Below are 115,343 nucleotides of genomic sequence, written 5' to 3'. Positions count from 1 at the left end.
AAATGCACAAAAGTTGGAACGGACATTTCTCAGCTTCGGTGTTAAGGCGAAAGTGACAGAAGTGCATCTAGGACCGGCTGTGACTAAATATGAAGTGTTGCCGGATACAGGTGTCAAAGTGAGCCGGATTGTCGGGCTTGCCGATGATATTGCACTTGCTTTGGCAGCAAGTGGCATTCGGATCGAAGCGCCCATTCCTGGTAAATCGGCGGTCGGCATAGAAGTTCCAAACAGCTCCATCGCAGTCGTTAGCCTGCGCGAAGTCATCGAATCGAATGAGAACAGTCGCCCGGATTCCAAGCTGATGATCTCATTAGGGCGCGACGTTACTGGAAAGGCAATGCTTGCAGAGTTGAACAAAATGCCCCATATGCTCATTGCTGGCTCAACGGGCAGTGGGAAAAGTGTTTGCATCAATGGCATTATCGTCAGTATTTTAATGCGAGCGAAACCCCACGAAGTGAAAATGATGATGATCGACCCGAAAATGGTGGAGTTGAATGTATATAACGGCGTGCCTCATCTTCTTGCCCCGGTTGTAACTGACCCGCGGAAAGCATCTCAAGCGCTGCAAAAAGTTGTCTCTGAAATGGAAAGGCGTTATGAATTATTTTCACATACGGGTACAAGAAATATTGAAGGGTATAATGAACATATCGATGTGTGGAATAACGAAAATGATGAAAAGCATCCACGCATGCCCTATATTGTTGTCATTGTCGATGAGTTAGCGGACCTCATGATGGTGGCTTCCAGCGAAGTAGAGGATTCCATCACAAGACTTGCTCAGATGGCGCGTGCTGCCGGGATTCATCTAATCATCGCAACGCAGCGACCGAGTGTGGATGTCATCACGGGGATCATTAAAGCGAACATTCCATCCAGGATTGCGTTCGCGGTTTCCTCGGCAATCGATTCTAGAACGATTTTGGATAGCGGCGGTGCCGAAAAACTACTGGGCAGAGGCGATATGCTATTTCTTCCAGCTGGCGTGTCGAAGCCGGTCAGGATTCAGGGAGCTTTTGTCTCCGACAGTGAAGTGGAAGCGATTGTCGATTTTGTCATTGAACAACAAAAAGCACAGTATCAAGAAGAGATGATTCCAACTGAAGTGGAGATAGTGGAACCGCATGAGGAAACAGATGACCTTTATGATGAAGCCGTCCAACTGGTCGTCGATATGCAAACAGCGTCTGTTTCAATGTTACAACGCCGATTCCGAATCGGATACTCGAGAGCAGCCCGCATCGTCGATCAGATGGAAATGCGCGGAGTCGTCGGACCACCAGAAGGAAGCAAGCCACGCCAAGTGCTGATCAGCAAAGATGAAGGAAATTATTACTAAGTGCCTTTCTTGCCTGAAGTCGAGGAATTTTCAAAAGAAATTTGAAAAGACTAGTTTAATTTGTATGACGAAAGTGATATAGTATGGTTGTTTAGTAGTGACGTTTAACATCAGAGGTCTGACCTCGTTGAGGGGGATGGTATGATGGTAAAGGCGGACCATAGGCATCTGTACGTACAGGTAATCGAACGTTTAAAGAAAGATATAGAATCAGGGGTATTCAAAGAAAACGAGCGTTTCCCATCTGAATACGAACTTGCCCGTTCCTTAGGCGTCAGCCGTGCTACACTGCGTGAAGCGCTTCGTGTACTGGAAGAGGAGAAGGTCATCGTACGAAAACATGGTGTCGGTACATTTGTCAATTCGAGACCATTGTTTTCTTCCGGCATTGAACAATTGTCCAGTGTTTCTTCCATGATTCGGGACGCAGGCATGGAGCCTGGGACGATTTTCATGGAGGTTTCCGAAACGGAAGCTTGCGATGAGGATATCGCCAAGTTCAATTGTAGCGAAGAAGACCGACTTGTGACGATCAAAAGGGTTCGAACTGCAGATGATGAACCGGTTGTCTACTGTATCGATCATGTCCTTGCAAAGCATCTTCCGTCGGGCACGGCAACGCTTATGAACGAGTCCATTTTTGATGCGATTGAAAAAAATGGGACCCTTCGTATTACACAAGCTGTGGCACATATCGAACCGCTAGGCTATGATGATGAAGCCTCCTCGATTCTACGATGTGGAGTCGATGTACCGCTCCTTGTCCTCCTGCAGCATCATTACAGTGAGGAAGGCGAGATGGTCCTCTACTCAAAAAACTATTTCAGGGCTGATAAATTCAGTTTTCATGTTGTACGTAAACGGGTATAAGAAGTTAACGCGTTCTACTAAAAATGTAAAAAATGGAGGTTCCAACAGTGAACAAACGCAAATTTGGACTTGCAATGTCACTCGTCCTTGCAGCGGGTACAATCCTTGGTGCATGTGGATCAGTCAAAGAAAAAAACAACGAGAAGGCGGGATCTAAAGAAGATCACTTCTCCATTGCAATGATTACGGATGTCAACGGTGTGGATGATAAATCATTCAACCAATCCGCATGGAAAGGGATTCAAGATTTTGGAAATGAAAACAACCTTGAAAAAGGCGATGGCGGTTTCGACTACTTGGAGTCTAAAAGTGATGCGGAATTCGAACCAAACTTGAACAGATTGGTCCGTCGCGATTTTGATTTAGTATACGGAATCGGCTATCTATTGAAAGATGCGATGGAAACAATTGCGGATCAACATCCGGAGAAAATGTTCGGCCTTGTCGATGAAATCGCTGATCGTCCGAATGTTGTCAGCATTATGTTCAAAGAGCAGGAAGGTGCATTCCTTGCAGGAGCGACAGCTGCACTTATGACGAAGACGGATAAGGTCGGGTTTATCGGTGGAATGGAGATCCCAGTTATTGAACGCTTCCATGCAGGCTTTGTAGCAGGGGTTGAAGCAGTGAACCCTGATATTACAGTTGATGTACAGTATACCGGTGCATTCGATAAAGCGGAACTTGGTAAAGCGCAAGCGAACCGTATGTATACCTCGGGTGTAGATATTATTTTCCATGCCGCAGGCGCAACGGGCAATGGTGTATTTTCAGAAGCGAAAGAACGTAAATCCGCTAATAAGGATGCAGACGTCTGGGTCATCGGCGTCGATTCTGACCAGTATGATGAAGGACAAGTCGGCGACCAGAACGTCACTATGACTTCTTTGCTGAAGCGTGTAGACGTAGCCGTTAAAGACGTTGCAGAACTTGCCCGTGACGGAGAATTCCCAGGCGGGAAAGTGAAAACATACGGTCTAGCCGAAGAGGGGATGGCGCTTACGGATTCACGCGGAGCTATTCCGGAAGATGTCCTTACAAAACTGGACGAATTTAAGCAAAAAATCGCAGCAGGTGAAATCGAAGTCCCTGAATTTCCGACAAAAAAATAATAAAGATGTGGAGACAGGCATTGTTCTGTCTCCATCGTTTCCAAATTAGAAAACGCTCTCTTTAAAAGCAATCATACATATCACAACTTCATAAATCTATCCGGCTATAGAGAAATGATTTTACTGGTTATTCCTTTGTGGCTGATTACATACCCAAACGGGGATATGGCAAATTAGAGAAAATACGAACTCGGCTTTCATAGCGATTGAATAGGGGTATGAGACGTTCACACGTCCTACTAATATAAAAAAACTGGGGGAGGTTCCACAATGAGTAAACGTAAATTTGGTCTGGCGATGTCTATGCTTCTTGCTGCCGGCACGTTACTAAGTGCTTGCGGAACGGGAACAGATAATGCGAAAGACAACGAAGGTACAGGCTCTACTGAGGGATCTGGTGATGAACAATTTTCAATCGCTATGATCACGGATACGGGCGGGGTGGATGACAAATCGTTCAACCAATCGGCTTGGGCAGGGATTCAAGAATACGGTGCAGAAAACAACATTGAAAAAGGCGATGGTGGTTTTGACTACTTGGAATCCAAAAGCGATGCCGATTATGAACCGAACTTGAATCGACTGGTCCGACGTGATTTTGATTTAGTCTATGGAATCGGTTATCTATTGAAAGATGCAATTGAAACAGTTGCGGATCAGCATCCGGACAAGATGTTCGGTCTGGTGGATGAAATTTCAGATCGCCAAAATGTAGCCAGCATCATGTTCAAGGAGCACGAAGGTTCCTATCTTGCAGGTGTTGCGGCTGCTCTCATGACAAAATCAAATAAAGTCGGTTTTGTTGGTGGAATGGAAATCCCGGTTATTGAACGTTTTCATGCAGGATTTGTAGAAGGGGTCGCAGCAGTAAATCCTGATATTACAGTAGACGTACAATATACGGGTGCATTCGATAAAGCGGAACTCGGTAAAGCGCAAGCGAACCGCATGTACTCTTCGGGTGTGGATATCATCTTTCATGCGGCCGGTGCAACAGGGAATGGTGTATTTTCTGAAGCGAAAGAACGTAAAACTGCCGATAAAGATGCATACGTTTGGGTGATTGGTGTAGATGCTGACCAGTATGATGAAGGACAAGTCGGTGATGACAATATTACGCTTACTTCCATGCTTAAACGTGTAGACGTAGCTGTGAAAAATGTTGCTGAACTAGCACGTGATGGACAATTCCCGGGCGGAGAAACAATCACATATGGTCTTGCGGATAATGGAATCGCACTAGCAGATTCACGCGGAGCCATTCCGGAAGATGTTCTTGCTCAGATCGATGAGTATGCAAAGAAAATCGCAGCGGGTGAAATTGAAGTGCCAGAAATTCCGGCGAAATGACCATACAAGTGAACAATGATGAGGGCCGGTTCAATCCGGCCTTCATCGATTTATGAAAAGAAAGGATCATCGATTGAAATTAATGGACGAAAAGTTTCCACGTTATGTATGGAATCTTTTCTTGCATTAATTTATCTTCATTCAGCGGAAGACTTCCACCCCTACGGGTGCGAGATGAATGTGGTTTTGTGTTCCTGTTCAACGTGTGTTCAAATGCCCGCTGAACGAAGATAAAAGCCTCCGGCAGATGTCACAGATTTTGAAAGGAGTCAATTGAGCTTTGCTCAATTCAAAATCTGGACGCAATTACGCCGAGGCGTAATTGATTTATAATACCCAATTGGGAGGAAGTGAACCTAATGGAATATGTCATAGAAATGCTGAATATACGCAAAGAGTTCGGGAATTTCGTTGCGAACGATAATATTACTCTCCAGTTAAAAAAGGGAGAAATTCATGCGCTATTAGGTGAAAATGGAGCAGGAAAATCGACGTTGATGAATGTCCTTTTCGGATTGTATCAACCGGAAGGCGGAGAAATCCGCGTACGCGGTCAACAAGTCAACATTACAAATCCGAACATCGCGAATGATCTTGGAATCGGAATGGTCCACCAACATTTCATGCTCGTTGAAAATTTGACCGTTACTGAAAATATCATATTGGGCAATGAACCGAAAAAAATGGGTGTAATTAACATAAAAGATGCAGCCAAAAAGGTCGCGGAAATTTCCAAACTATATGGTCTGGATGTGGATCCCAATGCCAAAATTGAAGATATTTCAGTCGGGATGCAACAGCGTGTGGAAATTTTGAAAACTCTTTACCGAGGCGCGGAAATTTTGATTTTTGACGAGCCGACCGCTTCTCTGACACCGCAGGAAATTGATGAATTGATAACGATTATGAAAAAGCTGATCGAAGAAAATAAGTCGATTATCATTATTACGCATAAGCTTCAAGAAATTATGGATGTGTCGGATCGTGTGACTGTCATTCGAAAAGGGAAAGGGATTGGAACGGTCATCACCGCTGAATCTGATCCGGAACAATTGGCGGAATTGATGGTCGGACGTCAGGTGACATTTAAGACGGAAAAAGGCCCGTCCAGTCCGGGGGAAGAAGTGTTACATATTGAGAACCTCGTTATCGAAGATTATCGGGGTGTTGAAAAAGTGAAGGGCTTGAACCTTTCTGTTCGCAGGGGGGAGATTGTCGGGATAGCCGGAATTGACGGCAACGGGCAGTCCGAACTGATCGAGGCGATTACAGGTCTCCGTAAAGTGAAAAGTGGAAAAATCACTATCAATTCAAAAGATGTTACTGGCAAAAGACCACGGGAAATTACGGAAACAGGCGTAGGTCATATTCCACAAGACCGTCATAAGCATGGTTTAGTATTAGACTTTTCCGTCGGCTATAATGCGGCTTTGCAATCGTATTATCATGAGCCTTTATCCAAAAATGGAATTATGCAATACAAAGCGGTGTCAGAAAAAGCGAAAGAGATTATTGAAGCATACGATGTCAGGACGCAAGGTGAGCATGAACGGGCAAGAGCGCTTTCCGGTGGAAATCAGCAAAAGCTCATTATCGGACGTGAAGTGGAACGGAATCCGGATCTCCTGATCGCCGCATTGCCAACACGTGGACTTGACGTTGGCGCGATTGAATTTATCCACAAAAGATTGATTGAACAGCGGGATAACGGGAAAGCAGTTTTACTCATTTCCTTCGAGCTGGATGAGGTGATGAACGTCTCCGACCAAATCGCAGTTATCTATGATGGCAAAATTGTAGATACGGTCATTCCTACGGAAACGTCCGAACAGGAACTCGGCTTGCTGATGGCCGGACATTCGAAAGAAGAATTAGCTACAGACGGGGACAAAGTAGTACTGAAAGAAGGAGATGATCGCGATGTCAAATAGAGTTGTCAATCTCCTTGTACCTATCATTTCCATTTTTCTTGGTTTGCTCGTTGGAGCTATTGTTATGTTATTGAGCGGCTATGATCCGATTCAAGGCTATATCGCTTTATGGGAAGGTATTTTTGGGGATGCTTATGCGCTTGGAGAAACGATTCGGCAAATCAGTCCCTATATTTTAGCAGGCCTTGCGGTGGCCTTTGCGTTCCGTACGGGATTGTTCAATATCGGGGTGGAAGGGCAACTGATCGTCGGCTGGTTCGCAGCGGCTTACGTGGGAATGGCCGTCGAACTGCCGAAAATCATTCACTTACCGCTCGCATTGCTCGCAGCAGCAGCTGCCGGTGCTATTTGGGGATTCATCCCGGGCATTTTGAAAGCAAAGTTGCACGTCCATGAAGTAATTGTAACGATCATGATGAACTACATAGCGCTCCATGTGGTCAATGCGTTGATCAAAGCCGTTTCAGATGGAGGTTATAAAACAGCAACGATCCATAAAACGGCTTCGTTACGATCCGAATTCTTATCGAATTTAACCGATTTTTCAACCCTTCACTACGGAATTCTTGTCGCGCTTGCGATGGTGGTTGTCATGTGGTTTATCTTGGAAAAAACGAAAACGGGTTACGAGCTGAAATCGGTCGGTTTTAACGCCCATGCATCTCAATATGCCGGGATGAATGTCAGTAAGAATATTGTACTCTCGATGGTCATTTCGGGCGTCTTTGCCGGTCTTGGAGGAGCGATGGAAGCGCTCGGAACATTCGGCTATATGGCATCCCGTGGTGGTTTTACAGGGATTGGTTTCGATGGTATTGCGGTTGCATTATTAGGTGCCAATACACCGCTTGGCGTCATTTTTGGCGCATCATTATTCGGATCACTCAAGTACGGCGCAGGGAATATGCCGAATGCGGCGGGAGTTCCGGTTGAAATTGTTTCCATTGTAATTGCACTCATCATTTTCTTTGTAGCATCGGGTTATATTATTCGCGTAATTTTGAGCCGGCTGTCTAAGAAAAAGGAGGCAAAGTGATATGAGTTTTCTTGAAGTGCTTTATTTCATCGTTCCGATTTCAATCGCTTATGCCGCACCTCTCATTTTCACGGCAATCGGCGGCGTGTTTTCTGAACGATCAGGTGTCGTCAATATTGGTTTGGAAGGGCTCATGGTCATGGGTGCTTTCGTCGGTATTTTGTTTAATCTTTTCTATGCAGATACATTCGGTCCTTGGACGCCATGGCTCGCTTTACTTATGGCGATGGTTGTTTCCGCAATATTCTCGATTATGCACGCGGTCGCATCCATTACATTTCGTGCGGACCAAACCGTATCGGGTGTAGCCATCAATATGTTAGGGATTGCCATTGCCTTGTTTACGGTGAAATTGATTTATGGCAAAGGGCAAACGGATTTTATCCAACAGAGCATCCCGCGCTTCAACGTTCCAATACTGCATGAAATTCCGTTTATCGGTCCATTACTATTTAAAGGAATCTACGGTTCTTCGCTACTGGCGATCGGTGTTGCAATTCTTGCTTGGTTTATCATTTATAAAACACCGTTCGGTCTTCGTCTCCGTTCTGTCGGGGAACATCCGATGGCTGCAGATACAATGGGGATCAACGTCGCAAAAATCCGCTACATTGGGGTCATCATTTCAGGTGGACTTGCGGGAATCGGTGGTGCAATTTATTCGCAGACGATGACGAATGATTTCGGTCACGCGACCATCAATGGACAAGGGTTCATGGCGCTGGCTGCGATGATTTTCGGGAAATGGCATCCGATTGGGGCGATGGGGGCTGCGTTATTCTTCGGATTTGCACAGGCACTTGCGATTAGTGCTTCGGGTATCCCTTTACTCGACAAAGTCCCGACCGTCTATCTCTATATCTTGCCATATGTACTAACGATTCTTGCATTGGCAGGATTTATTGGCAGGGCGACTGCACCAAAAGCTAGCGGTCAGCCATATATTAAAGGGAATCGGTAAGAAAGATAGCTGCCTTGTATGTCTACGTAGTTGGACGCTGGGCAGCTTTTTAAGAACTTTGAATCAATCACGCCTCGGCGTGATTGCGCAATTCAAAATCTGTGACATCCGCCGGAGGCCTGGACCAACAGGATGTTGGTCACTCAGGCGTTGCCAATCAAACAGCGAAGGGTTTGAATGGCCGTATTTCTGTGTTTTTGCAGAAATTAAGGCACTTTTTGGACGCGGCGGCCTTAGCTTGAGTTCCTCTAATCAGCAGGGAGTTTGGACTCCCTCTGATTGAAATGCTTTCTGGCATTCATCCTGCCACTTATGGAAGTGGAGGACTTCTGTAGCTGACGCTTTGCCTTCAGTACAAAAGGATTTGCTGAACCAAGTTAAATTTCCCGGGAAATGTGCATGACTTCCTTCTGTTTATTTGCATATTTCAACAAACGGAATGTATAGTGAAGTGAGGATTCCGCATATTAACGAAAACAGAGGTGTTTATATGTTTAAAAAAATAGTACTGCAAGAGGGCGTTACATTATATATTCGTAAGACTGAACAATTTAAAACAGTGAATTTCTCCGTGAAATGGAAAACGGCATTGGATGAGACGAAAGCTGCTCATCGTGCGGTTTTGGCCAATGTCTTGCAAGATTCTAATGGACGTTATCGGACACAGACTGCATTGCGAAATACGTTGGACGAAATGTATGGCACTGTGCTATACACAGATGCTTCCAAACGGGGTGAAACCCATCTTGTTTCCCTTTATGCAGAATGCGTGAATGATGAATACTTGTCCGAAGGCGGCGTCTTGGATGAAGTGCTCGGTTTGATCCAGACCACTATATTTGAACCGAACTTGGTGGATGGACAGTTTGATGAAACGATTGTCAATCGTGAAAAACGCTCTGTCATCGAGCGGCTCCGATCACTGTACGACGATAAGACCAGGTACGCACAAAAGCGAATGTTGGAATTATTACGCCCAGATAGCGCAGCATCTGCCTCATCGTACGGAACGGAAAAGGTCGTCGATGCGATGACGACAGGCGACTTGCTGAATGCGTATGAAAGCATGGTGCATGAAGATGAAGTTGCCATCTATGTCGTCGGCGATGTCGATGAGCAAGAGATGACGGAAAAAATCCGTACACATTTCCCATTCCAAAGTCGTCCAGCAATGGAGCGGAAGCTGTTACAGCAAGCTGGAGCAAGACAAACGGATGATGTTCGCCGAGTCCGCGAAAAACAAGAGATGAAACAAGGGAAATTGCATCTCGGTTTTAGTACACCTGTGAGCTTTCATCATCCTGATTATCCGAAAATGCAAATTACGAATGGTGTATTCGGTGGGTTTGCACATAGTAAGCTGTTTATGAATGTGCGGGAAAAGGAAAGCATGGCCTACTATGCCTCCAGCTCATATGCCTCCCATTACGGGCTTCTTTATGTGATGGCCGGCATTGATGCCGAGCTTGAAGAAAAAGCGGTCGACCTGATTAAGGAACAATTGCAGGCAATGCAGCAGGGGAATATTACAGACCTTGAGATGGAGCAGACGAAAGCCTTGCTAGGCAATGGCATCAAGAGTGCATTCGACTCTGCAAGAGGACAGATTGAAGTGTTCGATCAATTTAAAGAATTGGATGAACAGTTCACAGCAGAAAAAATGATCGCTGTCTGGGAGTCTGTAACGAAAGAGGATGTCCAGAAGATGGCTACCGAAATCTCACTGGAAATCGTCTATTTGTTATCTGGCAAGGAGGCTGTGTAAGATGGAAAAAATTCAGTTCGATCATTTACAAGAAACACTTTATAAAGAAACATTAGCTAACGGTTTAAATGTGTATATTTTACCGAAGCGTGGCTATTCCAAAACTTTTGTCACGTTCACAACCAATTATGGATCTATCGACCGGACTTTCGTTCCGCGTGGAAGTGAAGAAGAATTGACGGTTCCAGATGGGATTGCACATTTCTTGGAGCATAAATTATTTGAAAAAGAAGACGGGGATGTTTTCCAGAAATTTAGTGTGCATGGTGCATCCGCAAATGCGTTCACTTCATTCACTAGAACAGCCTATTTGTTCTCTGCAACAGATAAGCTGTATGAAAATACAGAGATTCTTCTCAATTTCGTACAGGAACCTTATTTTACAGAAAAGACGGTAGATAAGGAAAAAGGGATCATCGCGCAAGAAATTACGATGTATGATGATCAGCCGGATTGGCGACTGTATTTCGGCACAATTGAGAACTTATATCATGAACATCCCGTGAAAATTGATATTGCGGGCACGGTCGAGTCGATTCAAGATATTACCGCTGAACATTTGTATGAGTGTTATGAAACTTTCTACCACCCATCCAATATGGCTTTGTTTGTCGTCGGTGCGGTGGATCCGGACGAGATGATGGACTTTATCAAAAAAAATCAGGACACTAAAAAATTCAAAGAGCCGGCGGAAATCATCCGCAAATTCCCTGATGAAAAAGAGACGGTTGCAATAGCGGAACGGTCGCTTGCGATGGATGTGTCGAAACCGAAATTGAATATCGGCATGAAGTGCACAAAGACCGACATTGAAGGAGAAGAAATGCTCATTCAAGAATTATCATCTGGGTTAGTGCTCGATATTCTATTTGGCAGATCATCTGATTTCTACACAAAGACATACAAGGAAGGACTGATTGACGAATCCTTCTCGTATGATTTCACAATGGAAAAAGGTTTTGGTTTTGCGATGATCGGATCAGATACGGAGCAACCTGAAGCATTGGAGGCTGAAATCCGTAAAACGATCCGTGAAGCAGTGGAAAACTGGTCGATTACAGATGTTGAACTGGATCGGATGCGCAAGAAGAAAATCGGGCAATTTATGCGTTCGTTGAATTCCCCTGAGTTTATAGCAAATCAGTTCACGCGCTATGCGTTCAATAAAATGAACTTGTTTGACGTTGTTCCTACGCTAGAAAAATTGACCGTTCAAAATTTGCAAGATGCGTTTGCAACCTTTGTAGATGAAAGCGGCTATACAGTCTATTCCATCGTTCCGGCAGAACCTACACAATGACAAAGCTGCGTTTTTGTGTCGTACTCGGTGCGTCTGGGGATATCGGTAAGGCGATTTGCCGAACCCTGGCCGCATCAGGATGGCCGCTCTATTTGCATTACAACGGAAACCAAAACAGCGTGTTGATGTTGCAATCCGAATTATCCGAACGGTATCCTGAATTGGAATTTAGGACGGTTCAAGCCGATTTTCATAAGGGAGATGGCGCAGAAATACTTGTGCAACAAGTTCGTCATGTTGGTGCTGTTGTTGTTGCAAATGGCCAGTCGATGTATAAGTTGTTGACGGACACGACTGCAGAGGATATGGAAGTACTGTGGAAAGTCCATATGCAAAACCCTGCACGCTTCATCGGGCTTGTGTCATCCCAGCTACGCCGATTTGAAAAATCGTATGTGGTCCTGATTGGTTCCATTTGGGGGAATACAGGGGCTGCGGGGGAAGTGATGTATTCCGCAGTGAAAGGGGCCCAGCATGCATTTGTCAAAGCTTATGCGAAAGAGGCCGCTTTTTCAGGTATCCGCGTTAATGCGATTGCGCCAGGATGGATTGAAACCCGTATGAACGATAATATTCCAGCTGAAGAACGTCAACTGGTCATAGACGAAATTCCACTCATGACGACAGGAAAGACGGAAGATGTTTCGGAGGCTGTCAATTTCCTTCTGAGTGGCAGGGCGGATTATATGACAGGTGAGATTTTGAAATTGAACGGCGGCTGGTATATTTAACTTGCTTCGGCAGAAGTCCCACACTTCTATAAGTGGCGGGATGAATGCCAAAGTGTATTTCAATCAGAGGGATTCCGAACTCCCTGTAGCTGACGCTTCGCTTTCAGTACAAAAAAATTTGCTGATTAGAGGAACTCAGGCTAAGGCACCGGCCATTAGAAAGCGCAATTCAAAATCTGGACGCAATTACGCCAAGGCGTAATTGATTGAACTGGAGGGAATGCATCTCTCCTTTTTTCTTTTCATCGTGAGTTTTATCCGTTATTATAGAACTAAGTTGTTTCACGTGCGTCCTATAGTAAGAGGTTGTTGCAAAATGGAGTAAAATTTTTTTGTCAAAGGGGTGTGTCAGATGGGTGAATGGTATTTGGAATACGAAATCCAAGTGAACCGTCCCGGCCTTCTCGGAGATATTTCATCATTGCTTGGGATGCTCCGGGTCAATATCGTGACGATCAATGGCGTAGACGACGGGCATCGAGGCATGCTTTTGCGGACCGACAATGACGATCAGATTGAACGTTTTGAGATGATTGCTTCTACGATGGATACGATTCAAGTCAAGAAGATTCGCGAACCGAAGTTACGGGATATACTGGCATTGCGACATGGACGGTATATCCAGCGTGATGCGGATGAGCGGAAGACATTCCGATTTCTGCGGAGTGACCTTGGAATCCTGGTCGATTTCATGGCTGAAATTTTCAAACAGGAAGGTCATAAACTGATTGGTATCCGTGGAATGCCGCGTGTCGGGAAAACGGAATCAGTGGTTGCCGCAAGCGTTTGTGCCAGCAAGAAATGGATATTTCTTTCATCAACGATGATTAAACAGACGGTACGAAATACGTTGATGGGCGATGAATTTTCGGAGCAGAATATTTTTATTTTGGATGGAATTGTGACGCGGCGGGCAGAGGATGAGCGTCATATGCAACTTGTCAGGGAAATGATGCGTATGCCATCTATTAAAGTGGTAGAGCATCCGGATATGTTTGTACAGCATTCCGAATATGACATTGAAGATTTTGATTATATTATTGAATTACGAACCGATCCCGATCAGGAAATTACATATGATATGATGGAGAAAAACCATATGATGTCCGACCGGGGGGCCATGGGGGGATCGGGCTTATTCAACTTTTAATAGGCAGGTGTTTTTGGTGACCGGATTAGGTGATCGTCTCAAAGAGGCGAGAACAGCAAAAGGATTTACATTGGATGATTTACAATCGATAACGAAAATACAAAAACGATATTTGTCTGGTATCGAAAATGAAGATTATAGCATGATGCCTGGATCCTTCTATGTGCGTGCCTTCATCAAGCAATATGCGGAGGCAGTCGGACTGGATCCTGATGAAATGCTTTCTTTATACAAGGACACGTCTTCTACTTCGGCACCCGAAGAAGAAAAAGGACAAATCAATTCACCTACATTGACGCGGAAAAAGGGTCTCAAAGTCAATAATCAGTTAAATGAGATGTTGCCAAAAATTATTGTTGCCCTCTTTATTATCGTTATTATCGTTGTTGCTTGGTATCTATCGCAGCAATCGGCGTCTAAAAATCCGATTACGGATGTCGAAACGGAACAGCCGCCGATCACGATGGAAAATAGCAAGAAGGATCCCCAAGATCGTGATCAAAATCAATCGGATGGACAGAAAATAGAAGAACCGAACGAAGAAGAGGAGCCAGTCGAAGAAGAGGAAGAACCGGAAGTGCCTCAACAAACGCTCGCTTTTGAAAGTGCAAGTGGAGAAACATCGACTTATGGACTGACAGGAGCGGAAGAATTCCAACTTGAAATACGCTTAACCGGTGGGTCGTGGATCGGGGTTCGGGATAATTCCGGAAAAGAATGGATGACTCCTGCGCGAATTATGAATGCTGGAGATATCATCCAATACGACTTGACGGCGACCGATCAGGTGAGGATTCGCGTGGGGCGCCCGATGTCAACTGAAATCTATGTGAATGGTGAATTGCTAGAATACGGTGTTCCACCGACGGCGACTGATCCGCAAAACATTGTGATTGAATACAGAAAACAGCAATAGTCATCTACATCAGATGACTATTTTCTTTGAAAGGACAGATGTGCATATGAATTTGCCGAATAAGATTACCGTTTCCCGTGTGTTGCTCATACCGGTATTCATGGTTTTCATGCTTGTTGATTTCGGGTTTGGCAGTGTGACAGTAGCAGGTACGGAACTGCAGACGGGACATTTGATAGGCGGCCTTATATTTATTTTTGCTTCGGTTACAGACTGGTTGGATGGCTATATTGCCAGAAAAAATGGACTGGTTACGAATATGGGGAAATTCTTGGATCCGTTAGCGGATAAATTGCTTGTTTCCGCTGCACTTATTATTCTTGTTGAATTGGGGACCGCTCCTTCTTGGATCGTCATCATCATCATTAGCCGAGAATTTGCAGTGACTGGCCTTCGCCTCATATTGGCAGGGGGCGGGGAAGTGGTAGCCGCGAACCAACTCGGAAAAATCAAGACAGTCGCTCAACTATTAGCCATCGTATTTCTGCTTCTCAACAATATCTTCTTCGAATCGCTCAATATTCCTTTCGGAGAGATAATGCTGTATATCGCACTCGTTTTCACCATCTGGTCAGGAGTCGATTATTTTTATAAAAATAGACGTGTATTGCTAGATTCGATGTGAGGGGGCCATCCTATAATGAAAGCTGAAATCATTGCAGTCGGTTCCGAGTTATTACTCGGCCAAATTACGAATACGAACGCCAAATTCATCTCTTCCAAGCTTGCGGAAATTGGTATCGATGTCTACTATCAGACTGTGGTTGGTGACAATCCGACCCGTTTGAATGAAGTGTTGGAAATTGCTCAAAAGCGGGCCGATGTTCTGATCTTCACCGGCGGCTTGGGGCCGACAAAGGACGATATGACTAAAGAGACGATCGTGAAGCATATCGGCACAACGCTTGTCAGCGATGAGGATGCGCTCCGCTATATTCAGCAATATTTTGAACGTAGTGGTCGGGTCATGACAGAAAATAATAAGAAACAAGCACTTGTTTTCCAAGGGGCGACCGTTTTGCAAAACCGGAAAGGAATGGCTCCGGGAATGGCAGTTGAAAAAGACGGCGTTCATTATATTTTGCTACCCGGTCCCCCACACGAAATGGAACCGATGTTTACGGACGAAGCCATGCCTTATTTACTTGGTGCGTTAGGAAAAAAAGAAGTGATCATTTCTCGCGTATTAAAGTTTTATGGCATCGGGGAAGCGGAGCTGGAAAATCGTGTCCAATCCATTTTGGAAAGGCAGACAAATCCGACAGTCGCTCCATTGGCCACTGCAGATGCCGTCACATTACGCATCACAGCTAAGGCTGATACAGAAGAAGAAGCATTGGCGCTCATTGCGCCCGTAGAAACTGAAATCCGCTCGATTGTCGGGGAATATATTTTCGGAACGGATGAAGATACATTATCCTCGAAAGCTGCAGAGCTCCTGCTACGCAACGGCTGGACGCTTGCGGCGGCGGAAAGTCTAACTGCCGGTTTATTCATGGCTGAACTAGCCGATGAACCGGGGATTAGCGCATCCCTTCAAGGCGGTGTAATCGTCTATAATGAGGATGCAAAAATGGAACAGCTTGGTGTAGAAAAGGCTTTACTTGACGAATATGGTGTCGTCAGTGCAGAGTGCGCCGCTTCGCTTGCTTGGAACGTTCAGCAAAAATTTGGTACAGATATCGGCGTTGGTTTAACTGGAGCGGCCGGACCGGATCCTCACGGCGGTCAACCTGCAGGCACAGTTTGGATAGGGATTGCTTTTAAGGAAGAAGAGCCAGTTACATTTAAACTGTTCCTATCAGGACTAAGAAATACCAATCGCCGTCGTGCGGCAAGGTTTGCTTTGTATTATCTCGTCAAACATTTGATGGGGAAAGAAGGGTAACATTAAAATTTGTGCTTTATTCTCAATTAAAAATGAATTATCTCCCCGATTCTCACTTACAATTTCAAAGTACGAAAATAAAACGAATAAGCGTTCGCTTTTTGATTGAATATTTCTCAATGATGAAGTATAGTAGAGATAGAAAGAAAAGCGCAGGTGATTATTAGACGCCTGAAGTCTGGAAAAGTAAGAAAACAGAACATCATCTAGGGAGGAAATAATTTGAGCGATCGTAAAGCTGCATTAGATATGGCGTTAAAACAGATTGAAAAGCAATTCGGGAAGGGCTCCGTTATGAAACTCGGAGAAAAAACGGATCGGGAAATTTCCACATCTTCGACCGGTTCCCTTGCACTTGACGCTGCACTTGGAGTAGGTGGATATCCAAGAGGACGTGTCATCGAAATTTATGGACCTGAAAGTTCAGGTAAAACGACAGTTGCCCTTCATGCTATTGCAGAAGTACAAGCATCCGGAGGACAAGCGGCATTCATCGATGCGGAACATGCGCTTGACCCTGTTTATGCACAAAAATTAGGGGTGAATATCGATGAATTGCTTCTTTCCCAACCGGATACAGGGGAGCAGGCACTTGAAATTGCCGAAGCACTCGTTAGAAGTGGTGCGGTCGATATCATCGTTGTCGACTCCGTAGCTGCACTTGTACCGAAAGCGGAGATTGAAGGGGAGATGGGTGATTCGCACGTTGGATTACAGGCACGTCTGATGTCCCAAGCATTGCGCAAACTTTCCGGGGCAATCAATAAATCCAATACAATTGCTATATTCATCAACCAAATCCGTGAAAAAGTGGGCGTTATGTTCGGTAACCCGGAAGTGACTCCGGGAGGGCGAGCGCTGAAATTCTATTCTTCTGTGCGTTTGGATGTACGACGTGGCGAAGCGATTAAACAAGGCAACGATATTGTCGGGAACAAAACGCGTATCCGCGTCGTGAAAAACAAAGTTGCACCTCCATTCCGGACGGCTGAAGTGGATATCATGTACGGAGAAGGGATTTCCAAGGAAGGGGAAATTATCGATCTCGGTGCGGAACTTGAAGTTGTTCAAAAGAGTGGTTCTTGGTATTCATATGAAGGAGAACGACTCGGACAAGGACGTGAGAACTCGAAGCAGTTCCTGAAAGAGAACCCTGATATCCGTTCAGAAATCGCCAACAAGATTCGTGATTCATATGGACTGGCAAGCGCAAACTATGTGATTGCGGGACATGATGAGGATGACGAGGAAGAAGAATTGGCATTGTTGCTAGATAAAGAATAAGTCTATCCGCAAACCGATTGTTCCAGCATAGGGGCAATCGGTTTTTGGAGTATAAAATTATTGTTTGCCAATAATGCCCTTCCGGGACTTGTGAATCCTTGACAGGGCATTTTTACACGGATACAATTAGAATTGTATAATTTCACATCAATGAAATGATTTTGGCAGTATGTTGTATTTTGATATACGAGCCGACTGAAAATGAAAAGAATAGCAGGAGGAGGTGACCTGGATGCCAGAAATTATCATCTCCGCTTTGCTCGGTCTGATCGTCGGTGCCGTTGTTATCTATTTTGTTTTTAAGAAAGTGAACGATTCAAAAGTGACGGGTGCCAAACACTCGGCAGAACAAATCGTCGAAGAGGCGAAGCGGGAAGCGGAGGCTATGAAAAAAGAGGCACTACTGGAAGCGAAAGATGAAACTCACAAACTGAGAATTGAAGCGGAGTCAGAGATCCGTGAACGAAGGGCTGAACTACAAAAGCAGGAAAGCCGCCTTTTGCAACGGGAAGAAAATCATGACCGCAAGGATGATGCTCTCAACAAAAGAGAAGCGGGTCTGGAGCGTAAAGAAGAAGCGCTTACCGGAAGACAACAGCATATTGAACAGATGGAACGCAAGGCGGAAGAACTAGTGACCGCTCAACAGACGGAACTGGAAAGAGTTTCTGCCATGACACGGGATGAAGCAAGAAACCTCATCCTCAGAGAAGTGGAACAGGAGCTTGCAACAGATATCGCCGTCATGACGAAAGAATCAGAATTACGTGCGAAAGAGGAAGCGGACAAGAAATCACGTGAAATCCTATCGCTTGCATTACAGCGTTTCGCGGCAGATCATGTGGCTGAAACGACTGTCTCTGTCGTCAATTTACCAAACGATGAGATGAAAGGACGTATTATCGGCCGTGAAGGAAGAAATATCCGTACGCTCGAAACGTTAACGGGAATCGACCTGATTATCGATGATACGCCTGAAGCGGTTATTTTATCAGGCTTTGATCCGATCCGCAGGGAAACGGCTCGTCTTGCATTGGAAAAACTTGTGCAGGATGGACGAATTCACCCGGCACGTATCGAAGAGATGGTCGATAAGTCGAGACGTGAAGTGGATGAGTTGATTCGCGAAACAGGTGAACAGACGACATTCGATGTTGGAGTCCACAATCTTCATCCGGATCTTATCAAAATCCTTGGTCGACTGCGTTTCCGTACGAGCTATGGTCAGAACGTCTTGAAGCATTCAACCGAAGTGGCTTATCTAGCTGGATTATTGGCAGCAGAACTCGGAGAAGACGTGACATTGGCAAGGCGTGCAGGGCTACTCCATGATATTGGTAAGGCAATCGATCATGAAGTCGAAGGGAGCCACGTCGAAATCGGTGTGGAACTTGCAACGAAATACAAAGAGCATCCGGTGGTCATCAATAGTATTGCATCCCACCATGGAGATGCGGAAGCGACATCGGTTATCGCTGTACTCGTTGCAGCAGCGGATGCCTTGTCGGCTGCAAGGCCTGGGGCTCGCAGTGAAACGCTTGAAAACTACATTCGAAGATTGCAAAAACTGGAAGAGATTTCAGAATCCTACGATGGTGTAGAGAAATCATTTGCTATCCAAGCGGGTCGTGAAGTCCGTATCATTGTACGGCCTGACCAGATTGATGATATCACCGCGCATCGTTTAGCAAGGGATATCCGAAAACGGATTGAAGAAGAACTCGATTATCCAGGTCATATTAAAGTGACGGTAATCCGGGAGACACGTGCGGTCGAATACGCAAAATAAAACCAAACGTGTAGGGTACCCGGGACCCAGATGTCGAAAAAGTTCCTAGGTGTAGTTGATAATTGAAAAAAGGGGCTTCCGTGAGCTTTGGTCCGGAAGTTCCTTTTTTATATGAAAGAGGTTTGAACATGAAAGTATTATTCATAGGTGATATCGTTGGTTCACCAGGACGTGAAATGGTGTTTGATTATTTGCCGCGTTTAAAAAAGAAGTATACGCCTGATGTCGTCATAGCAAATGGGGAAAACGCGGCCTCTGGACGGGGCATTACAAAAGCGATCTTTGATGATTTGCTCCGTACCGGAGTTGATGTCGTCACGATGGGGAATCACACATGGGATCAGAAAGAAATCTATGACTTTATCGATGATACGGATTATTTGATCCGTCCTGCAAATTTTTCGGATGAAGCGCCAGGAAAAGGGATGACGACGATTTCACGTAACGGTGTAACGTTATCAATCATCAATTTACATGGCCGGACATTCCTGCCCCCGCATGGCGATCCGTTTCAAAAGGCGGAAGAGTTAATTGCGGAAGCGAAAGAAATATCTCCACTCATCTTCGTAGATTTCCATGCGGAAGCGACGAGTGAAAAAATAGCGATGGGATGGCATCTCGACGGTAAGGCTTCCGTAGTTGTCGGCACCCATACACATGTTCAAACAGCGGATGATCGCATTTTGCCAGGAGGCACTGCTTATCTGACGGATGCGGGCATGACGGGCCCTTACGACGAAATACTCGGCATGAAAAAAGAAGATGTGATCTATCGTTTCCGGACGAATTTACCTGTTCGTTTTGAAGTTCCGAAAAAAGGACGGGCACAGTTGAACGGACTTTACGTAGAACTTGACGATCGTACAGGCAAGGCGCTCCATGTTGAACGAATTGCTATTAGCGAAGATCGTCCATTCAAGGGATGATTGGCGTCTAAACATCGACTCCGTTTCATATGATGGTCTATGGAGATAGCCGTTCCATAGACATCGGAAAATAAGGAGGAGTCATATTGAATCCATTGAAAGTATCGTCTCGCTCGAATCCGAATTCTGTTGCCGGCGCACTTGTCGCAGTTATTCGGGATCAAGGCTATGCTGAAATGCAGGCAGTAGGTGCTGGAGCATTGAACCAAGCGGTAAAAGCAGTAGCCATTGCACGGGGCTTTGTCGCCCCAGGCGGTGGGGATCTTGTCTGTGCCCCTGCATTCACGGACATTGAGATTAATGGAGAAGGACGCACGGCTTTGAAATTATTCGTTGAAAAGCGCCCACGCTAATCGTGTATAATCAAGACCACGGGAATCGAAAATTCCCGTGGTTTTTCGTGTGCTCTGTGACTGTCACATTTAGGTAGGCGCCATTTGCTTGTAAAGATACGTGTGACAAACAACCGACAAAATGGTGTCTCCTTGTACAGAGACGCTAAGTTTAAGTATAATGAGTCTATATGCACTCAAATCCCGTAGATGTAGGAAAGGGGACTTTTTTATGAACGAAGAGCAACGCCTGAAGGAAGGCCTTGTGAAACCAATTTTGACAAAACCGGTGGAAAAAGATTATAGCCAATACTTTCAAACTGTCTATACACCACCTTCATTAAAAGAAGCTAAAAAACGTGGGAAACAAGAAGTCGCTTATCATGACGATTTTCAAATCGATGAGCAATTCCGCAATATGGGAGCCGGTCGGAAGTTTTATATCCGGACTTATGGCTGTCAGATGAACGAACATGACACGGAAGTGATGGCCGGTATATTCATGGGACTCGGATACGAGCCGACGAATACAGTGGAAGATGCAAACGTCATTTTATTGAACACATGCGCCATCCGTGAAAATGCTGAAAACAAAGTGTTTGGAGAGTTAGGACATCTGAAGCCGCTGAAACAGAGGAATCCAGACATTCTCATCGGCGTTTGCGGTTGTATGTCACAGGAAGAATCGGTGGTCAATAAAATCTTGAAGACGTATAACCAAGTCGACATGATTTTTGGGACGCATAACATTCATCGATTGCCGAATATTTTACATGAAGCATATCTATCGAAAGAAATGGTCGTCGAAGTTTGGTCGAAGGAAGGGGACATCATTGAAAACCTTCCGAAAGTGCGGCACGGTAACATTAAGGCTTGGGTGAACATTATGTACGGCTGTGACAAGTTCTGTACGTATTGTATCGTACCGTATACGCGTGGGAAAGAACGCAGTAGAAGACCAGAAGACATTATACAGGAAGTCCGGCACTTAGCTGCACAAGGTTATCAGGAAATCACACTGCTCGGCCAAAATGTCAATGCGTACGGAAAAGATTTTGATGATATTCAATATCGTCTTGGCGATTTGATGGATGAGTTACGTAAAATCGATATTCCTAGAATTCGTTTTACAACTAGCCATCCCCGTGACTTTGACGATCATCTCATCGAAGTGCTGGCTAAAGGCGGTAATCTGGTTGACCATATTCATTTGCCTGTTCAATCCGGTTCCAGTGATATTTTGAAAATCATGGCTCGAAAATATACAAGGGAACATTATCTGGAACTTGTCCGGAAAATAAAAAAAGCGATTCCGAATGTCACGTTAACGACGGACATCATCGTCGGATTCCCGAACGAAACGGACGAGCAGTTTGAAGAAACGTTATCCTTGTATGAGGAAGTCGGATTTGATACGGCCTTCACTTATATCTATTCCCCACGGGAAGGTACACCTGCGGCGAAAATGAAAGATAACATCCCTATGGAAGTGAAGAAAGAACGTCTACAACGGTTAAATAAGCTCGTGAATGACATGTCTGCCGAGGCGATGAAACCGTATAAAGGAAAAATCGTGGAAGTGCTCGTTGAAGGGGAAAGTAAGAAAAATCCGGACGTTCTAGCAGGCTATACGGAGAAAAACAAACTTGTCAATTTCAGGGCGCCTCAATCCGTCATCGGGAAAATTGTTCAAGTGAAAATTACGGAGGCCAAAACATGGTCGCTCGACGGTGAGTTTATAGGCGCCGTGGAAAAGGAAAAGGTGATATTGTAATGGAAAAGCTCTACACAAAAGAAGAAATCATTGCAAAAGCACGGGAAATTGCGGGGATGATTGCAAATACCGAGCAAGTTGAATTTTTCAAACGAGCGGAAGCTCAAATCAATGAAAACCAGAAAATCCGTGAAAACATTGCAAGTTTGAAATCATTGCAAAAGCAGGCGGTGAATTTTCAACAGTATGGAAAAGAAAAGGCATTGAAGATCATCGAAGAAAAAATCGATAAAATCCAAAATGAAATCGATGATGTGCCAATCGTTCAGGAATTCAAACAGTCTCAATTTGAAGTGAATGATTTGCTACAGCTGGTATCGAATACAATCGCCAACAGCGTCACGGATGAAATCATCAAATCGACCGGCGGAGACATTAGACGTGGCGAAACTGGTTCTTATGTGAAAAATACAACATATAATAAAATGTAATAGGCAAAAGAATCGGCGGAGTTAAATTTTCTGCCGATTTTTTTCACTCTCTGGGCTCTTGTTGCATAGGATGAATTGAAGCGAATGGAGGAGGAATCAAGCTGAAAAATTTACGCCAGATTGTGACGAAGGCGGTTATTGCCAAAGGAAAGAAACGGACCGAATCGACTGTAACGCTGAAGCCGCCGAATTGTCCTACGAGCATTCTCGGTTGCTGGATTATCAACCATACGCATTCAGCGAAAAAGAGTGGGAAGTTCATTGAGGTTACAGGGAAATTTGACGTCAATGTTTGGTATTCCCATCACGATCATTCGAAAACTTCCGTTTTTACAGAGTCTGTTCCGTACAAGGATCGAATTCGTCTACATTATCGTGATGAACCTGTATCCGGTCAGGAAGAAGTTCTGGTAGAAGTCATTCAGCATCCGAATTGTACAGAAGCGATCATTTCAGACTGCGGAGAGAAGTTCGAGATTACGGTTGAGCGTGAATTACTTGCCGAAGTGGTCGGAGAAACGAAAGTATGCGTGACGGTCCATCCTCATAATTTTGAAGAGGAATGGTCGTTCAATGATGAATCATCATCCCATGATCATGGCGACGGTCATGGTAAAGGACATGGGCACGGTCGTCATGAAGCGCAAAGTCAAGGACCTGACCACGAGCATAAAAAAGGGAAAGATCCATCGCCATTTTGAGAGCCGGAATCCACCACCGGCTTTTTTCTTGTTTGCTTTGTAAAATTTCTTCAAAGGGCGAAGAAATTTTACAAACCGAACTCAAGATATGTTTGTATAATTTCTTTAAAGAGCAAAGAAATTATACAAAGCACAGGCCCTTCGTTGCCTGTGCTTTGATATAATATAAACAACATCAATAAAAAGTAGTGAGGTTGACTAATGACAGGACATACACCAATGATTCAACAGTATTTACAAGTGAAAGCGGAGCATGAAGATGCTTTTTTGTTTTTTAGACTAGGGGATTTTTATGAACTATTTTTCAAAGATGCAGTAGAAGCATCGCAAATTCTGGAGATTACGTTGACAAGCCGTGATTCGGCGGGCCCTGATAGAATTCCGATGTGTGGTGTTCCCTACCATTCCGCGGCAGGATATATTGAAACACTTGTCCGACAAGGCCATAAAGTAGCCATTTGTGAGCAGACTGAAGATCCGAAGGCAGTGAAAGGGATTGTCAAACGGGAAGTCGTCAAAATCATTACACCCGGCACGATGATGGAAGGGAAGACCGTTGATGCGAATACGAATCACTTCATTGGATCGATCGATCAGCTTGATGGGGGATTCTATGCACTCGCTTATTTGGACTTGGCGACGGGTGAAGGCAAAGTGGAGCGTGTCGAGGGGGACGAGCGAACGCTAATTGCCGAAATCGAAGCGCTTGGGATGAAGGAAGTCGTCGTTGATGAGCGTCTGCATCTCGCATTGAGTGATAGTATGGCGAAACGGGGCATCATGCTATCAATTGAATATGGAGAAAGTGAAGCAGACACGGAGAACCTATTCGGCGCAATCCCTTCCACATTGAAAGACGCAGGTACGATGCTCTTCTCTTATGTGAAACGGACACAAAAGACGGCACTTGATCACATCCGACCGTTCGAATTCATCCAAAAACAGACGAAACTATCGATTGATGCCAATTCTATGCGCAACTTGGAACTCGTCCAATCTATCCGGAACGGCACGAAGGAAGGGACTTTATACTGGCTTCTCGATGAAACAGTGACTGCGATGGGTGCGCGAAAACTGAAAATGTGGATTCATCAACCATTGGCGGATAAAAGGATGATCGAAAACCGACTGGATACTGTAACAGAACTGATTGAAGCGTATTTTCTGCGAGATGAATTGCAGACGAGCCTGAAAGAAGTCTATGACTTGGAACGGCTTGCTGGCAGAATTTCCATGGGGAGTGCAAGTGGACGGGACCTTGCCCAACTAAGGAACTCACTCCGTCGGATACCGGCCATTCAAAAAGCACTGCATGAGTCGGACTGGCCGTTGCTACGCGAATTTTCCAGTCGCATCGATACATGCGATGAAGCTTTGGGAATGCTTGAAGCTGCCATTGCTGAAAATCCTCCGCTCTCTGTGAAAGAAGGCGGCGTCATCAAAGACGGGTATGATGAAAAATTGGACCAATACCGCGATGCTTCCCAAAATGGCAAGGCATGGCTTGCTGAATTGGAGCGTGAGGAACGTGAGCGGACAGGCATTAAAACATTGAAAATAGGGTATAACCGGGTATTCGGCTACTTTATCGAAATTACGAAATCCAACATCCATCTTGCTGATTTGGAACGTTATGAACGTAAACAAACTTTGGCCAATGCAGAACGGTACATAACGCCAGAATTGAAAGAAAAAGAAGATTTGATTTTAAACGCGGAAGCACAAGGGTTGGAACTCGAATATGTGCTATTCACTACGGTCCGGGACGCTATGAAAACCTATATTAGACAGATTCAACAACTGGCAAGTGTGCTTAGTGAACTGGATGTCCTCCTTTCATTTTCCACCGTGTCGGAAAAACGGAATTATGTTAAACCAGTTTTCCATGATGGAAAAGCACTGGAAATCAAAAATGGGCGTCATCCGGTCGTTGAAAAAATGATGGATCATTCTCTGTATGTACCGAATAACTGCAAATTAACGGAAGAGGCCAATATGCTTCTGATTACCGGTCCAAATATGTCAGGGAAAAGTACGTTTATGCGGCAAGTGGCATTGACGGTCGTCATGGCGCAAATCGGTTGCTATGTCCCTTGTGATCAAGCGTTGCTTCCCGTTACCGATCAGATTTTCACAAGAATCGGTGCTGCGGATGACCTTGCATCCGGTCAAAGTACATTCATGATGGAAATGATGGAATCGCAGCACGCCATCGCTAATGCAACCGAGCATAGTCTGTTGTTATTCGATGAAATCGGGCGAGGCACGTCCACTTATGATGGGATGGCTCTTGCACAAGCGATGATGGAGCATATTCACAATGAAATTGGTGCAAACACATTATTTTCTACTCATTATCATGAGCTGACGAATTTAGATGAAGAGCTATCAAGACTCGAAAATGTTCACGTTGCCGCGATGGAGCAGGATGGTAAGGTCGTTTTCCTCCATAAGGTGATGGCAGGGGCTGCGGATAAAAGCTACGGGATTTACGTCGCGGATTTAGCCGGCCTTCCCGCGCCTCTTCTTGATCGAGCGAAAAGTTTATTGATGACATTTGAAAGCAAGGAAAAAATGATGGTGCGGGAAGCAGAACCACAGCAATTGACGTTTTTTGATCTTCAACAAGAGGAGCAGGAAGTCCATTCGAAAGAAGAACAGGAAATTCTTTCCGGATTGAGTGATGTAGATGTCTTGAATATGACACCAATGCAAGCATTGCAATACATCCATGAATGGAAAGAAAAGCTCCAATCTAGGAAAGGGTGAGACCGATGGATATTATCAAAGTGATGGATGACTCGCTGTCCAATAAAATCGCCGCGGGAGAAGTGGTAGAACGTCCTGCATCCATCGTAAAAGAGCTTGTTGAAAATGCGATAGATGCAGAAAGTACAGTCATTGAAATCGCATTGGAAGAAGCCGGTCTCCTATCCATACGGGTGACGGATAATGGAAAAGGGATGTCGAATAAAGACGCTGTCCAGGCGTTTGAACGACATGCCACGAGTAAAATCCATAACGAGCATGATCTGTTCCGCATCCGGACACTCGGTTTCCGTGGGGAAGCGCTAGCGAGTATTGCCTCTGTCTCCAAAATTATGCTGTGGACTTCAGACGGCGAAACGGATGGTGCGGAAGTTCAACTGGATGGGGGACGACTGCTCGAACATCGGAACGCCGCTTTTCGGAGAGGGACCGATATAACGGTTTCCCAACTGTTTTACAATACACCGGCCCGCTTAAAATATATGAAAACAATCCAGACAGAACTCGGGCATACGATTGACTTGGTCAATCGGCTTGCACTGAGTCACCCGACCATTGCGTTCAAACTGACTCATTATAGTCAAGTATTGTTGCAGACATCGGGAAGCGGAGATCAACGCCGTGTTTTGTCCGACATATACGGTATGGCCGTTGCACGTAAAATGGTCCCTTTTGCAGGTGCAAATGCAGACTATAAAGTAGATGGCTATGTAACCTTGCCGGAAATGACACGTGCTTCTCGAAATTATATAACGCTCATAGTAAATGGCAGATGGGTGAAAAGTCATGCGGTAAATCATGCGATTTTAGATGCTTTTCATACTTATTTGCCGATTGGGCGATTTCCCATTGCAGTAATCAATGTCGAAGGGGACCCCTATTTGACCGACGTCAATGTCCATCCTTCCAAACAGCAAATCCGGATGAGTAAAGAAGGGGAACTGCTGACGCTTATGAAAGAGGCGATTCAGCAAGCCATCCGAAAAAGTATCATTGTACCCGATGCCATCAAAAAAGAACCGGTACAAAAAAGCCGATCAGAACAAGTGAAAATGTGGGATCAAATCAAACCGGAACGCCCGGTTACGATTCCGCAACAGCCGGTGCCCAGCTTTGAACGACCAGAACCAGAACCGGCTATCTCTTCCCTTTCCCCTTCAACTTCGGAGGAATCCGAGCCTGACATCTACACTCCAACAGATTTGCAGGAGGAAGAGGCGCCTTCAGTCGTGAAGGAAATGATGGAAGTTCCGGAGGAAACCGTGCAGGAAGAGACAGAGAACCGCTTCCCGGACCTCGTTCCCATCGGACAAGTGCATGGCACCTACATTGTCGCCCAAAACGAAGACGGTTTTTTCATGATTGACCAACATGCGGCGCAAGAACGTATAAAATACGAGTTTTTCCGGGGAAAATTAAGTACACCGGATCATGAAGAACGGCAATTATTGCTCATACCGCTCATGCTCCATTATTCGGCGGATGATAAGGCAAAAATTGAAGAAAATCTGTCCCTACTAGAAGATGTCGGCATTTATTTAGAGGAGTTCGGACCGTCCACTTATGCAGTGAAAGAATATCCGGCATGGTTTCCGGCAGGAGAAGAAACGGCCATCATCGAAGAGATGATTGAGCAAGTATTGACAACACGTAAAATTGATATCGGTAAATTGCGAGAGGAAGCGGCCATTATGATGAGTTGTAAACGGTCCATCAAAGCCAATCACCATTTGACAATGGCAGATATGGAAAGACTGTTGAACGATCTATCGGAATGCGAGATCCCATTCACTTGTCCACATGGTCGACCAGTGCTTATTCATTTCACGACATACGAACTTGAAAAAATGTTCAAGCGGGTCATGTAAAGGTATCTTGAACTGACATTAAGGGGTGGGACGGATGTTATCAGCGATTACGAGACCAAAAACAAGGCAGTTTATGGGAGAATACGAATTTGATTTGCTCATTATCGGTGGAGGGATTACAGGGGCAGGAATTGCACTCGATGCCGTGACAAGAGGATTATCTGTGGCGTTGATTGACATGCAAGACTTTGCTGGCGGTACGTCTAGCCGTTCGACGAAATTGATTCATGGCGGTTTACGCTATTTGAAACAATTGGAAGTCAAGATGGTTGCCGAAACGGGACGGGAACGGGAAATCGTCTATCAGAATGCGATGCATGTAACCAAGCCGGAAAGAATGCTCCTTCCCTTTTATCAATCCGGCACGTTCGGTAAATACACGACGTCTGCCGGATTACTTGTCTATGATTGGCTCGCTGGCGTAAAAAAAGAGGAACGGCGTGCAATGCTGACAGCGGAGGAAACGATCGAAATGGAACCGCTTGTGAAACGGCAGGGTCTCCTGGGCGGCGGTCATTACGTGGAATACCGGACGGATGACGCAAGGTTGACGATAGAAATAGTGAAAAAAGCGGTTCAAAAAGGGGCATTATGTCTGAACTATGCTAGGGCAGAAAAATTTCTTTACGACAATGGAAAAGTAATTGGAGTCGTTGCGCAGGATATCCATCAAGGGGGAACTTTTCCTATACATGCAAAACATACCGTCAATGCAACGGGTCCATGGGTGGACGATGTGAGAAACGAAGGGGATATTTCTCATTCTAAAAAGTTGCGTTTGACGAAAGGGGTACATATCGTTGTGGATCGCTCTGTTTTCCCTTTACAGCAAGCCGTCTATTTCGATGCGCCAGACGGCCGGATGATCTTTGCGATTCCACGCGATGCAAAAGCTTATATCGGAACGACGGATACGTTTTACGATAGTGATCCCCAAACACCGTTTGCCACGGAAGAGGATATCCGCTATCTCCTTGGCACCATCAAAAATATGTTTCCGAAAGTAGTCGTCAATAGGCAACATGTCGAGTCGACTTGGGCAGGTATTCGACCGCTTATCTATGAAGAAGGCAAGGATCCATCGGAAATTTCGAGGAAGGATGAAATTTGGGAAGCGGAAAGTGGGCTGATAAGCATTGCGGGGGGCAAGTTGACCGGTTATCGGAAAATGGCCGAAACGGTTGTAGATGTCGTTGTTAGCAAATATCCTCGGCATCATTACGGACCTTGCGTAACAGAGCATCTACCATTATCCGGCGGCGATTTCGGTGGCATTGAAAAATATCAGGCATTCCTTGCAAGTAAAACGCGCGAAGCCGCATTATTTGGTTTGGCGGAGGAAGAGGGAAAAAGGTTGTCCGCATTTTACGGTACGAATGTCGATATGGTGTTCACTTATGCACATGCATTGCAAGGCGATGATTTTGATCTTCCGACAGTAGTGAAAGCGGAAATTTTCTATGCAGTGCATCATGAAATGGCTCTTACTCCCTCCGATTTTTTAATTAGAAGAAAAGGTGATCTCTATTTTAACATCGCATTTGTGGAATGCTTGAAAGAACCGATTACAGCATTTATGGGGCGGCTTCTCGACTATGATGATGACGAAAAGCGACGTCATTTGCATGAACTTGATATGCATATCGCTAGAGCGAAAGGAGACGTGCGGCAGTGAAGGAATGGACCATTGAAATGACTGACAGTTTTTCAATCCATGCGTTCGCCTTACTTCCAAAGGGCGATCCGCTTGGGCATATCCATCTGCTGCATGGGATGTCTGAGCATATTGCCAGGTATACGGAATTTGCACAATTTCTCGCTAGTAAAGGCTATATCGTTTCGGGGCATGACCATCGCGGCCACGGGAAGACAGCTGAAAAAAATGGTGTTAAAGGGCATTTTGCAGATGAAGGCGGATTTGAACGTGTCGTACAGGATGCCTATGAAGTGATTACACAGTTAAGGAGAAAATATCCAACTTCTCGACTTGTCCTATTCGGCCATAGTATGGGATCATTTGTTGCACGCAGATATGTTCAACTACATGGGGCAGAAGTGGATCTCGCTATATTTTCCGGGACGGGTGCCGATCCGGGCATCATGCGTTTTGCAGGCCAGGTCGCCGCTTATTTACATGGGAAAAGGAAGGGATTCGATCAGCCGGATCATTTTCTAAACAAACTTGTTTTCGGCGGATTCAATAAGTCAGTGAACCACCCGAAAACACCATTCGATTGGTTATCGACGGATTACGATGCGGTTGAAAAATATTTGACCGATCCGGCTTGTGGAATCGTGCCAACGACCCGATTTTTTGCAGATTTATTCGAAGGGCTCGGGACGATCCATGCTGCGGAAGAACTAAAGAAGACCCCTAAACATTTACCGATACTATTGTTTTCAGGCAGCGAAGACCCGGTAGGCGATAATGGAAAAGGGATATGGCGTGTAGCCAAACAATATAATCATGCGGGTATCGAACAAGTGACAGTGCTATTATTTGAAGGGGGCAGACATGAAATGCTCCATGAAAAGAATCGTCAACATGTTTTCGAAACCGTATATGACTGGATTGATAAAGAACATGAATGAAATGACTGAAGTGATCGCCATTGTGGGTCCGACCGCGTCAGGCAAGACGGCGTTAAGCGTCGAACTGGCAAAGGCGATCGGAGGCGAAGTGATCAACGGCGATGCCATGCAAGTGTATAAAGGACTGGATATCGGTACGGCGAAAATTACGGAAGATGAAATGGATGGTGTTCCCCACCATTTGTTTGACGTGAAGGAACCAGACGAGCCATTTTCCGTTGCGGCTTATCAAACGGAAGTCCGCCATTGGATCAACGAGATACGAAGTCGTGGGAAAATGCCGATCATTGCAGGCGGAACAGGCCTTTATGTGCAAGCAGTACTGTATGATTTTCGCTTTACAGAAGAAGCGGCAGATCTTGAAGTAAGAAACCGTTTGGAAAAGGAATTGAAGGAAAAGGGAGCGGAACAGCTATATGAACGGCTGAAGCGTATCGATCCGAAAAGTGCGGAAAAAATCCATCCGAACAATCATCGAAGATTAGTTCGGGCATTGGAAATCATCGAAGTGACCGGGCAAACAAAAGATGAACAAGAAAAAGATGCCGGACATGCACCGCTCTATAATCATTTTCTCGCCGGTTTGCACATGGATCGAGACGTACTCTATGAGCGAATCGATTTACGTGTCGACCTCATGATGGAAAAGGGACTGCTCCAAGAAGCACAGCGGTTATGGGATGAAGGCATTCGAGATGTCCAGTCCGTCCAAGCGATCGGCTATAAAGAGCTTTACCAATATATTGAAGGTACGCTAACATATGAAGAAGCGGTTGATTTGATCAAGAAAAATACCCGCAACTATGCGAAGCGGCAAATGACGTATTTTCGAAACAAACTCGATGTTTCTTGGTATGAAGCAGAATGGGGAACTGCAGAAATTGTACAAAGAATCTTAACGAATTTGAAGGATTATGAAAATTCAAAGCGAATAAGATAAGTGGAGCAGGAGAAATAGAGGACATCAACAGGAGGATTCCGTGTATGGCACAGAGAAATATGCAAGATGTTTTTTTGAACTCGTTACGAAAGAACAATACATTCGTGACCGTATTTTTAACGAATGGGTTTCAGTTAAAAGGACTTATTAAATCATATGATAATTATACTGTCCTTCTTGAATCTGATGGGAAACAGCAACTTATTTATAAACATGCAATTTCCACATATGTCCCATCTAAGCCAGTCATTTTAAAAGAAGAAGATTAAACAAAAGCGTAAGGCGCCGTTTAGATGCGACAGGCATAAGGCGAGTCGACGGCGTGGTGTTCTTTGCCACAGAGTCGGCTTGACTATCAAGGAACGCAGTCTAAGTGCGCCGCGTCCTGAAAGTGCCTTAATTTCTGCAAAAAACGCAGAAATTAAGGCCAATCAAACCCTTCGGTGTTTGACTGGCAACGACTGCGTAACTCACATCCTGTGAGCCTCCGAGCATCTGGCGCCTGGAGTCTGGACGAAAACAAAAGCGGAACGAGGCTAACATTCCTCGTTCCGCTTTTAATTTGCGTATTATTTTTCAATCAAAAAAACAAACCAAAATATTGACCTATGTGGCCAGACTGATAAGATAATGGAGTGACTATTGAATGGAATGAGGAATCACAATGCAATTAACTGAATTGGATGATCGCCTATTAAGCAAAGCGGAAGCGATGGAAGGTAAGCTGGCACCATTTTTCAAAAGTGTCGAAAAAACCGCTTTTTATAATCAACGGAAAGTACTAGCGGCGTTCCGTAAAAATATGGTCAGCGATTTTCATTTGTCCGGCTCAACGGGTTACGGCTATGATGACAGCGGCCGGGATACGCTTGAACAGGTCTATGCCGATGTTTTCGGAGCGGAAGCCTGTCTTGTACGCAATCAGATTATCTCCGGGACACATGCCATTTCGATCAGTTTATTCGGTATCCTGCGGCCGGGTGACGAGCTACTTTATATTACGGGAAAACCTTATGATACACTGGAATCGATCGTTTACGGAAAAGGGAAAGATACCGGCTCACTTGAAGACTATGGCATCACATACAAGCATATCGATCTGAAGGAAGATGGTTCGGTTGATTTTGAAGAAGTTGCGAAAAATATCCATCAGAAGACGAAGATGATCGGTATCCAGCGATCAAAAGGCTACTCCGATCGTCCTTCTTTCATGGTCGATGAAATCGGGGACATGATTCGCAAAGTAAAGGCTATCAATCCGAACCTCGTCGTATTTGTCGACAATTGTTACGGTGAGTTCGTCGAGGAGAAAGAACCGACGGAAGTCGGAGCAGATCTGATGGCAGGATCGCTCATTAAGAATCCGGGCGCAGGTCTTGTAAGGACAGGGGGGTATATCGCGGGGCGTGCTGATTTTGTTGAAAAATGTGCCTATCGAATGACTTCCCCAGGTCTAGGCGCGGAAGCGGGTGCATCGCTCGATACGTTACTGGAAATGTATCAAGGATTTTTCCTCGCGCCGCATATCGTCAGCCAAGCGGTCAAAGGCGCCCTGTTTACAGCGGCAATCCTTGAAGATTTCGGCTTGCAGACATCGCCCCATTATACAGACAAAAGAACGGATCTCATTCAATCGGTTTCATTCGCTAATGCGGATCAAATGATAGCGTTTTGTCGGACGATTCAATCGAACTCGCCGATCAATGCCCATTATGCACCTGAGCCTTCCTATATGCCTGGTTATGCGGATGACGTCATCATGGCGGCCGGGACATTCATCCAAGGCTCCAGCATTGAACTGACAGCGGATGGCCCGATCAGGCCGCCGTATACGGCTTACGTCCAAGGGGGGCTGACGTATGAGCATGTTAAAGCCGCCGTCCTGTCTTCCATTGAAAAACTTGTTGAGGATCAATTAATCGAAAACTAGGCACGGAGAAGATGGAAGTGCCCTTTATCTACATTCAGCAGAAGACTCCCACCTCCCCAGGTGGCGAGATGAATGCGATTTTGTTTTTTCTGTTCAGCGTTTGTTCAAACGCCCGCTGAACGAATAATGGAAGGCAGTCTAAGTGCGCGACGTCCTAAAAGGAAAGTGCCTTAATTTCTACAAAGATCGCAGAAATACGGCAAATCGAACCCTTCGCTGTTCGATTCGCAACGACTGCATGACCTACATCCTGTAGACCCGCGGATGTCACAAGTTTTTAGAGGAGCTTTTCTTCCAAAAGCGTTGGGCGCCTGATTAGCAGCGACAGGCATAAGGTGAAGATGTGGCGTGGCGTTTTTTGCCACAGAACAGCTTTGACTTATGACCTAAGCTCCTGGCGCCCAGAGCTAGATGCGAGCGAGCTCTGGACGCAATTACGCCGAGGCGTAATTGATACCAAACAAAAAGAGCTATTCCGTATGCAAGCATGCAACGGAATAGCTCTTTTTGTTTGAAATTAATGAATCAATCGATAGACCCCGACAACTTTACCGAGAATTGAGACGTTATCGACAATAATCGGATCCATCGAGGCATTTTCAGGTTGCAACCGGAAATAGCCTTGTTCTTTAAAGAAGCGTTTGACGGTCGCTTCGTCATCTTCTGTCATCGCAACGACGATTTCCCCATTATTGGCTGTCGCTTGCTGTTTGACGACGACATGGTCGCCATTCAAGATACCGGCTTCAATCATACTGTTGCCGACAATTTCAAGCATGAACAGCTTGTCTTCCGCCGTACCGAACGATTCGGGAAGAGGGAAGTACTCTTCGATATTTTCAATCGCTGTAATCGGTAATCCCGCTGTGACTTTTCCAACAAGCGGCACATGGAGAACACCTGGTTTCATCGCGTCCAATCCATCCGGATCGAGAATTTCAATCGCTCTCGGCTTTGTTGGATCTCGCCTGATAAACCCCTTGCTTTCCAGACGAGCAAGATGTCCGTGAACCGTCGAACTGGAAGCTAGGCCGACCGCTTCACCAATTTCCCGCACGGATGGTGGATAACCTTTTTTCTTCACTTCCTCTTTGATAAAAGACAATATATCTTCCTGTCTTTTTGAAATCTTTTTCACTCCATTCACCTCTCAACTCGTAATCTCTTTTTCTTCGGATGATGAATACGAACAACCGAACTTTTCATATCATCATTATAACAGCCGTTCGCATGGATGGCAAACACAAGTTCTGAAAAGATGTTGACAATCCAATTGGGCTTTTTTATAATGAGAACAAGTATTCCGAACAAATATTCGTGGAGGGGATTTTTTATGACTTTCATCAAAAATAATAGCTATTTTTTTGTACTGTTCATTTTATGTATAGGCTTTACAATGATAGGTGTAAACAAGTTGAATAAAGAAGCGGCTTATCTAGAGATCACGGTTTCCGAAGGCGATTCACTATGGGCATTGGCTCATCAGCATGCGGACAATCGTCCGGTGAATGAATGGATTGAAGATGTGGTGAAACTGAATGATTTAGCGACATCCACCATCCATCCCGGAACTGAATTGCGTTTGCCGTCTTACGAGAAACTAAGGAATAAGTCCTTCGATCATCAAATAGCGGAGAGTGGAAGATGAGTGATTACAGGAAAAGCTGTGTCATCTATTGCCGGGTGAGCACAGAGAAAAATGCCCAGGAGATGTCCTTGGCAAGGCAGGAAGAAGAGCTGAAGGACTTGGCGGCTACATTGGATTTTGAAATAGCTGATTGCTTTAGGGACAAACATAGCGGTTATGATATTGAGCGGGAAGGTTTGCTTTCACTTCTTGACTTTGTAAGGGATGAGAAAGTGGACGCGGTTTTGATCCAAGATGAGACAAGACTTGGACGTGGGAATGCACGGATGGCGGTTTTACATCTGCTGGCGAAAACCGATACGGCTGTTTATTCCCACAATGATGGCGGTCCGATTGCACTCAATGAGATGGATACGATGCTGCTGGAAATTTTGGCGATCGTAGAGGAATACCAAAGGAAATTACATAATGCTAAAATTAGGCGTGGAATGAGACGGGCCGTGAAGGAAGGGTACCGGCCGGAGCGCAACTTGAAAAACAGGGGAAATCCGGAAGGGCGTGAGCGGATTGAAGTGCCGATCAGTGAGATTGTGGCGTTAAGGGATAAGGGTTTGACATACGAAGAGATCACAGGTGTTCTGAAAGGTCTCGGTCATGATATTAGCAAAGCGACTGTCCACCGTCGTTATAAGGAATTTGAAATGGAGCAGGAAGGCTGATTGTTTGCACTTTCTGCTCTTTTTGTATACGTTCTAAGTATTCTTTATTAAATGGAGGAAACGATAATGCTTTCAAAAGATAAAATCAAGCGCATTAACGAATTGTCAAAAAAATCGAAGACGTCGGGACTCACGATTGAAGAAGCGAAAGAGCAGACGCAATTGCGCAAGGAGTATTTGGAGTCATTCCGAACATCCATGCGTGATACGATTGAGCATGTCAAAGTGGTTGATCCGGATGGCAATGATGTGACCCCGGAAAAAGTGAAACAAGCCCGCAATCATAAATACCTCAACTGACCTTTGCATTCATCCACCGGATTGTCTAAACTAGTAGATGGAAGTAATGTTAGACTACTTTGATTTTGAATTGTGAAAGGATGTATACAATGACTCAACAGATCGATCAACTCGCGATTAACACGATCCGTACTCTGTCCATCGATGCAATTGAAAAAGCGAATTCCGGCCATCCGGGATTACCGATGGGCGCGGCGCCGATGGCTTATACATTATGGACAAAGCATATGCACCATAATCCTGCAAACCCGAAATGGTTTAACCGCGACCGTTTCATTCTTTCCGCTGGCCATGGATCAATGCTACTTTACAGCTTACTGCATCTAGGCGGTTACGATCTTCCGATGGATGAAATCAAAAACTTCAGACAGTGGAATTCAAAAACGCCTGGTCACCCGGAATACGGTCATACAGCTGGCGTTGAAGCGACGACAGGACCGCTTGGGCAAGGGATCGGGATGGCTGTCGGAATGGCGATGGCAGAAAGACATCTTGCTGCAACTTATAATCAGCCCGGTTTCGAAGTGGTCGATCACCACACTTTTGCACTCTGCGGCGATGGTGATTTAATGGAAGGTGTTGCAGCTGAAGCGATTTCACTTGCGGGCCATCTCCAGTTGAATAAACTGATCGTTCTATACGATAGTAATGATATTTCCCTCGATGGGGATTTGGATATGTCCTTCACTGAAAATATCCGTAAACGATTCGAGTCTTACGGCTGGAATTACATCCGTGTAGAAGATGGCAATAATATCGGACTCATTTCAAATGCGATCGAAGAAGCGAAAGGAAATGAAGGAGGCCCGACAATCATCGAAGTGAAAACAGTGATCGGCTACGGCTCTCCAAACAAATCCGGTAAAGCGGACTCACACGGCGCACCACTTGGCGAAGATGAGATGAAATTAACGAAAGAATATTACAAGTGGACATTTGAAGAAGACTTCCATGTTCCGGAAGGGGTTTATGAAACCTTCCAAGAAGCAGCCGAGCAATTGGGCGCGAAAAAGGAACAAGAATGGAACGAATTATTTGCAAATTACAAAGCTGCACATGGTGAACTTGCGCAACAATTGCAAGATGCCATTGATCGCAAACTTCCGGAAGGATTTGAACAAGCTTTGCCGGTATATGAAGCAGGTACATCCCACGCGACTCGTTCCGCATCAGGCGATGCCATCAATGCGATTGCGAAAACAGTCCCTTCATTCTTCGGAGGTAGTGCGGATCTTGCAGGCTCCAATAAGACGACGATCAAAGGGGCGGGGGATTTCCTACCGGCCAATTATGCTGGACGTAACATTTGGTTCGGCGTCCGCGAATTCGCTATGGGGACAGCACTGAACGGAATGGCTTTACACGGCGGTCTACAAGTATTCGGGGGTACGTTCTTCGTATTCAGCGATTACGTCCGACCAGCAATCCGTTTGTCTTCTCTGATGGGCGTACCGGTTACGTATGTCTTCACACATGATAGCGTTGCAGTTGGTGAAGATGGCCCGACACATGAGCCTGTCGAGCATCTTGCTTCTTTACGTGCAATGCCAGGTCTATCGGTCATTCGTCCAGCCGATGCTAATGAGACATCAGCGGCATGGCATACGGCAGTAACCTCTGAAAGTACGCCAACCGTCCTTGTTCTTTCTCGTCAAAACTTGCCTGTTTTGCCGAAGTCGGGTGAACTTGCAATGACGGGTGTCAAAAAAGGGGCGTACATCGTATCGCCGGCGACAAAAGAACAAGCAGATGCGATATTACTGGCAACGGGCTCAGAAGTGAGTCTAGCTGTGGCTGCTCAGAAAACGCTGTTGGCAGAAGGCATTGACGCAGCAGTCGTATCAATGCCGTCATGGGATCTGTTTGAAAAACAAGACGAAGCTTACAAACAAAGCGTTTTACCAAAAGAAGTGAAAAAACGTCTTGCGATTGAAATGGGAACATCACTCGGATGGCATAAGTATACAGGTGATGAAGGAGCAGTCCTTTCCATCGATACATTCGGTGCGAGTGCTCCTGGAGATACAGTGATCAAAGAATTCGGATTTACTGAAGAAAATGTCGTTACAAAAGTGAAAGAGTTATTCAATAACTAATATCGAACGGAAAACTGTTCCGCTGTTCAGAAAAAGGACGGCTGGAACAGTTTTCTTTTATCCTCACAAATTCTCTTTCTTTTCCGACAATAATAGTGTGGTTCTATTCCGCAATCTGACAGCCTTTTTAATACGGAAGCTGTACGCTATAAATAGGTGCAAGCAACAGCTGGAGAAAATGAGTGAGGAGGTGAAAGCCGTTCGCTAATTTTTTTGTTTTACCCGCAGGGGTAACAAACAAAGTTAATAGATTGGCAACGGTGACGATTATGCGATCATATGGAATTTATAAGGTGAAAGAAATGTACCAGCCATTTGTTATAGGGCGAGAAAGACTGCTGTATGATTTGTTGAAAGAAGATGGGCTTCAAAATGATTACTTACCGGAAGTACATTACTTATGTGAAGAGCTTGAAGATCAGTTGATTGACGAAGCGATCATGACCAATCTTGGGAAAGGCTTTCCGTCCATTGAATACCGGGATCAAGAATACAAATTGACCCATCCGGTGAAAGGTTCCATTGTCATCTCACAATCATCTTATTCGCTGAATGTCTGCTGCAATGGTTCAAGGATGTTGGATTTGGATCTGTTCGTCGCATTATCCGGCTCGGATGACCGATTTTTTGCGGTGATGGATGGTCAGGGAGAATGGGGATGGTTGAAACCGATTAAATATACAGATCTTCGTGTGAAAGAGGCTGCTGGCTTATTATGATCAATCCATGTCGAATCGGATAGGGATACGCGTTTTTATTGTGCGTCTCTATCCGATTTGTCATGTAATCCACGCACAATACTATAATTTTCCGGGCGTCCATTGCTATTCACTGCCGCAATGTTGTATAATCCTTCATGGTAGAGTAAACTCGAATTACTGAGGTGAAGGAGGTATAGCGGATGAGTACTGTATGGTGGATCGTATTGATCATCGTCGCGCTAATCGCAGGTGTGGCCCTCGGATTTTTCATTGCACGTCAATATATGATGAAATATTTGAAAGATAACCCGCCGATTAATGAAGAAATGCTACGTATGATGATGATGCAGATGGGTCAAAAGCCTTCACAAAAGAAGATCAATCAAATGATGGCACAAATGAACAAAGTGAGTGACAAGGCCAGCAAGAAGAAATGATGGAATGTGACGCGGACAAGCCGTGTCGGATTACTGCTTGCTCAAAATAAGAAAGAAATTATAACATAGGAAAAACCCATTCGATGCTTTGAATGGGTTTTTCTGGATCAATTTAAGTCGAAGCGCGTCAGGAATTCCTGGACGGTTTCTTCGTATTGTTCTGGGTTGTCATTGAATGATTTTGCATGCGCTCCTTTTGGGAAGAGTTTCAGCATTTTGTCCCCTTGTTTCAACGCATGCAATTCTTTTGTCATATAAGGGAGGATGAAGTCGTCTTCCATACTATGGATAAAAAGTATCGGGTTTGTAATATTCATCACTACTTCACGGGGGGAAATCGAACCGAGTGTATACCCATCCCTTATTTTCAGAAAGAGGTTGGCAATCCGAATCGCCATAGAAGTGCGAAGCGGTGTATCTTTTCGCAAAATATGAAGCACTTGCTCCGTAATGTCTGAAAATGGACAGTCAACAATATGGAAATTGGCTTCATCTTCAAATGTCCCTGCGTACAAAATGGTCGTCGCTGCGCCCATCGATTCACCGTGAATGCCAAGTAAAGCATTATAACCGATTCGCTCTCGGATTGTATGGACAACCGTTTGCAAATCTGATTTTTCATAAAAACCGAAGCTTGTTGTCTTGCCCCCGGAATCGCCGTGACGGCGGTGATCATACACGACAGAATTAAATCCCAATCTTTCAAAAAGCCGGGCATATTTCATTGAATTGATCTTGTTTTCTGTAACACCATGGCAGATGATCACCGTTTTTGTTGTATCCAGTGGTTTTAGAAATACGGCTTTCAAACGGTAGCCGTTCGGTGACTCAATCCACATTTCCTCTTTCCGGACCGTTTCATACCAATGTTGGTCGAATCGTTTGGCAAGGATTTCACGTTCCAAAATCAGGTCTGCATCTTTCAGCTTCAAGAACATGACCCGATTCGTCGTGAATACACCGAAAATGGTGATTAACGCTGAAAACAAACCTGAAATGACACCTATCGCATAGAGGATACGACGTTTCAAACCGTTCATCTCCCTAATTCAATTGCTCATTAAGAAACAACTTGTACATTGCCGTGTCGATTGGTCTAGATACGTGCGGTGCAATCATTTGGATAGCCTCACATACTTTTTTTACATCGACCCCCGTTTCGATTTGGAGCGTATCGAGCATATACACGACATCTTCAGTGGCAACATTGCCTGTCGCGCCTGGTGCAAAGGGACAACCACCCAAGCCTCCTGCAGAGGTATCAAATCTGTCGATACCCGCTTGCAGGCTTGCAAAAATATTTGCCAGTGCCATCTTCCGCGTATCGTGGAAATGGGCGGTCAACAGGACGTTGGGAAGCTCATTTTTTAAGCGATGGAACAGCACATAGCTTTCCTTCGGATTGGCCATGCCAATCGTATCTGCAACACTGAGTTCATCCGCTCCGATTGCGACGAAGCGTTGGCATAATGCAACGACGTCATCAGGATTTATCTTTCCTTCATATGGGCAATAAAATGCAGTGGAAATGCAAGCCCGGATGAACACGCCATCCTTTTTCAATTTTTGAATGACAGGTTCAAGGGCGTCCATCGCTTCATCCGTCGTTCGGTTGATATTGTTTTTGTTAAATGATTCGCTGACCCCTACAAAGACGGCAACGCTACGTGCACCAGCTTCAATGGCCAGTTCTGCACCTTTGGCATTCGGTGCAAGGACAAATTGTCGTCCTACTTTCTCGGTTTTCTCTACAATGGCTTTGGCATCTGCCATTTGCGGCACCCATTTTGGCGAAACGAACGAAGTGAGTTCCATTTCTTGAATGCCTGCACGTTGTAAAGCATGGATAAAAGCGAGTTTGTTTGCTTCATCGACATGCTTTTTTTCGTTTTGCAAACCATCTCGAGGTCCCACCTCGATAATTGTCACATTGTTTGGTAAAATGAACATAACATCCCTCCTCTAGTATATTGTAAAGAAGGGATGTATATACAGGCAACTGAATTAAGAGAATAGGGGGAAAATGAAATGTCGACAGAAGTGGTAATTGTAAGTGCGGTACGTTCAGCAATTGGTTCTTTCTTGGGGTCATTGAAAGATGTCCCGGCAACAGAGTTGGGGGCAACTGTCATTAAAGAAGCCATCCAGCGGGCGGGGATCAATTCTGAGGATGTCGATGAAGTCATCATGGGGAATGTACTACAAGCAGGACTTGGTCAAAATCCGGCTCGGCAAGCTGCGTTAAAGGCTGGCCTTCCTGAAAGTGTATCGGCTATGACCATCAACAAAGTATGTGGTTCCGGCTTGAAGGCTGTACATCTTGCACGTCAAGCAATCGTTGCCGGCGATGCGGAAATCGTTGTTGCAGGCGGCATGGAAAATATGAGCCAAGCCCCTTATTTATTGCAAAATGGACGAGAAGGCTTTAAGATGGGAGATCAGAAAATCAAGGACAGCATGATCCAAGATGGCCTTTGGTGTGCATTCAATGATTACCACATGGGGATCACGGCTGAAAATCTATGCGATCGTTATGAAATTACACGCGAAGAACAGGATGCGTTTTCAGCAAAATCTCAACAAAAAGCGGCGGCAGCGATTGAGGCCGGCGTTTTTAAAGAGGAGATTGTCGCGATCGAAATCCCCCAACGCAAAGGGGATCCGATCGTATTCGATACAGATGAATACGTCAAAGCGGGGACGACGGTCGACAAACTTGGCAAGCTTCGCCCTGCATTTAAAAAAGACGGCAGCGTAACAGCGGGGAATGCATCGGGCATCAATGATGGGGCAGCGGCTCTTGTCATCATGTCAAAAGCAAAAGCGGATGAGCTCGGGCTTTCACCACTCGCGACTATAGCGGCGAATGGAAGTGCCGGTGTCGATCCATCCGTCATGGGAATCGGTCCTGTCCAAGCGGTGAAAAAGGCGCTCAACAAAGCGGATCTGGAGCTGGCGGATATCGAGCTCGTCGAAGCGAACGAAGCATTCGCGGCACAATCTCTGGCGGTAGATAGAGAGCTTGAATTCAATGCGGATATATTGAACGTGAATGGCGGTGCCATCGCTCTTGGACACCCAATCGGTGCAAGTGGGGCACGGATTCTTGTCACTCTTCTTCACGAGATGAAGCGCCGTGATGCGAAATCCGGGCTTGCTACGTTATGTATCGGCGGTGGACAAGGCGTCGCTACGGTTGTGACACGTCCTTGAACGAAAGAAGGTGAAATAGGATGGCGAAAAAGCGCAGACAGCCGACCTCTTCTCCAAAGAAGACAGAACAAGAAGGCTTGACCCTTTCAGATGCACTCGGCGACGATATCCTTGAAAAACTGAAAGCAGCAAAAAAAGAATTATCAGTAGCCGAACAGGAAAAGGAAGAGAAGCGTCAAGAACAATTGCGACGTGAACGGAAAGAACGCGAAAAGAACAAGTCTTTCGAAGAACTTCTTGAAGAGTATGGGGACGTTGGGTCGAAATATTGACGTGAAGTGTAAACTATCTCCTAATCTATGAAGAGAATAACAACAAAGGGGCATCGGGAACAGTAAACCGATGCCCCTTTCTATTTTAAAAGGATAAAAATAGTTCATGGGAATGGCTTACGGTATTTTTACTCTTTCTTCATCATCTGTTCCTGCGCCATCCGGATCATTTCTTTCACCATATTACCCCCAATAGGACCACCGATTTTGCCAGCCTCTTCCGCGGTGATTTTTCCGTTATAGCCTTTTGTTAGTGGAATACCGAGTTCGTCCGCAATTTCAAATTTCACATCGTCCGGATTTTTCGCATTTACTTGATAACCTTGTTCCCGCATGACATCGGCTTTCAGTTTATCCAATTCTTTACGCGCTTCTGGAACTAAAATTTTGTTGTTTTTTGCCAAATTCTCTCCTCCTCCCCACATAGTATTACCCGAATTGGAAACTCTACTCTACAATTCGAAAAACGAAAATAGACGTGGGGCAATTCTTTCGACTGTCCTACGGTCCATCCTGAATCAACGTTTATTCGGTCATCAATTTTTCGATCCGTCCTATCAAAAGACAAAGAAAGCCATCTCGGATTAGGATGGCTTTTCAAAAGTGTAACGATTAACTTGTAGAAGGCTCCGTAAAGCCTTTGATGACATGTGTATGACCGTCATCCATCGTTGTCCGAATTTCAACGTAATGTGTATGATAACCGCCTGGCATTGGTATAGGAATACTCGTATAGGCTTCATATTGGTGGATATGCCCATCATCGAAAGTTGTATTTCCGGTCAGATAATGAATATGCCCCTCTTCCGTCTCGATTGGCGTACTTGTTACACCGGGATGCATATGGACATGCCCGTCTTGACAAGTCGTGGCACCAAGATGACCATGCGTATGTCCTTTCTTCTCTTTAGACTCCGTTTTCTGAGGGCGGTACAGTAAGGGATTCTGAGTATCCTCCGCTTCAGATAACGGGATAGATAACAGACTGTCTGGAGGGTTTTGAATGGGATCGAAAACCACATTTTCAACTCCTTTAACTTGATCATCTCAATGTAACGTATGTCAAACTAAATGGAACAGTTCATGTTGGAAATACGCAATTTTTAAAAATGAAATGAATGATTTGGTAATGATGGAGTTGTTTTAGACAATGTCCACGAGGGTATGCTTTAGATGAAGGAAAACAGAAGGAGGATTCTCGAACGATGGCTTTAAAAAATGAGATTCAAACATTAAAGGATTTTCAATGTAACGACCGTTGTGTGTTAAGTGTCTATTTAAATACGAATCCTGGTGATCCTGAACAGTTAAATGGTGCCTGGCGAATCCATCTAAAAAGCGGATTGAAACGAATCGAAGAGTATTTGACAGCATCCGACGATGAAACAGAAATAAAAGCATTTACGGAATTGAAGAAAAAAGTATCTAAGGAAGTGGAAGATCATAAAAATGAGTTGACAAAAGGGGTTGTCATTTTCGCTTCTGACAACCCAGATCTTTGGTCTGTTTATTATGTGCAAGTTCCTGTCAAAACGAGCTTCCACTGGGAGAATCATGCCGTAACAGAACAACTCGAGTACATGTATAAAGCCTATCCGGAAGCGGGTATCGTCTTGCCGAGTTTCGGAGAGGTCCGCATCTTATGTACTGCAATGGGTTATGTCAATGGTGAAGTGACATACGAATTCGATCCGAATCTTGAGGGATGGGGCGAGAGGGACAAGGCGTCAGCCGCTCATAATGTAGGGATGGGCAGCACAAAAGGTGACGCAATTGAACCGCGGCTGCGAGAGAATTTACATCGGTTTTACAAAGGAATGGGTGAAATCGTTGAAAAGTTGAAGAAAGAACGGGGATGGCAAGAAATTCATGTGTCGGGTGAAGCCGACCATGCAAACGCCTTTGCCGAAGTCTTGCGTGAAAAACCTGCAAGCTGTATTTACAAAAACTTAAATAACAGCAAACCGAATGACATTATCCACCAAGTTTTCGAAAAATAACAACAAATAGTGGATGGAACCACGCTCCTTAGGGATTTTAAAAGGGAGCGTGGCTTTTTTGATTAAAAGCGTGGGACGCTGTAAAAATATAGATGAATGGACCTATTTTGATAGGCAACATTTGCATTGCAACAGATGAATAGTACAATAAAAGATGCCATTTATCTTTATTCAGCAAATCTTTATGTACTGAAAGCGAAGCGTCAGCTACAGAAGCCCTTCACCTCTGTTGGTGGCGAGATGAATGTCAGTTATGTTTTCCTGCTCAGCGGGTGTTCAAACGACAGCTGAACGAATAATGGAAGGCAGTCTAAGTGCGCGACGTCCTGTCGCAACGACTGCATAACCTACATCCTGTAGGCCCGCGGATGTCACAGATTTTGAAAGGAGTTAATTCTCCAAAAGCGTAGGGCGCCTGTCGCCCGAAGTCTAGACGTGAGCCATGCTCAATTCAAAATCTGGACGCAATTACGCCGTGGCGTAATTGATAGAGATGGTAGAATTCAAGAGAATAGGGGAAAAGCATGAGAGGAAAAACACACATCGTAGGCGGTATTGCAGCAAGTCTTGCTTTGGCCCAATTGTATCAGTATGATCCCGGCATAGCGATGGGAGCCGGTGTTGTCGGTGCGCTTGTTCCGGATATTTGTCATAGCGGTAGCAAGATAGGGAGAAAGTTCCCTTTGTTATCCAAGCTTGTGAACAAAGTATTTGGGCACCGGACATTTACACATAGTCTTTTATTTTTTGCTATCATCGCCTTCGTCCTGGACATCTACTTGTCCAATGATGCGATTCGTGCAGGATTTCTAGCAGGTTTGGCTAGTCATTTACTGTTGGATATGGCCACGAAGAACGGGATCCAACTATTGTACCCGATCAAGTTTACGGTGCGCTTACCATTGACCGCAAAAACCGGTGGGAAGGTAGAATCCATTGTATTTGCAGCGCTATCACTTTTGTCATTCTATTTAGGATACATTGCGTTTGCTTACTATCTGTGAAAATAGTAACGGAAAAGTAGGAAGCAAACAGTGATGGAAGATGCCGGATTCCCGAACGACCGCGATCGTTTGGAATATCCGGCACCTCGACGGTTGTTATAAGGCTTTCAACAGACCACCGTCAATAACAAGGGACTGTCCTGTGAGGTATGTGTTTGCCGCGGAAGCTAAAAACACAACTACTTTTGCAAATTCCTCCGGTTGTCCATAGCGTCCGATCGGGATCAGGCTCTTTTGGTAATTCGTGATGTCTTCGAAGGAAACGCCCTTTTTTTCCGCCGTTACACTATCCAGTTCGATGATTCGATCCGTTTCGATACGCCCTGGTCCAATCGTATTGACTAAAATATTGGAAGAGGCCAATTCACGGGCAAGTGATTTAGTAAGTCCGACCATACCTGAACGGAATGTGTTAGAAAGGATCAGATCATCAATAACTTCTTTGGTAGACGAGGAGGATATATTAATGATCCGCCCGAATTGGTTTTCTTTCATATGTGGAATGACTGCCCGGGTTGTACGGATGTAACTGAGCAAATTCTTTTCAAATGATTCGTACCAATCCTCATCTGTTACTTTTTCAAAGCCTCCAGCTTTCGGTCCGCCTGTATTGTTGATCAAAATATCGACGGACCCGAATTGTTTATGTACTTCTCGGAACAACTTCGCAATGTCATCGGAAGAGGACATATCACAAGTTTGATAATGGATCTTCTCGTTCCCTGATAATCGTTTAATCTCCTCAGCAGCTTCGCGCAATGATGTTTCCCCCCTACTTGAAAGGATGACCGTTGCACCTTCATTTGCAAATTCCAATGCGGTAGCTTTCCCGATCCCTTTACTCGATGCCATGACAACTACAGTTTTGTTTGTTAAACCGGTATCCATCTGATTCCTACCTTTCTCTCAATAGATTGAAATAAAAACTTTCTCTTCATTCACTTCAATTTTACAGGAATATTTCATAGATTCAAATAACCCCTCCTACAAATGAAAATGTCATCGATGATAGAACCTGCATGTAGCTTTATTCTTTCAATGAGCTGTTTTTCTATCGGGCACCCCTCTTTCTCTAGACGAATAGCATACGGAAGGGAACATATACGTTATTTATGAATGAAGAAGGGATGTGTGAATGATGCAATCATTTTATCGTGTACGTTCTGGTGATACGGTGGACCAAATCGCAAAGCGTTGGAACATCCCGATCAAAACGCTCATTGCGGCCAATCGATTAAGTCCACCTTATCCGTTACAACCGGGACAACAGTTGTCCATGCCTCCTGGCGTCAATCGTTATCGGGTGCAGACGGGCGATTCCGTTTATCGTCTATCCCAAAATTTTGGTGTGCCGGTGGCGACAATTGCACAGGTCAATGAGCTTGAACCTCCCTATATTTTACGTGTCGATCAGTTATTGACGATCCCGATGGGTGACCCTTATTATGTCGTCCAATCTGGAGATACGTTGGCCGATATCGCCAACCGTTATCATGCCATGACCGAGGGACAGCCGAATCCGGAAAAAATTCAGCAAGTGAATCATCTTGCATCCGACAAAATCATCGAGGGGATGCATTTGACTATTCCGTATGCACCGATAGAAGATGCTGGGGCTATTGCGTATATTTCTAATCGGGGAGGGCAATTTGATATTTGGCTTCTCGATTTACGAACCGAAGAGAATCAGCAATTGACGATGGGATTAGGAGATTCTTTTTCCAAGCCTGTTTGGTCGCCTGATAGTAGTCAAATTGCATTTGTTGGTAAGGACGCCATCCTCTATGTCATTTATGTCACAAGTGGACGCCTAGCAGGTATTGACCAATTGACAGAAGGAGGAGATTTCAAACTCGCTTGGTCTCCTGACAATTCCCGACTCGCTTACAGTGCTAGGGGAGTCATCATGCTATACAATACAACGACCCATGAGGCGGAACGTATCGACGAACCTGGCGCTACGAATATCAATTGGTTTCCAGATGGGAATGAATTATTGTTCCAAGCGCTGGATGCCTCGGGTGTTAGCCAACTATATCGCTATAAACTCGATGGGGCGGAGAAACGGCAAATTACACACAATACATTGGGTCCGTTACATGACGTCGCCTTGTCACCGGACGGACTTTTCGTACTGTATACTTCGCCGGGAGCCAGTGTTTCATTAATTTACACGATTGAATTAGCTTCTGGAAATGTCATGGACATAAAAGGCGGCCCACTTGCCAAAAATTACTACCCGACATGGTCACCCGATTCTAGCCAAATCGCCTTCAGCTCGACCGCCTTTCAAGATCGAGGCTATTTTTCCCAACTCCGCACTGTAGGGAAACAGGGAGGAGATGAAAGAATTTGGACCATTTCAAATTGCTATTCAACCCCCGTGACATGGTCGCCGGATGGGAAGAAAATTGCTTATCTTTCAGGATGTGGAGAACAGCAATATGCAAACGAAATATGGGCGATTGATCAAAGCCATCCTGCTCCGATTCAACTATTGGCAGGGACAAATATTATGTCTTTACAATGGTCTCCAACCGCTGAAAGGGAATCAATGAGAAGAGAATACACGAATGAAACCTTTGACGTCAGTTTCCAGTATCCGGCACATTGGCAAAAGGTGAGGGATGATCGTTATGAGGGAAAAGACGGTTTTTTTCAAATTTCCGCATTATCTGGTTCGGAGCAGATCGACAGCGTCTGCCATGCAATTGCTTTTCAATCGACTCTACCCTATGGAACAAACCCACAGATCCAACCTGCAGGAAATGCCTATGACGAAGCTTGTATAATCTACCCGTCTTCCGATCAACGAGATGAAATGAAAGGGCAGGCTGCCTATATCGTCAAGTATCAGACGCCTGTAACAATAGACGGAAAACCTTATAATTACTTTTTATTATGGGCGGATAAAGAGCATATCCATGCCATTACCTCTACAATGCTGTTTTTGCCTTAACTACGGGAATAACAGGAAAACTGCCCATCATATAGCAGATGGGCGGTTCGAATTACGGATACCATTTTTCGGCTTCACTTTTTTCCCTTTGGTTTGGTGTCATCGGTTCTTGTTTAGGTGTTATATTTCCAATTTCAGCTAATTCCATGGAGATTTCCTCTTTCATCTCATTATTTCTCCGTTTTTTTTGAGGAGAATTCTGATTTGTTGAATTCTGATTTTGGGTTCCCATTTCAATTCCTCCTTATGAACATTGTGATGCTTACTTAATATGGTCTTCCTCTTTCTTTTCATTCGTCCTTTTCGGCATGCAAAACGAAAGATCAATTGACCACTGAAATTGCAATCGTAATGCAGGGCTTTCGAAAAAAGTCAATTTATAAGTACTGAAGTGAATGACAAAAATCTTGAATCCGACAATTATTCCGATCGATTATGACAAATTTGTGAAATCGTATGTATCATCCGTAATTCGACAATTAATTTAAGCGAAACATTGTAAGATATAAAAGGTTGCTTCTCAACTTACTAGATTGTCGCCTTATGCTTTGAAGCCGAATATATAGTATGGAGGAAGAATTGTGAACATGTTAGTAAACAGGAATCTATTGAGGTTTCGAATTGAGCGAAAAAGGAAAGCGATGTACAAGAAAGCCAAAATTTTTGGATATACGCATCCTTTTGTTGTCGCTTGTAGTCAGGAATTGGATGTGTTGATCAATAGCTATCATAAAATGGCATCATGAGGAATGGGTTTTTCAAAATCGACAGACGCACTGTCCAATAATCTTTGCTGTTTGGTGTATATGGATCAGTTCCGATAAGGGGAAGTGATCGTTTCAGCCTGGTGATAAACGCCCGCATCCGTTGCTATGGAAAGTGAAAATGCGAAATTTGGATGCCTTCTTCTCGACAAGTGTTTTCAATCAGGCTGAAAAATCCTATTGGCGTAATACGCTGTAACGATCAGTTCCCAACAAGAGGAAGTGATCGTTTTTTGATAGGTGTGAAAACTTATACATAAATAATAATAGAGGTGTATAAATATTAATATAAAATTACCGGAAGTTCAATAAAAACAGGAATGTAAACGCTTTAATTATTTAGAATACTATATTACTTATTGACTAACTATGAAAGAAAGTGTACTATACGAATAATTATCGATGAATATTGAAAATAAAGAAAGAATACAAGGGGGAAAAGAAATGAAGAGAAACTGGATAACTTATACAATGGCATTATTTGGCATTGTATTCTTATTAGCTGCGTGTGGAGGCGGAAATGAAAACACGTCTGACGCACCAGCCGATGACAGTGCATCAAAAACGAATGATGAAACAAAGACTTATAAAATTGGTGTTACACAGATTGTGGAGCATCCTTCGTTAAATGCGGCATATGACGGCTTTAAACAGGCTTTGGAAGATGCGGGTCTTAAGGTGGACTACAATGAGCAAATTGCACACGGGGATAAAAGCAATAATACGACAATTGCGACCAACCTGGTTAGTTCAAATGTAGATCTTATTTTTGCGAATTCGACAGATAGTGCACAAGCGGCTTTGAGTGCAACGACAGAAATTCCTATCGTCTTTACGTCTGTGACAGATGCCGTCGGTGCGGAGCTGGTTGCCTCCGTGGAGAACCCAGGAGGAAATGTAACAGGCACAATTGATAATCACCCAGAAGCGATTCCTCAAACATTGAAATTTATGAAAGAGGAATTAGGGGTGAGTAAAGTTGGGATGGTCTACAACTCCGGGGAACAAAATTCAGTTTCTCAAGTGAACGCAGTGAAAGAATTGTTGAAAAATTTGGACATGACAGTGTTTGATGCATCTGTAGCAACATCTGCGGATGTGAAACAAGCGACGGAATCATTGATCGGCAAAGTGGATTCACTTTATATCATCACGGATAATACAGTCGTTTCGGCACTTGAATCGGTTATTTCAGTTGCAAACGACAACCAACTTCCGATGATGGTCGGAGAATTCGACTCCGTTAAACGTGGCGGATTGGCAGCTTACGGTTTCGAGTATTATGACATCGGTTATGAAGCTGGCGAGATGGCAGTGAAAATATTAACAGGTGAAAGTACACCGGCAGAACTGCCTGTACAAGTTCCACAAAACTTGAAGCTTGTCATGAACAAAGAAACAGCGGAAACAATCGGATTAGAGATTAAAGACGAATGGCAAGCTGAATTCGGCGAATAAGTAGGAGATGGTTTTCAATGTTTGCAGCTGTATTTGGCTCAGTTGAGCAAGGAATTATTTATGCCATCATGGCACTCGGTGTGTACTTGACCTTCCGAGTGCTGGATTTTCCGGATCTGACGGTAGATGGAAGTTTCGTAACGGGTGCCGCGGTGGCGGCGACAATGATTGTCACCGGCTATCCGCCGTTACTTGCTACGGCAGTGGCGATTTTTTGTGGTTTTTTAGCCGGTTGTATTACGGGGTTATTGCATACAAAAGGGAAAATTAATGCTTTGCTGTCTGGGATTTTGATGATGATTGCCCTCTATTCCATTAATTTGAGGATTATGGGCTTTTCAACTGAAGGTTCGGTCGGCCGTCCAAATATCCCATTGTTGAATGCAGAAACGTTGTTTAGTAAGTTTCATGCTTTTTGGGGCTCGCTCGGCATTGATGATGCGATTAATGGCTTTTTAAGTTCGCTCGGTTTCGAGCATTTGCCTTCTACATGGGGCACCCTAATTTTAATGATTATCGCCACGATTCTCATTAAAATTGTCGTGGATTGGTTTTTACAGACGGAACTGGGGCTAGCTATCCGGGCGACGGGTGATAATAAAAAAATGATCCGCAGTTTCTCTGCCAATACGGATACATTGGTCATTTTTGGACTCGGTCTTTCAAATGCGCTTGTTGCCTTTTCTGGGGCGCTCTTCGCCCAATACTCAAAGTATTCGGATATTGGTCTAGGGATCGGAATGATTGTGATCGGTTTGGCTTCCGTCATTATCGGTGAGGCGATTTTCGGAACGAAGACGATTGTCCGTACAACGTTAGCTGTCATTTTTGGAGCCATAATTTACCGTATTATTTTGGGTCTTGCGCTTCGAGTGGATTTCTTGGATACAGGCGATATGAAAATGATTACTGCGGCCATTGTTATTGCGGCTCTCGTCTTGCCACAATTCGTTGACAAAAGACGTGAGAAAGCGAGAAAAGCGAAGCGGCATGCTGAACGTTTGGCGGCACGCAATCATGCGTTGAGTAAGGAGGAGAAGGCCGTTGTTGAAACTCGAGCAAATCAATAAAGTATTCAATGAGGCTACTCCCGATGAGAAAATTGCACTCGATCAGATTAACCTGCATTTACAACCGGGCGACTTTGTTACGGTGATTGGCAGTAATGGTGCAGGGAAATCGACGATGATGAATATGATTTCAGGGGCACTTACGCCCGATTTCGGCATCATTGAAATCGCGGGGAAAAACGTTGTCAAACTTCCTGAATACAAGCGTTCCGAAATGATTGGCCGAGTGTTTCAGGATCCTATGGCAGGTACGGCACCTTCCATGACCATTGAGGAAAACTTGGCAATGGCCTATTCCCGTAACAAAAAACGCAGGCTGCGAAAAGGGGTCGACGGCAAACGGCGCGATTTTTTCCGTACTTCACTTGAAACCCTTCATTTGAATCTGGAAAATCGGATGAATGCCAAAGTAGGAATGCTATCAGGAGGAGAACGCCAAGCACTTTCTCTACTTATGGCAACTTTCACACAACCATCCATTTTATTGCTTGATGAGCATACAGCTGCACTCGATCCATCAAGAGCGGCATTGATCACAGACCTGACGATGGAACTTGTCGAGAAAGACAAGTTGACGACATTGATGGTCACGCATAATATGCAACAAGCGTTGGATTTGGGGAACCGGCTGATCATGATGGATAAAGGGCAAATTATTTTTGAAGTCGGGGAAGAAGAAAAGAAACAGTTGACAATTGAAAAGCTGATGGCGGAATTCCAACGTATCCGTGGTGAAAAACTAACGAGTGACGCGGCATTGCTTTCCGTATAAAAGAAAAAACATGACTCATTGTACGATTAGATGAGTTATGTTTTTTTATGTTTCTAGCATGTCTGGACCATTGGACTTGGTATACTATAAGAAAGATTCGAAAGAGAAAAGGTGTGGAGTATGAAGAAAATTATTGTCATCGGTGCCGGTATTTTAGGGGCATCAACTGCGTATCACTTGGCAAAGGCAGGAGCTGATGTGACCGTAGTAGATCGTAAAGACCCGGGTCAAGCTACGGATGCAGCGGCCGGTATCATTTGCCCTTGGCTGTCGCAACGGAGGAACAAAGCATGGTATGCACTTGCGAAAAATGGCGCCGCCTATTATCCGTCCCTGATCCGTCAACTGGAAGAGGATGGTGAGGTGGAAACCGGCTATCGGCCGGTCGGCGCCATCAGTTTACATACGGATATTGTCAAATTGGGGAAAATGGAAGAAAGAGCGATGAAGAGAAGGGAAGATGCGCCGGAAATGGGCGACATCTGTCAGCTCGATACAGAGAAGACCGTTGCATTATTTCCGCCGCTATCTCCGGATTATGCAGCGGTACACGTCAGCGGTGCTGCCCGTGTAAATGGACGGGCATTGCGTGATGCACTCATTCACGCAGCGAAAAAATATGGTGCGACATTTATCCATGGATCAGCGAAACTTTTGGCGGCACAAACAGCAATTACTGGCGTGCTTGTGGAGGGACAATCCTACCATGCAGATAAGGTTATCCTGGCGGCCGGAGCATGGGCACCGGAATTATTGGCGCCTCTTGGGATCGATTTGCAAGTGACTGCCCAAAAGGCACAAATTGTCCATCTTCGGCTTGAAGAAGCGGAAACGGGAGCCTGGCCGGTCGTTATGCCACCGACAGATCAATACATTCTCGCATTTGAAAACGGGAAAATGGTCATCGGCGCTACACATGAAGATGATCAACCATTCGATCAGCGACTGACAGCTGGAGGACTGCATGAAGTATTGGACAAGGCACTCACGGTTGCCCCTGGATTAGCCGCTTCGACTTTCTCCGAAGCGCGGGTCGGATACCGCCCGTTCACTCCAGGATTCCTTCCAATCATTGGTGCAATGCCCGGTATGGAAGGATTAATTTTAGCGAACGGGCTAGGAGCTTCAGGTTTGACGGTTGGCCCTTTTTTAGGTAAGCAACTGGCCAAGCTCGCCATGGGAGAACCAGTCGATATCCAATTGGAATGGTATGACGTTGCAAATGCGATAAATGTTGGCAAAAGGCGAGCAGAGGAATGATGTGTAACCCAACGACTGTATGGAGATAGTAGACTCCGTACGGTCTTTTTTAATTTTGTATGGCGAACGGGTTTTGAACTTGGTGTTCGTGGATAGAGAAGATAGAGGATAAATAAATATTATCCAGACCAATACGCCCTATCAATTAACTGTTGCAATTACATAAACTTTTGTTTATAATATAAACAAGTGTTTAACTTGATTCAGCAGAAGTCCCCCACCTCCATAAGTGGCGGGATGAATGCCAGAAAGTATTTCAATCAGAGGGAGTCCAAACTCCCTGCTGATTCAAGTTAAGCCTCCGGCGGATGTCACAGATTTTGAAAGGAGTTAATTGAGCTTTGCTCAATTCAAAATCTGGACGCAATTACGCCGAGGCGTAATTGATAGAGGTGGAGGTGTTGGGGTTGAACGACAAAGAAGCGGCGATCGTTAAGCTTCTACGTGATAATCCATTTTTGACTCAACAAGAAATGGCCGATCAGTTGGAGATGTCACGCCCTGCATTGGCCAATCTGATTTCCGGATTGATAAGGCGCGGGATCATTGCTGGTCGGGCGTATATTCTGGCCAAGGAAAATGAAATCGTTTGTATCGGCGGTGCGAATGTCGACAGAAAGTTCCATATGAAGGAAGACGCACAGTTGGGCACATCGAATCCGGTGGCGGCATCTGTCTCGGTTGGAGGAGTCGCCCGCAATATTGCAGATAATCTCGGTCGACTCGATTATGCAGTCAGGCTACTTACTGTGGCCGGAAACGACTCGGATTGGAAGTTGATCGAGCAGGAATCAGAAGCTTATATGGATGTCACTTCGGTCGGTTTTTTACCGGGACATTCGACAGGATCTTACTCGGCAGTGTTAAATCCGGATGGCGAACTGGTCATCGCACTCGCCAATATGGAGGTCTATGATGCGTTGTCTGTCGAATATATCGAAGGGAACGACCGGATGATTGCCAATGCGGCATTCGTTGTCATGGATTTGAATTGCCCGAAAGAAACAGTCGAATATGTGAAAAATCGTTCACGAATTCACGGTACACCGCTGGCAATCGTTCCCGTTTCTTCGCCGAAAATGTCACATATGCCTGATAATCTCGAAGGCGTTACATGGTTTATCTGCAATCGGGATGAAGCGGAAACGTATACGGGACATCCAATTGATAACGAAGAAGACTGGGAAAAGGCAGTACACAGATTATTTGAGGCAGGCGCGGAAAACGTCGTCGTGACAGCCGGTTCGAAAGGTGTCATGGCCGGTAATCGCGGCGGAGAAGTCAAACGGTATTTGGCGATTGAAAATGTGTCGGTGGAAGATGTTACCGGCGCAGGCGATGCGTTTGTTTCAGGTGTTCTACATGGTCACTTGGAAGGAATGGAGACGGCCGAAGCGATTCGCAGAGGTCTTGTCAATGCGGCTAAAACTCTTGAATCGTCTTATACGGTTCGTCCAGAATTATCAAAATCACAACTTGAACTTGAAATGGAGGAATTATAATGGAAAAGTATCTTTCTTATTCAACTGAAGTACAAGAAGCAATGGCACAAGGAAAACCGGTGGTTGCACTGGAATCGACTATTATCTCACACGGGATGCCTTACCCACAAAACGTGAAAACGGCACGTGAAGTTGAGCAAATCATCCGTGACAACGGTGCGGTTCCTGCAACAATCGCGATTATCGACGGGCAAATCAAAATCGGTCTTTCTGATGAAGAGCTTGAAATGTTCGGGAACAGCCAAGGTGTTGCAAAAGCTTCACGCCGCGATCTTGGTTATCTGATCGCTACAAAACAACTGGGCGCAACAACTGTTGCGGCAACGATGATCTGTGCGGATCTTGCAGGCATTCGTGTGTTCGTAACGGGCGGAATCGGCGGCGTTCACCGCGGTGCGGAAACGACAATGGATATTTCTGCTGACTTGGAAGAGCTAGCACAAACTGATGTTGCAGTCATCTGTGCAGGTGCGAAATCGATCTTGGATATCGGTCTTACGCTTGAATACTTGGAAACAAAAGGTGTTCCGGTTGTAGGTTATGGAACAGATACAATGCCGGCATTCTATACGCGTTCAAGTGAATTCGACTTGACTCTCCGCGCGGATGATGCAACTACGATTGCAGAAATGCTACGTGCGAAATGGGATCTTGGCTTGAAAGGTGGCGCAGTGATTGCTAACCCGATTCCAGAAGCGGATGCGATGGAAGAAAGCTTCATCAATGGCATCATTCAATCGGCTCTTGAAGAAGCGAATGCTAACAATATCGCTGGGAAAGATGTCACGCCATTCATGCTTGGCAAAGTAAAAGAATTGACTGAAGGCAAAAGCTTGGATGCCAATATCGCTTTAGTTAAAAACAATGCGGTTATCGGCGCACAAATTGCAGTGGCATACAACAAGTGAACATAATTTGGGAATTCCTCCGACCGGAGGAATTCCTTTTTTAATGCGCGAATACATAAAAAAACAGAAGCGGACCATGCTACCTTCACAGACTTATTGAAGGAGGATTTTTAATGAAGAAGATGTTGCAAATACCGATGGCTTTGCTTCTCATTTTTTTATTGGTCGGGTGTGCTACGAATAAAAAGGACAATAATGATGCCGTCACAAATGACCAAAATGCGAACGTAGAAACAAACACGACGGATAAACAGGTAAATGAGGACAATGCAAACAACAATGCATCGAATGATATGAATGCAACCAATGACCATAAAATTGAAGTGGCAGATCAAGTCGCAGATGATGTGGCGGGGATGGAAGAAGTGGAAAGCGCTAACGTCCTCGTCACAAATGCCAATGCCTATGTGGCTGTTGTGTTGAAGGAAGGCGTTGAAGGAACAGAGGAGTTAGAAAACAAAATCGCAGAACATGTTCGAAAAGGGAACCAGGACTTTAACAATGTCTATGTGTCGACCAATCCAGATTTTGTTAAACAAACGACTGATTATGGCGAAAAAATCCGAGCAGGTGAGCCAGTGGAAGGGTTTTTTGAAGAGTTTTCGGACGCTGTACGTAGAGTATTTCCCGATGCTCATTAACCATTCCATTGAACAACTGGCATAACAAATCCGATTGTCAGAGGTCCATCAATTTGAAATGATGGACCTTTTTTCATGTCTAAAAAGATTTAGGGGAAGAAGAGAAGGGTATAAGATAGAGCATAGCGAATTGTTGTTACATAAGGGAGGCGGTATGATGATTCGAAAACGTGCGAGCATGACAATGTTGGGGATTCTCTTCGTCCTCGGGGCGTGTAATCCGTCTACAGGTGAAGACCATAACCTAACAGATCCACCAGAAACAGAGAAGCCAGATGAAGTGGTGGAAAATACGGAGACGGACAGCGGTACCGATCCCAAACCTGTTGCACAGACTTATGAAGAGATTTTAGAAGAAGTGAAAGCCGCGATTCAGACGGATGTGGAGGTGAAGATACCGGACGAAGTGTTGACAAATGAAGGCTATTTGACGGCTGCGACCGATTCGAATGCCAGCAGTTATGAAGTGAACTTCTATGTCACGAATGTGCCGGTCGCGGTAAACGATCCTTTACTGCAAGATGCACATCCTTATATGATTGTGAACGGGACGAAGTTTGAGTCGGCGGAGAGTGCGAAGGCAAAAGTTAATTATGAACCGCTGGTGGATGGAGCGGAAGAAACGGATCTCGGATATGGGATTACGGGTCATATGGATGCCGGAGCGGGAAGTGTATTTCTCACTTGGCACGAAGGTCGTTGGTCATTTTCAGTCCGCAATCATAATAACGGAAATGGTCGTGAAGAAATGATTGAATTGGCGAAGCAGGTTGTCGGGAAATTGGAAAGCCAATTGCTCCCCGCACCGCATGATAACGGAGCCGGAATGTTCGATATGAATAGTAATGGCGCTGCGGCCAATTCGATTATCTGGCAGGAAGGGACAACGGTCTATGAAATCTACACCGGTGATCCCCTATTATTGATTGATACCGTAACAGGTTATATGGGTCAATAGATAAGGCTTTTTCGGTATGTCGTTGCAAAAGGAGGAGGGAATGTACGTTTCCTTCCTCTTCTTTTTTTGATATGATGGGTTTGAGAGAAGTATGGAGAAGAGGAGTTTAAGTGGTATGAGGCTGGTTTCGTGGAATGTAAATGGCATAAGAGCGTGTGTGCGCAAAGGGTTTCTGGATTATTTTGAGAGAGTAAATGCGGATATTTTTTGCGTGCAGGAAACAAAATTACAAGCAGGACAAATTGATTTACAGCTGGAAGGGTATTATCAGTATTGGAATTACGCCGTGAAGAAAGGCTATTCCGGAACGGCTGTGTTCACGAAAGAAGAACCGCTTGCTGTCAAATATGGTGTCGGTGATTCCGAAGTAGAAGAGGAAGGCCGGATTTTGACGTTGGAATTCCCGCAGTTCTTTCTGGTCAATGTGTATACACCGAATGCCCAGCGCGATTTGGCCCGGTTGCCTTTCCGCTTGGAATGGGAAGAGGCGATGCGTGCGTATTTGAAACAACTGGACGCGAAGAAACCGGTCATTTTATGTGGCGATTTGAATGTGGCTCACGAGGAGATCGACATACGAAATGTGAAATCCAATATCGGGAACTCAGGCTTCACTTTCGAAGAACGCGGCAAAATGACGAAACTGCTGGAAGAAGGATTCATCGATACGTATCGACATTTTCATCCCGAGCAGGAAGGCGCCTATACGTGGTGGTCTTACATGAATAAGGTTCGGGAACGCAATATCGGATGGCGCATTGATTATTTCATCGCGTCAGAGCGGCTTGCCCCTTCATTGAAAAAGGCTGAAATCCACTCACAAATATTGGGCAGCGATCATTGTCCGATCGCACTGGAAATCGATTTAGATTGAGGTAAATGTTAAAACGAAAGTCTCCGGGACTTCCGTTTTATGTTTATCTTCATTCAGCATAAGACTCCCACCTCTGTAGGTGTCGAGATGAATGCCGATTTTGTTACCTGTTCAGCGGGTGTCCAAACGCCCGCTGAACGAATAATGGAAGGCAGTCTAAGTGCGCGACGTCCTAAAAGGAAAGTGCCTTAATTTCTGTAAAGATTGCAGAAATTAAGGCAAATTGAACCCTTAGCTGTTCGATTCGAAACGATTGCATGACCTACATCCTGTAGGCCCGCGGATGTCACAGATTTTGAAAGGAGTCAATCTCTCAAAAGCGAAGGGCGACAGTCATAAGGCGAAGATGCAGCGTGGCGGCTTTTTGCCACAGAGCAACTTTGACTTATGGCCCGAGCTCCTGGCGCCCGAAGACTAGACGCGAGCAAGCTCGATTCAAAATCTGGACGCAATTACGCTAAGGTGTAATTGATAGTATGGAAAAAGAAATTATTCTTCGAAAGAAATCAGTTCTTTGTCTGTAAATAGTTGAATAAATTTCTTTAGCGCAAACGAATGATAGCCATTTTTTTTCGTAATGACACCCAATTTCCACAGGAGTGAAGTCGATCGGAGTGGGATTGTTTGAATCAGCGGGTTATTTTGTTTTTCGGCTATTGATTTAGGCAAAAGCGCGATGCCGAGATTAGAAGCGACCAACTCCAATATGAGATCCCATTGTGAACTTTCATAGGATACGGAAGGGATGAATCCAGCATCTGTACAGGCGTTAATGATATGTTCATGTAAAGCAAAACCTTTGGAGAACAGAATGAATTGTTCATCTTTCAACTCAATAAGTTCGACGGCAACCCGATTGGCAAGCGGATGATCATTACGAATATATAATAGAAATTCATCGTTGATAAATGAATAGGTATGGAAGATAGATTTATCGGTTGGCAGTACAATGATCCCGACGTCAATCTGGCTTTCTTCCACAAGCTGTTCGATTAAAAGGGCTCCGTGTTCGAAAAGCTCAAGTTTTATATTTGGATAGTGCGTATGGAAAGTACGTGCAATCTGTGGGAAAAAAAGTGTACCGATCAGTGGAGGAATTCCGATTCTGATCTCGCCAGTTGTCCCGTCATTCAACTCTTGTAGCAGTGCGGGCAAAGCTTGGAGTGAAGCAAGAGCTTGTTGTCCTTGTTGATAAACAATTTTTCCGGCATCCGTTAAGAGGAGATGTCTTGTGGAACGATCAAAAAGTTCAACACCTAATTGCTCTTCGAGTTTTTTTACAGCTTTGCTTAACGAAGGCTGTGAAAGATGTGAATGTTCCGAAGCTCTTGTAAAACCAAGATGATTTGCCACTTCGATGAAAGCCTTTACATCACGAAATTCCAACTTATCCCTCCTAATTATTCAATATTCGAATAGTTATCATTCTATTTATGTATTTTACTTATAATCGGATGAAATGTAAACTATCTTATAAGGATGTAAAAGGAGGAGATAGGATGAGCAAAGTAATGGACTCTTTTGTGGAAGCGGTTTCAGATATTCGTGATGGTGCATCCCTCATTGTGGGGGGATTTGGATTATCCGGCATACCGGAGAAATCCATTGAAGCCCTGTGCGAAAAAGGAACGAAGAATTTGACGGTCTACAGCAACAACTGTGGTGTTGACGATTGGGGACTTGGTCTCCTATTAGCGAATAAACAGATTCAGAAAATGGTCGCTTCCTATGTAGGGGAAAACAAGATTTTCGAACAGCAGTTTTTAAGCGGTGAGTTGGAAGTGGAATTGACTCCGCAAGGGACGCTTGCTGAGCGCATGAGAGCAGGAGGAGCAGGGATTCCGGGCTTTTATACTGCAACAGGTGTAGGCACTCCGATTGCCGAAGGGAAAGAAACGAAGGAATTCAATGGCAAAACCTATTTACTAGAGGAAGGAATCGTAGGGGATTTTGCACTTGTCAAAGCATGGAAAGCGGACACACTCGGGAATCTGGTCTATCGAAAAACGTCCCGCAACTTTAATCCGCTCGCTGCGATGGCTGGGAAAATTACAATTGCAGAGGTGGAAGAGATTGTACAGCCTGGGGAGCTTGACCCTGATGAAATTCATACGCCGGGCATTTATGTCCAGCGGTTGTTACTCGGAACCAATTATGAAAAGCGTATTGAACGTCGGACTGTCATCAAGGCCTAGGGATCGGAAGATAGTAGGCGAATAACTTGTAACGCTTGTAAATAGACTTGTAAAGGGGCTGAGCATGATGAAAGATGTACGCGTAACAATTGTAAAACGGGCAGTTCAGGAAATTGAAGATGGCATGAATGTCAACTTGGGAATTGGGATGCCAACGCTTGTTGCTAATGAAATTCCAACCGATTTTAACGTGTTGTTGCAATCGGAAAATGGACTGTTAGGCATAGGGCCATATCCGGTGGAAGGTGAAGAAGATCCGGATTTGATCAATGCTGGGAAGGAAACGATTACTACAAAGCCGGGCTCTTCATTTTTTGATAGTGCCGAATCATTTGCGATGATTCGAGGTGGCCATATCGATCTTGCCATTCTGGGAGGGATGGAAGTCGCCGAAAATGGGGACTTAGCCAACTGGATGATTCCAGGCAAGATGGTGAAAGGTATGGGCGGTGCGATGGATCTTGTCAATGGAGCGAAACGAGTCATCGTCATCATGGAGCATGTCAACAAACATGGCGAATCGAAAATTAAGAAAGCTTGTACGTTACCACTGACAGGACAAGGGGTTGTCCATCGACTCATTACGGACTTGGCGGTATTTGATTTTACCGAAGAAGGTATGGTGCTGATTGAGACGATGGAAGGCGTCACAGTGGATGAAGTGAAAGAAAAGACGGAAGCCGACTTCACCGTTTCTCAGGAACTTGTGACGAAGTAAATTGTGAAAGAAACTGAAAGAGATTCAATAGTTTCTAAATAAAAGGACCCCATACTATTAAATGTGATGGGATTGATGGGGAAATAGATTGAGATTTGAGTAGCGAATTATGCGAGTATAATTCGGAATCTTGAAGTAATTGAGTTGGAAACGATGTGATCGGGGGAAGAACCTCTTTATGAGTTGTCTCCCCCCCCCGCTCTATTTTATACAACAGAGAATTGACAACAGGGATTGGGAATCACTTCAAGTTAAGAAGAAGATTTGTGTAAGAACCAAACCCTTTTATAACGAGCTATGGCAAAGGGTGTGTATGAATTGAAAGAAAAAGAGAGAATGGAAGAACAAGAAGGGCGTTTGGAACGCCTAGGGATCTCGCTCGCCAATTGGAGTGAGAAGTGGTTCCCGGACGCGTATATTTTTGCTGCGATTGCAGTTGTCATTATATCTGTCATTGCTTTATTCATGGGACGGACGCCAGTTGAAATCGGCGTTGATTTTGGTACACATTATTGGGACTTAATACCTTTTACGATGCAAATGGCTTTTATTATCATTACAGGATACGTAGTGGCTTCATCCAAACCTATTCATAAACTTATCGTCAAGCTTGCAGGGATCCCGAAATCTCCAAAGACAGCCGTCGCTTTTGTAGCGTTTTTTTCAATGACGACTTCTTTGATCAGCTGGGGATTCAGTTTAGTATTTAGTGGAATTCTCATTAAAGAAATTAGCAATCGCTTGGATGGTGTCGATTACCGTGCAATGGGGGCAGCCGGATTTCTTGGGCTCGGAAGTGTTTGGGCATTAGGGCTTTCCTCATCGGCGGCATTGCTGATGGCGACAAAAGCTTCGATTCCTCCAGAACTATACGAAATTAGTGGAACGATTTCAATGTCACAAACGATCTTCACATGGCAAAACTTAGTCATGATTGTCGTGTTAATCAGCTTATCGGTATGGATTGCTTACGTTTCTGCGCCGAATAAAGACAAAGCAAAGACGGCTGAAATGGCTGGTATTGATTATAGAAGTAAAGGTACTTCGGAGAAGAAGAAAGCAACAAGACCTGGCGAATGGCTTGAATATAGCCCGATACTAACAATTTTACTCGTCGCCGTCGGAATGATCTATATTGTCAAGGTCATTGCAGAAACAGGGCCGATCGCTGCTCTGAATTTGAATAACTACAACTTTATGCTGTTAATGTTAGGATTGCTGTTGCACTGGACACCGAGAAATTTCTTGAATTCGGTTTCGAGTTCAGTACCGGCAATTGGTGGCGTGCTCATTCAATTCCCTCTCTATGCGGGGATATTTGGTATACTAATGAATTCAGGGTTGAATGATATATTGGTCAAGTTCTTTCTTTCAATTTCGACTGAAAACACATTTCCGCTCATTGCCGGAATCTACTCTGCTGTGTTAGGTCTCTTCCTTCCTTCTGGGGGCGGGAAGTGGATTGTCGAAGCTCCGTATTTATTGGAAGCTGCAAAAGAATTGAATGTGAGTATGGCGTGGATTGTACAAGTGTACAACGCGTCCGAAGCACTTCCAAATATGGTGAATCCATTCTTTATGCTACCGTTATTGGGCGTGTTAGGAGTGAAAGCAAAAGACCTTGCCGGCTACTCCATTTTACAACTCATTTTCCATGTACCGGTTGTATTATTCCTCGTATGGATTTTGGCTAAAACAGCGCCATATGTTACCCCATTCTTCGAATAATCATCGTATGGGTGGAAAGCAAAACTACTGTCATGATGAAACGAGCAAACAGCTTCCGAAATGGTTATTCGGAAGCTGTTTTCAATATTTTCAAGAAAAAATGTAGTGAAATGTCTTACAGTCGATCCGTTTCAGAGGCCCGATTCACTTTTTCTCCGTATTCATTCAAGGTATCATCGGTCCGGTCGATGTCCGCTTCTTCTCTGCGTACGGTTTCGCTTACAGTTTGTGTATCCTGTACTTCGCGTTTCCCCACGATGATCTCCTCGCTGACCACCGGACGTTTGGTCACTTCCACTCGTTCTTCCATAACCGGGATATGGATATGATCACCATCATCGAACACTTCACCCGCGGCCGTCTCGTCATGTACAGCGCGACGTTCGATATACACTTCTTCGCGTGTGACGGGCACTTCCACCGTCTGTTCATCCTCAATGACATGTTTTTCAACGTTCACTTCGCCCGCTTGTACCCGTTCCTTGTCCACATTTAGTCGTTCTTCATGCAGTCTTAGACGCTCTTCCTGATCCGCAGCGACACTCAAGCGATCATCCCCTAAGATGGTACTATCCGTTGAGAGGTTGGCCCCGATGTTGGGGTCTGTATAGCCGTTTGTAAATTTTGTTTGTTCATCATAGAACAAGCCGCTGTAATTGCGGTCAACATACAACAAGATGCTGCCATTTTTCACTTCATTATAATAACGGTTGGATTCTTCCTCCGTGAAGCCCATACGGGAAAATGCTGTTCTTACTGGCTCATCTCCGTTAAGGAACGCGATGAAACGGTCCAACCAGTTTCCATCTGATGACTTCAATTCGACATCTGTCTGTCCGCGGACGATAGAGAGCGAGTCCGCATGATTTGTGACAACATAGATATCTTCCTCCGAATACCCTTCAGCCTTTAACTCTTCAATCTTATTTAACACTTGATTTTCTGATTGGAATGTTCCTACAAATTTTTTATCTGCCATTCGTAAACTGCCTCCTAAGATAGTAGTAGTTTTGGTGCTTAGAAACTAAAATACCCGAGTCACAGTAAATGAAACAAAAAAAGAACACCTCCGTACCCGAAAAACGGGACGGAGGCGGGTGTAAACTGCTCTATAATCAATATTTTTGTTTTGGCAAAACGAACGCATCTTTCCCCGATTTCAGACCGAATAGCAGAACACATAAAGAGCCGATGAGGAGAATCAGCAAAGGGACAATCCATCCACCCGTTAAGTCATGCAGTGAGCCAAAAAGAACCGGGCCGGTTGCGGCAAGCAAATATCCGAAAGACTGGGCCATAGCCGATAATTCCGCTGCTTCATGCGATGTTCTGGTACGTAGCGTGAAAAACATCATGGCGAGACTGAAAGCGGCCCCAGCCCCAATGCCGATGAAAATCATCCATAAAGGGACAAGGGAATTGCTTCCCATGAAAACCCCTCCGTAACCTAGCAAATAGCAAGCGGCTACGCCAGCTACGATCATGCGCTGATCCTTTACTTTTCCAGCAAGGATGGGAGTGAGAAACATGATCGGCAATTGTGCAAATTGCTGAAGAGAAATCATCCAGCCGGCATAATCCGCCCCGATTCCTTGCGCCTTCAACACTTCAGGCATCCAGGCAGCCGTCGTGTAAAAAAGTAAAGATTGTAGACCCATGAAAATAGTGATGCTCCACGCAAGTGGTGATTTCCATAAGGGAAGCGAGCGCTGCCGATCAGGGGCAACAATAGAGTCACTCTTCTTCTTCTTTAGTTGGGGGAGCCAAATGAGCAGGGCGATGAAGGGTAAAATCCCCCAAATTCCTAAAGCCCCTTTCCAGCCTAATGGCGTGTCGATCGCCAGCGGTACACTCAGTCCAACTGCGATTGCCGCGGACAAGTTCATAGCTACGGAATAAATGCCTGTCAATAATCCGAGCTGCAGTGGAAAGTGAAGCTTGATCAGACTGGGCAGCAGCACATTTCCGAAGGCTATGGCGATGCCCAACAGAAATGTCCCGATAAGCAGGTTCGGTATGCTCCCGAATGACCGGATGATGATGCCGCCAGTCAGCAATATGAGAGAGATGAATAATGTCATTTCAAGACCGTATCGACGAGCTAGCTTCGGGGCAAATGGTGAGATCAAAGCAAATGCAAGTAAAGGAATGGTTGTCAAAAAACCTGCTAACACGTTAGGAATGGTCAAGCTGTCCCGGATGAAAGAGATTAACGGACCTACAGTCGTTAAGGGGGATCGTAAAGTGGAGGCGATGAAGACGATGCCAATGATCAATAGCCAGCTCTCTCGCGAAAACTTCAATTTTCGAGATGGATAGTTAGAATATGGGTTAGACAAACCGATAGCCTCCAGTAACGAGTATTTTCTATTAGAATAACATATTTCAGCACTCGATCCCGCAAGATTTGGTAGAGAAAGAATTATAAGAATGATTTTTCTATTTTTCGACACATTGTAAATTCCGCAACGCATGCTATACTAATTACATTCTAATACAAATCACTCATATAATCGCAGAAATAGGGTCTGCAAGTTTCTACCGATTTGCCGTAAACAAATCGACTATGGGTAGCAAGAGGATAAAAGAAGCGTGCTAGCTAAAATGCACGCACTCTTTTGTTTTTTCTTTCGGTCGGGAAGTCCGAATGATTTTGCTCCACTCATGGTATGAATGGATGCAGGATCATCGGGCTTTTTTATGTCTTCTGAGCTTGAAGTCTTTTGAACTTGAAAATGGGAAGGGAGAAGGAACTAGTGGAGTTGTTGAAAAGTAAAATTGTACAGGATGGGAAAGTATTATCTGATCAGGTGCTGAAAGTGGATACGTTTTTGAATCATCAAATCGATCCGCCTTTGATGCAAGCGATAGGTGAAGAGTTTGCTATGCGATTTAAAGAGGAGGGCATTACGAAAATCCTCACGCTTGAATCATCCGGCATTGCGCCTTCCATGATGGCGGGGTTAGTGCTCGGCGTGCCAGTCGTCTTTGCACGTAAACGCAAATCCTTAACATTGGTTGACCACTTATATACGGCAAGCGTTCATTCATTTACAAAAGGTGAAACAAATGAGGTCTCCGTTTCAAAAGATTTTCTGAAAAAAGAGGATACGGTTTTAATTATCGACGATTTTCTTGCAAATGGACAAGCTGCACTTGGACTTCTGGATCTCGTCGAACAAGCGGAAGCGAAAGTTGCGGGTGTCGGTATTGTCATTGAAAAGGGATTTCAGCCTGGCGGGGAAATGATTCGCAAACAAGGGATTCGCGTGGAATCACTTGCCATTATCGCTTCGCTAGAAAACGGGGAAGTTAAGTTTGTTGAGGAGGCCGTTACTGAGTGAAAAATTCAATTCAGTCAACCGCGTTAGGCCTTCAACATGTGTTAGCCATGTATGCAGGTGCAATTCTTGTCCCTTTGATCGTAGGGGAAGCACTTGGCTTAACAACAGCGCAATTGACCTACCTCGTTTCCATCGACATTTTAATGTGCGGAGTTGCTACGCTGTTTCAAATTATGAATAACCGATTCTTCGGTATCGGTTTACCGGTGGTGTTAGGTTGTACGTTCACCGCTGTCGGACCGATGATTGCAATTGGCGGTGAGTCCGGAATTTCTGCGATTTACGGGGCGATCATCGTATCGGGGATTTTCGTCATTGTTATCAGTAAATTTTTCGGCCAACTTGTTCGTTTCTTTCCGCCCGTCGTGACGGGTTCCGTAGTTACGATCATTGGGATCACGCTCATCCCAGTTGCTATTAACAATATGGGAGGGGGCCAGGGAGCGCCTGATTTTGGATCGACTACGAATATTTCGTTAGCATTCGGTACATTACTTTTCATTATCCTTGTCTATAAATTTTCAACCGGTTTTATTCGAGCGATTTCTATTTTACTTGGTTTAATCGCAGGTACGGCTGCGGCTGCTTTTATGGGGCTTGTCGATTTTGCAGCAGTCCGTGAAGCATCAGTTGTGCATATTGTGCAGCCGTTTTACTTCGGTTTCCCGACTTTCGAGTGGTCGGCTATTTTGACAATGTGTTTGGTCGCGATGGTATCACTTGTTGAATCGACAGGCGTTTACTTTGCACTTGGCGATATTTGTGAAAGAGATATAAAGAAACAGGATTTGGAAAAAGGATACCGTGCAGAAGGGCTTGCCATTGTGCTTGGTGGGATTTTCAATGCATTTCCATACACTGCGTTCTCGCAAAACGTTGGTTTACTTCAAATGTCGGGTGTCCGATCCCGTAAAGTGATTTTGATTGCAAGTTTGATGTTGATCACGCTTGGATTCATCCCTAAAATCGCAGCGGTGACAACCATCATTCCGACAGCGGTCCTAGGCGGTGCTATGATCGCGATGTTCGGGATGGTCGTTGCTCAAGGGATTAAAATGTTGAGTAAAGTGATGAGTGGATCCCAAGAAAATTCAATGATCATAGCTTGTTCGATCGGAATGGGGCTTGGTGTGACGGTTGTGCCGGAAATCTTCGCACAATTGCCATCCGGTTTGAGAATTTTAACAAGCAATGGAATTGTTGCGGGCAGTATGGCTGCCATTGTTTTGAATATACTTTTCAACATGCTTCCTTCCAAAAATAAATCAGTTGCGGTGGCAGAGCAAGTGGAAAAGTCCACGCAATTGTCTGAACAAAAGGCATAAACTGATTCCGCAAGTTTTGTTATACGAAATGCGAAACGCCCTGAACCATTTTGGTTTGGGGTTTTTCGTGTTTTCTAAATCATTTTCACGGGTAAAATGAGAAGGGTTGTGGAATACTGATAGCTCATAAGTTCGCGGAAAAGATGAACCGATATTTACCTAATCACCATTTACTTATGACTTGTTGTTTGGTAAACTCGTTTAGTTGTCTGACGTCAGACGATAAAATTCATCATTTTGTTGTGTGAATTGGCGTGCTAGAAACAAAATTTCAAATGGAGAATTTCCATATAATGAGGTGTCTTTGGTGAATTTATTGTGGGGAGTTTTCGGCATCATTGTCGTGTTGGGTATTGCATTCCTTTTCTCGAATGGAAAGAAATCGATCAACTTGCGGACCATTGTCGGCGGTTTGATTATTCAACTATTGTTTGCATTTATCGTGCTGAAGTGGGAAGCGGGGAAAGCCGGCTTAATTTGGTTTTCTGACAAAGTGCAAAATGTCATTAATTATGCGCAGGATGGAGTTGCATTTTTATTTGGACCGGCAGCGGATACGGAAGGTTTCGGCTTCGTCTTTGCCTTCCAAGTTCTGACGATTATCATTTTCTTCTCGTCTTTGATTTCCGTACTGTATTATCTTGGCATTATGCAGTGGGTGATTCGATTGATTGGAGGCGGGCTATCGAAGCTCTTAGGAACGAGTAGGGCGGAGTCCGTATCGGCGGCTGCGAATATTTTTGTCGGACAGACAGAAGCCCCGCTTGTGATCCGGCCGTTTTTGGCGAATATGACCAAATCGGAGCTTTTTGCGGTCATGACGGGTGGTCTTGCGTCAATTGCGGGTTCTGTCCTGGCAGGTTATCACCTTTTGGGTGTTCCGCTCGAGTATTTGATCGCGGCGAGCTTTATGGCTGCTCCAGCAGGGCTGGTGATGGCCAAAATCTTTTTCCCTGAGACAGAAAAGTCGGATGTGGGCGATTTTGAAATGGAAAAAGATCAGGAATCGGTCAACGTCATCGATGCAGCGGCGCGTGGAGCAGGGGACGGATTGAAACTTGCGCTCAATGTTGGTGCAATGTTATTGGCATTCGTCGCGCTCATCGCCCTTGTCAACGGGATGTTAGGTGGTGTCGGGAAGTGGTTCGGCTTTGAGTCCTTGACGCTTGAAGGCATATTAGGCGTCCTGTTTTCACCACTCGCCTTTGCAATTGGTGTTCCGTGGTCCGAGGCGGTCACGGCGGGTAGTTTTATCGGTCAGAAACTGGTGTTGAATGAGTTTGTCGCCTATGCGGCATTCGCTCCGGAAATTCCGGCACTTAGCCCTAAAACTGTCATCGTCGTCAGCTTTGCCTTATGCGGCTTTGCCAACTTAAGTTCCTTGGCCATTCTCCTAGGTGGATTAGGGGCGCTTGCGCCAAGCCGTCGCCCGGACATCGCGCGGCTCGGCATCCGTGCAGTTGCTGCCGGGATGCTGGCTTCATTATTGAGCGCGGCTATTGCCGGGATGTTCATCTGAATAAATGGTAAAAAGACAGGATAGCATGAGGCTAACCTGTCTTTTTACGTTTACGATTATTCCTGATCCTTGTTCATCGGCTCATCTTCGTTACTATCGATATTGGCATCCGTATCTTCGTCGACATCCACATTGATATCTGTATCATCCACTCCATCATCCGGAAAGACTTCAACCGGCGGTGGAGTATTGACATCTACATCCGTATTTCCGTCGTCGTCATCATCCACGCAACCGGCAAGTAAACCTGCCGTGAGCAATGCTGTCGCTCCCGCTTTCAACCATTTTTTATCTTCATTCATTGTCCATTTCAATTGTATCTCCTCCAAAAGTACTTGAGTGATTTTGCTGCCTATTTTTGGGATACCCCAATTTCTTTCCACCAACCATTTCATTTTCTTTACAAAAGTATTACGAACTTCGATACGGGCAGGGCAAGAATTGCGGATTGAAAGGATTCGTGATTCGTGAATATAAAAAAGGAGGGCACCTAAATGGTGCCCACCTTTTGTTATACATTCCCGACGGTCGCCGGAGCTATTCTCTTCCGCACAATCATAGCCGATGCTCCTTATATTGATGTGCGGCTACGGCGCTTTTCAGGTTGCTCATGTCATGTTGTGGCAGTTTTTTCTCATAGGCGATGACTGAATCGAGCAACTGCTCTATTGTACGGGCGCCGATGAGGGCAGAAGCGACTGTCTTTTGGTCAAGGACAAATGCCATCGCAGCAGCATGCAAATCTTCCGCTTGTTCTCCTAGTGTTTGAACAGTTTGAAGCAATTCCTGTGCATCATATTCAACAAAACCGTTTGCTTTCTCGGCTCTTGCCAATCCTTCAATTGTCAAAAAACCTTTGGCAATGGTTCCGCGTGTAATGACAGATGCGCCTGCATCCTGAATCATCGGAAACCATTCTTCCGGTCTCCGGTCCAGTAAGCTGTATTGCATCATTACAGAAATGGCGGAACTGTTGTCCAAAAATCGTTTAATGACGTTCGGACGGATCGATGAAATGCCGTATTGACGAATCAAGCCTTCCTTTTTCAAGCTTTCGAATGCCTCGATTGTTTCGTCTATATTGTCTTCCATCGTGCCGCCGTGAAGCTGGTACAGATCGATATAATCCGTTCTGAGTCGCAACAAGCTTTTTTTGACTGCATCCATAATATGCGCCTTGGAAGCATCCCAAGTCCAACCGTCACCGTTCGGATTCAATTTATTTCCGGCTTTTGTCGCCAGAATGATTTCGGATCGTCTGCCTTTCAAAGCCTGTCCAACGATTTCTTCATTTTTTCCACCATCGTATAAGTCGGCGGTGTCAAAAAAATTGATGCCGGCGTAGATCGCTGCGTCAATGATGGATTGGGACTCCCTCAAATCATTTGGTAAAGACATGCAACCAAGCCCGATTTCAGAAACGAATAATCCGCTTTTCCCTAATTCTCTTTTTTTCATTTGAACACCCCTCACTTTCCCCTATGTCTAGACTCCGGGCGCCAGCCCCTCGGGTCATAAGCAATCCAGCTATGTGGCAAAGACCGCCACACCGCTGGATTGACTTATGCCTGTCGGGGCTAGACGGCGCCCTACGCTTTTCTCTATGTTACAATGACCTCATAAGAAATTCTATAAGAAAGGTTTGATTGGATGAATCGGTTTGAAGAGAAAACACTAGCAGGGGAGACGATTTACGAAGGGAAAATCATTACGCTCCGTGTGGAAGAAGTGGCGTTACCTGATGGCAAGACAGCAAAACGTGAATTGATCAAGCATCCGGGGGCTGTTTCTATTATCCCGATTACGAAAGAGGGCAAACTCGTTCTTGTCGAGCAGTATAGAAAAGCGCTGGAACGTTCACTCATTGAAATTCCGGCAGGTAAAATCGATCCAGGTGAGGCACCGGAAGTGACGGCTGTACGGGAGCTTGAAGAAGAAACAGGTTATGGGGCAAAGGAATTCACTTATGTGCAGTCTTTTGCAACATCGCCCGGTTTTGCGGATGAAGTGATCCATCTGTATGTAGCACAGGATCTCTATAAAGTTGAAAATCCCGCCGATGGTGATGAGGATGAATTTATCGGCTTGCTGGAGGTGACGATTGAGGAAGCGGAGGACATGGTCGCTTCTGGAAAAATATTTGATGCGAAAACAGCTTTTGCGGTCCTTTATGCGAAAAATCTTTTAAACAAGTGACCTAAAATGGGATGGACGGGCATATGTTGTACAAGGTGAAACGTCAACTCTAGATTAATCAATCGCGTATACGTTGAGCCTATCGTTTTTACGGACAATCGTATTTCTTGGCTCCCCTTTGGTAGGGGGAAAGCTGTTGTCCATAAAAGCGGGACAATCTATGCGGAGGTGCAACCTATGGTCCGTTCCCTATCATTTATCCACTTATTTATCATTCTTGCGGTCGGTTTTATCGGGGGCGCCCTGTTGTTTCGGGAAATGCCTACATCTGTCATTGAAAAAGTGATCTTGTTTTATGATGGTCGAGTTGTACAAGGTCATGATGTCGGATATAGCAGATCGATTGGAACGACTGCATTCTTTTTTGTGTTCGTGTTTGTGCTGTCGGCCTTTGAGAAAACCCGATTTATGGTTCTTTTTCTAGGGGCGGTGAAATGTGTCCTTTTTGGCTTGTCTTCATCTTATCTGATTAGTTCTGGCGCTAAGATGATGGTGTATTCGATTTGGTGGTTTCCATTCCAATTCATCGGTTGTTTGCTTTTTCTTGTCTATTGTGCGGTTCTACATCCTCCTTTTTTCACACGTCCGACAATCGGAAAAAGTAGAAATTTGCGCCCGTTACCACTGCTAATCGGATTATCCGTTGCTGTGTTGGCGAGTGAAATTATTATTTTTCAGTTCATGTCGTAGTGGGAAAGCTCTTGTAAAGTGTCAAACTGTTTCCTTTCTGTTGTCAGAAGGAAAGTCCATTTGCTATAATGGAATCAGTTTGAGGGGGGCGTCGTATGGAGAGCCGAATCGATCGGATAAAAAAACAATTGCATGGTGCGAGCTACAAGCTGACACCACAGCGTGAAGCGACGGTTTTGGTCCTCCTTGAGCATGAGGAAGACCACCTAAGTGCAGAAGATGTGTTTTTGCTAGTTAAAGAGAAAGCACCGGAAATCGGGCTTGCAACCGTTTATCGCACACTTGAATTGCTGACAGACCTTAAAATTGTTGAAAAAATCAACTTTGGTGACGGAGTATCGAGGTATGATCTTCGGCAAGAGGGTGCTGCCCATTTCCATCATCATCTGATTTGTCTTGAATGTGGAACAGTAGATGAGATTAAGGAAGATCTTCTCGGCGAAGTTGGAAAGATCGTTGAGAATCGATTTGAGTTTGCGATTAAAGACCATTGGCTAACGTTTCATGGCATTTGTAAAAGGTGTAAATCTGACACGGAAGACCGTGAGGATTGAAAAAAGGGATGGCGTGAAGCTATCCCTTTTGTCGTTGGAGAATGTCTCGAAGCGCTCGAAAGGAGGCAAGGAATTGTTCTACGTAAAAAATGTGACCATTTCCTGCAGCTTATGAAGAGTACACGTTTTGTTCTTGAAGATTATATGCATTTTCTACAAGTGGAAAGGCAATTATCAGGGAATACACTCGTTTCTTACCGGAGAGACCTTGAAGAATATTTAGATTTTGTGGAAGAGCATCAGTTTAAAACAATGGATGAAGTGGATCGGATAGCGATTGTGGATCATCTTCGCCGGTTACAAGAGAGCGGGAAATCGGCACGGACGGTGTCTCGGCATATTTCCTCAATTCGGTCGTTCCATCAGTTTCTCCTGCGTGAGAAAGTGACTGCGCAAGATCCGACTGTCCATTTGGAATTGCCTAAACTCGAACAGAAATTGCCGCGTGTTTTGTCGATGGACGAAGTTGGTAGATTAATTGATAGGCCAGATCGTTCCAAGCCTCAAGGGGTTAGAGATCATGCATTGTTGGAAATCCTGTATGGTACAGGGATGCGTGTCAGTGAACTGATCGGGCTGGATATGGACGATATTCACCTATCGATGGGATTCGTCCGTGTTTTCGGGAAAGGGGGAAAAGAACGGATCATCCCTCTTGGTGGCAAAGCGATTGCCGCTTGTCGAACATATATCGAGGAAGCGCGCCCCGTCTTTGTCGCGAAAAAGAAAAATACCGATGCTTTATTTGTCAATATGCGCGGCTCCAGGTTAACTCGCCAAGGTTGTTGGAAATTATTAAAGGGGCATGCGTTGGAAGCGGGTATACAAAAACAAATGACACCGCATATATTGCGACATTCATTTGCCACCCACCTGATTGAAAATGGTGCAGATTTACGGGCTGTTCAAGAAATGCTTGGGCATGCTGATATTTCCACGACACAAATCTACACGCATGTCAGCCGTTCTAGATTAAAAGAAGTATATGTTAAATTTCACCCGAGAGCGTAGCAAATTTGGAGTGAAAACGGATTCATGGTAGGAGGAATAACAATATGGGAAAAGAATTATTCAAGCGTGTCCACCTGATTGTACTTGATTCGGTCGGTATCGGTGAATCACCGGACGCCCACCTATTCGGAGACGAAGGTGCAAATACATTAGGACATATCGGAGAAGCGATGAAAGGTCTCCGTATGCCGAATATGGGGAAACTTGGGCTATCGAATATCGAGGAAATTCAAGGTGTCGAAGTGGCAGAAGAGCCTCTTGCCTGCTTTGGAAAAATGCAGGAAGCGTCTGTTGGGAAAGATACAATGACAGGCCATTGGGAGATTATGGGTCTTAATATTGATAAACCGTTTAAAGTCTATCCGAACGGCTTTCCAGCAGAACTCATTGCTCAACTTGAAGAACGGACTGGCCGTAAAGTAATTGGCAACAAACCGGCAAGTGGCACAGCCATTTTGGATGAGCTAGGGCAAGAGCATATGGAAACAGGTGCCCTGATCGTCTACACATCTGCCGATCCTGTATTGCAAATCGCTGCGCATGAAAATATTATTCCGCTGGAGGAGCAATATCGTATTTGTGAGATCGCCAGAGAATTGACACTTTCACCGGAATACTTGGTCGGTCGGATCATTGCACGTCCGTTCGTCGGGGAACCGGGCAATTTTAAACGTACGACAAACCGTCATGATTATGCGTTGAAGCCATTCGGACGGACAGTTATGAATGAGCTGAAGGATGCGGGGAAAGAGGTCATTGCGGTCGGCAAGATTTCGGATATATTTAACGGAGAGGGCATTACGGAATCGGTTCGGACGACAGGCAATATGGATGGTGTCGACCAGCTCTTGAACGTGATGAATCAAGATTTCGCTGGTCTTAGTTTCACGAACCTCGTGGATTTTGATGCCTTGTACGGCCATCGAAGAGACCCGATTGGCTATGGAGAAGCGCTGCAAGATTTTGACGGACGTTTGCCAGAGATTATAGATGCCCTGCGTGAGGAGGATCTGTTGATCATCACGGCGGACCATGGCAACGACCCTGTCCATGCGGGAACAGATCATACGAGAGAATATGTTCCGCTTCTCGTCTATTCGCCATTATTGAAAAAAGGCGGCGAGATTCCGCTGCGAGAAACCTTCTCGGATGTCGGTGCGACGATCGCTGATAACTTCAACGTGCCATTGCCGGAATTCGGTGAGAGTTTCTTACCTTTATTAAAAGAAAAGGTGTGATGACAGTGTTTAGAATGGTTGATGTAATCGAGAAAAAACGCAATGGTGAAAAGCTTACGAACGAAGAAATCACTTTTTTTGTGAACGGCTATACCGACGGATCCATTCCCGATTATCAAGCCAGTGCATTTCTCATGGCCATTTACTTCCAGGGAATGGATGCAGAAGAACAAGCCTCGTTGACGATGGCGATGGTCGAAACAGGAGATCAGATCGACCTTTCCAGCATTAAAGGCATAAAAGTGGATAAACACTCTACTGGTGGCGTGGGCGATACGACGACTTTAATCTTGGCGCCTTTGGTAGCGGCTTGCGGGGTGCCCGTTGCAAAAATGAGTGGCCGAGGCCTTGGTCATACAGGTGGGACGCTCGATAAGCTTGAAGCGATCGATGGATTTCATATCGAGTTGTCCGAAGCGCAGTTTGTGAAACAAGTGAATGATCTTAAACTGGCGGTGATCGGTCAAAGCGGGAACTTGACACCTGCAGATAAAAATCTGTATGCACTGCGCGACGTGACAGCTACAGTCGACAGCATCCCGCTAATCGCAAGCTCCATTATGAGCAAGAAAATTGCCGCAGGAGCGGATGCCATCGTTCTCGACGTGAAAACGGGCGACGGTGCTTTCATGAAAACAGTGGAAGAAGCGAGAGCGCTTGCAGAATCGATGGTTGCAATCGGCAAGCAAGTCGGCAGAAATACGATGGCGATCATCTCGGATATGAGCCAACCACTCGGGTACACAATCGGCAACGCCTTGGAGGTAAAAGAAGCGATCGAGACATTGAAAGGCCAAGGACCCTCTGACCTGACGGAACTTTGTCTCGTCCTAGGGAGCAAAATGATCGTAGCCGGTGGCAAAGCAAATTCCCTCGAAGAGGCCCGGACAATGCTCGAATCGGTCATTGCAGATGGGTCTGCCCTGGAGCTGTTCGGCAAACTGATTGAAGCACAAGGCGGGAACGGAAAAATCATACAGGATACTTCATTGTTGCCAACTGCAACTTATCAGATCGAAGTGCCGGCTCCAACTTCAGGCTACATTGCAAAAATGGAAGCGGATGATATCGGAGTGGCAGCGATGCTTCTCGGTGCCGGCAGAGCGACAAAAGATGATGAAATCGATTTGGCGGTTGGCATCGTGCTAACTAAAAAAATTGGGGATACCATACAGCAAGGCGAGCCGCTTGCCATCATCCATTCAAATACGCAAGACGTCGAACGTTCCATCTCACTTATACAAAAACATATTACCATCTCCAACGATCCGGTTAGCAGTCCACAACTGATCGGCGAGATGATCACTGGTTGAAAAAAAGCTCCCCCATTCACCTGAATCACACAGGGAATGGGGGAGCTTTTTTGATCGGAGTTAATCAGGTGTATTTTAAGTGCTCATAGTGATGTTGTTGGGGCTCCAACTTTCGCGCGGGAGCTCATACCTATGCTATTCACGCTCAAACTTCCGCGCAATTGCTCAAACATATGTAGTCCTCGTTCAAACCTTCATCCAAATGCTCATAACTCCCCCTACCTATGTAATCGCTCATACTCCAAATTCTAACTTTAATCCCTTCTCGTTTCATTTTCTATTTTTTATCCTAAATGTGTAAATCGTTTACAAGATGTACATACTTTCAACAGTAAAGGGCATTGTCGAAAATTAAGAAGTTTGCACGCTCGATGACTAGTTCTGTCAGGAGAGAGGGTTCGTCCCTTCTGATGTGGAATATTCCGCTAGAAGGAGGGGGTTCAGCATGGCTGACATCGAAATATTAGACAATGGTATTTTAGTTGCGACGTTGCGCGGAGAATTGGACAATCATAAGGCAAATCGCATCCGGGCGCAAATTTCTGCTTCCATCTTCACTGGGCAAGTTCGTGCGGTAATTTGGAACTTGGAAGGGCTTGGGTTCATGGATAGTGCCGGGATTGGACTAATTTTAGGAAGAATGCGCGACTTAGCGCCAACTGGCGGAGAAACACTTATTTTAAATCCATCGACTACGATGGAGAAAATATTCAATTTTTCCGGTCTGGGACCCAATATCAGACATTGTACGGTCGACATGGCGATCGGGGAAATCGGAGGGGTTTTACATGAACAATGAAATGACATTATCATTCGTCGCAATTGAAGAAAATGAAGCTTTGGCAAGGATGGCGATGACTTGTTTCATCACGCCTCTCGATCCAACGATTGAAGAGATTTCAGAATTCAAAACGATTGTATCAGAGGCGGTCACGAACGCCATTATTCACGGGTATGAATGTGATGGGAAAAGTATCGTGACATTGCACGCAGTCATTGAGGACAATAAAGTCGTCATGACGATCAGCGATGAAGGTGCTGGTATTTTTGACGTTGAACAGGCGATGGAGCCGATGTTCACGACGCGTCCATTCATGGAGCGTTCTGGGATGGGTTTTACGATCATGGAAAGCTTTGCCGACAGTTTGACTGTCGACTCCGTACTAGGGAATGGAACAGTCGTCAAGTTCGAGAAAACATTTTCTCCCGTAACGGAAGCAAGCAGAATGGGGTGACTTATGGACGCGTCTGTTGAAGTACAAGCCACTTTGTTGACTCAGGAGAAAATGAGGGAACTGATTCAGTTCTCGCAAGAAGGCAACAAGGAGGCGCGTCGAATGATGGTGGAAGGGAATACGCGCCTCGTCTGGTCCATTGTTCAACGGTTTGCTTCCCGTGGTGCCGATCCTGAAGACTTATTCCAAATCGGTTGTATCGGGCTGATGAAGTCGATCGATAAATTCGATCTGACCTATGACGTTAAATTTTCGACCTATGCCGTTCCGATGATTGTTGGCGAAATCCAACGTTTTCTCAGGGACGATGGGATGGTGAAAGTGAGCCGGTCGATTCGAGAACTCAGTTTCAAAATACGTCATGCCACGGATGATTATATTAAGAAACATGGCAAGTCTCCATCAGTTTCGGAAGTGGCGGCAGCATTGGATGTTCCGGTCGACGATATTATTTTGGCATCTGATGCATTGCGTGATCCGGCTTCGCTTCATGAACAATTGTATGAGAGTGAAGGGGACAGTTTGACACTCATGGATCAGTTGCGGGATGACCGTTCTGAAAGAGTATTTGATCATATACCGCTACGTGATGTCATTTCGAAGTTAAATAAAAGGGATCAGACCATCATTTACATGCGGTATTATTTGGACTGCACACAAAGTGACATCGCGGAGCGCATTGGCATCTCACAAGTTCAAGTGTCCCGTCTCGAAAAGAAAATATTAGCCCAATTGAAATCATGGATGGGGGCTAATGCGGAGGAAAGTATTGTAAAAGTGAGGACGGATTAGAAAATGAAACAATTATTCCATTCAATGGAAGAAGCAGAAGAGTGGTTTTATAGTCGTTTTGGAAAAGACAAAACATTCGATGCCACTGTGAGATCCGTACATCTTTGGGGGATGCCTGTCTTACTGCTCTATATTAATGGACTGGTAGACGGTGCAACCATTACGACATTATTAACAGAAATGCAAGCGAATACAACAAGGCCGGAAGAAGAAGGGGACGGAGCAGATCAGTTCCTCTCCTTTTTTCCTTATCATGCGGTCTCCGATATTCAAGATGCTGATGAATTGTTGACGGCCATTTTAAGCGGACAAGCTGCTTTTGTCACACCGGAAGGATATGCCTTCACGATCGATATCCGGAATTATCCCGGCAGGCAACCCGATGAACCGGACAATGAAAAAGTGGTCAGGGGTCCAAGAGATGGCTTTACGGAAAACCTAATTCAAAATACAGCGCTTATCAGAAGGCGACTCCGTACTGAAGACTTGCGATTTGAAATGCACAAAGTGACGTTGAACGGGAAAACGGATATCGCCATCACTTATATGCAAGGCGCTGCGAATGAAGGGAATCTCGACTATATCCGAAAGCGGCTCGATGAAATCGAACATGATGGATTGACGATGACAGATAAATCGCTGGAAGAGTTTTTATTCAAGCAGCGTTTTCATCCGATGCCGTTTGTCCGCTTCACGGAGCGTCCGGATATTTGTGCAGCGCACTTGTTGGAAGGGCATATCGCCATCATTGTGGATACGTCGCCATCCGTCATTCTCGTACCGGCAACAATGTTTCATCATTTGCAACATGCTGAAGAATATCGACAAGCGCCACTGATCGGAACGGTTGTTCGGCTTATTCGTTTGACAGGCTGGATATTGAGCCTTACAATTTTGCCATTCTGGTATTTGGTGGCAACGAAACAACAGTATTTACCCGACTTTCTAAGTTATATCGGGCCGAAAGATATAGGGGAAATTCCGTTGTTTGTTCAACTTCTCTTCGCGGATATCGGAATCGAAGTACTTCGGATGGCCGCCATCCATACGCCGACCCCGATGTCGACCGCCATGGGGCTCGTTGCAGCTATTGTCATCGGACAGGTAGCCATTGACGTAGGCCTATTCACCCCGGAAGTTGTCCTATATGTTGCGGTCAGTGCTATTTTCACATTTGCGATTCCCTCTTATGAACTAAGTCTGACGACAAAGATTTTTAGGATTTGTATACTGTTGGCAACAGCGTTGTTTGGTGCGGCAGGTTTTTTCTTATCAATCGCTGTTCTTTTTTACTATTTGTGTACGCTGCATCCGATGCGTGTGCCTTATTTATGGCCGCTTGTCCCGTTTTTCCCACGTGCGATGGTGCGCGTTCTTATCAGGTTCCCGATGACTATGGATGTCCCACGGCCCTATATTACGGATTCGCCAAACCGAGATCGTGTATCATAGATTCCGTCTAGCCTCCGGGCGTCAGACGCTCGGAGGCTCAAAGGATGTGAGTTAGGCAGTCGTTGCCAATCAAACGACGAAGGGTTTGATTTGCCTTAATTTCTGCGTCCTTTGCAGAAATTAAGGCAATTTCAGGACGCGGCGAACTTAGACTGCGCTCCTAGATAGCAATCCTGCTGTGCGACAAAGGACGCCGCTTCGCAGGCTCGTCTTGTGCCTGTCGCATCTAAACAGGCGCCCTCCGCTTTTGTTTATATTGCCCTACCCTACGCTGTTATGATAAAGTTTACTGTATCTAAGTTCGGAAGGGGTAGGCATTATGCATTTATACGGAACTCAAACAGTTAATGGAAAAGGCCATCTAACGATTGGCGGAGTCGATACGGTGGATCTTGCCCATACGTATGGAACGCCGCTTGTCGTCTATGATATTGCCTTGTTCCGTGAACGGGCGCAAGCTTTTAAAGAAACGTTCAACAATGTCGGGGTTCGTGCTCAGGTCGCCTATGCGAGTAAAGCTTTTTCATCAATCGCCATTTATGAGATTGCCAACCAGGAAGGTCTTTCTTTGGATGTCGTTTCCGGTGGGGAATTGCATACCGCGGTTGTCGCAGGCTTTCCACGGGAACGGATCCATTTTCACGGCAATAATAAAAGCTTTACGGAGTTACAATATGCGTTCGATGAAAAAATCGGTTGCATTGTCATCGACAATTTCTCAGAAATCGCATTAGTGAAGGAAATTGCAGAATCCCGTCAAGAAAAAATGAATGTGCTCATCCGGGTGACACCTGGAGTGGAAGCGTCCACGCATGATTACATTACGACAGGACAGGAAGATTCGAAATTCGGTTTTGATCTAAAAAATGGTCAGACAGATAAAGCATTCCGTCAACTCCATGATCATCCGTATATCAAGTTGTTAGGCATGCATTGCCATATTGGATCCCAGATTTTCGAGACGGATGCGTTCCGCCTTGCTGCTGAGGCTTTGATGGAGAAAATGATCGTGTGGCGGGATGACTATGAATTCGTTTGTGAAGTGCTGAATTTAGGTGGAGGCTTCGGGATCCGCTATACCGAAGAGGATCAGCCATTGAATCCTTCTGCGTACGTTGAAGAAATGGCTGAAGTAGTCCTCTCGTTGACACGTACTCACAATTATCCGTTGCCTGAAATTTGGATTGAGCCAGGCCGATCACTCGTAGGAGATGCAGGCACATCGCTTTACACGGTTGGTAGCATGAAAGAAGTGCCAGGCGTCCGTACATATATTGCAGTTGATGGTGGAATGTCGGATAATATACGCCCTGCGTTATACGGTGCGAAATATACGGCTGTCACGGCGAACCGGATGGATGAGTCGCATGAAAAACAAGTGACGATTGCCGGAAAATGCTGTGAATCGGGAGATAAACTTATCGAAGAAGCCCATCTTGTAGAACCTGCTGAAGGTGACATCATTGCTATGTTCTGTACAGGTGCCTACGGCTATTCGATGGCGAGCAATTATAATCGGCTTCCAAAACCGGCTGTTGTATTCTGTGAAAACGGCCATCATCAGCTTGTCGTCCGTAGGGAGACGTATGAAGATGTTGTCCGGCTCGATATACCTTTACAATCGGTCGAACAGTTGGAGAAAATATGAAGAAGAAACGCAACGTTCTCCTCTTCCTGATTATCGGAGTTGCGGCAATCATGTGGGGAGCGGTATACTGGTACTTTGTTCAACCGTTAATTGATCCAAGGTGAATGGACACCGCTTAACTTGACTCAGCAGAAATCCCCCACCTCTATAAATAGCGGGATGAATGCCGAAAATGCCTTTCAATCTGAGGGAGTTCAACTCCCTGCTGATTCAAGTTAAACCTCCGGCGGACGTCACGGATTTTGAAAGGACTTAATTGTGGCTATCTAAGTGCCTTAATTTCTGCAAAGGACGCAGAAATACGGCGAATCGAACCCTTTGCTGTTCGATTCGCAATTCAAAATCCGGACGCAATTACGCCGAGGCGTAATTGATCATTGAGAAATCGCAGTCGATCGATATAGATTGACAAAGGATTTTCAGAAAAGAAGGGATTCAAATGATGCTTGTACGTTATAAAAAAGCGAATGAAAAGATTGCGATGGGGCTGCTTTCGTATATGCCTGGTGAGAAGACTGTGAAGAAATTGCAGGAACTGATCCAGCAGTATGAAACAGACGATCGCTGGCAGCTCTATCTGTTGAAAAAAGAAGATGATTTCATCGGCTTAGTCGGAGTCGAAATGGGTGAAGACGATTATACATTACAGCATCTTTCCGTCAATCCTTCTTTCCGTAGTGAAGGAATCGGGAAGGAAATGGTGAAGAAATTGCAGGCGCTTTTTCCGGGCAAGGAATGTTTAGGTACCGAAGAGACGGAGTCATTCATACAGAAATGTAAGGAAACAGAAGAAGGAGCAGATTAACGACGTCTGCCCTTCTTCTTTTCTTCGTTCAATTTCTTTCTTTTCTCCACGCTATTATGACGCTCAAGAAGAATATCACTGCGGTCTCGTAGCATATGTTTATGAATGATTGCATCGCTTCCAAATGGAAGAAGCTCCATTGTTTGTGATGCTTCATCGATAAGCCTTGCGAGTTGGGGAGATTCGACGATGATTGAAAAAGGTTCAAAAGGAAGGCCTTGTTCCAATCGATCCACAACGTTCTGGGTATTCTTTAGTAGCTGGACCAGATCGATTTCTTGTGCATAGAGTGACGATTGCTGACCGGTTAGTTGAAACTTGTTCAACGCTTTGCGAATCGTACGGAAAGCGCCGGTCGTATTGCCTCTGCGCCAGTGGTACATGCCTGTTGCCAAAAGGATATAAGCGGTCAAAGGGTGTTCTTTATTGCCATTCGGCAAAGACTTCCAATACTCTTCCAATACTTCATGGCACTCGAAATAGTCTTGATTCTGATTGAAATAAACCATAAAATTTACGAATAATGGATGTTGGTACGGATGCATGTCATCAGTCCTTTCATTTTTGCCAGCAGAAGAGTCTCATCTTCATCGTGGCGATTTAAATGCAGTATTGTTTACTGTTTAGAGAGTGTTCAAATACCCGCTGGACAAGGGGAACGTAGGCTGAGTTCGCCACTTCCTGAAAGTGCCTTAATTTCTGCAAAGAACGCAGAAACAAGGCAAATCGAACCCTTCGCTGTTCGATTGGCAACGCCTGCATTACCAGCATCCTGTTGGCCCAAGCCTCCGGCGGATGTCACAGATTTTGAATCGAGCAAGCTCGATTCAAAATCTGGACGCAATTACGCCAAGGCGTAATTCATTAGCAAGAAATTGAGGTAGGTGTCGAAATATGTCATATCAAGTGAAACTAGAAGTTTTTGAAGGACCACTCGATCTATTATTGCATTTAATCAACCGACTTGAAATTGATATATACGATATCCCGATGGCTGAACTGACGGCACAGTACATAGAACACCTTCAAACGATGCGTGTGCTACAGCTAGATGAATTGAGTGAATACCTTGTTTTGGCAGCAACATTGCTGGAAATCAAGAGCAAGATGCTTCTCCCGGTCCATGAAGGAGAAGTGTTCGATGATGAGCTGGATTACGATATGGAAGAAGATCCGCGTGATGAGCTTGTTGCGAGATTGATTGAATATCGAAAATATAAAGAAGCGGCAACCAGTTTGAAAGAGAGTGCAGCGGAACGATCTGTTCATTTTACCAAATCGCCTGCCGATCTGTCGGAATTTGGGGAAGTCGTACCTAGTCATTCAGAAGAGCCTTTGAATGTTTTTGATTTGATCGGGGCATTTCAAAAAATGTTGGACCGGAAACGGTTGAAAGCGCCGTTAACCGCTCACATTTCGAAAATCGAAATATCTGTCGGTGAAAAGATGGACGAAATTTTGGCAACACTTGAAAGAGGCGGCGGAAAATGTGATTTCTATTCCCTTTTTGAGAAAGGGGATACGCCGGAACTGGTCGTTACCTTTCTATCGTTGCTCGAATTAATGAAACGTCGGGAAATCATCGTTGAACAGCATCACAATTTTGATGACTTGACCGTATCATTCAAACGTGAGGAGGATTGAAATGGAGAACGATGCCCGTTTAGCCGGAATGATGGAAAGTTTTTTATTTATTGCCGGAGATGAAGGATTGTCTGTCGAACAATTGACCATCCTAACAGAGTGTCAAGAAGAGCATGTCTTAGCGGCAATCGAACGATTGCGGACAAGTTATGACGAGCGGAACGATAGCGGAATCACGTTAAAGCTGCTTGGCGGGACGTACCGTCTTGTGACCAAAGCGGAATTTGCGGATGATTTGAAACGCCTTCTGGAAAATCCGACTCCGAAATCCATGACACAAGCATCCCTTGAAGTGTTGGCGATAATTGCGTATAAGCAACCCGTGACGCGAGTGGAAATCGATGATTTGCGAGGGGTCAAATCGGAAGGACCGATCAGCACGCTCATTGCCAAAGGGTTGATCATGGAAAAAGGACGTTCCGAAGGGAGTGGACGAGCGATTCTATACGGCACAACGGATTTGTTTTTGGATCGTTTCGGATTGGAGTCACTCGAAAGATTACCACCACTCCTACAGGAGGAAGAAGACGAAGCGGGTGAAACAGACCTGTTCATGACAAAATTCCAAGAAGCGTTTGCAATGGAAAACGACGAAGGAGGAGACGATCTTTGAAACGGATGATGGTAGTCGTCCTGTTTTTATCGATGTTGTGGAGCACTGGAGTGAAGGAAGTTTCAGCGGACGGTCAAGCATGGGCGGTTATTGATGCGGATACGGGGCGGTTATTGGAAGGACATAACGAAAATGTCAGGCTGCCGATTGCCAGTCTGACGAAAATTTGGACGGCCTTCACATTTCTGGAAAGTGGAGCGACGGACGAAGATATCCTGATTTCCCCGCAAGCAGCATCTGCAGAAGGATCGTCCATCTATTTAAAGCAAGGCATGTCCGTCGATTCGGAAGCGCTGCTATATGGCTTGATGCTTCGCTCGGGAAATGATGCAGCTTACGCTCTGTCGGAACACGCCGGAGGGTCGATGGAAGGTTTCGTCGATCTGATGAATGAGAAAGCGATTGTGTATGGCTTGGAAAATACTTATTTTACGAACCCATCGGGGCTGCATGATGAAAAGCATCTTTCCACCGCGTACGAAACCGCGCTCATGATGTCCTATGCGATGGAAAATGAAAAGTTCCGTGAAATCGCCTCCGCCAAAAATTATGTGTACGAAGGAGATGAACAGACGTATAGCTGGCGCAATAAACATCGTCTGCTCCATTATGAACCAACTGCGATCGCCGGCAAGACCGGATTTACGAAAGCAGCAGGAAGAACATTAGTGACATACTTTGAAAAGGACGGAAAAAACATCGTCGTCGTTACGTTGAACGATGGAAACGATTGGAATACCCATCAGGAATTGTCGGCCAAAGTCTTCTCCGATTATAAACGGGTCACCGTTGCGAAAAAAGGGGTCTACGCATTGTTGCCGGGAGTGGAGGCCGAATTGAAGACGCCGATAGAATTGCTGTTGAAAAAAGGCGAAAAGGGACAATTATCGAATGTCGCTCATATACCACGTGGAAACAGCAAAACAAGTACGGGGCTATGGACCGTGTCATTAGGAGATCAGGTGTTGGCTGCTCAAGAAATCATTATTGAAAAATAACGGTGCATTTGAGCAGTATAGAACAACAACTTTCGACAAAATGCATGCAAATGTGTCAATTTCAAGAAGACTGCCTCCGAAAAAGGACAGTCTTCTTTTCATTTGCCTCAAAGTATGACATACTTTTTTTACAGAATGAAGGACGGGGTGAAACAGTTGGAAAGATTACAAAAGGTGTTGGCACAAGCAGGTGTCGCATCACGAAGAAAATCAGAGGCGCTCATTTTAGATGGAAAAGTAAAAGTCAACGGTGTCGTCGTGACCGAACTTGGTACAAAAGTATCCAATGCGGATCGGGTGGAAGTGGAAGGCGTTGAACTTGTAAAGGAATCATATGTTTACTATCTTTTATATAAGCCTAGAGGAGTCATATCGACAGTGGATGATGAAAAAGGTCGAAAAACGGTGCTGGACCTATTCCCACACGTTGAAGAGAGAATCTTCCCAGTCGGGCGCTTGGACTATGATACATCGGGTATCATCATCATGACCAATGATGGAGATTTCTCCTATCTGATGACGCATCCGAAATTCGGCATTAAGAAAAAGTATGTCGCGAAAGTTAAAGGCATTCCGAATCGGGAAGCGCTCAAAAAACTGGAACGTGGCATCGATTTGGAAGATGGCAAAACGGCTCCTGCACAGGTGAAAATGCGGACAGTCGATAAGAAGACAGGGACAGCGCTGATCGAAATTACGATCCATGAAGGGAAGAACCGTCAAGTACGCCGCATGTTCGACGCAATTGGCTGTCCCGTTCAGAAGCTGCGCCGGGAATCTTTTGCCATGTTGACGACACACGGATTGAATGCAGGCGAATCACGGGAATTGACGACCCATGAAGTGAAACAACTACGGGTGTTAGCGCAAACAGGAAAGATTGGCTGAGCCGGATTCGTAAGCGCCTCACATCATTATTTAAATGGCGAAACGTTCACAATCCTTTCATTTCTCATGTGTGGGTACCCATACCGGTTTGGTATAATGTAGGGTGAATTAACTTGCTTCAGCTACAGAAGTCCCCTACATTCATGAGTGATGGGATAAATGCTAGACATGCATTCAATTCAGTGGGGGTTCAAACCCCGGCTGAATCAAGTTAAAGCCTCCGGCGGATGTCACAGATTTTGAATTGCGCTTATCTAAGTGCCTTAATTTCTGCAAAAAACGCAGAAATTAAGGCAAATCGAACCCTTCGCTGTTCGTTTCGTAATTCAAAATCTGGACGCAATTACGCCGAGGCGTAATTGATCTTATTGTCAGGAGGAAATGAACTTGGTCAAAAAGAAGAACAAAAACTTGCGTCTCGTAACAAGGACAATTGTTTTGTTACTGCTCGTGTCAGCGGTTGTCTATACGATTGCCTCAAAAGATACCGTGAAAGTGTTAGCTGTCGGTGATAAGGCACCTAACTTTGAACTTATCGATTTAGAGGGAAATAAACATCGCTTGTCCGATTATAAAGGCGAAGGCGTTTTCCTGAATTTCTGGGGCACATGGTGTGCACCGTGTAAAAAAGAAATGCCGTATATGGAAAACCAACATCAAGCTTTTGAAGATAAGGGCGTCCATATTTTAGCGGTCAACATACAGGAATCGCAATTGAAAGTTGAAACGTTTAGAGATCAGTACGGTTTGACATTCCCGATCGCGATCGACAAGGATAAGTCTGTTATGGAAGCTTATAATGTCGTGCCGCTTCCGACAACGGTTTTGATCAATAAAGACGGGAAAATTGAACAGATCATTACGAGGGAAATGACTGAGGATGAAATCATCTCATATATGGAGAGCATTCAGCCTTAATGAAGGAGAACAAGCAATATGAGCAAAATCAAATGCCAGTGCGGTCATGACAACCCATTCGGTACAGTGCTCTGTGAGCGATGTGGAAGGCCGCTAACCGAAGAGGCGAAAGAAAGTAAGCTCGTTGATATGCGTTATGAAGGATCGGCAAGAAGGTCACAAACGTATAAACGGTCGATCATCGATAAAATCTGGAATTTCTTTTCAAGCGTCAAAATCGGGATTAGCATCATTGTCGCTGTTTTAGTGACATCGGCAATCGGAACCATTTTTCCACAGAAATTATATGTACCTGTATCGAATATGGCAAATGAAGCTGAATACGCAGCCTATTATGAACGACTCTACGGAATTGTCGGTAAAATCTATTATAATCTTGGTTTCCATGACATGTACAATAGCTGGTGGTTCATCACACTGATCGGGATGCTCGGTACGTCCATCATCATCGCCAGTGTAGACCGTGTCATCCCACTTTACAAATCCTTGAAGAAGCAACGGACGAAACGGCATTCTTCCTTTATGAAAAAGCAACGGATCTACGGGGAAGGTACTATTGAAAATCCGGATGATGCGCTATTCAAGGCGGAAAAGAAATTGAAAGAACTCCGCTACAATGTCAAAGTGGAAGACGGTGCGATCCTTGCGGAAAAAGGACGGTTCTCCAGATGGGGTCCTTATGTTAACCATACAGGTCTGATCATTGTCCTATTAGGCGTCTTGCTTCGTGGTGTACCCGGTTTCTATGTTGATGAAACGATGTGGATCCGTGAAGGTGAAATGCGTTCGATCCCAGGTGCCGAAGGGTATTATTTGGAGAGTAAGGATTTCATACTTGAAAACTATACGAAAGAGGAAGCGGACGAAGTGTTCGGAGAGGCGCTTGATCGAGTCGGTCAAATACCTAAAAATTACCAGACTGATGTGGCGCTTTATCAAAAGCCGAAAGGGGAACTTACCGGGACTCAAGATCTTGAATTTGTCAAAGACTATTCTATCATCGTCAATAAGCCGTTGAAATTTGACGGTTACAATGTATTTCAGATGGATTACCGTCTGGACGAATTAAAATCGATGACGTTCAAATTGACTGAAAAAGCGACAGATCGCTCATTTGGCGAATTTACAGTGGATTTGATAAATCCAGCGCGGACATATGAGCTTGAAGATGGTGCAACAGTCACATTGAGCGATTATTATCCGGATTATGATGGCATTGAAAACGGTGAACCGATATCGAAATCACCGATTCCGAACAATCCCGCATTCATCTTTAAAATGGTGACACCGGACAAGCCGGAAGGAGAGATGAGCTTCGTCGCCATCCGTCAAACGCTTGAGACGGAAGTCAATGAGTATAAAGTCAATTTCGTCGGTGCAGAGACACGGGATATTTCGGGTCTGACCATACGGAAGGACAAAACTTTATATATCCTGCTTCTGGGAGGCATCATTTTCATGATCGGTGTTGCCCAAGGATCCTACTGGAACCATAGACGAATCTGGATTCAAAAAGGTTTGGACAACGAACTTCTCCTAGCCGGTCACACGAATAAAAACTGGTTCTCCTTGAAAAAAGAACTGGATCAAGTGAAAGACTTTGCACAGTTGCCAGCCTATGAAGACAGGCAGGACAAGGAATCCAACTCGGAAGATAAGGAAGGGGTACAAGCATAATGGATCTTGCATCGTTAAGCGCCAATTTGCTTTTGGTTTCATTTATCGCTTACCTTGTCGCTACGCTATTTTTTGGCGGTGCGGTAAAAGGGGCAAAATCGGAAGCATCTTATAAGAATAATCGATCAGGCAAAATCGGGATTATCATTACCATCATTGGATTCATCACCCATCTAGGCTATTTCATCACACGATGGATGGCCTCGGGACATGCCCCGGTCAGTAATATGTTTGAGTTTATGACTGCATTTGGCATGATGCTCGTCGGTGCATTCATTTTGCTGTTTTACTTGTATCGGACGCCCTCACTTGGCTTATTCGCATTGCCGATCGCGATTATCATCATCGGCTATGCCAGCATGTTTCCAAGGGAAATCACGCCGCTTATTCCAGCACTCGTAAGCCATTGGTTGACGATTCATGTCATCACAGCTGCACTCGGTGAAGCGATTCTTGCGATCAGTGCGGTTGCAGGACTTGTAATCTTATTGAAACATGTGGATTTGACAAAGAAATCGAAACAAAGCTTCTGGTTGGAGGCGGTTATGTTTACGCTTGTTCTCGTTGTTGGTTTTGTATTGTCTTCAACGTTCTTCAAACTGACGGGATATGAAGCACAATTCAACTACATCGATAAAAATGATCAACCGGCAACGATCGAGTACAATAATCCACCGTTATTCGGAATGCATCAGTATGAAGCATTGACACCGGATGCAATGACGCCTTGGGCTGAAATGCCGGCCGTCGTCAATGCGAAAACGATGACGACATTTGTTTGGTCGGTACTAACAGGAATTATCTTGTATTTGATTTTGAGATTGATCATTCGCCGACCGGTTGCCGCATTGTTCCAGCCATTTGCGAAAAAGGCGAATTCTCAGCTGATGGACGAAATTGGCTATCGCTCTGTCCTTATCGGCTTCCCAGTCTTCTCATTAGGAGCGCTTATATTTGCCATGATCTGGGCACATGAAGCTTGGTCAAGGTTCTGGGGCTGGGACCCGAAAGAAGTATGGGCACTCATCACTTGGTTATTTTACGCCGCATTCCTCCATTTGCGTCTATCACGCGGTTGGGAAGGCGAAAAATCTGCATGGCTTGCGGTTATCGGTTTTATCATCATCATGTTTAACCTGATAGCGGTGAACCTGATTATCGCCGGCTTGCATTCATATGCATAAGTAGAACAGCGCTTGAAGCCTGGGCTTAAATACGAACTGTACGGTTGTTGTTTAAAGCGCCGTACAGTTTTTTTGTTCACTTAATTGGTAGTTTCGTCTTAAGATTGTCACGTCTAGATGGGCCGTAATCGCTTTTCGGTTTCCTTTTTGAACAACGACTTGTACAATGGAAATAGAAGCAAGTGGAAAGGAGCTAGAGTTGTGGAAGAAAAAGTAACGCTATTAGTGGTGGATGACGAAGACAGAATCCGCCGTCTCTTAAATATGTATTTGACGCGTGAAGGCTATGAAATCGATGAAGCAGTTGATGGGAAGGAAGCGGTTGAAAAAGCGCTCGCCAACCACTACGACTGTATTTTGCTTGACTTGATGATGCCGGAGATGGATGGGCTTGAAGCTTTGCAAGAACTGAGAGATAAGAAAATCATGACACCTGTCATTCTGTTGACTGCTAAAGGGGAGGAATCAGATCGGGTGACCGGTTTTGAGACGGGCGCGGATGATTATATCGTGAAACCGTTTAGTCCGCGTGAAGTGGTCCTGCGGGTGAAAGCCATTCTTCGAAGATCGGTTGCTTTCCCAGGAGCCGCCGCCGCATCAACTTCGAAGGATTTGGTTGTTTTCCCACAGTTGACGATCGATCATGATGCGCATCGTGTGACCGCTGAAGGAAAAGAAGTGAATTTGACACCGAAAGAATATGAATTGCTCTATTTTCTTGCAAAATCTCCCGACAAAGTATTTGATAGGGAGCAACTATTGAAAGAAGTATGGCATTATGAGTTTTTTGGTGACTTACGGACGGTGGATACACATGTGAAACGGTTACGCGAAAAGCTGAGCCGTGTTTCCGATCGTGCCGCCAAGATGATCGTGACCGTTTGGGGCGTCGGGTACAAATTCGAGGTCCCGAATGAATAGAATATGGAATTCAATCGTCGGGAAGCTATGGGCAACCATATTGCTTCTCGTTTCCTTTGTTCTATTTATTGTCACGGCGTTGCTCCTTGAATTTTTGGATAATTTCCATACGAACCAGGCGGAGGACTCACTGCGCCGGGAAGCAGCGATCATTGGGAAATTAGTGCTCGATCATAAAGACGAGTCATCTTTGCAGGTGATCATCAATGATATCCTCGATAACGAGACGAATGCGATGATTATCGGAGAAGATGAAGAAGTGAAATATGCATTTCATAGTGGACTGAATCAAGAACGGATTGAAAAGAAAATTTTGAATGACTCGATGTTGTTTCCGCCGTTGAAAAAACAAAGCCCGGTGTTGAAAGAGATGATTCTGCCGTCCATTACGGAAGAAGGTGTGATGGAACAATTCATCGTTATCTCCTACCCATTTGCGGCCGATGCGAATATACAGGGCACTGTTGTAATTTATCAAAGTTTGGAAGCGATCCATCGTACGACGAAAAGAACGACGCATATCGTATTTTTATCTGCATTTATCGCTTTTATTTTAACGACGATTTTTGCTTTCTTTTTATCGACACGCATTACTTCTCCGTTACGTGATATGAAACGGGCGGCATTTGAATTATCAAAAGGCAATTTCGATACCAAGTTGCCTGTCCAGCAAAACGATGAAATCGGACAGCTTGCTACAGCCTTCAATCAGATGGGCAGACAATTGAAGTATCATGTCGAGTTGATCAGTCAAGACAAAGAACAGCTGTCGAGCATTTTGACCTCGATGACAGACGCGGTTATCACTTTCAACAGGGATTACACGATTTTGCTAAGCAATCCGCAGGCGGAGCGACTGTTGCAAAACTGGTACTTTAAAAGCGGGGCGAAGGAAGATCGGAATCCGATTCCTCCAGAAATCTTCCATATGCTTGAACATGTCATTACATTTGCAGAGGAAGTGGAGGATGAATTGGAATTGGGCGGTCAGTTCTATGCCATATCCATCAGTCCTTTGTATAGCGGGAACAGTATCCGTGGAGCGGTCGCTGTGTTGCGAGATATGACGGACCAGCATAAGCTGGAGAAGCTGCGATCCGATTTCATCGCAAACGTTTCCCATGAGCTCAGGACGCCGATTTCCATGCTACAAGGTTATAGTGAAGCCATTATCGATGGAGTCACGGCGAATGACGAAGAACGGAATGAAATGATCCAAATCATTCATGATGAATCGAAGCGGATGGGTAGGCTCGTGACGGATTTACTAGATCTAGCAAGGATGGAATCGGGACATATGCGGCTGTATAAGGAAGATTTGTCGGTCATTCCGTTCCTTAGCAGGATTGTTAACAAATTCATGCAAGTGGCACGTGATGCGCATGTGGAATTGGCCTATGAATTTCCAGAAGATGAACAAATAATGATGCATGTCGATGAGGATCGGTTGGAGCAAGTATTTACGAATCTGATTGACAATGCGATTCGTCACACACAAGAAGGGGGACACGTCACCTTGCGTGTTGAAAAATATGCTGACGCGGTTGAAATCAATGTGACGGATACCGGAGTGGGCATTCCCGTGGAAGATTTACCTTATATTTTCGAACGATTCTACAAGGCGGATAAAGCGAGAACAAGAGGAAAAGGCGGAACAGGCTTAGGGCTTGCCATCGCCAAGAATATTATCGACTCCCATGGCGGAACGATTACAGCTGCCAGAGGGGAAGTTTGCGGTACGAAATTCAGTTGTATACTTCCACTTAAAAAATTGTAACTATTTAGCTTGAATAACGACTAATTTATTGAACGGGGGGATTTCATGGACGACTCCGTTTTCCATCGGCTTTATGAACAGTACCACCAAGATGTGTTCAAGTTTCTTATCTATTTGACGAGAGACCGTGATCACGCTGAAGATCTCATGCATGAAGTGTATGTGAGGGTGCTGCGTGCATATGCCGGTTTTGAAGGGAAAAGTTCCGAAAAGACATGGCTTTTTTCAATTGCGAAAAATGTGGCGATTGATCATTTTAGAAAAAATGCAGTTCGTAAAAAGCATCTTTTTGATAAATTCGATTGGGAAACAAGTGAGCTCGTTTCGACTGGAACCTTGCCGGAAGAGCTAGTGACGCTTAGCGAGGACATGAAAGAACTATTACAAGCATTGAACACTTGTACGGGAGATCAAAAGATGGTCATCATTATGCGTTATTTCCAAGACTTGTCTATTGCAGAAACAGCAGACATCCTCGGCTGGACAGAAGGCAAAGTGAAAACGACGCAACATCGCGCCATCAAGTCGCTACAAAAGAAATTGAATGCTCGGATGGTAGAAAGGGGGGGATGAAATGGCTGATAATGAGTGGAATGACAACAAGATTGAAGAACTCCTTGGCGCCATGCCCGATGTTCAAGATAAGCGATCGGAGTCCGATATTTTAGCGCGCTTAAAGCAAGACGAACGGCTACAGCAAGTTCCCCGAAGGAAAAAACGAAAGGGATGGATGCCTGTATTGGTCGCAGTCGCCGCCTTGCTCATGATTGGGATACTTGTCCCATCTATGCTCCGCCAGCAGGATGGGGCAATGTCGTCGAAAGAGTCATCGGATGCAATGACGACGAGTGAACGGGCGGACATTCCCGTGCAGGATCATGCCGGTGAGGAGACTGCTTTATTCAGAAGTAAAATGGAAAAGGAAGATGCTTCTACGTTTTCCGCAATTCAGATGGATACAACAAGCTATGTTGTGCTTCCCGATGATCTGAATGGCATGTACCCGTTTCGAATCGGTTTGACACAAGCGGCCATTAGCATCCCGGTGACATTCCTTCTAACCGACGAGCGGGTGAAGACTGATTTTCCGGATGGAGAACCAGATAGCGTTGCCCTTTATCATCGATATGCAGCTGAAATCCCTGAAACAGATTTCGGATTCGATGACTATCATCCTTATGTTGGTGAAGTGACATTGGAGGGCGATACAGTCGTCCATCAAGTGCCGGAAGGTCATATGTATGATCGGTCTTCAGCAACGCTAGAGGTCTATAATCACTCTATCCAGGATACGTTTATGGATCATGCTCAATTTAAAACAGTCGATGAGCGTGGGGAGTTGGCGAATTTTGATCAAGTAGGAAAAACGACTGTCAGGAATATAGAGGCCGGGAAGAGCCCGCTACCATATTACAAATATGTCATGCCTTCCGGACAAATCTATCTCATACCGTATAATGCGGAAACGACGGACACGGTGGAGCAAGCTCTGTTGGCTATGAAAGATGTCCACAATGATATCGTGGAAACAGTCGTGCCTTCAGACGTCACCTATAAAGTGCAGGAAGAGAATGGGGTGGCTGTCATCACTTTTGACCGTCCCCTTGACTTAAATGCGCTCGCACCAGATGAAGCGAACGCGATGATCGAGGGCTTCATGTTGACCGCAAGCAATTACGATCAGCAAGTCCGCTTGAAAAATAGCGTTCAAACACATTTTGGCAAATATGATTTGACAACCGCATTACCGGAACCGCTCGGCCCCAACCCGATCCCTTTCCCAGGATGAAAAAAGTGCCTTGTAAACAATCTTGTTTACAAGGCACTTCTTTTCGTATATAATCGAATTGTAATAGAATAAAAAAATATTGATTCATCTTCGGGGCAGGGTGAGATTCCCGACCGGCGGAAATGGAAGACTATCTTCTTAGCCCGCGAGCTTAACAGCTGATTCCGGTGAGATTCCGGAGCCGACAGTATAGTCTGGATGGGAGAAGGTGAAGGTGCGGCCGTCTTTTTTGTGTTGATTACGAAAAAAGAGTGCTTATTTAAATGTGGATTAAAACAGAGATAGCCATCTCTTTTTAGTACATTTTTTTAAAGATACCTTTCTTTCCCTGAAGCTTGTTTAGCTTTGGGGATTTTTTGTTAGACACATGATGACGGAACGGCCTTTCCTCTTTGTGAAGTGAATCGCAAAAGGAGAGAGGAACAAATGCAGAACAACAAATTGCGGAGGATGATCCTCATCGCGATCCTTGGAAGTATTGGTACTGTGCTGATGCAGTTCAATTTTCCATTGCCGGCATTACCATCATTCTTGAAAATCGATTTCGGAGAAATTCCGGCGGTATTGGCAGTCATGACAATGGGACCTGTTGCCGGCATCGGTGTCGAACTCATTAAAAACGTTATGCACTGGTTTTTGTCGGGGAGTCCGACTGGTGTGCCAGTTGGCGAAATGGCAAACTTGGCCACAGGTATTCTTTTCATCATGCCGATCTATTTCATCTTCAATAAGTTCCAGACGGCTAAAGGGCTGACGATGGGGCTGGTTGCAGGAACGGCAGCGATGGCTATTGGTATGACGGTATTGAACTATTTTGTATTTTTGCCGATGTACACGTATTTCATGAATTTCCCTGCAATGGTAGGCAATGAATTGACAACCTATATCGTATTAGGTGTACTACCTTTTAACTTGATCAAAGGAATCATGCTGATGATCATTACGGTCTTGTTATTCAACAGCATGAAAAAATGGATTACCCAACAACGCACACAATTGATGGCTTAAATATAGAAGCACATGTCACCAGAAATGGTACATGTGCTTTTTTCAATAAGAAAATAAGAAAAACCGCCCCACATCGTCGGAACGGTCATTCTTATCGTCTAGGCTGCTCGGGTCATAAGTCAGCCCGACTGTGAGGCAAAAAGCGCCTCACAGTCGGTCCGTCTTATGCCTGTCGCCCTTGACCAAGGTGCTTGCGCTTTTGTTTATCAGTCTTCGTATTTTAGCGGGTCACCCTCAAATGGGGCATCCGCGATTTTAATCGAATCGGTTGGGCAGCCGTCGAATGCATCTTCAAGGTCTTCCATGAGTTCTTCTGGAACTTCCGTGTTACCCATGTTATCATCTAAAATAACATAAGCGATTCCTTCGTCGTCGTAATCATAAATATCTGGGGCAGCCGCACCGCATGCTCCGCAAGCGATACATGTATCCTGATCGACGATTGTATATTTAGGCATACTCTTTCTCTCCTCTTTTCTCCGTGCAAACAATTTACTTCATACTCCATTCTAATGATATTATCCGTAACTTTCAACAAAAACATCTAGTAAACGGGGGATTGCCTGATGGATCTTTCTACAATACTTTTAACAATCGTCAATAAAATGGATGGGGAACGTACGATTTACGCAGGTTACCATCTGCTCCGTGGAAAGCGTTCCGGCCAAACATTGCAAGACGTCGAATATTATGGAGTCAAGTCGTTTTTTGGGATTTTGCCCAAATTATCGATGGAACAATTTGAAGAAGCAGTTCGGCAATTGGAACAAGCGGGATATCTAGCGAAAAATGAAGATGCACTTGCGTTTGTGACAGAAAAAGGAAGAATAAGAGTGGATCAATGCCCTTCCTGTCAATTTAACGGTTGGGATTATAGAGGAAGAGAATGGATGTTTTTTGAGCGGTTGTCGCTCATTGTGCAAACCGTTTCGAATATTGGAGCTGGTGAAAGATCGTTTATGCCTATTCAAAAAGAACAGGCCATTCAAGATTTTGTGAAGGCCCTTCTTGTGAAGCAGCCGATCAGTGAGCCACAATTTGCGCAAAGTATTGCAAATGAACTGAAACGGAGTATTGTGCAAAGCGGGATGGACGAACTGCAAAAAACGATTTTGACACACCGCTTAAGCGGTTTTCGGATGACGGGATGGACATGGGATCAGTTGGCTGATCAATTGAAACGAAATTCGTTTGACATACGTCTACTATTTATAGAAAGTTTACATAGGTTGCTGACGGTCATTCATAAGTCCGACGATTTTCCTTTTTTACGGAAAGTTGCTGCAGATGTTAAAGTAACGAGTTATTTGACCGATTCTTCCGTGAAGACGAAACAGCTGTTTGAACGCGGAATGTCATTGGAGGAGATAGCGGAAGCCCGTAACTTGAAGTGTAGTACAATCGAAGATCATTTCGTGGAAATGTCCATCAATGATCCACAATTCCCGCTTACCCAATTTGTGTCAGAAGAACATGCTGCCGATGTAATCGCGAAAGTGAATGAACTAGGGACAAGGAGGCTGCGGATTCTTAAATCCGAATTCAGTACATTGTCTTATTTTCAACTTCGACTTATTCTCGGGGCTCGGACAGGAGGAAATCGGTGATGGACCTATACAAAGTATTAAAAGACCGATTCGGTTTTGAGCAGTTCAGAGCGGGACAGGAAGCGGTCATCCGCCATGTCCTCGCGGGGAATGATACGATCGCCATCTTGCCGACAGGAATGGGGAAATCCTTATGCTACCAACTGCCCGCCTATTTGTTGAATGGTACGGTATTGATCATATCACCACTCGTTGCCCTTATGGAAGATCAAGTGGCCATCATGAAAAAAAACGGTGAAAAGAGAGTCGTCGCCTTGAATTCATTTCTTTCCCATAGGGAGAAAAATCGGCTTCTCGGTGATTTGGCGAAATACAAATTCATATTCATCTCCCCAGAAATGTTAGGGCGCCATCAGGTGTTGCAACAACTACGCGCGATCGATTTGGCGCTGATTGTCGTGGATGAAGCCCATTGCGTTTCTCAATGGGGATTCGATTTCCGCCCGGATTATTTGAGGATCGGGACATTCTTTCAGGGATTGAAGCGACCGGCAATTCTCGCGTTGACGGCGACAGCGGACGATAAAGTGACGAATGATATTCGCTCCTATTTGCAACTGAATTCACCTGTCGTTCATCGGGAATCCGTAGATCGACCGAATATTTCTTATAACATGCTCCAAGTCGATAATGATGCCGCGAAAACAGAATGGATCAAAGCGAGGCTCCTGTCCACGACGGGCCCGGGAATCATCTATGTTTCATCACGTAAACGGGCGGATGCGCTAGCCGAAATTTTACAAGAAGCTGGGATTGCGACGGCTGCCTATCATGCAGGAAAAGGCCAGGAAGACCGGGCGTTCATCCAAGAGCAATTCATTAACGGAGAACTGAGTTGGATTTGTGCGACAAATGCATTCGGAATGGGTATACATAAAGACGATATCCGTCAAGTGATCCATGAGCATATACCGGCCATGATTGCGGGCTATGTGCAAGAAGTGGGAAGGGCTGGGCGGGATGGAGAACAGTCTGTCGTCACGTTATTGCACGCGCCGGAGGATATCACCAAAACGCGTTTCATTATGCAGGACGATATTCCACAAGAAGAAGAAATCCGATACTATGAAAAGTTACTGGGAGAAAATAAGCAGGCGGACGAAGCGGCAGAATGGGCCCGGATAAGCGAAACGGGAAAGCGTATCATAGACTATTATCGAGAGCGGATGTCACTCGAGGAAGTCATTGCCCAAATGCGTGAATTAATTCGCGATAAAGAGCACCAATTGGAGCAGATGGTCCGGATTGTCCATGCAGAACAATGCGTCCGTGAACAATTGCTAGCGTATTTTGGGGAAAGGAAGACATGGCAACCGGAATTTTGCTGTTCGAATTGCGATCATGCGCAGCCGTTGCTGAAAAAAGGCCTTGAAATGCCCGATTCTACCAAAACGCTTATGCGCTGGGAGGAGAGGTTGGGCCTTTTACTAGAGAGACAGATTGATGGGGAAACGGCTCGTTCCAGTCAATAATAACAATGCCGGCATTGAGCGTATAGGCGGAAAGACTAGAAACAAGCCACTAATTATATACAAAGGCGTATTTGATTTTTAAGACAAAATTCGTCATAATGAAAGGACAGCACGATGTGATAGGAGAATGTAGCGATGAAAAAGGATGATTATAAAACTGAATTCGAGGAACATCGGAAGGAAATCAGTTTAGACGATAGTCACGATGCCGGCAACCTTCCATCTCGTGCCGAATTGCATAGAAAAGGCCGAAAACCAAAAAAGAAATCGGGCCATCTATTGATCAATGTGATTCTTGGTCTATTCACACTTATTCCAGTTCTCATCTTAGTATACTTTCTTTCAGATTTCTATTTACCGGAAGATAGTACCAAAGCAAAAGTAGAAAAAGAAAACTCCGGGTCTATTTACGAAATCAACAATAAGAATGACAATGAAAAGTCGGATGCCGCTTCAGTGAAAAAGGAAGATGAAGCGAGCAAAGAATCAAACAAGGATACAGACAAGGATACAAATAAGGTTGATACGGGGACGGTTGCCAAGCAGGATCAGGGGAAAACGACCGCACCAAAAGTAGAAGAGAAATCTGAAGAGAAAGCTGAAAAGAAACCGGTTGTGAATGTCAATCCGACACCTGAAAAGAAGCAGGAAGTCGAAACCGAACAAAAAACGTCTGCCAAAACGCATATTGTGGCCAACGGTGAAAATCTGTATCGGATAGCGTTGAAACATTACGGCTCTGGTTCAGAGGCGGATATCGAAAAGATTAGACGCGCGAACGGGCTGGCTTCGAATGAAATCAGAGTGGGACAGAAACTATCGATCCCTTGATGGATGACACAACCTTGTAAAAGGGCAAAGTAGCTTGCTTTGCCTTTTTCTCGGCTAGACTTCAGGCGTCTAAACAGGCGCCCTATGCTATCGTTCAATGGAAGGTGGGTTTCGTTACGTTAACGAAAATAGTAGGAATAGCATCTTCGATTCTGATCGGGTTGCTTGGTTTTATGTTTGTTTATGCGCGGCAACGGAATGTCATCATGCACGAAATCGATGATCGTCAAGTGAGCGATGATAATGAAAAACAACTCAATGTGTTTTTCATTTCTGACATCCACCATCGTAAGATTGATGAAAAACTGTTAGAAAAAGTCCGGAATGGATTAGCAATCGATTTGGTCATTATTGGCGGGGATCTTGCCGAACGAGGGGTTCCGCTGTCAAAAATTGATCGGAATGTCCGAAACTTATCGCTTCTCGGTCCAATCTATTATGTATGGGGAAATAATGACCGCGAAGTTGGGGAACAAGAAATAAGAGCGATTCTTGCCCGGCATGGCGGAAGAATTTTAGATAATGAAAATACAGTGATTCCAGGCCATCCTACATGGGGGATTTGCGGAACCGATGATCCATCAAGCCAAAATGTCGATATTGCCGCAGCTCTCCGTTATATTGATAAGTATGAGCGAGTCATTGTTGTGACGCATACACCTTCCTTGTTCCGGAAAATCGAGCCCTTGTATAAGCCGCGTCTCTTGCTTGCCGGGCATACGCATGGCGGACAAATTCGTTTTGGCCGTTTCGGTATAGCGGAGAAAGGGGCTTTCCAGGACAGTGGGGATAGCGCGAAACTGATCAGCAATGGATACGGGACATCGAGCTTGCCCTTACGGTTCGGTGCTGCGCCAGAAAGTCATTTCATTTCAATCCGTTATTCGGAAACGGTACCAAAGGAGTGCAACTAGAAAATGGTTCAAACAGATGTCATCATTGTCGGTGGCGGGCCATGTGGGCTTTCCGCTGCTATCGAAATACAAAAGACGGGACGAAATGTAGTCGTTATTGAAAAAGGGAATATTGTCAATTCGATCTATAATTACCCCACTCACCAGACGTTTTTCAGTTCCAGTATAAAATTATCGATCGGGGACATCCCTTTCATCACAGCAAAAGAAAAACCGAAACGCAATGATGCGCTTGTGTATTATCGCGAAGTGGTAAAGATGAAAAACATCCATATCAATAGTTTCGAAAAGGTGGAAAATGTCGTCAAAGAAAACGATGGCTTCCGTGTTATCACGGATAAAGCAGAATATAGCGCGACGAATGTAGTCATTGCGACAGGCTACTACGACAATCCGAATAAACTGGAAGTGGAAGGGGCAGAGCTACCGAATGTTTATCATTACTTCAAGGAAGCCCATCCCTTTTTCGGAAAAAAAGTCCTCGTGATTGGCGGGAAAAACTCTGCAGTAGACGCCGCATTGGAATTGGAACGTGCGGGTGCGGCTGTAACGGTCGTCTATCGTGGTGCAGACTATTCCCCGAGCGTAAAGCCGTGGATTTTGCCGGGCTTTGATAGCCTTGTCAGGAACGGGGCAATCGATATGCATTTTAACGCCACTGTGAAGAAAATTACGGAAAAAACCGTTGTCATCGAAAAAGATGGAAAGACTTTTGAAATTGAAAATGATGATGTTTTCGCCATGATCGGTTATCATCCGGATCATACTTTTTTGCGGAAAATCGGTATCGATATCGATGCATCGAGCGGTATCCCGTCTTTTGATGAAGAGACGATGGAGACGAATGTGGAAGGGCTGTATATCGCGGGAGTAATTGCGGCGGGGAATAACGCCAATCAGATTTTTATCGAAAACGGCAGATTTCACGGAGAGCAAATCGCCCGTGCGATCACGGGACAAAAAGTAATGAACAGTTGATGTGTATGCAACACTAATCAGTATGAATAAGACTACCTATCAAACAGTTTGTTGCTGTTTGATAGGTAGTCTTTTTTCAAATGTCCATCTAGATATAGTAGAGCGATACCTTATTCCTGTGCACAAAGTTCAAGTAGAAGTTTGATCCGTGCTTTTTGACCGCTTAACCCGTGTTCAAATCGGACACCCATTTTTTGGAGCATTTTCCCGCCACCTTCATAAGCATAACTCGCTTCCGCGACACCGTTAAAACAGCGTGATACGAGGACGATCGGGATTTTTTTATCCAACAGGGTTTGAATAACTGTCATCAATGCAGGTGGGACGTTCCCTTGACCAAGCCCTTCCAACACGACTCCGTCATAGCCGAGAGCAGGAATCATTTCAAGAAGCTCGCCCTCCATCCCTGCATAGATTTTGAACATGGCCACTTTTTTATCGATCGACCGGATCGGGAGGTAAGTTCGTGATAAAGGTGCATGGTGAAAATAGACAGCGGTTTTTGTAACGATGCCGATCGGCCCATATTGCGGACTTTGAAATGTGGACACGCTGCTACTATGTGTCTTTGTCACACTTGTCGCTGTATGGATTTCATCGTTCAAGACGACGAGAACCCCTTTCTCGCCAGCTTCATCTGTACTGGCGACCCGGACTGCCGCCATGAGGTTATAAACACCATCCGACCCGACCTCATTTGACGATCGCATGGCACCCGTCAAGACGATGGGAAGGGTATAATTCGTAGCAAGCTCCAAGAAATACGCCGTTTCTTCCAACGTATCCGTGCCATGGGTAATGACAATCCCATCAAATTGCTGATTGGCCAACTGCTCGTTTATCGTTGAAACAAGCATAAGCATCTTTTGGGGAGTAATATGAGGTGATGGTAAATTGAAGGCTTCCACTTCGGTAATATGAGCGAATTGTTGGATTTTGTCAATTTCCTTCAGCAGAGGATTAGCCTCGCTTAAGATGACGCCGCCTGTTTCCGCATGCACTTGCATAGAAATGGTGCCACCTGTGTGGATCACTAAAATATTTTTCTTCATATACGTTACCTCCAAATAATAGGAAATTCATGTTATAATGAGACGGAATGGGGGGAGCCATCTATGTTCATCTTGCTTACCGTAGCGATTGCACCGGGATTGGCGCTTTTCAGTTATTTCTATTTACGGAAGCAGATTGCGAAAGAACCGTCACGTACATTATTCCATACATTTCTATATGGGGCTATCATGACTTTTCCGATCCTGTTCATCCAGCATGTTTTCGAAGAAGAAAATGTGTTTGCTAATAGCTTTTTACGGAATGTCATCTTCACCAGTGGCATCGAAGAATTTTTTAAATGGCTAATCCTATTGATTGCCATTTATCGTCATGTCGAATTTGAGGATGCTTATGATGGGATTCTTTATGGTGCAAGTGTCTCGCTCGGTTTTGCGACTGTTGAAAATATCATATATTTGCTTTCTTTCGGTATGGACACGGCTTTTCTCCGCGCCTTATTACCTGTCTCGAGCCATGCCTTATTTGGTGTGGTCATGGGCTATTATTTCGGTAAAGCGAAATTTGCCATAGAGGCGGATATTAACCGTTATTTATTTTTGGCGTTCCTTGCATCATACGGCTTGCACTTCATCTATAATGCCATTTTGACAGTATCCGATTTATGGCTTTACTTAATCATTCCGTTCATGTTGTTCCTTTGGTGGTTCAGCTTGACGCGAGTGAAATATGCCCATATGTTTGCGATGCAGCAATTCAGACGCAAAGCTAACACGAATATGAAATAGATCCGATCCGGCGAAAGCCGGATCTTTTCTTTTTTTTACATAATAAAATTCATCACTTAGGACAAACTGTAGAAAAAGGAGGAATGAAGTTGAAGAAAATGATGATTCGCTTGATGGCAGCCATTCTTCTTCTAGGGAGTGCCTATGCCACTTCACCAATAAAAATTGGAGCGTTCAGTTCGCAAGAAATTGCACGGGGCGCTTACGGTGATGATGTAATTGAATTGCAGGCGAGGCTTCAATACATCGGATATTATACCGGAACGATCGATGGGAAATTCGGTTATGGTACTTATTGGGCATTGCGCAACTTCCAAGAAAAATTTGGCTTGCCGGTAGACGGGATTGCAGGAGCCAAAACAAAAAAGAAGCTGGCTGATGCATCGGAATACGATGAGAAGTTTGTCAAAGATAACTTGAATAAGGGAAACAAGTTTACCACATACGGTAACAAACCATTAGAATCCCAAGTTTCAAAAGGCGCTGGTAAGAAAGAAAACATCCAGTTACCTGGAAAATATTCGGAACAAGACCTCAGACTGATGGCCAATGCGGTTTATGGAGAGGCTCGGGGAGAACCGTATGAAGGCCAAGTTGCAGTAGCCGCAGTCATTTTAAATCGGGTCGAACATCCTGACTTTCCGGATACTGTCGGCGGCGTGATTTTCCAACCGCTTGCCTTCACCGCTGTTGCGGATGGACAGATTTGGTTGGAGCCGAATGAGCGTGCTAAACAGGCTGTACTTGATGCGATTAACGGTTGGGATCCTTCCGAAAATGCCATCTATTATTTTAATCCGATCACCGCAACGAGCAAGTGGATTTGGAGCCGTCAACAAATTAAGAAAATCGGCGCGCATATTTTTTGCATCTAATGACCACCATCATACGCAATGATGGATGGGCAACGGAAGGAGGAAAGGCGAAATTTCTCGGATCGTTGTCATTTCGAAGAAGTTTTGCCAAATTATGAAAAAGACGCTGTTTGTACTTGTTTATGCATTTGCAGTATTAGCGATTTTTGCCTATGGAAAAACGGTTGACAATGAAAAACTTTCGATTGCGCTTAGCAACCAATATGCGAACAATATGACGGATGCATCGAAAAAACTCCAAGAGTTGGAAACGGCGGTCCAGAAAACATTATTGTTCAATGAAGCAGAAGGGTCTTCCAAAGCTCGTGAAGACATTTGGAGATTGAGTGCAGATATCAAAAATTCGGTCGCTTCCTTACCCCTTGACCAAAGTTTCACTACCTCATGGATGAACTATCTCGGACGGCTTGGAAATTACGCCAAGGAAGCGGACCAAGCGAAAGAGCATAGCGATTACCATAAAGTGATGGCCAATGCATCCAAGAACTTACGTAATTTAGCGGAAGAATGGGAAGTGGCAACAGTCGGTTTAGTGAATGGCCGCTTGTCGATGGATGAATGGCAAAGCCATTTAGACGCGACTAAATCTGATCATGATTGGGCCGGAATGGGAACGATGGTGAAACAGTATACCGAAAGTGATTTTCCTTTGACGGCAAGCGAATCGGATTCGATGAAAAAGAAAGACTTGAAGAATCTAAAAGATCCGAAAGTGACAAGTGAGGAAGCAATCGATCGATTTAGAAAACTGTTTCCTGGCGTTTCCAATGAAATCATCGGAGTCGAAACGAGCCAACCGGGTGCTCCCTATCCGTTTTATCATATCCGTTTCGCCGAGAATCAATCGGTCGGTTATATCGATATTACGGAAAAAGGGGGACATGTCCTTTCCTATTTATCGGAAAGACCTCATAGCAAAGAGAGTCTGCCTTTTGAAGATATCAAAAGGAAAACAGAGGCCTTTTTAAAGGAGGCAGGCTACACAGATGTTGTCTATGAAGAATCCAGGGAAAACCATACAGCCTGGCATTTCGTCTATGTCCGTGTAGAACCTGAATACAAGGCAAAAGTATTTTCTGATGTTATTCACCTAAAAGTGGCGAAAGATACGGGAGAAATCGTTGGATTGGATGCGTCCGAATATATCCGCGAAGAAAAAACGGTTTCACAACCGATCCGTGAGTTTGACTGGAAAACATACTTCCATTCGGATGTCAATATCGTCAAAGAAGAACTGGCGTATGTGGAAAATGACCAGCTTGAACAACGTTTGTCTTACTATTTGACTGTTACAAAGGAAGAACATGGTGAAATCGGCACTTATGTAGTCATCGTTGATACGGAAACAGGCGAAGTGATCAAAACGGAAAGATTGGAATAAGTCTTTTGAAAAACACCATTGGAAAAACCACTTTTTCATGACATAATGAGAGCAGTAGTGAAAAAGACGGTGGGTGTTTATATGTTACTTTCGATAGGGACAATTATTGTGATCGATCAGGATTTTACAAAAGACAGTGAAAAGTTTAAAAGTAAAGTGGTCGACATGGGTGGAGATTTTATCATGATTGATTACCCAACACATATCGAGACAGGACGAACGGCATTTTTTTTAGATGGCGTCCAACTGCATATCACCTTTACAGATAACCAAAAAATATCTTATGCCTTTGAGACAGAGGTAATCGGTCGATTGAACAAAGGAATCCCGATGCTGAAGTTGAAATATCCAGGTGACGATCAGCTGATCAAAATTCAAAGACGTGAATTTGTACGGGTGGAATATGCAATCGATGTGGCGATTCAAAAAGAAGGGCTCTACAGTCAATACGTCGCCGAGGATTTGAGTGCAGGCGGCATTGCAATCCGGATATCGGAAAAAGAGAACTTCCAACAGGGAGAGATTCTCTCCTTGCTCATCGTCCTGCCTTTTGTCAATCAGGATATTAAATATGTTCGTGCGGAGGCGTCCGTCGTCAGGACGTGGGAGAAAAATGGACGGAATATCGTTTCTTTGAAATTTGAAGAGATCGGTCAGAGTGAACGTCAGGCGATCATCCGATTCTGTTTCGAGCGACAGCTACAGTTAAGGAATATTGAATAGAAATTGATCTAATTGGGAAAGGGGAAAAGTCTGCGTGAATAGGACTTTTCCTCTTTCTTTATGTTACAATGTTGTCGAATCGACTACGGGGGTAGATGGAATAATGAATGGAAAGATTAAGATTGCCATTGACGGACCTGCCGCGGCAGGGAAAAGTACAATCGCAAAAAGAATTGCAGAAAAATTAGGCTATACGTATATCGATACGGGGGCCATGTATCGAGCACTTGCGTACAAAGCATTGCGCTACAACATAGATACGACGAATGGAGAAGAACTGGAGCGTTTGCTGAAGGAGACGGATATCATTTTGTCCCCGACATCGGATGGGCAAGCGGTCATCGTGGATGGACAGGATGTATCTGAAGAAATTCGATCGGCTGAAGTGACTGCAAACGTTTCCGCTGTAGCTCTCCATATGGGGGTCCGCCAATTGATGGTGGATAAGCAACGTCAGCTTGCCGATGGGATGGGCGTCGTCATGGATGGCCGGGATATCGGGACAGCTGTGTTACCGAATGCCGAGCTGAAAATCTTCATGACGGCCTCTGTTGAAGAAAGAGCGATCCGCCGCCACTTGGAAAATGAAAAGCGTGGAATCGCAACAGATCTAGAACGATTGAAGGCGGAAATTTCTGAACGGGATCGGATGGATAGTGAACGGGAAATTTCTCCACTAATGCAAGCGGAAGATGCTATCTTACTGGATACGACAGCGTTGTCCATCGAGGAAGTTGTCGATCGGATTCGGGAACTTGCGGAAAAGAGGTTGGGCGCATGAATTTATATCCTTTGGGGAAATTTCTATGCAGCGTCATCTTTAAACCGCTCTACCGGGTAAAAGTCATCGGCAGAGACCATTTTCCGAAAGAGGGTGGCGTTCTTTTATGCACGAATCATATTGATAATTTTGACCCGCCGGTTGTCGGTATAGCTTGCCCGAGGGATGTCCATTTCATGGCGAAGGAAGAATTGTTTTCGGTACCGGTACTGAAAACAGTACTACCAAAAGTGAAAGCTTTCCCGGTAAAACGGGGGATGAGTGACAGGGAAGCATTCCGTAAAGTGTTAAAAATTCTCAAGTCGGGTGAAGTCGTCGGTCTCTTTCCGGAAGGGACGAGAAGCACGACAGGAGAATTGGGGCCCGGACTTGCGGGCGCTGGATTTTTTGCTCTTAAAGGTGATGCGGTCGTCATGCCTTGTGCGATCATCGGCCCTTATAAGCTATTCAAACCATTGAAAGTTGTCTACGGGAAACCGATTGATATTGCGCCTTACAGAGAAAGGCGTGCATCTTCCGAAGAAGTGACGGAAGTGATCATGACGGAAATCCGGAAGCTCATCGAACAAAATAAATGATTGGAATAAGGGTAAATTTTTGTTTTTATGAATAGATTCGCATAATATAGAAGTAGGATTCTTTATGGAGGAGGACTACATAATGACTGAAGACATGAACTTGGAAGTAACAAACAACTACAACGAGGGTGACCGTGTCACTGGAAAAGTGACAAAAATTGAAGATAAATCGGTGACTGTTGAAATTTCAGGTGCACCATTTGATGGTGTGATTCCGATTAGTGAACTGTCAAGCCTGCATATCGAGAAAGCTTCAGATGCAGTTGCAGAGGGAGATGAGCTTGAACTCATCATTATGAAAGTGGAAGAAGACAATTACGTGCTTTCAAAGCGGAAAGTCGATGCAGAGAATGCATGGGGCGCATTGGAAGAGAAGTTCAACAATAAGGAAACCATTGAAACAGAAGTAAAAGACGTCGTCAAGGGTGGACTAGTCGTTGACCTTGGTGTCAGAGGTTTCATTCCTGCATCACTCGTGGAAGATTATTACGTGGAATCGTTCGAGGAGTATAAAGGACGGACGATGACGTTCAAGATCGTTGAAATGGACAAAGAGAAAAATCGTCTCATCCTTTCGCATCGCGCGGTTATTCAAGAAGAGAAAGAATCACAAAAAGAAGAGGTATTGGCAAACCTTTCAGAAGGTCAAGTGCTGGAAGGGACGGTTCAGCGGCTTGCATCATTCGGTGCTTTCGTAGATATCGGTGGCGTTGATGGACTTGTCCATATTTCACAATTGGCACATGATCATGTTGAAAAAGTGTCGGACGTCTTGAAGGAAGGGGACAAAGTGAATGTCAAAGTCCTTTCCATCGATCGGGATTCCGAACGGATTTCATTGTCCATCAAAGATACATTACCTGGACCTTGGGAAGGGATCGAGGAAAAGGCACCGAAAGGATCAGTTCTGACAGGGACTGTCAAGCGACTCGTATCCTATGGTGCATTCGTGGAAGTGTTCCCAGGCGTTGAAGGTCTCGTGCATATTTCCCGTATCTCCCATCAGCATATCGGTACGCCGCATGAAGTGTTACAGGAAGGCCAGACAATCGAAGTTAAAGTATTGGATGTCAATACGGACGAGAAGCGTCTCTCTTTAAGCATCAAGGACTTGGTCGAAAAAGAGGACAACAATACTTACGACGAATATGAAATGCCAGAAGAAGCATCCGGCTTCTCCTTTAGCGACGTCATTGGCGATCAGCTGAAAAAGTTTTCGAAATAACGGAAAATGGAAAGTCTGGATGAAATATAGCTGCTTACTTTGAAAAGCTCAGACAAGGATGATGGTGCTTCTACGGGCGCCATCATCTTTTTTGGGTGCTCTGGGCTTTTTTGTTTGTCCAGGCTTCGGGCGTTAGATGCTCGGGTCATAAGTCAAGCCGACTCTGTGGCAAAAACCGCCACGCCGTGACTCGTCTTATGCCTGAGGCCCGCACGATGCGGGTTATGCAGTCGTTGCGACAGGACGTCGCGTACTTAGACTGCAATCCTATAATAAGCGAGCGCCCTACGCTTTTCTGTTGTATACTATGTAAAGAATTAGCTGGAAGGATGTATGATGATGACAAAACCAACAGTGGCGATCGTCGGTAGGCCGAACGTCGGAAAGTCGACGATTTTCAACCGAATCGTAGGAGAACGTATCTCGATTGTAGAAGACGTTGCGGGGGTTACACGTGACCGTATTTATAGCTCAGCCGATTGGCTTAACTACGATTTCAACCTGATTGATACAGGAGGAATCGATATCGGCGATGAGCCTTTTCTTGAGCAAATCCGTTTGCAGGCAGAAATTGCGATCGATGAAGCGGATGTGATCATATTTTTAACAAATGGCCGTGAAGGTGTTACAGATGCGGATGAGCAAGTCGCTAAAATTTTATACAAAACAAAAAAACCTGTCGTTCTAGCCGTGAATAAAATCGACAATCCCGAAATGCGGGATATGATTTATGACTTTTACTCACTCGGTTTTGGCGATCCCTATCCGATCTCCGGATCCCACGGACTGGGTCTTGGCGATCTACTCGATGAGGTGGCTAAAAATTTTCCGGCAACGGACGCAGATGCAATCGAAGATGATGTCATTCGTTTTTCATTGATCGGCAGACCGAACGTCGGCAAATCCTCATTGGTTAATGCATTGCTTGGGGAAGAAAGGGTTATCGTCAGTGATGTTGCAGGCACGACGACGGATGCCATTGATACCTCTTATATATTTGAAGACCAAAAATATAGAATTATCGATACAGCGGGCATGCGTAAAAAGGGGAAAGTGTATGAGAACACAGAGAAGTATAGTGTGCTGCGTGCACTCAGAGCGATTGAACGCTCCGATGTTGTCCTCATTGTGCTGAACGGAGAAGAAGGCATCCGCGAGCAAGACAAGCGGATTGCCGGGTATGCGGAAGAGGCAGGGAAAGGTGTTATGATTGTCGTCAATAAATGGGATGCAGTGGAAAAAGACGATAAGACAATGAATGCTTTTGTAGCGGATATCCGAGATAATTTCCAGTTTCTGGAGTATGCGCCCATCGCTTTTGTCTCTGCGAAAACGAAACAGCGGGTGCACGGTCTATTTGATAAAATCCGTATGATCAGTGAAAATCATGCCCTTCGTATACAATCAAGCGTGTTGAATGAAGTGATTGAAGATGCGGTCGCTCGGAATCCTGCTCCAACTGACAAAGGCCGTCGCCTGCGTATTTACTATACGACACAAGTATCGGTCCAACCACCGACATTTGTCGTCTTCGTGAACGAACCTGAGCTGATGCATTTCTCATATGAGCGCTTCTTGCAAAACCGGCTACGGGAATCATTCGGCTTTGAAGGGACCCCGATTCGGCTCATTACACGTGCTAGAAGCTAATCGGTGTTGCCAAGGAAAGGATGGATGAGGATATGGAAAAAGTAACGGTAATCGGTGCCGGTAGCTGGGGAACGGCAATTGCTTTTATCCTGGCTGAAAATGGACATGATTGTCTGCTATGGGCGAGACGTTCCGAACAGGCTGAAGAAATAGACAAGAAGCATACAAATCACGCTTATTTACCGGGTGTGTCATTGCCCGGTAATTTACGGGCGACCTCTGATTTGAAGGCTGCTGTCGAACATGGGGATACGCTTGTCATCGCTGTTCCTACAAAGGCAATCCGTGACATCTGTGCTGAAGTGAATGCGATGGAAATCGATGCCAAATTACTGGTACACGTCTCGAAAGGCATTGAGCCGGATTCGTTGAAGCGGATATCCGAGATGATCGACGAGGAATTGGCTCCTTCGAAAAAGAAGTCTATTGTCGTGCTTTCAGGGCCGAGCCACGCGGAAGAAGTGGTGCTCCATCATCCGACGACTGTGACAGCGGCGTCTACCGATCTGGCAGCTGCGGAAAAGGTGCAGGATTTATTCATGAACCAGTATTTCCGTGTTTACACAAACAATGATATCGTCGGTGTTGAAATTGGCGCAGCTCTTAAAAATGTCATTGCGCTTGCTGCGGGCATTTCCGACGGACTCGGCTATGGTGATAATGCCAAGGCAGCGCTTATCACCCGGGGATTGGCGGAAATCTCGCGACTCGGCGTGAAAATGGGGGCAAATCCGCTGACATTCTCCGGATTGACGGGGCTGGGCGATCTAATTGTCACTTGTACAAGCGTCCATTCGCGCAATTGGAAAGCCGGCAATATGCTTGGCCAAGGGAATAGCTTGGAGGAAGTCATCTCAGGCATGGGGATGGTCATTGAAGGGGTCAGAACAGCGAAAGCGGCCCATCAGCTTGCTCGGCGTTATGAAGTGTCCATGCCGCTTACAGAGGCATTATACGCTATTTTATTCAATGATGTTGATCTTAAAGAAGCGGTCGATCAATTGATGACGCGGATGAAGAAGCAAGAAATGGAAGATCTGTTTGGAAAATGATCATCTTTTCACTTGATCCGCTCAGGTGTTAACACCGTCCGGATCAAGTGATGTCTCCGGCGCAGGATACCGGGACAAAACTGAATTATACGAAAGGTGGGCTTCGTTTGTCCTCGATGGATAAAATGTGGCTCTCATTCTATGCAATGGGATTCATGGTCATTTCTATGGGTCTCATTTATGCGAGTCGCCATAAATTAAAAAATCGCTTACTAAAATTTATCTTCGCTCTCATTGCTTATGCGCTGTTGATATTTTCATTTTTAGCAATGGTCTATCTTGTATTTAACGGACCGACAGGAGGGGCATAATGGACATGAAGGTGAAATATTCTCGGTTGGCTGTCATCCTGTCCGTTATTGTACTTCTTGCTGGTTGTATGTATCCAGGAGAGGATAACGCAGGAAAAGAAATCGCATATGCCGATCAATTGGAAGTGATCCAGAAAGCGGTCGATGCGTATCAGAAAAATACGGGGGGATTATTGCCGATCAAAACCCGTGACATGGATACGGATATTTATATTAAATATCCGATAGAATTTGGAAAAATCGTTCCTGCCTATACGGAAAAGATACCGACAAATGCTTATGAAAACGGCGGGATTTATCAATATGTCCTGATGGATGTGGAGACAGATCCGACAGTGAAACTCGTCGATTTGCGTTCGGCTGAACGGATCCGCGAGTTGAATTTGCGGAAAAACATTAATGGGCGTGTGCCATTCAACGAGCCTGTTGGGGAATTTGTCTATACGGTCGATTTCGAGGCGATGGGCTTCAAAGAGCCGTTGACGGTTCCGAGTCCGTATTCGGATGCACTATTGCCGATCGTGATTGGTGGGGATGGGCATTTTTATATCGACTATTCTATCGATCTGAACCGTATATTGGAAGAACAGCAACCGGATGTGCAGGAAGGGGAGGATATTCGCTATCTATTAGCAGACGATTATCCCGTTTTACCAGCATATTCATTGCCTTATACGGTAGATGACAACAACGAACCGATCTTTATGAAGGTAACAAAATGAAAAACGTTTCATGCTTCGCGCATGAAACGTTTTTCTATTACATAAAGTAATATGCGCAGATAAAGGAGGGCGATGGATGAAAGAGGAATTGTATGAGAATCTGGCTAGACGTACGGACGGTGATATTTACATTGGTGTCGTTGGCCCGGTACGTGTTGGAAAATCCACGTTCGTGAAAAGGGTTATGGAAGAAGTCGTCATTCCGAATATGACGGAAGCGTCAGATCGGATGCGTGCGCAGGACGAACTGCCGCAAAGTTCACCAGGCCCGGTTATCATGACAGCGGAACCGAAATTTGTACCCGCACAAGGGACATCGGTATCTGTAGGGGACGGTGATTTGAATTTCCAGATCAGACTTGCCGATTGTGTAGGTTATGTCATAGATGGCGTGAAAGGGTATGAGGATGAAGACGGTCCGAAATACGTGCATACGCCGTGGCATAATGAACCGATCCCGTTTGAGGAAGCTGCTCGTATCGGGACGGATAAAGTGATCCGGGACCATTCCACGATCGGGATTGTTGTCACGACAGATGGGACCGTCAATAACATCCCGCGGGCAGCAGCCCAAGTGGCGGAAGCGGAAATTATTGAAAAGTTGAAGGACATCGGAAAGCCTTTTGTCATTGTGTTGAACTCGAAAATGCCCGCCAATGACAGAACGGTCGCATTGAAACAAGAATTGCATGAGACGTATGGAGTGCCGGTCATTGCAATTAGTGCTGATCAGTTGAATGCACAGGAAATCCAGCTCATTTTGAAAGAAGCACTTTATGAATTTCCGATTTCGGATATCGAGTTGCAGAAGCCCGATTGGATGGATGTACTTGGCAACGAGCATGAATTGAATGCCAATATCGATAGGGTCATCAATGAAGGCTTTCTCGAAGTCTCAAAGATCCGTAAAGTGCAAGAGCTTGCGGAGCGTTTGAAAGGTGAAAAATATGTCCGGAATGCCGAAGTGATCGAAGTGGATCCTGGCAAGGGCAAGGCGATCATTAAAATTGATATGGAAGAACAAGCATTCCGTGAAATTTGTGAGTCGATCATGGGACAGGAAATCGGAACGAAGAAGGATTGGCTACTATTCGTCCAAGAGGCGGCCAAAGCGAAGAAGTCTTATAACTTGTACTCCGAAGCGATTGAGACGGCACGCAAGAGCGGCTACGGGGTCGCACTTCCAACGATTGAAGACTTCAATCCGACCGCCCCGGAACTGATCAAACAAAATAACTTTTTCGGTGTGCGCATGAAAGCAACCGCACCATCTCTCCACATCATCCGGGTGGATATGGAAGCGGAATTTTCACCGCTCATCGGATCGGAATTCCACAGCCATCATCTGTTGAAAGAATTGAAAAATGCCTACTTGCATGATCGGGAAGCGCTGTGGGAAACGCAGCTTTTCGGAACGCCTCTTCATGAAGTCATGAAGGAAAGTATCCGTTTTAAGACGGCGTCCGTCCCACAAACTGCACGGAAACGCCTTCGTGAAACAATTGAACAAATGGTTAACGATGGAAATAAAGGGATGATTACATTTATCGTGTAAAGGAAAAAGATCCGTCAATGGCGGATCTTTTCCTGTTATTTAGAGATAAATACCCAGTTCTGCACAAAACCGCGATAATATTGTTGCACCGCGGTTTTTCTTATGATACTCTTTTTACAGTATTGGACGCAATCGCGCTGAGGCGCAATTGACGGATTCCCTTTGAGAGGAGGTGAATGGTGTGAATAAAACAGAATTGATTAACTCTGTAGCTGAAGCAGCTGGTCTTACAAAGAAGGATGCTACTAAAGCTGTTGAAGCTGTATTCGATACGATCCAGTCGACTCTTGCGAAGGGTGATAAGGTACAACTGATCGGTTTCGGAAACTTCGAAGTCCGTGAGCGTGCAGCTCGTAAAGGACGTAACCCACAATCTGGGGAAGAAATCGACATCGCAGCAAGCAAAGTACCTGCATTCAAAGCAGGTAAGGCGCTTAAGGATGCGGTGAAATAAGCTTCAATTTTACATAGGGGTCCGTCCGTCGTATCTGTTCGCAAGATACATGGGACGGACTCCTTTAC

The 115,343-nt window shown here is 45.0% G+C and carries 112 protein-coding genes and 2 riboswitches (1 of these 114 running past the window's edge); of the genes, 97 read left to right on the top strand and 15 right to left on the bottom strand.

The window, feature by feature from the left end:
• The 28 genes from ACFPRA_RS05725 to ACFPRA_RS05590 all read left to right on the top strand — a co-directional run.
• A protein-coding gene (locus ACFPRA_RS05725; protein ID WP_381431621.1) for a DNA translocase FtsK crosses the window boundary here: on the top strand, window positions 1-1,345 show its 3' portion. The gene continues 1,019 nt to the left of window position 1, outside the view; the window shows 1,345 of its 2,364 coding nt (coding positions 1,020-2,364); its start codon lies off the left edge, out of view; it ends in the stop codon at window positions 1,343-1,345.
• A 141-nt stretch (window positions 1,346-1,486) separates the two neighbouring features.
• Window positions 1,487-2,215, top strand: coding sequence for a GntR family transcriptional regulator (locus tag ACFPRA_RS05720; RefSeq protein WP_381431619.1), 729 nt, complete (start codon window positions 1,487-1,489; stop codon window positions 2,213-2,215).
• 47 nt (window positions 2,216-2,262) lie between these two features.
• Window positions 2,263-3,327 carry a BMP family lipoprotein gene (locus tag ACFPRA_RS05715; RefSeq protein WP_381431618.1) on the top strand — a complete coding sequence of 355 codons (1,065 nt, stop codon included), beginning with the start codon at window positions 2,263-2,265 and terminating at the stop codon, window positions 3,325-3,327.
• A 270-nt stretch (window positions 3,328-3,597) separates the two neighbouring features.
• On the top strand, window positions 3,598-4,677 hold the full coding sequence (locus ACFPRA_RS05710; RefSeq protein ID WP_381431616.1) for a BMP family lipoprotein: 1,080 nt from the start codon (window positions 3,598-3,600) through the stop codon (window positions 4,675-4,677).
• Between the two features lie 359 nt (window positions 4,678-5,036).
• Window positions 5,037-6,608 carry an ABC transporter ATP-binding protein gene (locus ACFPRA_RS05705; protein WP_381431614.1) on the top strand — a complete coding sequence of 524 codons (1,572 nt, stop codon included), beginning with the start codon at window positions 5,037-5,039 and terminating at the stop codon, window positions 6,606-6,608.
• Complete coding sequence (locus ACFPRA_RS05700) at window positions 6,598-7,644, top strand: ABC transporter permease (RefSeq protein WP_381431612.1); 1,047 nt, start codon at window positions 6,598-6,600, stop codon at window positions 7,642-7,644. The genes ACFPRA_RS05705 and ACFPRA_RS05700 overlap by 11 nt, the downstream gene beginning before the upstream one ends.
• A gap of 1 nt (window position 7,645) precedes the next feature.
• A complete protein-coding gene (locus ACFPRA_RS05695; RefSeq protein ID WP_381431610.1) occupies window positions 7,646-8,605 on the top strand; it encodes an ABC transporter permease in 960 nt (319 codons plus the stop codon).
• A gap of 490 nt (window positions 8,606-9,095) precedes the next feature.
• Window positions 9,096-10,370: an EF-P 5-aminopentanol modification-associated protein YfmF gene (gene yfmF / locus ACFPRA_RS05690; RefSeq protein WP_381431608.1), complete on the top strand. Its 1,275-nt coding sequence runs from the start codon at window positions 9,096-9,098 to the stop codon at window positions 10,368-10,370.
• Window position 10,371: 1 nt separating this feature from the next.
• Complete coding sequence (yfmH, locus tag ACFPRA_RS05685) at window positions 10,372-11,670, top strand: EF-P 5-aminopentanol modification-associated protein YfmH (RefSeq protein WP_381431606.1); 1,299 nt, start codon at window positions 10,372-10,374, stop codon at window positions 11,668-11,670.
• Window positions 11,667-12,401: an elongation factor P 5-aminopentanone reductase gene (gene ymfI / locus ACFPRA_RS05680; RefSeq protein ID WP_381431604.1), complete on the top strand. Its 735-nt coding sequence runs from the start codon at window positions 11,667-11,669 to the stop codon at window positions 12,399-12,401. The genes yfmH and ymfI overlap by 4 nt, the downstream gene beginning before the upstream one ends.
• Before the next feature lie 352 nt (window positions 12,402-12,753).
• Window positions 12,754-13,551: a DUF3388 domain-containing protein gene (locus ACFPRA_RS05675; protein WP_381431602.1), complete on the top strand. Its 798-nt coding sequence runs from the start codon at window positions 12,754-12,756 to the stop codon at window positions 13,549-13,551.
• 16 nt (window positions 13,552-13,567) lie between these two features.
• Window positions 13,568-14,467 (top strand): helix-turn-helix domain-containing protein, encoded by a 900-nt coding sequence (locus ACFPRA_RS05670; protein WP_381431600.1) that lies wholly within the window; start codon window positions 13,568-13,570, stop codon window positions 14,465-14,467.
• A gap of 46 nt (window positions 14,468-14,513) precedes the next feature.
• On the top strand, window positions 14,514-15,092 hold the full coding sequence (gene pgsA, locus ACFPRA_RS05665; protein ID WP_381431598.1) for a CDP-diacylglycerol--glycerol-3-phosphate 3-phosphatidyltransferase: 579 nt from the start codon (window positions 14,514-14,516) through the stop codon (window positions 15,090-15,092).
• Between the two features lie 15 nt (window positions 15,093-15,107).
• Window positions 15,108-16,355: a competence/damage-inducible protein A gene (locus ACFPRA_RS05660; RefSeq protein WP_381431596.1), complete on the top strand. Its 1,248-nt coding sequence runs from the start codon at window positions 15,108-15,110 to the stop codon at window positions 16,353-16,355.
• Between the two features lie 222 nt (window positions 16,356-16,577).
• Window positions 16,578-17,639, top strand: a complete 1,062-nt coding sequence (gene recA / locus ACFPRA_RS05655; RefSeq protein ID WP_381431595.1) for a recombinase RecA — start codon at window positions 16,578-16,580, stop codon at window positions 17,637-17,639.
• Window positions 17,640-17,871: 232 nt separating this feature from the next.
• On the top strand, window positions 17,872-19,428 hold the full coding sequence (rny, locus tag ACFPRA_RS05650) for a ribonuclease Y (protein ID WP_381431594.1): 1,557 nt from the start codon (window positions 17,872-17,874) through the stop codon (window positions 19,426-19,428).
• A gap of 128 nt (window positions 19,429-19,556) precedes the next feature.
• On the top strand, window positions 19,557-20,354 hold the full coding sequence (locus tag ACFPRA_RS05645; protein WP_381431593.1) for a TIGR00282 family metallophosphoesterase: 798 nt from the start codon (window positions 19,557-19,559) through the stop codon (window positions 20,352-20,354).
• Between the two features lie 86 nt (window positions 20,355-20,440).
• Complete coding sequence (locus tag ACFPRA_RS05640; protein WP_381431591.1) at window positions 20,441-20,707, top strand: stage V sporulation protein S; 267 nt, start codon at window positions 20,441-20,443, stop codon at window positions 20,705-20,707.
• A gap of 211 nt (window positions 20,708-20,918) precedes the next feature.
• Window positions 20,919-22,460 (top strand): tRNA (N6-isopentenyl adenosine(37)-C2)-methylthiotransferase MiaB, encoded by a 1,542-nt coding sequence (gene miaB / locus ACFPRA_RS05635; protein ID WP_381431589.1) that lies wholly within the window; start codon window positions 20,919-20,921, stop codon window positions 22,458-22,460.
• Entirely contained in the window at window positions 22,460-22,891 is a 432-nt protein-coding gene (locus ACFPRA_RS05630; RefSeq protein ID WP_381431584.1) for a YlbF/YmcA family competence regulator, read from the top strand. The genes miaB and ACFPRA_RS05630 overlap by 1 nt, the downstream gene beginning before the upstream one ends.
• A 122-nt stretch (window positions 22,892-23,013) precedes the next feature.
• Window positions 23,014-23,592: an outer spore coat protein CotE gene (cotE, locus tag ACFPRA_RS05625; RefSeq protein ID WP_381431582.1), complete on the top strand. Its 579-nt coding sequence runs from the start codon at window positions 23,014-23,016 to the stop codon at window positions 23,590-23,592.
• Window positions 23,593-23,793: 201 nt separating this feature from the next.
• Complete coding sequence (gene mutS / locus ACFPRA_RS05620) at window positions 23,794-26,361, top strand: DNA mismatch repair protein MutS (protein WP_381431580.1); 2,568 nt, start codon at window positions 23,794-23,796, stop codon at window positions 26,359-26,361.
• Window positions 26,362-26,366: 5 nt separating this feature from the next.
• Window positions 26,367-28,229 carry a DNA mismatch repair endonuclease MutL gene (gene mutL, locus ACFPRA_RS05615; RefSeq protein ID WP_381431577.1) on the top strand — a complete coding sequence of 621 codons (1,863 nt, stop codon included), beginning with the start codon at window positions 26,367-26,369 and terminating at the stop codon, window positions 28,227-28,229.
• Window positions 28,230-28,263: 34 nt separating this feature from the next.
• Complete coding sequence (locus ACFPRA_RS05610; protein WP_381431575.1) at window positions 28,264-29,904, top strand: glycerol-3-phosphate dehydrogenase/oxidase; 1,641 nt, start codon at window positions 28,264-28,266, stop codon at window positions 29,902-29,904.
• Window positions 29,901-30,821 carry an alpha/beta fold hydrolase gene (locus ACFPRA_RS05605; protein ID WP_381431573.1) on the top strand — a complete coding sequence of 307 codons (921 nt, stop codon included), beginning with the start codon at window positions 29,901-29,903 and terminating at the stop codon, window positions 30,819-30,821. The genes ACFPRA_RS05610 and ACFPRA_RS05605 overlap by 4 nt, the downstream gene beginning before the upstream one ends.
• On the top strand, window positions 30,814-31,761 hold the full coding sequence (gene miaA, locus ACFPRA_RS05600) for a tRNA (adenosine(37)-N6)-dimethylallyltransferase MiaA (protein WP_381434756.1): 948 nt from the start codon (window positions 30,814-30,816) through the stop codon (window positions 31,759-31,761). The genes ACFPRA_RS05605 and miaA overlap by 8 nt, the downstream gene beginning before the upstream one ends.
• 44 nt (window positions 31,762-31,805) lie before the next feature.
• Window positions 31,806-32,030 carry an RNA chaperone Hfq gene (gene hfq, locus ACFPRA_RS05595; protein ID WP_381431571.1) on the top strand — a complete coding sequence of 75 codons (225 nt, stop codon included), beginning with the start codon at window positions 31,806-31,808 and terminating at the stop codon, window positions 32,028-32,030.
• Between the two features lie 395 nt (window positions 32,031-32,425).
• Window positions 32,426-33,691: a methionine gamma-lyase family protein gene (locus ACFPRA_RS05590; RefSeq protein WP_381431569.1), complete on the top strand. Its 1,266-nt coding sequence runs from the start codon at window positions 32,426-32,428 to the stop codon at window positions 33,689-33,691.
• Window positions 33,692-34,208: 517 nt separating this feature from the next.
• Here the strand turns inward: ACFPRA_RS05590 and lexA are convergent.
• On the bottom strand, window positions 34,209-34,829 hold the full coding sequence (gene lexA / locus ACFPRA_RS05585; RefSeq protein ID WP_381431567.1) for a transcriptional repressor LexA: 621 nt from the start codon (window positions 34,827-34,829) through the stop codon (window positions 34,209-34,211).
• 195 nt (window positions 34,830-35,024) lie between these two features.
• On the opposite strand from lexA, the gene yneA reads away from it, so the two are divergent.
• From yneA to ACFPRA_RS05555, 6 genes are all read left to right on the top strand, one after another.
• Window positions 35,025-35,339, top strand: a complete 315-nt coding sequence (gene yneA / locus ACFPRA_RS05580; RefSeq protein ID WP_381431565.1) for a cell division suppressor protein YneA — start codon at window positions 35,025-35,027, stop codon at window positions 35,337-35,339.
• Complete coding sequence (locus tag ACFPRA_RS05575) at window positions 35,336-35,998, top strand: YneB family resolvase-like protein (protein ID WP_381431563.1); 663 nt, start codon at window positions 35,336-35,338, stop codon at window positions 35,996-35,998. Before yneA ends, ACFPRA_RS05575 begins: the two co-directional genes overlap by 4 nt.
• 66 nt (window positions 35,999-36,064) lie before the next feature.
• Window positions 36,065-36,298 carry a DUF896 domain-containing protein gene (locus tag ACFPRA_RS05570; RefSeq protein WP_239388747.1) on the top strand — a complete coding sequence of 78 codons (234 nt, stop codon included), beginning with the start codon at window positions 36,065-36,067 and terminating at the stop codon, window positions 36,296-36,298.
• 89 nt (window positions 36,299-36,387) lie between these two features.
• Entirely contained in the window at window positions 36,388-38,394 is a 2,007-nt protein-coding gene (gene tkt, locus ACFPRA_RS05565) for a transketolase (RefSeq protein WP_381431561.1), read from the top strand.
• A 269-nt stretch (window positions 38,395-38,663) separates the two neighbouring features.
• On the top strand, window positions 38,664-39,113 hold the full coding sequence (sirA, locus tag ACFPRA_RS05560; protein ID WP_381431559.1) for a sporulation inhibitor of replication protein SirA: 450 nt from the start codon (window positions 38,664-38,666) through the stop codon (window positions 39,111-39,113).
• A gap of 182 nt (window positions 39,114-39,295) precedes the next feature.
• Window positions 39,296-39,532 carry a YneF family protein gene (locus ACFPRA_RS05555; RefSeq protein WP_239388745.1) on the top strand — a complete coding sequence of 79 codons (237 nt, stop codon included), beginning with the start codon at window positions 39,296-39,298 and terminating at the stop codon, window positions 39,530-39,532.
• A 107-nt stretch (window positions 39,533-39,639) separates the two neighbouring features.
• Here the strand turns inward: ACFPRA_RS05555 and ACFPRA_RS05550 are convergent, their stop codons facing one another.
• Window positions 39,640-40,563 (bottom strand): alpha/beta hydrolase, encoded by a 924-nt coding sequence (locus ACFPRA_RS05550; protein ID WP_381431557.1) that lies wholly within the window; start codon window positions 40,561-40,563, stop codon window positions 39,640-39,642.
• Window positions 40,564-40,576: 13 nt separating this feature from the next.
• Entirely contained in the window at window positions 40,577-41,482 is a 906-nt protein-coding gene (locus tag ACFPRA_RS05545) for a hydroxymethylglutaryl-CoA lyase (protein ID WP_381431555.1), read from the bottom strand.
• Window positions 41,483-41,560: 78 nt separating this feature from the next.
• Here ACFPRA_RS05545 and ACFPRA_RS05540 point away from each other — a divergent pair, with 78 nt between their 5' ends.
• Window positions 41,561-42,745, top strand: coding sequence for an acetyl-CoA C-acetyltransferase (locus tag ACFPRA_RS05540; protein WP_381431552.1), 1,185 nt, complete (start codon window positions 41,561-41,563; stop codon window positions 42,743-42,745).
• A gap of 20 nt (window positions 42,746-42,765) precedes the next feature.
• Entirely contained in the window at window positions 42,766-43,017 is a 252-nt protein-coding gene (locus ACFPRA_RS05535; RefSeq protein WP_381431550.1) for a YqkE family protein, read from the top strand.
• A gap of 128 nt (window positions 43,018-43,145) precedes the next feature.
• On the opposite strand, the gene ACFPRA_RS05530 is transcribed toward ACFPRA_RS05535, so the two are convergent.
• On the bottom strand, window positions 43,146-43,421 hold the full coding sequence (locus ACFPRA_RS05530) for a small, acid-soluble spore protein, alpha/beta type (protein WP_381431548.1): 276 nt from the start codon (window positions 43,419-43,421) through the stop codon (window positions 43,146-43,148).
• 208 nt (window positions 43,422-43,629) lie between these two features.
• Entirely contained in the window at window positions 43,630-44,037 is a 408-nt protein-coding gene (locus ACFPRA_RS05525) for a YmaF family protein (RefSeq protein WP_381431546.1), read from the bottom strand.
• Between the two features lie 185 nt (window positions 44,038-44,222).
• Between ACFPRA_RS05525 and ACFPRA_RS05520 the strand changes: the two genes are divergently transcribed.
• A complete protein-coding gene (locus ACFPRA_RS05520; protein ID WP_381431544.1) occupies window positions 44,223-45,017 on the top strand; it encodes a VLRF1 family aeRF1-type release factor in 795 nt (264 codons plus the stop codon).
• A gap of 524 nt (window positions 45,018-45,541) precedes the next feature.
• Window positions 45,542-46,021 (top strand): metal-dependent hydrolase, encoded by a 480-nt coding sequence (locus ACFPRA_RS05515; RefSeq protein ID WP_381431542.1) that lies wholly within the window; start codon window positions 45,542-45,544, stop codon window positions 46,019-46,021.
• Between the two features lie 96 nt (window positions 46,022-46,117).
• Here ACFPRA_RS05515 and ACFPRA_RS05510 read toward each other — a convergent pair whose 3' ends face one another.
• The gene (locus ACFPRA_RS05510; RefSeq protein WP_381431540.1) at window positions 46,118-46,909 is read right to left on the bottom strand and encodes an SDR family oxidoreductase; all 792 of its coding nucleotides are present in this window, start codon (window positions 46,907-46,909) and stop codon (window positions 46,118-46,120) included.
• 247 nt (window positions 46,910-47,156) lie between these two features.
• Between ACFPRA_RS05510 and ACFPRA_RS05505 the strand changes: the two genes are divergently transcribed.
• Window positions 47,157-48,980, top strand: a complete 1,824-nt coding sequence (locus ACFPRA_RS05505; RefSeq protein ID WP_381431538.1) for a LysM peptidoglycan-binding domain-containing protein — start codon at window positions 47,157-47,159, stop codon at window positions 48,978-48,980.
• Window positions 48,981-49,032: 52 nt separating this feature from the next.
• Here the strand turns inward: ACFPRA_RS05505 and ACFPRA_RS05500 are convergent, their stop codons facing one another.
• Window positions 49,033-49,212 (bottom strand): hypothetical protein, encoded by a 180-nt coding sequence (locus ACFPRA_RS05500; protein WP_381431536.1) that lies wholly within the window; start codon window positions 49,210-49,212, stop codon window positions 49,033-49,035.
• 355 nt (window positions 49,213-49,567) lie between these two features.
• Between ACFPRA_RS05500 and ACFPRA_RS05495 the strand changes: the two genes are divergently transcribed.
• The 10 genes from ACFPRA_RS05495 (at window position 49,568) to ACFPRA_RS05450 (ending at window position 59,187) form a co-directional block, all read left to right on the top strand.
• Entirely contained in the window at window positions 49,568-49,726 is a 159-nt protein-coding gene (locus ACFPRA_RS05495) for an aspartyl-phosphate phosphatase Spo0E family protein (RefSeq protein ID WP_239389174.1), read from the top strand.
• Window positions 49,727-50,188: 462 nt separating this feature from the next.
• On the top strand, window positions 50,189-51,202 hold the full coding sequence (locus ACFPRA_RS05490; RefSeq protein WP_381431534.1) for an ABC transporter substrate binding protein: 1,014 nt from the start codon (window positions 50,189-50,191) through the stop codon (window positions 51,200-51,202).
• Between the two features lie 17 nt (window positions 51,203-51,219).
• Entirely contained in the window at window positions 51,220-52,272 is a 1,053-nt protein-coding gene (locus ACFPRA_RS05485) for an ABC transporter permease (RefSeq protein ID WP_381431532.1), read from the top strand.
• Window positions 52,247-53,044, top strand: coding sequence for an ABC transporter ATP-binding protein (locus ACFPRA_RS05480; RefSeq protein WP_381431530.1), 798 nt, complete (start codon window positions 52,247-52,249; stop codon window positions 53,042-53,044). The genes ACFPRA_RS05485 and ACFPRA_RS05480 overlap by 26 nt, the downstream gene beginning before the upstream one ends.
• Window positions 53,045-53,164: 120 nt before the next feature.
• Window positions 53,165-54,304, top strand: a complete 1,140-nt coding sequence (locus ACFPRA_RS05475) for an NAD(P)/FAD-dependent oxidoreductase (RefSeq protein WP_381431528.1) — start codon at window positions 53,165-53,167, stop codon at window positions 54,302-54,304.
• 386 nt (window positions 54,305-54,690) lie between these two features.
• Window positions 54,691-55,806: a PfkB family carbohydrate kinase gene (locus ACFPRA_RS05470; protein ID WP_381434754.1), complete on the top strand. Its 1,116-nt coding sequence runs from the start codon at window positions 54,691-54,693 to the stop codon at window positions 55,804-55,806.
• Complete coding sequence (locus tag ACFPRA_RS05465) at window positions 55,806-56,714, top strand: pseudouridine-5'-phosphate glycosidase (protein ID WP_381431526.1); 909 nt, start codon at window positions 55,806-55,808, stop codon at window positions 56,712-56,714. Before ACFPRA_RS05470 ends, ACFPRA_RS05465 begins: the two co-directional genes overlap by 1 nt.
• A 113-nt stretch (window positions 56,715-56,827) precedes the next feature.
• A complete protein-coding gene (locus ACFPRA_RS05460) occupies window positions 56,828-57,355 on the top strand; it encodes a YhcN/YlaJ family sporulation lipoprotein (protein ID WP_381431524.1) in 528 nt (175 codons plus the stop codon).
• Between the two features lie 157 nt (window positions 57,356-57,512).
• Window positions 57,513-58,313 (top strand): hypothetical protein, encoded by an 801-nt coding sequence (locus ACFPRA_RS05455; protein ID WP_381431522.1) that lies wholly within the window; start codon window positions 57,513-57,515, stop codon window positions 58,311-58,313.
• Window positions 58,314-58,428: 115 nt separating this feature from the next.
• Window positions 58,429-59,187, top strand: coding sequence for an exodeoxyribonuclease III (locus ACFPRA_RS05450; protein WP_381431520.1), 759 nt, complete (start codon window positions 58,429-58,431; stop codon window positions 59,185-59,187).
• A 489-nt stretch (window positions 59,188-59,676) separates the two neighbouring features.
• Here the strand turns inward: ACFPRA_RS05450 and ACFPRA_RS05445 are convergent, their stop codons facing one another.
• Window positions 59,677-60,573, bottom strand: a complete 897-nt coding sequence (locus tag ACFPRA_RS05445) for a LysR family transcriptional regulator (RefSeq protein WP_381431519.1) — start codon at window positions 60,571-60,573, stop codon at window positions 59,677-59,679.
• Between the two features lie 113 nt (window positions 60,574-60,686).
• Here ACFPRA_RS05445 and ACFPRA_RS05440 point away from each other — a divergent pair, with 113 nt between their 5' ends.
• The 3 genes from ACFPRA_RS05440 (at window position 60,687) to ACFPRA_RS05430 (ending at window position 63,828) form a co-directional block, all read left to right on the top strand.
• The gene (locus tag ACFPRA_RS05440; RefSeq protein ID WP_381431518.1) at window positions 60,687-61,382 is read left to right on the top strand and encodes a CoA transferase subunit A; all 696 of its coding nucleotides are present in this window, start codon (window positions 60,687-60,689) and stop codon (window positions 61,380-61,382) included.
• A 67-nt stretch (window positions 61,383-61,449) separates the two neighbouring features.
• Window positions 61,450-62,100: a 3-oxoacid CoA-transferase subunit B gene (locus ACFPRA_RS05435; protein ID WP_381434751.1), complete on the top strand. Its 651-nt coding sequence runs from the start codon at window positions 61,450-61,452 to the stop codon at window positions 62,098-62,100.
• A 318-nt stretch (window positions 62,101-62,418) separates the two neighbouring features.
• Window positions 62,419-63,828, top strand: coding sequence for a short-chain fatty acid transporter (locus ACFPRA_RS05430; RefSeq protein WP_381431516.1), 1,410 nt, complete (start codon window positions 62,419-62,421; stop codon window positions 63,826-63,828).
• A 115-nt stretch (window positions 63,829-63,943) separates the two neighbouring features.
• On the opposite strand, the gene ACFPRA_RS05425 is transcribed toward ACFPRA_RS05430, so the two are convergent.
• Window positions 63,944-64,807, bottom strand: coding sequence for a YsnF/AvaK domain-containing protein (locus ACFPRA_RS05425; protein ID WP_381431514.1), 864 nt, complete (start codon window positions 64,805-64,807; stop codon window positions 63,944-63,946).
• Window positions 64,808-64,943: 136 nt separating this feature from the next.
• A complete protein-coding gene (locus ACFPRA_RS05420; RefSeq protein WP_381431512.1) occupies window positions 64,944-66,167 on the bottom strand; it encodes a CynX/NimT family MFS transporter in 1,224 nt (407 codons plus the stop codon).
• A 146-nt stretch (window positions 66,168-66,313) separates the two neighbouring features.
• Window positions 66,314-66,415: riboswitch (purine riboswitch) on the top strand.
• A 169-nt stretch (window positions 66,416-66,584) separates the two neighbouring features.
• Here ACFPRA_RS05420 and ACFPRA_RS05415 point away from each other — a divergent pair.
• From ACFPRA_RS05415 to ACFPRA_RS05405, 3 genes are all read left to right on the top strand, one after another.
• Window positions 66,585-67,172, top strand: a complete 588-nt coding sequence (locus ACFPRA_RS05415) for a xanthine phosphoribosyltransferase (protein ID WP_381431510.1) — start codon at window positions 66,585-66,587, stop codon at window positions 67,170-67,172.
• A gap of 8 nt (window positions 67,173-67,180) precedes the next feature.
• The gene (locus tag ACFPRA_RS05410; RefSeq protein ID WP_381434748.1) at window positions 67,181-68,497 is read left to right on the top strand and encodes a nucleobase:cation symporter-2 family protein; all 1,317 of its coding nucleotides are present in this window, start codon (window positions 67,181-67,183) and stop codon (window positions 68,495-68,497) included.
• 307 nt (window positions 68,498-68,804) lie between these two features.
• Window positions 68,805-70,016 (top strand): NupC/NupG family nucleoside CNT transporter, encoded by a 1,212-nt coding sequence (locus ACFPRA_RS05405; RefSeq protein WP_381431508.1) that lies wholly within the window; start codon window positions 68,805-68,807, stop codon window positions 70,014-70,016.
• Between the two features lie 56 nt (window positions 70,017-70,072).
• Here ACFPRA_RS05405 and ACFPRA_RS05400 read toward each other — a convergent pair whose 3' ends face one another.
• The gene (locus ACFPRA_RS05400) at window positions 70,073-70,330 is read right to left on the bottom strand and encodes a hypothetical protein (RefSeq protein ID WP_381431506.1); all 258 of its coding nucleotides are present in this window, start codon (window positions 70,328-70,330) and stop codon (window positions 70,073-70,075) included.
• Window positions 70,331-70,571: 241 nt separating this feature from the next.
• The gene (locus tag ACFPRA_RS05395; protein WP_381431504.1) at window positions 70,572-71,474 is read right to left on the bottom strand and encodes an aldo/keto reductase; all 903 of its coding nucleotides are present in this window, start codon (window positions 71,472-71,474) and stop codon (window positions 70,572-70,574) included.
• Between the two features lie 192 nt (window positions 71,475-71,666).
• Between ACFPRA_RS05395 and ACFPRA_RS05390 the strand changes: the two genes are divergently transcribed.
• The 12 genes from ACFPRA_RS05390 (at window position 71,667) to ACFPRA_RS05335 (ending at window position 82,950) form a co-directional block, all read left to right on the top strand.
• Entirely contained in the window at window positions 71,667-72,212 is a 546-nt protein-coding gene (locus tag ACFPRA_RS05390; protein WP_381431502.1) for an NUDIX hydrolase, read from the top strand.
• A 177-nt stretch (window positions 72,213-72,389) separates the two neighbouring features.
• A complete protein-coding gene (locus ACFPRA_RS05385) occupies window positions 72,390-72,902 on the top strand; it encodes a hypothetical protein (protein WP_381431500.1) in 513 nt (170 codons plus the stop codon).
• A gap of 95 nt (window positions 72,903-72,997) precedes the next feature.
• Window positions 72,998-73,456 carry a ferric iron uptake transcriptional regulator gene (fur, locus tag ACFPRA_RS05380; RefSeq protein ID WP_381431498.1) on the top strand — a complete coding sequence of 153 codons (459 nt, stop codon included), beginning with the start codon at window positions 72,998-73,000 and terminating at the stop codon, window positions 73,454-73,456.
• A gap of 111 nt (window positions 73,457-73,567) precedes the next feature.
• Window positions 73,568-74,467 (top strand): site-specific tyrosine recombinase XerD, encoded by a 900-nt coding sequence (xerD, locus tag ACFPRA_RS05375; RefSeq protein ID WP_381431496.1) that lies wholly within the window; start codon window positions 73,568-73,570, stop codon window positions 74,465-74,467.
• Between the two features lie 44 nt (window positions 74,468-74,511).
• Window positions 74,512-75,705: a phosphopentomutase gene (gene deoB / locus ACFPRA_RS05370; protein ID WP_381431494.1), complete on the top strand. Its 1,194-nt coding sequence runs from the start codon at window positions 74,512-74,514 to the stop codon at window positions 75,703-75,705.
• Between the two features lie 14 nt (window positions 75,706-75,719).
• Window positions 75,720-77,018: a pyrimidine-nucleoside phosphorylase gene (locus ACFPRA_RS05365; protein ID WP_381434744.1), complete on the top strand. Its 1,299-nt coding sequence runs from the start codon at window positions 75,720-75,722 to the stop codon at window positions 77,016-77,018.
• Window positions 77,019-77,463: 445 nt separating this feature from the next.
• A complete protein-coding gene (locus ACFPRA_RS05360) occupies window positions 77,464-77,817 on the top strand; it encodes an anti-sigma factor antagonist (protein ID WP_381431492.1) in 354 nt (117 codons plus the stop codon).
• Window positions 77,807-78,253, top strand: a complete 447-nt coding sequence (gene spoIIAB / locus ACFPRA_RS05355; protein ID WP_381431490.1) for an anti-sigma F factor — start codon at window positions 77,807-77,809, stop codon at window positions 78,251-78,253. The genes ACFPRA_RS05360 and spoIIAB overlap by 11 nt, the downstream gene beginning before the upstream one ends.
• Before the next feature lie 3 nt (window positions 78,254-78,256).
• Window positions 78,257-79,045 (top strand): SigF/SigG family RNA polymerase sporulation sigma factor, encoded by a 789-nt coding sequence (locus ACFPRA_RS05350; protein ID WP_381431488.1) that lies wholly within the window; start codon window positions 78,257-78,259, stop codon window positions 79,043-79,045.
• A gap of 3 nt (window positions 79,046-79,048) precedes the next feature.
• On the top strand, window positions 79,049-80,497 hold the full coding sequence (locus ACFPRA_RS05345) for a spore germination protein (protein WP_381431486.1): 1,449 nt from the start codon (window positions 79,049-79,051) through the stop codon (window positions 80,495-80,497).
• Between the two features lie 319 nt (window positions 80,498-80,816).
• Window positions 80,817-82,145: a diaminopimelate decarboxylase gene (lysA, locus tag ACFPRA_RS05340; RefSeq protein WP_381431484.1), complete on the top strand. Its 1,329-nt coding sequence runs from the start codon at window positions 80,817-80,819 to the stop codon at window positions 82,143-82,145.
• A 442-nt stretch (window positions 82,146-82,587) separates the two neighbouring features.
• Window positions 82,588-82,950, top strand: a complete 363-nt coding sequence (locus ACFPRA_RS05335) for a GNAT family N-acetyltransferase (protein WP_381434741.1) — start codon at window positions 82,588-82,590, stop codon at window positions 82,948-82,950.
• Here the strand turns inward: ACFPRA_RS05335 and ACFPRA_RS05330 are convergent.
• Window positions 82,947-83,495: a DUF309 domain-containing protein gene (locus tag ACFPRA_RS05330; RefSeq protein WP_381431482.1), complete on the bottom strand. Its 549-nt coding sequence runs from the start codon at window positions 83,493-83,495 to the stop codon at window positions 82,947-82,949. The two genes, ACFPRA_RS05335 and ACFPRA_RS05330, sit on opposite strands and share 4 nt — an antisense overlap.
• 349 nt (window positions 83,496-83,844) lie before the next feature.
• Here ACFPRA_RS05330 and ACFPRA_RS05325 point away from each other — a divergent pair, with 349 nt between their 5' ends.
• From ACFPRA_RS05325 to ACFPRA_RS05270, 12 genes are all read left to right on the top strand, one after another.
• On the top strand, window positions 83,845-84,594 hold the full coding sequence (locus ACFPRA_RS05325; RefSeq protein WP_381431480.1) for a segregation/condensation protein A: 750 nt from the start codon (window positions 83,845-83,847) through the stop codon (window positions 84,592-84,594).
• Window position 84,595: 1 nt separating this feature from the next.
• Window positions 84,596-85,207, top strand: a complete 612-nt coding sequence (scpB, locus tag ACFPRA_RS05320; RefSeq protein ID WP_381431478.1) for an SMC-Scp complex subunit ScpB — start codon at window positions 84,596-84,598, stop codon at window positions 85,205-85,207.
• A 5-nt stretch (window positions 85,208-85,212) separates the two neighbouring features.
• The gene (locus ACFPRA_RS05315; protein WP_381434739.1) at window positions 85,213-86,205 is read left to right on the top strand and encodes a D-alanyl-D-alanine carboxypeptidase family protein; all 993 of its coding nucleotides are present in this window, start codon (window positions 85,213-85,215) and stop codon (window positions 86,203-86,205) included.
• 156 nt (window positions 86,206-86,361) lie between these two features.
• Window positions 86,362-87,093 carry a pseudouridine synthase gene (locus tag ACFPRA_RS05310; RefSeq protein WP_381431476.1) on the top strand — a complete coding sequence of 244 codons (732 nt, stop codon included), beginning with the start codon at window positions 86,362-86,364 and terminating at the stop codon, window positions 87,091-87,093.
• Window positions 87,094-87,474: 381 nt separating this feature from the next.
• On the top strand, window positions 87,475-88,011 hold the full coding sequence (gene resA / locus ACFPRA_RS05305) for a thiol-disulfide oxidoreductase ResA (protein ID WP_381431474.1): 537 nt from the start codon (window positions 87,475-87,477) through the stop codon (window positions 88,009-88,011).
• 18 nt (window positions 88,012-88,029) lie between these two features.
• A complete protein-coding gene (resB, locus tag ACFPRA_RS05300; RefSeq protein WP_381431472.1) occupies window positions 88,030-89,688 on the top strand; it encodes a cytochrome c biogenesis protein ResB in 1,659 nt (552 codons plus the stop codon).
• Window positions 89,688-90,872 (top strand): c-type cytochrome biogenesis protein CcsB, encoded by a 1,185-nt coding sequence (gene ccsB / locus ACFPRA_RS05295; RefSeq protein WP_381431470.1) that lies wholly within the window; start codon window positions 89,688-89,690, stop codon window positions 90,870-90,872. Before resB ends, ccsB begins: the two co-directional genes overlap by 1 nt.
• 201 nt (window positions 90,873-91,073) lie before the next feature.
• Window positions 91,074-91,793, top strand: coding sequence for a response regulator transcription factor (locus ACFPRA_RS05290; RefSeq protein WP_381431468.1), 720 nt, complete (start codon window positions 91,074-91,076; stop codon window positions 91,791-91,793).
• Entirely contained in the window at window positions 91,786-93,570 is a 1,785-nt protein-coding gene (locus tag ACFPRA_RS05285) for an ATP-binding protein (RefSeq protein WP_381431466.1), read from the top strand. Before ACFPRA_RS05290 ends, ACFPRA_RS05285 begins: the two co-directional genes overlap by 8 nt.
• A gap of 45 nt (window positions 93,571-93,615) precedes the next feature.
• On the top strand, window positions 93,616-94,143 hold the full coding sequence (gene sigX / locus ACFPRA_RS05280) for an RNA polymerase sigma factor SigX (RefSeq protein WP_381431464.1): 528 nt from the start codon (window positions 93,616-93,618) through the stop codon (window positions 94,141-94,143).
• Between the two features lies 1 nt (window position 94,144).
• The gene (locus tag ACFPRA_RS05275; protein ID WP_381431462.1) at window positions 94,145-95,359 is read left to right on the top strand and encodes a Clp protease/crotonase-like domain-containing protein; all 1,215 of its coding nucleotides are present in this window, start codon (window positions 94,145-94,147) and stop codon (window positions 95,357-95,359) included.
• Between the two features lie 82 nt (window positions 95,360-95,441).
• Window positions 95,442-95,573: riboswitch (FMN riboswitch) on the top strand.
• A 212-nt stretch (window positions 95,574-95,785) separates the two neighbouring features.
• On the top strand, window positions 95,786-96,367 hold the full coding sequence (locus ACFPRA_RS05270; protein ID WP_381431460.1) for an ECF transporter S component: 582 nt from the start codon (window positions 95,786-95,788) through the stop codon (window positions 96,365-96,367).
• 206 nt (window positions 96,368-96,573) lie between these two features.
• Here ACFPRA_RS05270 and ACFPRA_RS05265 read toward each other — a convergent pair whose 3' ends face one another.
• Window positions 96,574-96,825, bottom strand: a complete 252-nt coding sequence (locus ACFPRA_RS05265; protein WP_239388660.1) for a ferredoxin — start codon at window positions 96,823-96,825, stop codon at window positions 96,574-96,576.
• 108 nt (window positions 96,826-96,933) lie between these two features.
• Between ACFPRA_RS05265 and ACFPRA_RS05260 the strand changes: the two genes are divergently transcribed.
• The 5 genes from ACFPRA_RS05260 to ACFPRA_RS05240 all read left to right on the top strand — a co-directional run bounded on the left by ACFPRA_RS05260 (window position 96,934) and on the right by ACFPRA_RS05240 (window position 102,169).
• Window positions 96,934-97,974, top strand: coding sequence for a YpbB family protein (locus ACFPRA_RS05260; RefSeq protein WP_381431457.1), 1,041 nt, complete (start codon window positions 96,934-96,936; stop codon window positions 97,972-97,974).
• Window positions 97,974-99,446, top strand: a complete 1,473-nt coding sequence (locus ACFPRA_RS05255; protein WP_381431455.1) for a RecQ family ATP-dependent DNA helicase — start codon at window positions 97,974-97,976, stop codon at window positions 99,444-99,446. The genes ACFPRA_RS05260 and ACFPRA_RS05255 overlap by 1 nt, the downstream gene beginning before the upstream one ends.
• Window positions 99,447-99,581: 135 nt before the next feature.
• Entirely contained in the window at window positions 99,582-100,277 is a 696-nt protein-coding gene (locus ACFPRA_RS05250; RefSeq protein WP_381431453.1) for a LysM peptidoglycan-binding domain-containing protein, read from the top strand.
• Window positions 100,278-100,381: 104 nt separating this feature from the next.
• Entirely contained in the window at window positions 100,382-101,191 is an 810-nt protein-coding gene (locus ACFPRA_RS05245; RefSeq protein ID WP_381431451.1) for a metallophosphoesterase, read from the top strand.
• Window positions 101,192-101,194: 3 nt separating this feature from the next.
• On the top strand, window positions 101,195-102,169 hold the full coding sequence (locus ACFPRA_RS05240; RefSeq protein ID WP_381431449.1) for a YpdA family putative bacillithiol disulfide reductase: 975 nt from the start codon (window positions 101,195-101,197) through the stop codon (window positions 102,167-102,169).
• A 110-nt stretch (window positions 102,170-102,279) separates the two neighbouring features.
• Here ACFPRA_RS05240 and ACFPRA_RS05235 read toward each other — a convergent pair whose 3' ends face one another.
• Window positions 102,280-103,221, bottom strand: a complete 942-nt coding sequence (locus ACFPRA_RS05235; RefSeq protein ID WP_381431447.1) for an asparaginase — start codon at window positions 103,219-103,221, stop codon at window positions 102,280-102,282.
• 63 nt (window positions 103,222-103,284) lie between these two features.
• On the opposite strand from ACFPRA_RS05235, the gene prsW reads away from it, so the two are divergent.
• The 13 genes from prsW to ACFPRA_RS05170 all read left to right on the top strand — a co-directional run bounded on the left by prsW (window position 103,285) and on the right by ACFPRA_RS05170 (window position 115,275).
• Complete coding sequence (prsW, locus tag ACFPRA_RS05230) at window positions 103,285-103,968, top strand: glutamic-type intramembrane protease PrsW (protein ID WP_381431445.1); 684 nt, start codon at window positions 103,285-103,287, stop codon at window positions 103,966-103,968.
• 113 nt (window positions 103,969-104,081) lie between these two features.
• On the top strand, window positions 104,082-104,843 hold the full coding sequence (sleB, locus tag ACFPRA_RS05225; RefSeq protein ID WP_381434736.1) for a spore cortex-lytic enzyme: 762 nt from the start codon (window positions 104,082-104,084) through the stop codon (window positions 104,841-104,843).
• Between the two features lie 94 nt (window positions 104,844-104,937).
• Complete coding sequence (locus ACFPRA_RS05220) at window positions 104,938-106,224, top strand: PepSY1/2 domain-containing protein (RefSeq protein ID WP_381431443.1); 1,287 nt, start codon at window positions 104,938-104,940, stop codon at window positions 106,222-106,224.
• An 81-nt stretch (window positions 106,225-106,305) separates the two neighbouring features.
• A complete protein-coding gene (locus ACFPRA_RS05215) occupies window positions 106,306-106,947 on the top strand; it encodes a flagellar brake protein (protein ID WP_381431441.1) in 642 nt (213 codons plus the stop codon).
• A 103-nt stretch (window positions 106,948-107,050) separates the two neighbouring features.
• Window positions 107,051-107,728: a (d)CMP kinase gene (cmk, locus tag ACFPRA_RS05210; RefSeq protein WP_381431440.1), complete on the top strand. Its 678-nt coding sequence runs from the start codon at window positions 107,051-107,053 to the stop codon at window positions 107,726-107,728.
• On the top strand, window positions 107,725-108,306 hold the full coding sequence (locus tag ACFPRA_RS05205) for a lysophospholipid acyltransferase family protein (RefSeq protein ID WP_381431438.1): 582 nt from the start codon (window positions 107,725-107,727) through the stop codon (window positions 108,304-108,306). The genes cmk and ACFPRA_RS05205 overlap by 4 nt, the downstream gene beginning before the upstream one ends.
• An 82-nt stretch (window positions 108,307-108,388) precedes the next feature.
• Window positions 108,389-109,531 carry a 30S ribosomal protein S1 gene (gene rpsA / locus ACFPRA_RS05200; protein WP_381431436.1) on the top strand — a complete coding sequence of 381 codons (1,143 nt, stop codon included), beginning with the start codon at window positions 108,389-108,391 and terminating at the stop codon, window positions 109,529-109,531.
• A 339-nt stretch (window positions 109,532-109,870) separates the two neighbouring features.
• Complete coding sequence (der, locus tag ACFPRA_RS05195; RefSeq protein ID WP_381431433.1) at window positions 109,871-111,181, top strand: ribosome biogenesis GTPase Der; 1,311 nt, start codon at window positions 109,871-109,873, stop codon at window positions 111,179-111,181.
• Between the two features lie 32 nt (window positions 111,182-111,213).
• Window positions 111,214-112,233: an NAD(P)H-dependent glycerol-3-phosphate dehydrogenase gene (locus ACFPRA_RS05190; RefSeq protein ID WP_381431432.1), complete on the top strand. Its 1,020-nt coding sequence runs from the start codon at window positions 111,214-111,216 to the stop codon at window positions 112,231-112,233.
• A gap of 116 nt (window positions 112,234-112,349) precedes the next feature.
• The gene (locus ACFPRA_RS05185) at window positions 112,350-112,544 is read left to right on the top strand and encodes a DUF2768 domain-containing protein (protein WP_381434733.1); all 195 of its coding nucleotides are present in this window, start codon (window positions 112,350-112,352) and stop codon (window positions 112,542-112,544) included.
• On the top strand, window positions 112,544-113,266 hold the full coding sequence (locus ACFPRA_RS05180; protein WP_381431430.1) for a hypothetical protein: 723 nt from the start codon (window positions 112,544-112,546) through the stop codon (window positions 113,264-113,266). Before ACFPRA_RS05185 ends, ACFPRA_RS05180 begins: the two co-directional genes overlap by 1 nt.
• Before the next feature lie 76 nt (window positions 113,267-113,342).
• Window positions 113,343-114,821 (top strand): stage IV sporulation protein A, encoded by a 1,479-nt coding sequence (spoIVA, locus tag ACFPRA_RS05175; protein ID WP_381431428.1) that lies wholly within the window; start codon window positions 113,343-113,345, stop codon window positions 114,819-114,821.
• A gap of 181 nt (window positions 114,822-115,002) precedes the next feature.
• Window positions 115,003-115,275 (top strand): HU family DNA-binding protein, encoded by a 273-nt coding sequence (locus ACFPRA_RS05170; RefSeq protein ID WP_239388627.1) that lies wholly within the window; start codon window positions 115,003-115,005, stop codon window positions 115,273-115,275.
• Window positions 115,276-115,343: the final 68 nt, after the last annotated feature.

Source organism: Sporosarcina soli (genome assembly GCF_042655805.1).
Lineage (GTDB): Bacteria > Bacillota > Bacilli > Bacillales_A > Planococcaceae > Sporosarcina > Sporosarcina soli.
This window is presented reverse-complemented; position numbering and strand designations above follow the sequence as displayed.

What these genes read in the sequence shown, in the direction of transcription:
- ACFPRA_RS05720 (WP_381431619.1), top strand. Translation starts at nt 1,487, where the DNA reads ATGATGGTAAAGGCGGACCATAGGCATCTGTACGTACAGGTAATCGAA.
- ACFPRA_RS05710 (WP_381431616.1), top strand. Translation starts at nt 3,598, where the DNA reads ATGAGTAAACGTAAATTTGGTCTGGCGATGTCTATGCTTCTTGCTGCC.
- ACFPRA_RS05705 (WP_381431614.1), top strand. Translation starts at nt 5,037, where the DNA reads ATGGAATATGTCATAGAAATGCTGAATATACGCAAAGAGTTCGGGAAT.
- ACFPRA_RS05700 (WP_381431612.1), top strand. Translation starts at nt 6,598, where the DNA reads ATGTCAAATAGAGTTGTCAATCTCCTTGTACCTATCATTTCCATTTTT.
- ACFPRA_RS05695 (WP_381431610.1), top strand. Translation starts at nt 7,646, where the DNA reads ATGAGTTTTCTTGAAGTGCTTTATTTCATCGTTCCGATTTCAATCGCT.
- yfmF (WP_381431608.1), top strand. Translation starts at nt 9,096, where the DNA reads ATGTTTAAAAAAATAGTACTGCAAGAGGGCGTTACATTATATATTCGT.
- yfmH (WP_381431606.1), top strand. Translation starts at nt 10,372, where the DNA reads ATGGAAAAAATTCAGTTCGATCATTTACAAGAAACACTTTATAAAGAA.
- ymfI (WP_381431604.1), top strand. Translation starts at nt 11,667, where the DNA reads ATGACAAAGCTGCGTTTTTGTGTCGTACTCGGTGCGTCTGGGGATATC.
- ACFPRA_RS05675 (WP_381431602.1), top strand. Translation starts at nt 12,754, where the DNA reads ATGGGTGAATGGTATTTGGAATACGAAATCCAAGTGAACCGTCCCGGC.
- pgsA (WP_381431598.1), top strand. Translation starts at nt 14,514, where the DNA reads ATGAATTTGCCGAATAAGATTACCGTTTCCCGTGTGTTGCTCATACCG.
- ACFPRA_RS05660 (WP_381431596.1), top strand. Translation starts at nt 15,108, where the DNA reads ATGAAAGCTGAAATCATTGCAGTCGGTTCCGAGTTATTACTCGGCCAA.
- rny (WP_381431594.1), top strand. Translation starts at nt 17,872, where the DNA reads ATGCCAGAAATTATCATCTCCGCTTTGCTCGGTCTGATCGTCGGTGCC.
- ACFPRA_RS05645 (WP_381431593.1), top strand. Translation starts at nt 19,557, where the DNA reads ATGAAAGTATTATTCATAGGTGATATCGTTGGTTCACCAGGACGTGAA.
- miaB (WP_381431589.1), top strand. Translation starts at nt 20,919, where the DNA reads ATGAACGAAGAGCAACGCCTGAAGGAAGGCCTTGTGAAACCAATTTTG.
- ACFPRA_RS05630 (WP_381431584.1), top strand. Translation starts at nt 22,460, where the DNA reads ATGGAAAAGCTCTACACAAAAGAAGAAATCATTGCAAAAGCACGGGAA.
- mutS (WP_381431580.1), top strand. Translation starts at nt 23,794, where the DNA reads ATGACAGGACATACACCAATGATTCAACAGTATTTACAAGTGAAAGCG.
- mutL (WP_381431577.1), top strand. Translation starts at nt 26,367, where the DNA reads ATGGATATTATCAAAGTGATGGATGACTCGCTGTCCAATAAAATCGCC.
- ACFPRA_RS05610 (WP_381431575.1), top strand. Translation starts at nt 28,264, where the DNA reads ATGTTATCAGCGATTACGAGACCAAAAACAAGGCAGTTTATGGGAGAA.
- miaA (WP_381434756.1), top strand. Translation starts at nt 30,814, where the DNA reads ATGAATGAAATGACTGAAGTGATCGCCATTGTGGGTCCGACCGCGTCA.
- hfq (WP_381431571.1), top strand. Translation starts at nt 31,806, where the DNA reads ATGGCACAGAGAAATATGCAAGATGTTTTTTTGAACTCGTTACGAAAG.
- ACFPRA_RS05590 (WP_381431569.1), top strand. Translation starts at nt 32,426, where the DNA reads ATGCAATTAACTGAATTGGATGATCGCCTATTAAGCAAAGCGGAAGCG.
- yneA (WP_381431565.1), top strand. Translation starts at nt 35,025, where the DNA reads ATGACTTTCATCAAAAATAATAGCTATTTTTTTGTACTGTTCATTTTA.
- ACFPRA_RS05575 (WP_381431563.1), top strand. Translation starts at nt 35,336, where the DNA reads ATGAGTGATTACAGGAAAAGCTGTGTCATCTATTGCCGGGTGAGCACA.
- ACFPRA_RS05570 (WP_239388747.1), top strand. Translation starts at nt 36,065, where the DNA reads ATGCTTTCAAAAGATAAAATCAAGCGCATTAACGAATTGTCAAAAAAA.
- tkt (WP_381431561.1), top strand. Translation starts at nt 36,388, where the DNA reads ATGACTCAACAGATCGATCAACTCGCGATTAACACGATCCGTACTCTG.
- sirA (WP_381431559.1), top strand. Translation starts at nt 38,664, where the DNA reads ATGCGATCATATGGAATTTATAAGGTGAAAGAAATGTACCAGCCATTT.
- ACFPRA_RS05555 (WP_239388745.1), top strand. Translation starts at nt 39,296, where the DNA reads ATGAGTACTGTATGGTGGATCGTATTGATCATCGTCGCGCTAATCGCA.
- ACFPRA_RS05545 (WP_381431555.1), bottom strand. Translation starts at nt 41,482, where the DNA reads ATGTTCATTTTACCAAACAATGTGACAATTATCGAGGTGGGACCTCGA.
- ACFPRA_RS05540 (WP_381431552.1), top strand. Translation starts at nt 41,561, where the DNA reads ATGTCGACAGAAGTGGTAATTGTAAGTGCGGTACGTTCAGCAATTGGT.
- ACFPRA_RS05535 (WP_381431550.1), top strand. Translation starts at nt 42,766, where the DNA reads ATGGCGAAAAAGCGCAGACAGCCGACCTCTTCTCCAAAGAAGACAGAA.
- ACFPRA_RS05520 (WP_381431544.1), top strand. Translation starts at nt 44,223, where the DNA reads ATGGCTTTAAAAAATGAGATTCAAACATTAAAGGATTTTCAATGTAAC.
- ACFPRA_RS05515 (WP_381431542.1), top strand. Translation starts at nt 45,542, where the DNA reads ATGAGAGGAAAAACACACATCGTAGGCGGTATTGCAGCAAGTCTTGCT.
- ACFPRA_RS05510 (WP_381431540.1), bottom strand. Translation starts at nt 46,909, where the DNA reads ATGGATACCGGTTTAACAAACAAAACTGTAGTTGTCATGGCATCGAGT.
- ACFPRA_RS05505 (WP_381431538.1), top strand. Translation starts at nt 47,157, where the DNA reads ATGATGCAATCATTTTATCGTGTACGTTCTGGTGATACGGTGGACCAA.
- ACFPRA_RS05500 (WP_381431536.1), bottom strand. Translation starts at nt 49,212, where the DNA reads ATGGGAACCCAAAATCAGAATTCAACAAATCAGAATTCTCCTCAAAAA.
- ACFPRA_RS05495 (WP_239389174.1), top strand. Translation starts at nt 49,568, where the DNA reads ATGTTAGTAAACAGGAATCTATTGAGGTTTCGAATTGAGCGAAAAAGG.
- ACFPRA_RS05490 (WP_381431534.1), top strand. Translation starts at nt 50,189, where the DNA reads ATGAAGAGAAACTGGATAACTTATACAATGGCATTATTTGGCATTGTA.
- ACFPRA_RS05485 (WP_381431532.1), top strand. Translation starts at nt 51,220, where the DNA reads ATGTTTGCAGCTGTATTTGGCTCAGTTGAGCAAGGAATTATTTATGCC.
- ACFPRA_RS05475 (WP_381431528.1), top strand. Translation starts at nt 53,165, where the DNA reads ATGAAGAAAATTATTGTCATCGGTGCCGGTATTTTAGGGGCATCAACT.
- ACFPRA_RS05465 (WP_381431526.1), top strand. Translation starts at nt 55,806, where the DNA reads ATGGAAAAGTATCTTTCTTATTCAACTGAAGTACAAGAAGCAATGGCA.
- ACFPRA_RS05460 (WP_381431524.1), top strand. Translation starts at nt 56,828, where the DNA reads ATGAAGAAGATGTTGCAAATACCGATGGCTTTGCTTCTCATTTTTTTA.
- ACFPRA_RS05455 (WP_381431522.1), top strand. Translation starts at nt 57,513, where the DNA reads ATGATTCGAAAACGTGCGAGCATGACAATGTTGGGGATTCTCTTCGTC.
- ACFPRA_RS05450 (WP_381431520.1), top strand. Translation starts at nt 58,429, where the DNA reads ATGAGGCTGGTTTCGTGGAATGTAAATGGCATAAGAGCGTGTGTGCGC.
- ACFPRA_RS05440 (WP_381431518.1), top strand. Translation starts at nt 60,687, where the DNA reads ATGAGCAAAGTAATGGACTCTTTTGTGGAAGCGGTTTCAGATATTCGT.
- ACFPRA_RS05435 (WP_381434751.1), top strand. Translation starts at nt 61,450, where the DNA reads ATGAAAGATGTACGCGTAACAATTGTAAAACGGGCAGTTCAGGAAATT.
- ACFPRA_RS05425 (WP_381431514.1), bottom strand. Translation starts at nt 64,807, where the DNA reads ATGGCAGATAAAAAATTTGTAGGAACATTCCAATCAGAAAATCAAGTG.
- ACFPRA_RS05395 (WP_381431504.1), bottom strand. Translation starts at nt 71,474, where the DNA reads ATGAAAAAAAGAGAATTAGGGAAAAGCGGATTATTCGTTTCTGAAATC.
- ACFPRA_RS05390 (WP_381431502.1), top strand. Translation starts at nt 71,667, where the DNA reads ATGAATCGGTTTGAAGAGAAAACACTAGCAGGGGAGACGATTTACGAA.
- ACFPRA_RS05385 (WP_381431500.1), top strand. Translation starts at nt 72,390, where the DNA reads ATGGTCCGTTCCCTATCATTTATCCACTTATTTATCATTCTTGCGGTC.
- fur (WP_381431498.1), top strand. Translation starts at nt 72,998, where the DNA reads ATGGAGAGCCGAATCGATCGGATAAAAAAACAATTGCATGGTGCGAGC.
- xerD (WP_381431496.1), top strand. Translation starts at nt 73,568, where the DNA reads ATGAAGAGTACACGTTTTGTTCTTGAAGATTATATGCATTTTCTACAA.
- deoB (WP_381431494.1), top strand. Translation starts at nt 74,512, where the DNA reads ATGGGAAAAGAATTATTCAAGCGTGTCCACCTGATTGTACTTGATTCG.
- ACFPRA_RS05365 (WP_381434744.1), top strand. Translation starts at nt 75,720, where the DNA reads ATGGTTGATGTAATCGAGAAAAAACGCAATGGTGAAAAGCTTACGAAC.
- ACFPRA_RS05360 (WP_381431492.1), top strand. Translation starts at nt 77,464, where the DNA reads ATGGCTGACATCGAAATATTAGACAATGGTATTTTAGTTGCGACGTTG.
- spoIIAB (WP_381431490.1), top strand. Translation starts at nt 77,807, where the DNA reads ATGAACAATGAAATGACATTATCATTCGTCGCAATTGAAGAAAATGAA.
- ACFPRA_RS05350 (WP_381431488.1), top strand. Translation starts at nt 78,257, where the DNA reads ATGGACGCGTCTGTTGAAGTACAAGCCACTTTGTTGACTCAGGAGAAA.
- ACFPRA_RS05345 (WP_381431486.1), top strand. Translation starts at nt 79,049, where the DNA reads ATGAAACAATTATTCCATTCAATGGAAGAAGCAGAAGAGTGGTTTTAT.
- lysA (WP_381431484.1), top strand. Translation starts at nt 80,817, where the DNA reads ATGCATTTATACGGAACTCAAACAGTTAATGGAAAAGGCCATCTAACG.
- ACFPRA_RS05335 (WP_381434741.1), top strand. Translation starts at nt 82,588, where the DNA reads ATGCTTGTACGTTATAAAAAAGCGAATGAAAAGATTGCGATGGGGCTG.
- ACFPRA_RS05330 (WP_381431482.1), bottom strand. Translation starts at nt 83,495, where the DNA reads ATGCATCCGTACCAACATCCATTATTCGTAAATTTTATGGTTTATTTC.
- ACFPRA_RS05325 (WP_381431480.1), top strand. Translation starts at nt 83,845, where the DNA reads ATGTCATATCAAGTGAAACTAGAAGTTTTTGAAGGACCACTCGATCTA.
- scpB (WP_381431478.1), top strand. Translation starts at nt 84,596, where the DNA reads ATGGAGAACGATGCCCGTTTAGCCGGAATGATGGAAAGTTTTTTATTT.
- ACFPRA_RS05315 (WP_381434739.1), top strand. Translation starts at nt 85,213, where the DNA reads ATGATGGTAGTCGTCCTGTTTTTATCGATGTTGTGGAGCACTGGAGTG.
- resA (WP_381431474.1), top strand. Translation starts at nt 87,475, where the DNA reads ATGAACTTGGTCAAAAAGAAGAACAAAAACTTGCGTCTCGTAACAAGG.
- resB (WP_381431472.1), top strand. Translation starts at nt 88,030, where the DNA reads ATGAGCAAAATCAAATGCCAGTGCGGTCATGACAACCCATTCGGTACA.
- ccsB (WP_381431470.1), top strand. Translation starts at nt 89,688, where the DNA reads ATGGATCTTGCATCGTTAAGCGCCAATTTGCTTTTGGTTTCATTTATC.
- ACFPRA_RS05285 (WP_381431466.1), top strand. Translation starts at nt 91,786, where the DNA reads ATGAATAGAATATGGAATTCAATCGTCGGGAAGCTATGGGCAACCATA.
- sigX (WP_381431464.1), top strand. Translation starts at nt 93,616, where the DNA reads ATGGACGACTCCGTTTTCCATCGGCTTTATGAACAGTACCACCAAGAT.
- ACFPRA_RS05275 (WP_381431462.1), top strand. Translation starts at nt 94,145, where the DNA reads ATGGCTGATAATGAGTGGAATGACAACAAGATTGAAGAACTCCTTGGC.
- ACFPRA_RS05270 (WP_381431460.1), top strand. Translation starts at nt 95,786, where the DNA reads ATGCAGAACAACAAATTGCGGAGGATGATCCTCATCGCGATCCTTGGA.
- ACFPRA_RS05265 (WP_239388660.1), bottom strand. Translation starts at nt 96,825, where the DNA reads ATGCCTAAATATACAATCGTCGATCAGGATACATGTATCGCTTGCGGA.
- ACFPRA_RS05260 (WP_381431457.1), top strand. Translation starts at nt 96,934, where the DNA reads ATGGATCTTTCTACAATACTTTTAACAATCGTCAATAAAATGGATGGG.
- ACFPRA_RS05255 (WP_381431455.1), top strand. Translation starts at nt 97,974, where the DNA reads ATGGACCTATACAAAGTATTAAAAGACCGATTCGGTTTTGAGCAGTTC.
- ACFPRA_RS05250 (WP_381431453.1), top strand. Translation starts at nt 99,582, where the DNA reads ATGAAAAAGGATGATTATAAAACTGAATTCGAGGAACATCGGAAGGAA.
- ACFPRA_RS05240 (WP_381431449.1), top strand. Translation starts at nt 101,195, where the DNA reads ATGGTTCAAACAGATGTCATCATTGTCGGTGGCGGGCCATGTGGGCTT.
- ACFPRA_RS05235 (WP_381431447.1), bottom strand. Translation starts at nt 103,221, where the DNA reads ATGAAGAAAAATATTTTAGTGATCCACACAGGTGGCACCATTTCTATG.
- prsW (WP_381431445.1), top strand. Translation starts at nt 103,285, where the DNA reads ATGTTCATCTTGCTTACCGTAGCGATTGCACCGGGATTGGCGCTTTTC.
- sleB (WP_381434736.1), top strand. Translation starts at nt 104,082, where the DNA reads ATGGCAGCCATTCTTCTTCTAGGGAGTGCCTATGCCACTTCACCAATA.
- ACFPRA_RS05220 (WP_381431443.1), top strand. Translation starts at nt 104,938, where the DNA reads ATGAAAAAGACGCTGTTTGTACTTGTTTATGCATTTGCAGTATTAGCG.
- ACFPRA_RS05215 (WP_381431441.1), top strand. Translation starts at nt 106,306, where the DNA reads ATGTTACTTTCGATAGGGACAATTATTGTGATCGATCAGGATTTTACA.
- cmk (WP_381431440.1), top strand. Translation starts at nt 107,051, where the DNA reads ATGAATGGAAAGATTAAGATTGCCATTGACGGACCTGCCGCGGCAGGG.
- ACFPRA_RS05205 (WP_381431438.1), top strand. Translation starts at nt 107,725, where the DNA reads ATGAATTTATATCCTTTGGGGAAATTTCTATGCAGCGTCATCTTTAAA.
- rpsA (WP_381431436.1), top strand. Translation starts at nt 108,389, where the DNA reads ATGACTGAAGACATGAACTTGGAAGTAACAAACAACTACAACGAGGGT.
- der (WP_381431433.1), top strand. Translation starts at nt 109,871, where the DNA reads ATGACAAAACCAACAGTGGCGATCGTCGGTAGGCCGAACGTCGGAAAG.
- ACFPRA_RS05190 (WP_381431432.1), top strand. Translation starts at nt 111,214, where the DNA reads ATGGAAAAAGTAACGGTAATCGGTGCCGGTAGCTGGGGAACGGCAATT.
- ACFPRA_RS05185 (WP_381434733.1), top strand. Translation starts at nt 112,350, where the DNA reads ATGGATAAAATGTGGCTCTCATTCTATGCAATGGGATTCATGGTCATT.
- ACFPRA_RS05180 (WP_381431430.1), top strand. Translation starts at nt 112,544, where the DNA reads ATGGACATGAAGGTGAAATATTCTCGGTTGGCTGTCATCCTGTCCGTT.
- spoIVA (WP_381431428.1), top strand. Translation starts at nt 113,343, where the DNA reads ATGAAAGAGGAATTGTATGAGAATCTGGCTAGACGTACGGACGGTGAT.